A 115,343-nucleotide genomic window follows, 5' to 3' on the forward strand; every position below is an offset into this window, starting at 1 on the left:
TATAGTCAATTCATACTAAAAATGTTATAAAGTCATTCAAAGAACCAAAAATTAGGAAACCAATGACATACTCTTTAGAATTTCGCAAACAAGTATTAAAAAGCTTAGAAAAGGGAATGACCTTTAAAGAAGCTGTTCAAGAATATGATATCAGTCCAACCACCATCCAGAAATGGAAAAAACGGTTATATAGCAAGAAAACACGCAATATCGAACCGACTAAAATTGCTAATGACGCTTTACTTAAAGATGTAGAGAACCATCCAGACAGCTATCATTATGAACGTGCAAGACGTTTAGGATGTAGCACTTCAGGTATCTGTGTCGCACTAAAACGCCTTGGTATCACTCAAAAAAAAGACCTTAAGCCATCCAAAAGCTTGTCTGATTAAAAGAGCAGAGTATCAAGCTAAGCTAGCTTTTTATCAAAAGCAAGGATTTCCCATAGTATATATGGATGAGAGCGGTTTTGAGCAGGAAGTCATACGTCCTTTTGGCTATAGCGCTATCGGCAAACCTTGTATTGATAGTTATAATTGGCAAGCTCGTAGCAGAACAAATGTTATAGGTGCACTCTATAATAAAACCTTGTTTGCTATTGATTACTTTAAACAAAACATTAACTCAAAAGTATTTCGTAGTTGGTGTAAGAACACCTTAATTCCGAGGCTTAATACTAAATGCGTCATTGTCATGGATAATGCCAGCTTCCATAAGAAAGTAACACGTCTTTTTAATAGACATGGTCATCGTGTGTTGTTCCTACCTCCTTATAGTCCTGATTTAAATCCTATTGAAAAGAAGTGGGGAAACGTGAAATCTTTACGTAAAGGTTGGTTAGAAAACGATTTATCTAAATTATTTTATGATATTTGTCCTTACTATAACTCTTTTGTTTTGAATTGACTATAGTCTTGTGCCTTTTGTACAACATCTAAGATATAGTTAATTAACCCAACTTCTTCAAGTAATTGATAGAACTCGTCATTATTGCTAGCACAGTCAAATAACTTAACCTTGAAACAAATAGTTTCTTTATTTTCATTGTTTTTAACATAAGTATAAGATTTGCAATTAGATAAAATATAATTATATATTTTATTATGAGAGTGATTATTGGCATAATTATAATCAGAAGCATGCGCTTCTAAAAATGGAGTAAAATCTGGTTCCCAACTATTACCATAAAATAAATGGCCTAAGATAGTAAAAACACAGTTTCCTGACATTGTACTACTGTAATGAATTAATGCGTTTTTTTCTTCCCACTCTAGATCTATCTCAAACTCTATAAGCTTAATAAAGGAAAGAACTAAGCTTTTAATATCATTATAATCAAGCCTGTTAATCAGTTTTTTAAGATTAGGTACAAAAACTAAACTTACTAGTTTGTTAGCATTAGCTTGGAAAAGAAAGTCAAAGATATAGTCATGATTTTCTTGCTTTTCAGTGGCCTCAATATAATCCTGATCATTCAAATTTAAAAAATTACTTACTTTGAGTATAGTTTGGATATTAGGACTACTAAACTGATACCAATGTTTCTCATTAACTATGAGTGGTTCTAAACTCTCTAGATATTCAGATAAATTAATTTGAGTGTTTGATGCTGTTACAATGTTTTTAATTTCTGTCCGGGTGAAGCTCTCGTTTAAATCACCTATATGTGCTAACTCTATTAATATATCATGGGTTGTCTCATAATCTAAGGATCGAAGGGTACAGAAATACGCTAAGAATTTATAGAAAAAAATATAGTCATTATCATTAAATTGGTCTGACTCCATACTTGTAATATAACTGATATATAATAGAAATAAATCTTCATTAATATCATAGGAATGAATGATAGATAATTCATCATTTAACTGTTTTTTTATAAGCTTATATTTTTGATGGTCTTTTAAGTTGTAATCTAAATATTTTTTTGCGTAGAATGGTTCTATATCATCTCTTGGTAGAAATTCTGCAATAAGAGCTTGATAGTCAGGTTCAATAATCTTAGTTTCGCTTAAGGTATGATGATTAACTGATGTAAGGGGTGTATGTCTTAATTCTGGGAAGCCACTGATTAAATACCCCGTAGTTTCATAGACATCTTCTACAAATTTTTTAGTTAATCGTATGCCATATTTTTGGAATAAATCCTGTATTCCACCCTCTAACATCAAACTAACTTCCCAATCATCTCCATAGTCATAATACTCAAGATCATCAATCACTAAATATTTGATGTTCTTTCTAATTCTCTTTATATTTTTCTTTAAATAATCTTGAAATTGTATTGGGAATATATCGTTAAATTTATAAAAACTAGTATAAAATTTTGAGAACGTAATGCTCTGGTTATAATAGTCGATCAGATCTATAGGCTTGACCCCTAGTTTATCCCTATAAATTTCTATTAGATAAGGGAATTGGTACATTGAAGCTACAGGAACTATACTGTTAGTATTTTTGTTCCTAAATTTATCTATATCTTTAGATATCTCGGATAGTATAAAGTCTGTAATCTCTTTGTCTTCATTTAATTCTTCATTAAATAGACGATGAGTAATAGTTAGCTTCCAGTACTTTTCATCTTCTGGAATATATTTCTTACTGAATGTTTGCCAGCTAGCACTTTCAGTGTCATTAGTAAATCCTAAATTATTAAATTCCTTAAATATTTTCTCTTTTAATAATAGCGTTTGACTGGGTGTAAGAACAATTTTTTCACCATACGTGATAGATTGTTCATTGGTGTCAGAGCTGTAAAACTCCTTTCTAGTACTAAAAACTAAAATTAATTGATTAAAAAATATTGCATTTTTAATAATGTATTCAACCCAAAAATTACCTTCTCCTCTTAAATATTCAAGTAAATAATCTTTAATGCCTGGGCTTTGGAAGTTAACCAATGTATAAGGACTATAAGGCTCCTTTTCAGTAACAATATAAAAATCTTCTAATAATTTAAGTTCATCAAAAAAATTGCGGGGTTTTGAGTCATATTCTTTTTGGACATCTGCATCTAAAGCAATCGCTCTAAATGCTTGCCTTAAGTCTTGAATCTCTAAGGGATCGTCACAAGTCAGTAGAGTAATCAAAATTATTTGAGCGGTATCATTCAGATCCTGAAAATTTTTCTTCCAGAAGGCAGTAGGTTTGCGTAGATAGTTTAAAAAACCATCGAAGAAATCTATTGGGTAAGATAGGTATTTATTAGTATGTTGCTTAAGAAAAAACTCTATATGACGAGGAGAATAGTTTAAATTGTAGACAATTGATTCAAGTTTACTGGAATTCCAAGAAAGCATCTGGAAGTAAATTTGACTATAATCATAAAATCTTAAATGATTCAAAAATATCCTAGCTTTATCCTCAGTACTATAATCATCAATACTGATAGTGAATGATTCATTATTCAGCACCCATTTAATCTTCTCATCAGAAAAATTAATGACATCTTGGATAATGTATTGTCTAGACGTTAATATTAAAAAGATATTTGGACTATTTTTAATGTCTTCGATAATACGAAAAAAGTTATTCAATAACGTATTTTTTTTGTATAAGGGACTAAAATTTTGTCCCCAAAAGTCATCTACGACTATTAACTGCTTTCTATCATCATCTAATAATGACTCTATCTCATCCAGTGATTTATCAGATAGAAAGTAAAAGCTTCTAATATTATGATAATGAATCAGATAATGACTAATGATCTGTGCTGCCGTTGTTTTTCCAACTCCGGGATTACCTGTGATGATTAATACTCTTTTTTTCTCGACCAAATCAATACACGGCTTTATGTGTTTGGTTTGATGAAATAATAACTGCTTTTTTTGAATTTCATTTAAGAATGATTTTGTCTGACGGTGGTGCTTCTTATTGATTATCTGTTCAAGCAATTGGTCATAAATTAACTGATTGGGTGCGAGAATCTTGGAATAGGTTTTAAGAATATCTTTATATTTTAAACTAGAAAGGTATTGATTAAGTTTTACCCCATCAATGATGTCTTCATCACTATGTATATAAACCTTAAATAAAGAACGAATCTTGTCTATCTGCGCTACATTCAGTTGTTTGCTAATACAAATAATGTATCTATCAGGTTTTAATCTAATGCAGTTTTCTAATTCAGCTTTAAGGCTGCTGAATAAGCTATTAAAATTACTAGGATCATAATGTTTACATTGTCCAATGATTAGATGTGAAGAATTAGTACATCTAATATCAATGCCACCGTCACGTCCCTCACTAAAAGTACGAAAGGTTAAAGGGTGTTCTCTAATTTCTAATATATCTCGACATAAATTCTCGAACTCAGTCGGTGATAATAGGTTATAAAAATCAAAAGTCATAGTTATCCATGTATGTTAACTCTAAGAATTTTTTTCAAAAATCTAATTCTTATGATTAATATTATCACGAAGAAAAGTACGTTTTTAGTAATTATAGTAGGTTAGTAGAAGTATATTTTACTGGGTATTTAGGATGAGATACCAACCACCCCCACTCACAACATAATTTTGCTAATATGATAGCTTAATCCAATCACTCACTCGGTATGCTGTCATAACTTTGACCAACTAAGCTCTACTAGATGACCAATTCGAGTTAACTATACAACAAAGCCGTACAGCGATTTCTGGTTATCTAGTGCAAGTGCCGTATTTGTTTGGCTCTACCTTGTGAGATAATTTTTCTGAAAGTAGTGATGTGGATTTATTGATTGAAATTGATCCAGATGCTCACTTATCTTATTTTGACTTATTAATGATTAAAGAGAATTTTAGCCAGCTGTTAGGTCGCTCTGTGGATATGGTAGAAAAACAAGCCATTAAGAATCCTTATCGTCGAGTACAAATCGTGCAAACAGCAAAGCTTAAGAAATATACTTGCCCATGACTATAATGGATATCTTAACCGAACGTATTTGGCTGGTCGCTATAAATGATATCCCCATACTTTATAATAAGCTAAAACCTCTAGTTGCACTTTTATAAATACTCCAGATATAAAATAGCCATCGGAGCACCTAAAGTAGATACAAGCCGATGGCATATCTGGTAAATTTAAATAAGCTAATTATCTTGGAAAAGTCGGAGGAATGTAGTTTGGATTTTCTATAAGTTCACCCTCATGATTTGATATAAATAGCTCAGAAGTTGGATCGTGTCTATCTTTATGTGGATAAGCGTCATAAAAGGTGTTACTAGGTTGGGGGTAATAGCCACTATTAGGTGAGGAGTTGCTCAACTGCCCGCTACTAGCACACCCTGCTAGCATCAACAAGCTTGCGGTAGTTAGTGTAACAGCTATTTTTTCCATAAATATCCCTTACTTAAGTCAATCATTACTAACTCCCCTTTAATCCTACCACTTATCGACCAACAATCAACACGCCACCCCACCCCTATCAAATACTGGCTACCATTACTATTTTGCTTATCAAGCTCACTACGACGCTGTAAAGGTACGGTGCAACCGCGAGGCTTAATATAATCAATGGCAATTTTGGTAGCGGTATTTTTATCAAACAGCTGTTTGTCTTGACGTTGTATCAAGATGTAATAGGGCTGGGCAAAAGGAATGATAAAGCTGTCTAATACATAGGGAACATTGTCATAGCTAAGGACAGCATGGTTTTCATCGACCTTCAACAAGTCTTTTGCTAGAGCGGTTGACTGTGTGCTGTCAGCCGAAGTTGATGTATGAGTCACTACACTCGTCGCATTTGATAACGTTTGGTTTGGTGTAGATTAACACCCTGTGAATAGCAATGCACTGCCACATAAACTAATAGTTAATAAATTAGTCATGGCTTTTAAGATATTCATAAACGAATCCTTGTTGTAAAATTTAATAGTCATGTGTCGTAAACGTATTGTGTGTATTATCATTCGTAAACTTGATAATCCTTTCCATTATACCCCGCAAACTTGTTAAAATAAGCGTCAAATTTTTTCTTTGATGGACTGAGCTTATGACAACAACAACTGACACACCCAACCAACTTCCCGCTATCAAACAAGACCGTATTTTAATCCTCGACTTTGGCTCACAATACAGCCAACTTATCGCCCGTCGTGTGCGTGAAGCAGGCGTATTTTGTGAAATGTACCCTTTTGATATTGATAGCGACCGTATTACAAACTTTGGCGCAAAAGGGGTTATCCTATCTGGAGGTCCTGAAAGTGTGCATGGCGAAGGTAGCCCAAAGATTAACCAAGCGGTGTTTGATTTGGGCGTACCAGTATTGGGCATTTGCTACGGTATGCAAGCGATGGCACAACAGTTTGGCGGTCGAGTACATGCCAGTGATGTGCATGAGTTCGGCTCAGCAAGCATAGATGTGACCGCTGATTGTGAACTGCTAATTAACATTGAGGACGAACCAAAAAAACTACATGTATGGATGAGTCATGGCGACAAAGTCACCGAATTGCCAACAGGCTTTGAAGTTATCGCCAGTACGCCAAGCTGTCCGATTGCCGTAATGGCAAATAAAGACAAGCATTACTATGGCTTGCAGTTTCACCCTGAGGTCACCCATAGCTTGCAAGGTCAGGTGATTTTAAGCCGTTTTGTGCATCAAATTTGTGGCTGCGCTGGCGATTGGACACCCGATAACATCATTGATATGCGAGTGGCACAGTTAAAAGAGCAAATCGGTGATGCACAAGTGTTGCTTGGGCTGTCAGGTGGGGTTGATAGCTCGGTGGTGGCTGGGTTGTTGCATAAAGCGATTGGTGATAAATTGACTTGTGTGTTTGTCGATAATGGCTTATTGCGTCTGCATGAAGGCGACCAAGTGATGCAGGTATTTGCCGAAAACATGGGCGTGAAAGTGATTCGTGTTGATGCCGAACAGCAATTTTTGGACGCATTGGCAGGTGAAGCTGACCCTGAAGTAAAACGCAAAATCATCGGCAAAACCTTTATTGATGTGTTTGCCGATACCGCCCGTCAATTATCAAAAAATAGCGAAACTGGTGAGGAAATCAAATTCTTAGCACAAGGGACGATTTATCCTGATGTCATCGAGTCGGCAAAGTCACATCAAGGCAAAGCGCATGTGATTAAAAGCCATCATAACGTTGGCGGATTGCCCGATGATTTGGCGTTTGAACTCGTTGAGCCGCTGCGTGATTTATTTAAAGATGAGGTGCGTAAACTGGGTATCACTTTGGGCTTGCCTCATAAGATGATTTATCGCCACCCCTTCCCTGGCCCGGGTTTGGGTGTACGTATTTTGGGTGAGGTGAAAAAGGAATATGCCGATATTTTACGCCTTGCTGATGCCATCTTTATGCAAGAGCTAGAAAAATCAGGCTGGTATGAAAAAACAGCCCAAGCCTTTGCGGTATTTACCCCTGTTAAATCGGTGGGCGTGGTTGGTGATGGTCGCCGTTATGCGTGGGTGATTGCGTTGCGTGCGGTAGAAACAGTGGACTTTATGACCGCTCGTTTTGCTCATCTGCCGTATGAGCTGATTGAGACGGTATCAAACCGTATTATGAATGAGATTGCCGATGTATCTCGGGTCACTTATGATGTGTCAAGTAAGCCACCTGCGACGATTGAGTGGGAGTAAATGTTAGTTTCTATAAGACATAGACGCCATTATTTTTTGCTTAATTTTCATTTAATCATTATTGGGTAGTGTTCTAAAAAATATGCTACCCCCTCCCTAAAACCCTTCTGCTGGTAAGGGATTAGGGAGCGGGCTGAGATTATAGTAATTTATTAAAAACAGCCACAGTATACTTTTTGAAACACCAGCCGTTATGGTAAGTGCAGCACACCCAATCTTGTATTGGGTGTTTTTTATTGCAAGCACAAAGTTTTATTTAAATATATGATTGATAATGTTTTAAGGTAGTGCCAACATAACAAGTTACTATCTACCAAATTAATATCAATTGATTAATATACATTAAGGGACTAAATGCTTTGTAATCAGTGTGGACATAAAAACATAGATAGGACATCTCTTTGCGCAGTTTGTGGACAAAGTTTAGCGCCGCCGCCGTCACTTCCTGCAATGAACAACTCAAATCATGATTCTTATTATGCTCCACCAAAAACACTGTCTATGCCAAGTGTGACAAGTGATGCAACAAGTGATACCGATGCTTTTTTGTCTGCGTATGTTGGTGATAGATATCAGTCTTATTATCGTGATAATTGGTTTAAAGGCAATCCTATCAGCCTAAAATCAGCAGAAGAAGCCAGTCATACTTTAGGCTTTAATATAGCAGCATTTTTCTTAGGTATATTTTGGTTGTGTTATCGCAAAATGTATAGGGTTGCGTTTATATATATGGGGGCTATAACTGTATTGGATTTAATTGTGATGCATGTGCTGAGTATGGATACTTATGAAAAAGTAGGCAATATAACTTTTATGATAGCGCCAGCCATTATGTTAGGCATTTTAGCCAATCGTTTTTATTTACAGCATTGTATAAAACAAATTAAACAGAAAACCAGTACAGCATCAGATACAGGCGTTATTTGTCAGCAATTAAGTTCAGAAGGTGGCACAACTTGGCTCGGTGCATTTGGGGGTACAATATTAGCCATCATTATGGTAGGAGTGATGTATTATTTATTTGCACCCAGTTGGTTTATGTAATAGCAACTCTAAAATAACCTATCATTGTTAAACTCAGTCAAAAAGGAATAGCAATAAAATCCAAACCAATCACTCCCCAATCACCACAAAATCCTTATCTTCCAATCCCGCCAACAATGGTTCGCCTTTATCATTAACTTTGAGTACTCCATATTCTGCATCTGTATATTTATCTGCATGTCCCTCTTGAAAGAAAAAGGCACCCGTCGCAAATTTTACCTGACCACCACGCAGCCGATAATATATTGCCATCTCATCAGGCGCTAGGTTTGTATTGGGATTGTCAATCAAACGGACAAACTGCCCCACATTATGCCCATCTTTACGCACCACTACCCAGCCATCTTTTGTTTGAATAGGCTCTTTATGTTGCTGCTCTATTGCTTGCAAAATGTCATCTGCAATGGCAAAACGTAGTCGCATATAATCACCTTGCATTAAGCTACGGGGGTCAACAGGGGCAAGGGCTAATAGCACCGTATTGCCATCTGCCAAATGTTGCTCATATTTATAAATATTAAAATTGACCATTGTCAAAACGATAACCAAAGTGACCACTGCCAGCGCAGCTTTAAATATTGGCTTTTGCCAGTAAGTGAGTTGAGAGTTTGTGCTGAGCATAGGATTCATCGCTTGTCCTCCCCAATTTGCTGCATCTGTGTATGCGTGGATACAAAGGCTATAAAGCTTTGTTTTAGTAATAACCAACGCAAGAATAACAACGCTATGCCAACGCTAAACATCGAAGCGGATTTGATTAGTAACGTCGTATCCATCTGATAGTAATACCAAAATATATAGCTAGTTAGCGCAAAAATCGCCAGTCCTAATAGCACTCGTTGCCGATTCGCAAAAGCAATGACCATCACCAAACTGGTTGCCAATAATCCTGAAACATACAAAGATAATAGCCCAACGATAATCACGGCTGCGCTGATAAGTAGGGTCGTTTGTGAGCGTAGCGCAATGCCATAACGGCGCAAAATCAGCCATGTGGCATACAGGCTAGCGATGATTAACAAACCTTGTCTGAGTAGATTATGGGTCAGTGGATAATCAGCATAATGGCTATGGTCTTGTACAATAAAAAAGGCAGAGAAGGTAAGTAGAATAAGGCTGCAAGCATAGGTCAAAGGCTGGATAATACGCTGAGCGTAGTCTTGATATTTGATTGACAGATAGCCAATAAACTCATCGCTTTGCAGGCTTAATACACCACAAAATAATGCCAATAAAGCCAAACTTAACTGCGTCGCCTGATAATAATCTAATAAAAACAGCACACAGCCTAACCCAACTAAGCTACTAATTAGGCGATAAAGAAAGTTTGGCATAATTAGGGTGAGCAGGCTTTGGATAAGTAGTAAAATCAGTGCCATTTGTGGCTTAGTGAATGAGGATTCAGCCACTGCCAAACAGCTATAAATCTGTCCTGCCATCGCAATGGCAAAGCCCAAACTCTGTATAAAAATATGTGCGCTATGGGCTTGCAAACGGGTATTAGCAAGCCAAAACAAGCCAAAACCAATGCCACTCATAATAAGGGCAAAGCTGCTTAACATAGCGACACTATTAAAGATACCACCAAACAAAATCGAAAAAATACTGATTAAAAAAATGCCTGATATCAGCCCTGAGAGAGCCATTAAGGAGCTGATATACCAAGGTGTATCCGAGTTAATGCTATCAGTAGTCTGAGGTTGTATAGTATTTGGTTGCTGAGTGTTAGACCTATTAGAGCTAGACAGTTTAGAATTAGGTAAAGTAGACTTATTTATCATCACAAATCTCCTTTAATAGTATGAACAGTATGTTGGTTTTCTTGACTGGTGCTGGTTGTGATATGAGAGATGTGACGTAGCCATACTACTGCCGCAGAGCTTAGGGAAACCAATAGTACAAATAGAATGCTAAAACCGACAATCTCTGAGTAATCAAATACTTTGTCTACTATCCACATTAATAGCACTACAATAATAGATGCACATAGGCAAGTGAGCATAAATACATTCACATAACGGCGGCGGAAGTATGCATAAATTGCTGCACCCCAAATGAGCCATAGCACAACAGTGAATAGTGCGACAGATGGGCGAATATCATCTATCATTCCAAGCATTGCCAATTGGCTAACATAATAAGTGCTGAGCACAGCGACGACATAGCTGCTCCAATGTAGTGGTAGATGTGTCAGGTGGATAGGTGTGGTTTGCTTGGTATTATTGGTATTGTTGGTATTGTTGGTATTGTTGGTATGGTGAAGAGAATGATTAGAACGCTTTTTGTCAACATATACCCATAGCCCAAATGCAGCTAAATTGATAAGCGTTAAAATAGCAGTTTCTAATAAGCTATTTTTCCCATAACTGTCAGTATACCAAGGTGATAGGGGCAGATAGTTACTTATGCTCATATTGATGAGCCCCAAAAATAACAACCACAATGAGGGCATACGAGCAATGATTACCCAAGGAATAATCAATACTGCCCAACTAAAAAACAGTTGCCATGTATCTGCACCCGTCTGATAAACCTGCCCAAATAATGCCAGTAACCCACCTGTGATTAAACTAGCAAACAACAATAACAGTTGTTGTATAAGCTGATTTTTATTAGGTAACTGTTTGTTGGGCAAATTGTTGAGTAAAAAGGGACGTTTTATAGCAAAAAATGCGTATGCCACGATGCTGATAATCAGTATGCCCTCAACCAAGGCAAACTTTATCATTTTGCCCATCGTCAGCCAGTTATAGGCGACAAAAAATAGCACCGACAAAGCCAGTGCCACAACACCGATAATCAGCAATACTTTATCAAAGAAGTGTAGCCATGCTTGAAGGCTAGGATAAGGGCTTGAGTGCGATGGTATGAGTGAACCATTATTGACGGTAGTGTTGTATTTATGCGCTATTTTTTTGGAATAATTGGTTTTATGTATAGGGTGAGGCATATTGATAACCCTCATTATTAAAATGATAAGTCTATATATAACAATTATTTATGCTATTTATGGCTAATTTTTGGTAGGAGTTTTGTTTGCTATCTTGCAGATGGACTCTATACAACAAATAACAGTATGGGTATGATAAGGGGGTAACAAAATCATACTAAGGACAGCAAATGTACGCTAAAAAACAAGTTAAATATCAAGTAACTAGAAAAAGCTACTTCCGCTCTGCCTGTAAACCCATATTAAACGTCAGTATGGTAACCATGGCATTAGCTGGTGTGTTGGCGATGACAGGTTGTGCAACCAGCTCGTTACTAGAAGGTGATAGAGTCACCTATACGCCCACGACCAAAACAGTGAAACAGGTATTGATTGAAGATCAGTTGGTTGCCTTTGGTCGCCCAGCTCAGCCATTACCCAATATGCCTGCCCATAGTGTGGTGATTGTTGGTGAAAAGCAAAGCTATGTGCTCAGTCAAGGTGGTGTTGAGATGGCCAGTTTATTGACCAATTTAACCCCACAAAATATCCAAGTCGAAAATGACATGAGTTTTTATTCACCCAAGAATGATGGCTATTTTCAAGGCACAATGCAGCTGTCTTATGCCAAACTTAAAGATGAATTTCATCGTTCAGATTATCAGTACTTTTTGCAACATGGTGGCAAGGAATGTACTACAGACAGTGATGCCCGCATCAATGCGCAGCGTTTTTGCTTTACCATTCCTATCAAAGGTGGCGTGTATCCACAAGTGAGTAATTTAAGTTTAATTCAATCAAAATATCAGCCATTAACCAAGCCGTATGCGGTAACTATCTATACCCAAAGTACCCAAGAGCAGATGCAGCAAAGCCGCCAATATGGAGGACGTAGTGGGGTAGAAAAACTGGTGCTGTTGCCGTTTGCTTTGGCGTTTGATGTGGTCACCTTCCCGTTGCAATTGTTGGCAAATTAGTGCTTATTTTATTCTAAAATTTGGGGCAGGCTGGCAGCAGTATGTGGCTAAGTCTGTCCCAACTGATGTTGATATATTTTTTACAGATTACTTTTCTATATATATCCTGCCGCTTAATAAATCATTCCTCTATTTTTTATAGTGTCTAACTTTCTTCTTTATCCTCATTTGCTGCTTTATTAACACACTGTTGCAGACTTATCGGTTTTCTAAGTATATATTTCCTATATTATTATTTATAATAATGAGAATTGTTATTGTTAATATTTTAATTATATTTATGGGAGTTTGATATGTATCTTAAACATTCTATTTTATTAGCCAGTATGGTGTCTGCTTTAATGTTGGCAGGTTGTAGTGATAGTAGCCATAATACGGTGCTAGATATTACTAAGCCAAGTTTAACCCTGGATACGGATTTGTCTAAAATGGTAATTACCAATCAAGACAACATTACAATTGCTGGTTCGGTGACAGATGACTCTTCATTAGCAGGATTAAAACTCACTGTGCAGTCTGCACAAAGCAATGAAGTACAAACAGTTAAAGTTAGTGATAAGGGCACATTCTCTGCAAAGATACCACTACAGGTAGGTGATAATGAGCTGACCATCACCGCAGCCGATGCCGCAGGTAACAAAGTTGTATATAAAGCCACTGTATTTGTGGATAAGGTCGCACCAAGCATTGTATTGGCAGATGCAGGAGAAAATCAAGTCAGCCGTACGACTCAAACTTTATTAAAAGGTAAGGTGAGTGATAATGGAGCTTTGGCAGGATTATCTGTGCAATTATTGCTAAATAAAACTGCCAATAACAATAGTATGCCAGAAGTTATTACCATTGATGAAAAAGGTGAGTTTGAGGTAATCACACCACTGCAAGCAGGTGACAATGAGATTGCTATTACAGTGATGGATAAAGCGGGCAATCAGACGACCAAAACACAGCATGTCTATTTTGGACATACTTTAACCGCAGCAAATTCACATACGGGCGCATTGGTTGATGGCAAGCTGTATGCGTGGGGACGTAATAACTTCGGACAAGTAGGCAGAGGCGATGTCACCAGTATTCGTGATGATGGTGACGCGCATTCTATTTCGCCTCAATTGATAACTAACGCACCCAAAAATATTGTGTCTATTTCATTTAATCAAAATCATTCTTCATTACTGACCAAAGATGGTAGCGTATATACATGGGGCAGTGATGGCGATGGTGAGCTGGGTCGTGGTGATACAGGACGTAGTGACTGTGGACGTAAAACAGAAAACTGCCGCTTAGACATTGGCAAGGTGAATTCATTGGCAGATGTGGTGGCAATCAGTAGTGGTTACGGGCACAGATTGGTACTGAATAAAGTAGGTGAGGTTTGGGCATTTGGTGATAATGGTGAAGGGCAGCTCGGTGTTGCTGCTACTACTGATCATAGTAGTACACCTGTGCAGGTGGATTTCTCTTCACAAGCCAATGTGGGTAAAATTATCCAAGTGGTTGCCTCATCAAAAAGCTCTTATGCGTTAGATGATAAAGGTCAAGTGTGGGCATGGGGCTCTAATAAATATGGTAATTTTGGGATGGGTAAAGTCTGTGAACGAGGCGATGATCCAAAAGAGACAGGCTGTATACCGTCTTCATCTAAGCCGCTGCAAGTACCCTTAGCAGAGGCAGTAAAAATCAAAGAGCTTGCCGTTGGACGTGACCATGTGTTGGCATTAACTGATATGGGAGAGGTTTATTCATGGGGGTTAAATGCGACCAGCCAAGTAGGCTATAACAGTAAAGATATGCCTGATACACAGCAAAAATGGGATAGATTTATCACCACTCCGACATTATTACCTTGGTCAACGGATAAACAAAGCAAGCACGTTTATGCCAATGGTAATACCAGCTATGTGATGAAAAAAGATGGTAAGGTCTATCCATGGGGAATGTATGGTGAATCAGGAGCAGATGGTCGTCCAGACTATGTGGACTTAGCTGAGCCAACGGATAAATTACCCAGCTTGACCAATGTGGTGGATATGGGGGTGGGTGCATTGCATCAACTTGCCAAACGTGAAGATGGTGGTATTTTTAGCTGGGGTTGGAGCTATGAGGGTTCACTCGGTGGTGGTGATACAGTGACGAATATTTGGATGTATAACACCCCCATTGCATTGAAGTTTCCTATGCAGCCAACTCAGTAATGCAATGAGAGTTTATGAGTCTTATATTAAGTATAAGATTTATCATAAATTCTAATTGGAAACGATAGCAAGAAAAATATAGCCAAAAATCAGTGAGTATAAGCATTAGACAATTTTGTAATAGAAACAAATTGTTTGGGTTTATACTCACTTTTTAGCAAATAATTTTAGACTTTTTTAACTATTTATACTTTTTTAACTATAAAACCCTTGTGAAAACCATTGTGTGCCAGCCAAATAGACAGTGATGAATATGATGCCAGCCTTTAACAAAAAACCTTTGCAACATTGCCTTTTTTTATTGTTTAGCTTATGTGTGACTGCCTGTGGTGGTTCATCGGGTGGAGGTCAGTCAAATACTCAACCAGATAATCACACAGAAGTCACCCCACCAGTAGACCCTAATCCATCAATACCTGCTCCATCACAACCGAGGCAATGGACAGCCGCAGGTGGGCAGGCAACGATTGCGTATAATGAGAATCGTCCATTTTTAACCCTGATTCCACATCTGGATATCAATCAGTTATCAGGGGTATCACAAGGGCGTGAGCTGTTTATTACCAACTGGACACCAGCAGGAGAAGGTCGGGCATTGTTTGATGGGTTAGGCCCGCTATTTAATGCCGTATCTTGTACCAGCTGCCATTCAGACTCAGGGCGGGTTGCGCCTTATCTAGCCGATGGTACGACTACCGATGGTGTTCTGTTTCGTATTGGCAATAAGCAAGGTGAGGTGCATCCAATATGGGGTGCACAGCTTCAGCCTAAGGTGATTGATAATACAGTTGGGCTATTGGCAGAAGGGCGTGTGCAAGCTCATACTAAGCCTGCTAATACTCAGCCCTTTAAAAATGAGGGCTTGTCTTTTTATCAGTTTGAGCTGACCCCTTATGATAGCAATCAGCACTTAGGTGGCAATCAGTTAGGTGAGTACCATTTGGGTGCACGTATTGCGCCACAGTTACTGGGTATGGGACTGCTTGATTTGGTGCCAGAAGCGGTGATTTTAGCCAATGCTGACCCTGATGATGCTGATAATAATGGCATATCTGGTCGGGTACATTGGGTATTTGAAGGGGGACAAAAACGCATAGGACGCTTTGGTTGGAAGGCGATTAACTCAAGCCTAAGAACCCAAAATGCCACCGCCATGAGTCAAGATATGGGGCTAACTTCACCTGTGCATATCGACAGCAGTTGTACCCCTGATGAGCCACTATGCACTCTATTACCGTTAGGCGGTTCGCCTGAGGTATCTGATGCCAGCTTATCAGCAGTGGTCAGCTTTATGACCGCACTGTCTGTACCCGAGCGACGTATCCATGACCAAGCGAGATTCGATAAAGGCGCAGATTTGTTCGAACAAGTGGGCTGTGCTCAGTGTCATATACCGACGCTGACCACGGGAGAGAGTCAGCAATTTTATGAGCTTTCTAACCAAACCATCTATGCTTATACTGACTTGCTATTGCATGACATGGGGGCAGGGTTGGACGATGGAGTGAAAGAAATCAATGCTGAAAGCTATGAATGGCGTACGCCACCGTTATGGGGTATTGGTATTGTGGCAAAAGATAAAAACGCCCGCTTTTTACATGATGGACGTGCCAAAACATTAAAAGAGGCAATTTTATGGCATGGTGGTGAAGCTGAGAAAACCCGTGAAAAATTCCAAAAATTAACTGAGCAAGAGCAACAAACGTTATTGCAGTTTTTGCAAGGGATTTAACCAAATAGCTTAACCAATTACTTTAAACAAACACCTTAAAGGCAGTTGGGTGAAATTTTCTACTTAATACCAGTAGCAATAAAACACCCAACATCATTGCCAGCCACGCATTGGTCAAATCACCCATCACATCAATCAATATGCCTGCCAAAAATGGAAATGTTGAGGCAATCATATAACCCCCTCCTTGCACAAATGCCGATAAAGCCATCGCTTGTTTGCCGTCATTGGCATAATCTAATGTGGTGATTAAAGATAACGCAAATAAACCACCAATACCCAAACCTAACAAAAATACCGTTATCAGTACCAAGCTGACTACATTAGCAGGTACATAAATCAACATGACTAACGCAATCAAAATTAAGGACAACACCACAAACAAAAGCTGACGGCGGTCGGGAAAGTTTTTGATAATGATAGAGATGCTAGTCCCTGATATCACCTGTGCGATGGTAAATAAACTCAGTAATCCTCCTGCGGCACTGCTCGACCAGTCTGCTTGTATATAATAAAGTGGCAACCATGCCAACACCAGCGCATAAGCCCCCGAACCAATACCAAAAAATAGCAACAGCAGCCACGCATTGATTGACTTCACTGGCAGTGGTAAAAATCCCTCACCATGATTGGGCAGACGCTGCATAGCAACAAAACACAATAGCATCGCTAATAAAGCAGGTATTGCCATACTAGCCAAATCTGCCTGCCAACCAAATGTTTGCGCTAAAGGTGCTGAGGTTGCTGATGCAATCACTGCGCCGCCCATAATGCCTGTGGTAAATAGCCCCATATAGACGCTGGCATTATTTGTCGCTACCCTTTTGATATAAGCAGGCATCAAGGTTTGAATTAGAGCAATGCCAATACCACCAATGATGGCAGTGGTTAAAATTGGCAGGGTGGACTCAATAAATAGGCGTAAGCCACACGCCAAAGCAATGGCAAGCAAACTCAACATAATGCCTTGATATTCACTCACTTTGGCTTGCAATCGGGGTGAAAATAACGCAAAAAATCCCATCATTGCCACCGGCAGCGTGGTTAATAATCCTGCGGTTTGGTTGTCCATACCCACCATGTCATGCAATATTGGAATAATCGGCGACACGGCTGCCATGATGGGTCTAAGGTTGATGCCCACCATGATTGCCAAAAAAGCTAATGTCCAGTTGGTGCTGGCTTGGGTGCTTGAATGAGGGTCTGCTTGATTGCGACTCTGATTTATGGACACTGGTGGCATATTTTTCCTTACAAACCTTCTGTAGTAAGAATATTTTAAGAATCTGGTTAACTTATTGTAATAACTAGGTATTTATAGAGCGCATTATATCCGATACTGAGCGATTTATATTAAATAATACAAAGCTTTTTGGTTACAGGTAAGCGTTGTTTTTGTGGGTAGCGAGGACTTGTCGGGCTACCAACGGTGATAAGCATGACTGGCACTCGGGTAGGCGCTAGATTAAAAGTAGCTTGTAGTTTGTCAGGCTCAAAACCACTCATTGCACCAGTGGCATAGCCCATATTTTCAGCCGCTAGCATTAACACCATGCTGGCAAGTGAAGCAGAGCGAATGGCTTCATCACGCTGTAGTGGCAAATTTGTTGCGTGGCTGTTATGAGCATTGCTGATACTACTATTAGCCAGTACTTGTGGAAAATGCCCCGCATGAATACTTGGCTGTAAGGCGGCTTCTAAATGCTGATAACCATCTATATCCCCACACACGATAAAGGTCACCGCAGCTTTTTTTATTTTCTCTTGTTGATAGGCGACATCATATAGCTTCTGTTTCGCCTCTTTTGAAGTCACTGCAATAAAATACCAGTTTTGCATATGATAAGCCGAAGGGGCTTTAATTGCTTCAGCCACCAATGCTTCAATAATTGCTGGTGTGATGATTTCGTCAGCATCATAATCATAATAAGAGCTGCGTTGATTAAGTAAGTCGATAAATTGCATAAAATACCTCTTTTGCATAAGTTATTAGTTTGTATAGATTGTTAGTTCGTATAGCGCGTTAGGGGGTATGGATTTATTTATTGGCTGTTCTTTGTAGGCTGATTTGTACCACCACCACCGAAGCTAAGGCGAGCAACAATCCAATCAACTGTATTGGGCTTAAGCGTTGCTGTAACCAAAGCCAACCAATAATGGTCGCAGTAATAGGGCTAAAAATTCCCAGTACAGAGACCGCCACAGGTGTCAGCGTGGCAATACCACGAAAAAATAACGCATAAGCAATCAATGAGCCAAAAAATGCCAGATACGCATAACCAAGAATATTATCGCTACTTAAGTGGCTTGGTAGAGTTTCTCGCCACATAGCAACGGGCAATAGCAATAATCCACCAAAGAGCAGTTGCCAGCCAGTAAAGACCATACTAGAAACCGTTGGTTGCCAGCGTTTGCTTAAATACATGCCCAGTCCCATAGATACCGCCCCCATAAATGCCGCCATTAACCCCAACAAGTCCCATGTGGCAGCAGGCGTAACGAGTAACATTGCCATACCGATGATGCTAGTCAAGGTTGCGATAATGGTCAGCCGACTGGGGATAATATGGTCAATCGCCCACATCAATATCATGATAATCAGCGGTATGAGTGAACCAACCACAGCAGCGATACCACCGGGCAAGCGATAAGCAGAAATAAATAGCATGGCTTGGAAACAACTGATATTTAAAAATGCTAATAACAACATCTGCCACCATTGTCGCCCTTGTGGTAATTGTCGAAAAAATACGGTGAGTAGTAATCCTGCGGGCAATACCCGAATGACGGCTGCCATCAATGGACGGTCAGGCGGCAAAAATTGGGTGGTGACAATATAAGTCGTGCCCCATAATATCGGTGCTAATGCAGTTAATAGTAAATTGCTGAACACATTGGGGGAGGATTGTGATAATTCAGGTAATTTTAATTTAGGTAGGTCAGGAGGCTTTTGATTGCTCATACCATTTATCTCTATATCAAGATAAATAGTATGATAGATTATTTTGTCTCAATGTCAAGATAGTTTTATAATTAAAAATAATGATAAATATAAAGATGAAACATAGTGAAGGATAAATGAATGCAAGAGCGTAAGCAGATAGCCAATATTAATAACAGTACCAACAATAGTACTAATAGTAGTACCGATGCGGTTGAGCAAATTATTCAACAGTGGCAAGCACAAGGTTTTGCAGATGAGCAATTAACCGCAATGCAAACCATTGGGCGCATTAAGCGGTTGGAAGTGTTACTGATGCGCCAGCTAACCATAACTTACAAAGCGCACCAGCTAACACAATGGGAGTTTGATGTATTAGCCACTCTACGGCGGGCAGGCGAGCCTTTTATCTTAAGCCCGACGGCACTGTTTGCCAGTATGATGGTGACTTCGGGGACGATGACCAATCGGCTACAACATTTGCAAGAAAAGGCATTGATACAGCGAATAGAAAATCCTGAAGATAAACGCAGTCTGTTGGTGCAGCTAACCGATAAAGGCGTCGCTGTGATTGATAAAGTGGTTGTCGCTCATATTGAGCTAGAAAATCAATTATTATCGGCAATGAGCCAAGAGGAGTTGACCATACTTAATACCTTATTAAAAAAGGTAGAGGCAAACTTGCCAAAGAGCGAGTGATTTTTTATATTGATATCAAGGTAAATAAAGACTGTCAGGACGACAAGGATAATAAGATTATGAAAGAGCCAAAGTTTGTAAATAGTAATACCGTTGCGAGCAATCCTGGGCAGATATCCGTTAGTCCTTTTGTGTGGTATCGACATCATGTCGTGATGGGTGGCATCATCGCATTAATCCTGTTAGCAATACTTTGTTTGTGTGTCTTTGTTGATGTGAAATTTGTGGTGCTGTTTGCTATTTTTGCTATTGTGCATCAGTTGAATTTTACTCGTATTAAAGAGCATTTCTACTATGGGGATTCTAATGGCGGTATTGTGCTGGCAACCAATCCGATTTTGGTTGCTGTTTATACCAACCTGAGCAAAGGTTTTGGCTACTATCCTGTGATTAAGATTATTGAATGTCCCACCCTAAAAGACCTAAATATTGGCGATAGAATTGCGACGGTTGCACTTTATCAAGCTTCTACCAATCAACAACTACCACACTGGATAAATTTTGAGCCATTGCCAGTAAACTATGTCAGCAATAATCAGGAAGATATTGATAAGGCTTTGCTAAGCTATGATGCGACATATTGGAGTCGGTTAGAGCAAGGCATTCCCCAAGTGCCAAAACCTTACCAAGCTGGATTATATAAAATAAACATTGAAAGTAGTGATTGGGAAAATGACTCGACTGACTTGGCTAAACTCTGACCTTGATGGTGTTTGTCTGCGCCACAAATCCTTGACCTATTTTGTATCCATGTAATCTGATCTTTTTTTAACGCTTGCGCGGATTGTTGACCATAAATATTTGCTACTTCCTCTTTGACATTGCGATAATTTTATTGCTCATTATCAAGCATCGCAATACTATGGCAAATCTTATCATTTATCCAAGCGTTATAATTTGCTAGTAGCTGTAAATGAGATTTCATGGGAGTTCCAAAAAGGTGATGAGTAATATCATCATATCCCATTTGTGCATGGTGTTTAAATAACAATGATTTAATGATTAACCCTCTTTCACTATCTTCACCACAGTAAAATATCTATCGATCATATCGCCAGTTTTGCTAATCGCTTTGTCTTGCTGATGGCTAAACTCGCTAATTTTAAGAGGTGTATTTTCGGTTAATTCGCTTACTTCACTATCATCATAAAGGGTAAAACCCATATCGACAAAAGGTAGCGTTTGCATAAATTGTTTTTGTCCGTAAGCCAGTACCAACACACCGCCAACTTTTAGACAACGGGCAAGCTCGCTCATAAACTGCTTAGGATTTTGCCAAAAATACAGCGTATTGACGCTAAATATTTTATCAAACTCATTATCCTCAAATGGCAATGTCAGTCCATCATAAAGCCCAAACTCAATATCATAATCATCTGTTAATGGTTGATTAAGCAGGCTCGCTTGCTCATACATTAATGGAGATATTTCTAGCCCACGATAGCGGATATTATCGGCTTGCTGTAGCAACTCTTTGAGGTGTCCTGCATTGCCATGTCCCAGCTCTAGCACACTATCGCCATCACCAATATCGAGTAAGGCAATGGCAGATTGAGTCATGGTAAGATTGGACTGGTGCATACTACTGCCAAGCTGTTGCCCAAATTCACCACTGGGGCAACGCAACTGCTGTGCCAACTCACTAAGAGTAACTTGCTCGGCGACTTGTTTGATGTTTTTGTTATCCATAATTATCCCTTTAATGTCATTGCTATATTATTGAGAATTATTATCATTAATATAGCAGGGTTTATGGACTGGAGCAAAGGGATTACTGTCTATTTTTTACTCCTCAATTATTCCTCAATTCAACTACTTCTCAATCCCCACCCAACCTGCATCAGGGTAGCGTTGACCTGCCACCTTTTCAGGGTTAAACAAATCATCTAATTGGCTAATTTGTGTGGGAGTTAACTCAATGGCAGTAGCGTTGGCATTTTCAAGCAGATATTTTTGCTGGCGAGTACCTGCAATGGGGATAACGTGTGGATATTTACCTAGTATCCACGCCAAGCATAACTGGGCGTTGCTGTATCCCCACTGGCTCGCTAACTGGCTGAATTTGGCGATAAGCTGTTGGTTTTGATTAAGCTGTTCACCTTGCAATCGAGGTAGGTGTTGGCGAAAGTCATTATCAGGCAGGTCGTTGGTATCGAGTTTGCCCGTCAAAAATGCCCGACCCAATGGACTATAGGCGACAAAATTTACCCCAAGCTCACGGCAGGTGGGCAATAGGTCGCTTTCAGGGGTGCGTGACCACAGCGAATATTCACTTTGTACCGCCGTAATCGGGTGTATGGCATGGGCTTGACGTAAGGTATCACTTGATACTTCTGATAATCCAATACCTTTGATTTTGCCTTGTTTTACCAGTTTGGCAAGCGCGTCCATCATCACTTCAAGTGGCGTATCGTGGTCACGGCGATGGCAATAATATAAGTCGATACACTCCACTCCCAGCCGTTTTAGTGAAGCATTGCAAGCGGTTTCAATATAGGCAGGGCTGTTATCCAGTCGCCGTTCATATTTGCCTTGTTCACGGACAATGCCAAATTTTGTGGCGATAACCAATTTATCACGTTGCGTGTGGTGCTTTGCCAAGCATTGCCCCAGTAGCGTTTCATTATGTCCCAAGCCATAGGTATCAGCGGTATCAAAAAAATTAATACCAATCTCAATGGCTTTATCTAGCAGGGCTAACGACTGTGCATCATCACTGTCGCCATAAAATTCACTCATACCCATACAGCCAAGCCCAATGGCAGAAATGGGGGTATTTATTTGGTTTAGGGTACGTTGGGCAATAGGGGTTAGATTGTTTACTGTATTGCTATCTATATTGTTAGGCATGGTATTTTTCCTAGTTCGGATAAATAAGTTAGGTTAATCAATCAAAAGGTTATGAAAAAAGTTGATATTAAAGAGAGATACATTCACATATACATTCAAAGTCAGTCATCTGTTAAAGCGAGCCAAAATGGCATGGGTCAAGCGTTGTACAGGTGTCGCCAACATCATCACAATAATAAAGGCGGCAGGGGCAGCGAGTATCCATGCTTTTATCCAATAATGAATAAAATCAGCCACAAACCCCAAATTAATAAAGGTGACATATACAGTCATTAGTCCTGATAATAAAAATGACATGATGGCAGTATTTAATAAACGAAATGACCAACTCATAAGACTGCCTCTCTTTTTATTGTCTGTGAACCAAGTTTAATAAACACAATTAGCAATAAAAAGCGGTTAAAAACGCAATGGTTGTGCAAAAATGCACCATTAATTACGTTATGCTAAAAAGAAATTCTATGAATATAGTGATAAGAGATAGACAATGATTCCAAGCTAGTTTTACAACTAGAAAATCAGGGAAGGTAAACAAAATGATGAATAACTTAGACTGGCAAGATTTGGCATATTTTATTGCGGTGGTCGAGCAGCAAACCTTAACGGCAGCCGCTGAGGTGCTTGAAGTACAGCACAGTACGGTATCAAGGCGGATTGAGCGTTTAGAGCAGACCCTCGGTGTGGGTTTATTTGACCGTATGGGTAAACGCTATACTTTAACCGAAGAAGGGCAATTGCTTTATACCCAAGCGGTTGAGGTACAAGCGGAAGTGCTGATATTTCGGCGTATGGCAATCGACCATAATGCCATGCAAGGTAATGTGGTCATCTCCGCACCGCCTGTACTGGCAAATGAAATGTTGATGCCTGCTTTGCCTGCATTTCGCCAGCGTTATCCAGATATCATACTGCATCTACTTGGTGAGACACATCTGAGTAATTTACACCGTAAAGAGGCAGATATTGCCATTCGTCTGCGTCGTCCCACTCAAGAAGATTTAATGATTCGTACCTTAACTCAAATTAAATATGGATTTTTTGCCCATGAACACTATTTACACCATACACCCGTTGAGGTAAGGCAGTTTATCGAATTTTATGGCAATAGTCGTTTAAATGGTTGGTTACAAGCGGTACAGCAACTAAATCCACGTAAGATTGCTTTTTGTAGCAATGATTTGTATATGATTTATCAAGCGGTGCTACAGCAAGTGGGGATTGGTATCTTGCCGTATTTTGTCCTGCAAAAACCACTACTTTCAGCTACTTTTGCTAGAGATAAGCTGATACCCATAAATCCTGTCACCACCGAGCCATTAACCAGTACCGAGCTAAATGAGCAAAGTGAATTAAGTGAACCAATGACGTTGACTAAGAAGGGACAAACAACCACTGCAACTGCCATTAAAACTGATACTCAAACGCCCATTACCATCACCCAATCTGCTCCTGTTTACATGGTGATGCACCCTGATGTTAGGCGTTCGGCTCGAGTACGGGCAGTGGCAGATTGGTTGGTGGAGGTGTTGGCGGATTAATAAGATGGGGGTTGTTGTATATTGAGAGAGCCAGACGCATACTTTGCATTTTTTTGTTTCAGTAATGGCTCAATAGAATAACTAATCATATAAGGCAAGGTATAATCGGGGAATGTTTTTGTAATTAGCGTTATTAACTCGTCTTTATTTTGGGCATGATGTTGCATAATAGAGTTACTCACATAGCCATCTACCAAAGTATCAACTTTGTTTAAATAATTTTTTTGAGCATTGACTACTGTGTCTAAATGTCCAACTTCTCCACGCCCACCATAGACAAGTGCGTCTTTATTGCTAAAACCATATAGCTCATCAAGAGCTTTAGACCAAGAGTGTAACATGGGCGTTGGTTTACCATTTACCAGAGGTCCTTCTAACCAAGCATGTGCTTTATAATGTATTAAATCACCTACAATCAAATCTCCAGTAGCATTCACTCTTACGACAATTTGTGAAGAGGCAATCGCAGGGTTTTCGAGTCTAAATAAAGACAAAGTTTCTCCAGATTTTAAATTAATCGTGCCTTCTTTTCCAGAAAACTGCCATTGTACTTGTTGAAATTCTGGATAGGTTTGTTCAGTGAACATTTGCATCTGATTAATCCAAAAGTCACGTTTATACTGATTAACGGCTATCATATCTTTGGCGATTTCTGTGGAAGAGATTGACTTAATACCTAGGGTATGTAAATAAGACAAGCCATTAAATTTATCTGGATTGGGGTGGGTAACAATAACCTTAGTAATAGGTGAGTTGGTTTTACTTTTTACATATTGTACAAACTGTTCGGTGAGAGTCGGGGTAAATTGAGTATCGATTAATACGACCTCTTTGCCATCATCATAAAAATAAGTATGGGTATCAAAACCATTACTATCTGATGTGTATTGTCCTAGCTCTCCTGCCAAGCTCCAGCTACTGACTAGTAATAATAGATAAACAATATTTTTCATATTAAAATTCCTGTATTTTCATAGATTTAAACAAAACGAAGTTTTATAAATTTGTTAATTTGGTTTTTATTCATAATAAAGATTTGGCATAGAAGACTACTGATAACAATGAATGTGCCAAATATCTCGTGAGACTCGATGCTATCTCCTTTAAAGCTAGAAATAACTAAGGCTGAAATTGGTACAAGATTAATAAATAAAATACCGTATATTGCTCCCAGCGATTTTATGCCCGAGTTATAAGCAAGTGTGGGTAGTAAGGTAGCCACTATGGCGACATATAACATGGCTGGGGTGACAGTAAATACAGAAGAAATGGCTGGTAAATTTGAGATACCCAGCATCACGGCAAGTATAGAAACGCTGATAAGCACTGGTAGCGACATAATGACGGTATAGCCAGTAAACTGTAGAACAGAGACATTGTTAGCAGTAAATTTCTGTTGTCCCATGCTATACAATATCCAAGCAATTGAGCCAATATAGGCGATTAAATCCCCTTTTAGCGTGACTATTTTAGCGTTTTGAGTGAAGATACCTGTTACAAAACCTACCCCTATTAATCCAATAATGGATAAAATAAGTAGCCAATAGTTTGGCTGTTGCTTAGTTAAATACCACTTTATAAATAAAGAGGTGATGGGCATCGTTGCCATGATGACTGCCCCATGAGAGGGCGTGGATATTTGCAAGCCGATAAAGACAAGAATGGCAAAAATAACATAGCCAAGCACACCATATTGCAAAAACTGCCACCAATTCTCTTGTAGTTTTTTGAGATCAAACTTTTTTGATACCAATAAAATAACGACAATAAAACTGCCAACCAGAAAATATCTAACCGTTGTAAACCAATAAGGATCGAGGTAAATCAAAGCATCTTTGCCCACATGAAATAGTGTTCCCCAAGCAATGGTTGCAAAAGCTAATAATGTATAAGGAAGTATCTTTTGCATTGTTATCCTCTTTATTTTTGTTATATGACAAGTGGCGGATGGTTCACCAATGGGTGAGAGGGTCATCACCAAACTAAAGTAGTTCAAACTAAAGTAGGTTATGACCACGCATTAAAAAAGAGATGATGTATCTTTTACGAATGTCTATGAGGGGTGCTTATGATGAATTATCTATAGCGAATTGCTGTTAGGCGACAACTGCTAAACGCTCAGTGATGGTAACGATACGCTCGGCATAGGCTTTTGCCATCTCAATATCTCCTTGATAAATCCCTTCAGGCTCGGCATCGGCTCGGGCAATTGCCATGATGCCAGCAAAACTACCCGACCAATTAATATCCGCAGAAGTGTGCTCTAACTTGCCCGCAGGGTGCAATCCTGTTCCTACCCAAATTTGCCCATGTTGCTGCGATAAGGTCATAAAATAGTTGATGGTACTGGCTTTATCGCCATTGGTTGCCGCTGATACGGTAAATCCGCCGGCGATTTTGTCTTTCCATGTCAATTCAAACCATGGTTTCGAGCTGGCATCTGCCACCTTTTTAAACTGCCAAGCTGGTGCGCCCATATAAGTGGGACTGCCATAGATAATGGCATCTGCATTTAATAAAGTTTCCCATTGTTCGGGGGTAATCTCACCGTCATCATCAATGCGTATCAGCTGTGCATTTGCTTGTTGTACATTTGTTTGTGGTGAGTTGACGGCATCTGCCAGCGTGGTCGCTAGATGGTGAGTGTGTCCGTATCCGCTGTAGTAAAGAATGGCAATGTTGCTCATGGTGATTGTCCTTATTGAGGGTCATATTTTTTGTGTTTACAGGGCTGTTTTTGCCTTGTTTTGCCAGTATACTGACCATGATTACCTAATGTAAGTAGGTACTAAAAAGTAACCAAGTTACCGCAAAGAGAGAATTTAATGAGCACCGAGTCTAAGCCTGTACAAAAAAATTTATGCCCGATGGATAAAGTATTAAAAATCTTGATGGGACCGTGGACGACCTATATTTTATGGCTGTTAGAGCAACATGACAGCCTACGTTTTGGTGAGATAAAAAATTTGATGCAAGGCATCTCTGCCAAAGTATTGACCCAACGCTTGCGAATGTTGGAGGAGGAAGGGCTGGTAAGTCGCCATGTCAATCCGACCATTCCGCCTGAGGTCAGTTATGCGTTAACCGCAAAAGGACAAGAGCTACGTGAGGTGTTACAAGGCATTCATAAGATTGCTTTAAAGTGGGAATATACATAAAAATCAGATGGTTAAGACATTGTTTATTGTAGATATAAACGTCACCAAGTTTAACAAAAGAAACACATGTAGCAATTATAATTTATATTAAGTTAAAATTTGATTTTAATAAAATTTAAGGAAAAAATTATGCGAAATAACACAAAAAAAATTGATTGGAAACAATATATTATCCTTTTTTTAAGAACAGCCATTAGCTTTATGTTTTTGCTGTATATTATAAACTGGATAACGTACACATTATTTGACTGGAACAAACAATCTATAGCCAGTATTGTCATACAAGGGATTATGTTTGGTTTACTTTTTGGGTTTATGATGCCAATTATTCGTACCAAACTGACCAAAAATATCCACCCAACCTTAGCAACAGGTGAGCAGATTGAATACCAAACCCCTGCCAATATATTTAAGGGGGTTGAAGCGGTTGGTGGTATATTATTTATTACCAATCAAGGATTGGTGTTTAAGTCGCATAAAGCCAATATTCAAACAGGACAAACCAATATCGCCTTTACTGATATTGAAAAGGTTGAGTCGGTAAAAACTACCAAACTGGTTGATAATGGCTTAAAGGTGATAAAAAAAGACGGCTTGGAGTTTCAGTTTGTGGTAGAAGATAGAGATGAGTTAATGGCAAAAATCAATGAGAAGTTATAATCAAAAAAGGAAAAGTTATGACAACATCAGTAAACAACCAACCGAGTATTATTAATCTACAACAGCAATTAGATAATATCGCTGAATATTGGTCACCCAAAGAAGTGGGTAAATTCAATGATATGGGCGTGAATATCGCCAAACTTAAAGGCGAATATGAAGTGCATGAGCATGGCGAAGAAGATAAGCTGTTTTATGTACTCTCAGGCACGCTGTTAATTGAAATGAGCGATAAAACAGTGAGCGTTAATGCAGGTGAATGTGTAGTAATTCCCAAAGGCGTTGCTCATAAACCCATCGCTCCAGAGGAAACTTGCGTGATGTTTTTTGTACCTAAAAGTTAAAGGAAAAGTTATGAGTCAAAACACGCCAGCCAGTGAGGTGTTAACCCAACTATTAAAACAGCGTTATTCTTGCCGTCAATTTCTACCTAAAACGGTTGAGCATAGCACCATTGAGGCAATCTTAGCCGATGCCCAACTCTCGCCCTCAAACTGCAACACCCAACCTTGGCAAGTGCATGTCGTTTCGGGTGATACCCTAAAAAAACTTAGCCAAACCATGCTCCAAAAGGCAAAACAGCAAGCCTATTCGATGGATTTTACTGCCAGTGTAGAGGACTATTTCGGTGTGTTTAAACAGCGTCATCATGATATGGCATCACGCTATTATCAGGCTCAAGGTATTGAGCGTGACGACACGCAAGCTCGGCAGGCAGAAATCGCTCGTAACTTTACCTTTTTTGATGCCCCGCATGCAGTATTTATGTTTATGCCCATCTTTGGTGATGGTATTCGTTCGGCGGTGGATTTGGGGATTTATACCCAGAGCTTTTTATTATCGCTAACCGCTCGGGGGCTGGCAGGTGTACCACAAGGGATATTAAGCTTTTTTGCTGATGATGTGCGTGAGATTTTAGGTGTATCCGATGAGTTTAAATTGGCTCATGGCATCTCGTTTGGTTATGCTGATGAATCTGCCCCTGTTAATAGCCGATTTATGGGACGTGTGCCTGTCAGTGAGAGTGTGACGTTTCATGAGTGATTGGTTATGAATGATTGGTTATGTCTAAACCTACTTAATTAGCCTTTATATAAAATAGAAAGAGCAAAAAATACTGCCCTTAATACCTCAGTCCTATATAATCTTATGGCATTAAATATATAGGATTGGGTCATTATGCAAAGCGGAAAAGTTAAACATTATAATGAAGATAAAGGCTATGGCTTTATTGATGTGGATAATCAAAGTGAAGATGTATTTTTTCACATCAGTAAATGGAAATTGTCGCAACCACCTCAGGTAGGACAACAAATTTATTTTGATAGTCAAAGAAATGATAAAAACCAACTGCGAGCCACAAAAGTAACGGCAACGCCAAACAACCAATCGTCGTCAACTTCTGGTACAAAACGACACTCTTCATCGCAAAACCAGCAGAACCGACAGTATCGCAATCAGTATCAAAACCAGCACAAAAAAAATAATCCCAAAAAAGGGATATTAAGCACTGTATTTAGCTTAATTATTTTGCTTGCCATTGCTGTTTATGCCTTTCCTAATTTAAAAGCCAAGTTTTTTCAGGACAATGATTCAGCTAATACGACAACACAGTACACCTCTACATCGTCCTCATCACAGCCCACCACTAATACACAAAGCAATACAATTACTGGTGACCCACAGGTTGACCAGACCATCCATCTAATCCAACAAGGTGGACCTTTTCCCTATCCAGAAAAAGATGGCACGACCTTTTATAATCGAGAGGGTAAGCTACCGCAAAAAAGCCGGGGCTATTATAAAGAATATACTGTACCGACGCCGGGGGTGTCTCATCGTGGGGCAAGACGTATTGTGACAGGGGGGTATCCGCCAGAGGTGTATTATCTCACTGTTGACCATTATGAAACCTTTAAAAAGTTAAATGTAGAGGCACCGTAAATGCAAAACGAAATACAAAACAAAATGCAAAGTCAATCAAACCAAGCCATTATTTATATTGATGCAAATAATCCTGATGCCATGAATACCCTACCTAAGCAGGTGACGCATTTACTTATTAAAGAAGTCGTTGATAAACAAACCTTGCTGACAAGTTTGGCACAGGCGGGGGAGTTTCCCAGTTATTTTGCCCATAATTGGGACAGTGCATGGGATTGCCTAACCGATAGTAATATTGAACATTTAGTCCTTAATCTTAGTGCGGTCAACAAGATAAATACCGAGGACTTTAATACCTTTAAAAACCTGATTGAAGATGCTTATATGGATTTTGGTAAGCCTCAACTTTGGGTAATCGTAGCAGGTGATTAATGGTTTTGATAAGAGGTTATGAAAAGTTCTGACAATACCATGACTAAACCCTCACTTGCTTAAAACAGAAAACTAAAGTAAAGTTTTTATTTATAGTCAAAGTAAGATAAAACGCTGTAAAAGTGGTTTTTCTCAAATATTCTATCACTGTTTCTAATAAAGTTTTTTGATAAAGAATATCGTTATTTGAGTTATCTTTGATTGATTATTTTTATTCATAATAAAAGGTAACTCATGTCATTTGCTCAAGTCCATACCCGTTCCGTTGTTGGTCTGCATGCCCCAGCCGTAATGGTTGAGGTGCATTTATCACAAGGCTTGCCTGCCTTGACCATTGTTGGCTTACCAGAGGCGGCGGTGCGTGAGAGTAAAGATAGGGTACGCTCAGCGATTATCAACTCAAACTTTCAATTTCCCAACCGCCGTCTCACCATCAACCTTGCCCCTGCCGATTTACCCAAAGAAGGGGCAAGGTTGGATTTGCCAATAGCGATGGGGATTTTGGCAGCCAGTGGGCAGATTGATGCAGATATTTTGGAAAACTTTGAATTTATTGGCGAGTTGGCATTAAATGGTGATTTACGCCAGATTACAGGTAGCTTAGCCGTTGCCCGAGCCATCAAAAGCCAGACCAAAACAAATAACGCTAAACAACGTCAGCTTATCGCTCCCAAAGCCAATGCGGTAGAGGCGGCACGAGTAGCAGGGGTCGAGGTTTTAGGGGCAAATAATCTAACCGAGGTATGCCGTCATTTGGCGGTGGTGAGTGGTCAGCAAACCGACCAAGCAGATAAGCTATCTATAGAACAGCCCAGTATCATCAATACGCAAGTTCATTATAAAATTGACCTTGCCGATGTCAAAGGGCAACATCATGCCAGACGGGCGTTAGAGATTGCGGCAGCAGGTGGGCACTCTCTATTATTTATTGGACCTCCGGGTTCAGGCAAGACTTTAATGGCATCACGTTTGCCGACTATTTTACCCGAGCTGAGTGACGAGGAGGCATTAGAGGTTGCCAGTACTTACTCAGTAGCAGATACAGAATATCAATACGGTACACGTCCTTTTAGAGAAATTCATCATACCATTTCAGCAGTGGCATTGGTGGGTGGAGGTTCTCGTCCAAAACCCGGTGAGATTACCCTTGCCGACAAAGGGGTTCTTTTTATTGATGAGATGCCAGAGTTTGACCGCAAAGTTTTGGAGGTTTTACGTCAGCCACTTGAATCTAAGCAAATTACCATCAGTCGAGCCAACTCACAAATAACCTTTCCTGCCAATTTTCAGCTTATTGCCGCGATGAACCCTTGTCCCTGTGGCTATCATGGTGACTTATCTAACCGTTGCCATTGCCGACCAGAACAAATTGCCCGTTATCAAGATAAAATCTCAGGACCACTGCTTGACCGTATTGACCTGCATGTCAGTGTTCCTGCTCTGCCATTAACAGATTTACAAAATGCCCAAAAAGGCGAAACCTCCGAAGTGGTACGCCAAAGAGTAGCAAAAGCTCATAACAGACAGATGCAACGGCAAAATAAGGTGAACAATGAGCTAACCCCCAGTGAGCTTGATGAGCAAGCCAATCTCGGTGAGCCTCAAAAACAACTGCTACAAACTGCCCAATCTCGCCTTAACCTCTCTGCTCGGGGGTATCATCGGGTGCTGCGAGTTGCCCGTACCATTGCCGACCTTGCAGGTAGTGATACGATAGAAATCCCACATCTTAGCGAAGCATTAAGCTATCGTGGCAATTAACTTAGCTTTAATATGTCTGAAACTGTGGTTAGCATTAAACTTAATATTAAAAAAGCCCCGTAATATTACCCTCATCATCGACATCAATCTGATTGGCGGCAGGCACTTTAGGCAGACCGGGCATTTTCATGATTGCTCCACAAATCACCACAATAAATCCTGCACCTGCTGACAAGCTAACATCCCGCACATGAATAGTAAAGCCTGTAGGTCGCCCCAACAGCTTTGGATTATCACTGAGCGAATACTGAGTTTTGGCAATACAAATCGGTACTTTATCGAGCTTTAATGCCTCTATACGGCGAATTTTACTTTGTGCAAAACTGCTGATATCAATGTCATCCGCCCCATAAATTCTTTGTGCTACGGTGCGTATTTTATCGGCAATGCTGTCTTCATTGTCATAAGATAATTGGAACGGTTTGCTGGCTGCATCAGGTTTAGAATCATTTTGCTCCAAGACATTTAATACCGCATTGGCAAGTGCTTCACCGCCTTTGCCACCTTTTTCCCACACTTGCGTTAATGCTACTTCTACCCCTTGCTCTAAGCAAGCCTGACGCACCATCGCAATCTCAGCCTCAGTGTCGCTGACAAACTGATTAATCGCTACCACCACAGGCAAGTTATAAACATTTTGCAGGTTTTCAATGTGTTTTATCAGGTTGGGTAAGCCTTTTTCTAGTGCCGTTAAATCCTCATCTTTTAACTTATTTTTTGCCAAGCCACCATTGTATTTTAACGCCCGAATGGTAGCGACAATCACTGCCACATTGGGAGTCAGTCCTGCCATACGGCATTTGATATCACAAAACTTTTGTGCCCCAAGGTCTGCCCCAAATCCTGCTTCTGTCAGCGTATAATCGGCTAAATGTAGGGCAACTTTGGTGGCAATCACCGAATTACAACCATGAGCAATATTGGCAAAAGGACCGCCATGAACAATCGCAGGTGTGCCCTCAATGGTTTGCACCAAATTGGGTTTAATCGCATCTTTTAGCAGTGCCGTCATTGCCCCATGAGCTTGCAAATCTTTGGCATAAATCGGCTGTTTGTCTTTATTATAAGCCACCAAAATATTGCCCAGTCGTTGTTTTAAATCTGCTAAATCAGTCGCCAAGCAAAAAATTGCCATGACTTCTGATGCCACAGTAATGTCAAAACCATCCTCACGCATCACCCCATCACTGGACTTGCCCATACCGCTAATGATATTGCGTAACTGGCGGTCATTCATATCGACCACATGTCGCCATAACACCTGTTTGGGGTCAATATCTAGCTCATTGCCCTGATAAATATGATTATCAATCATCGCTGCTAGCAAATTATTGGCGGCACTAATGGCATGAAAATCACCAGTAAAATGTAGGTTAATGTCTTCCATTGGCAACACTTGAGCATAGCCACCACCTGCTGCCCCACCTTTTATCCCAAATACAGGCCCTAATGATGGCTCACGCAAGGCGACGATGGCACGTTTGCCAGTATTTTGTTGTTGCTGAACACGGTTTATCGCATCGGCTAACCCAATGGTGACGGTGGTTTTGCCTTCACCTGCTGGCGTGGGGTTAATAGCTGTCACCAAAATCAGCTTGCCCTGTTTGCCCTGATTACCATCTTTCCCTGGCTCAGATTTAGCAGGCTTGTTAAACACATCGGCTGGATTAATTTTGGCTTTATAGTGTCCATAAGGCTCTATTTGCTCAGGCAATAGTCCCAACTTTTGGGCAATGGCAGTGATGGGCTGGAGGGTTGCATTTTGCGCGATGCTGATATCATTAGGAACTGCGTTAGGGATATCGTTAGGAGTTTCATTACAAATACTATTAGAACTGTCTTTAGGAGCGTTATTGGGAACAGTCATAGAAAAGCCTTAAAAATTAAATAACAAATTGTATTTACTTCGATTATTGTTGCTGAATATTGTCTCTAATAAACGGGATATTTTGCAATCTTTAGCAAGCCTTATCTGACTACAATGCCAGATTATGACGTGATTGTCATGGTTTACTAAGCCTGAGCTCAGATATCCTTAACGACATATTTGACAAAGTCTATCAACATGACAATTAATCCTTATTTTCTAGGTTTATATATTTATTAGAAAATACTTGTTTGTATTATACTCTTAGACTAAAATATTTAACCCATAATATTATTAAGGTTATAAATCACCATTATAAAGTCTTTTTTATTATCGATTTTATAAAAATGAGATATTTTTATATATAATATTTATTTCATGATTATTATAATCAACCTTAATCTTGATGGGTCTTATGTACGTGCCAAATTAATTTTAAAGGAAAATATCTATGAGTAACTTTAATTTTACCGATGCTTTAAAAACACATGCAGATTGGAAGTTTAAATTGCGTGATGCTATTGCAGAGAAAACACAGTTAGATGATAAGAAAATTGCTCAAGATGACCAATGTGTATTAGGCAAATGGTTACATGATGCAGAAACCAAAGAAGCATTTAGTGGTCTAGAAAACTATCAAGAATGCATCAAAGCACATGCGCGTTTCCATAAAGCTGCCGCAGAAGTTGCTCGCAATATTAATATGGAAAATTATGCACATGCAACTGATCTGTTAAAAACAGGCACAGAATATGCGACTTCCAGCTCTGAAGTTGGCTTAGCAATTCATGAATTACGTAAAGAAGTACAGTCATAAGTATTAATTTTAAGATAAGTTGATTCTTATTTAAAAAAAATGGGCTTAAGTAAACTTTAAATTTATTTAAACCCATTTTTTATGTTTAATATATCAATATAAAAAAATATTTTATTTAAAATTTTAGAGATGATTAAAAATTTCTAACAAAAGAAACTTGGTGATAGCAATTTAAGCAAAATTACAACCCAACAATGACTTGCTCAAGGTTATTGCTTAATCGCCTCAACCTGAATGGTCAATCGCACCTGCTTGCTCATTCCCATTGCCACATACTTATCAATGCCCCAGTTGGTACGGTCAATCGTCGTGGTAAAGTCACCGCCACACACCGACTTTTTATACACAGGACTAAAATAACAATTAAACTTTGTCGCCGTTAAGCTCACAGGGTGGGTTTTGCCGTGCATCGTCAAATTACCATCAACCTGCGTCACTTTTGCTTGTCCATCATTGCTACCATCATCAGCTTTAGCAAAATGCCACTGTGTTGACTCAAAAAGTGCTGTCGGATACTGCTCAACCGCAAAAAAATCCTCACTTTTTAAATGCTCATCAAACTTCTCATTACCCGTATTCAAATCCGTCATCGGAATAGTGATAGCAACTTTGCCAAACTGCTGTTTTGGGTCATACTTTACCTCACCTGTGAGGTTATAAAACCCGCCTGTATTGGTCGAGGTATTAAAATGGTCAATGGCAAAACGTACATTAGTATGAGTAGGGTCAATCTCATACGTGCTAACCTGACTCATATCGACCTGAGAAGTGTTATTGGCATTGTTTTGGTTAGAGTTAGCTTGACTGCTACTGCTACTATCTTGCGTGATACTGGCACAACCTACACCCGCCAGTACTGAGGTTAAAGCCAGTGCTGTTAGTAACTTTGCTAAATACTTTGTAGCGTGATTAGTATGAGTTTGCATCGTATTTTTCCTTATTAATTAATTGATTATTTATCGCTTTATTAAAAACTGGTTTATTAAAGAAGGTTTTATTGGGCATAATGGACACAAGCCAGTCAGTTAATCATTAGAAGGCAACAAATACGCCACCAAACTGGCAAAATCATCAAACGCCTGTGTCGGCTTAAAATCGCGAATATCTTGCCCATAGTTATAACCATAGGATAATCCCAACGTATCTATGCCCGCATTTTGCCCTGCTAAAATATCGTTTTTTGAATCGCCAATCATCACCGCTTTATTAGGATTTACCCTAAGCTGTCCACATACATAATGTAGCGGAGCAGGGTCAGGTTTTTTTTCAGCTAAACTATCACCCCCCAATACCTCAGTAAACAAATCTTGCCAACCAAAATGTTGCAACAATTTAGGCACAAAGCGTATCGGCTTATTGGTCACCAAAGCTAATATATACCCTGCTTGTTGCAATTGTTTTAAACCTTTATCCACCCCAGCATACGCCACGGTTTTTGTGCCACTGGTTTGCTCATACGCCTCAAAAAAGACTTCTTGAGCATCACTAATCTGTTGCTGAGTAGGCGGTACTTGACTACTGGCAGTTAATGCCCGCTCCACCAGTTTACGTGAGCCATTGCCCACCCAGTTTCTCACCTCACTTTCAGGATAGGTTGGTTTGCCCAGTTGCTTAAGCATCATATTTGTCGCCTCTGCCAAATCTGGCACACTATCAATCAACGTCCCGTCAAAATCAAAAATTAGTAGTGATTTTTCACCCATCGGCGTTGTTATAGTAGTTATATGATGGCTTAACTTAGCAGGAGGGGTAATATTCGTACTCATAAAACTCTCTTTTTTAGTTAATTTAAAATTGGTGTACGATTGCGTCCAATCATGTTATTGCTAATAATAGTAACAAAAATTGCTGACCCCAATGTGTGAAGTTTTTTTAAGGAAGGAATACTTATGCCTTATCCTATCCTCAACTCTATAAATACAGACAATATACGCCAACGATGGGTAGCTCGACTATTAGCAATGCTAAGTGGTTGTCTGTTATGTACCATTGTTAGTATCAGCCACGCAGGGTTATTAGAACGGCTAATCCCACAAGGCGAAACCCATACGGTCACTGCGGTAGACCGTGACGTGGCGTTTATTATTGATGGTTATATTTATGATGCCCGCCAGTTTTGCTATATGGTGGTGGGTGACAAAGTGGTGTTTTTGGATGGTCGGCACGGCATTGATTACCGAGCCACTGTTTATAATCTTAACGGGCATGAGCAGTGTGATTTGTTGTTACGGAAGCGGGTGGGGGAGTAGGTAAACATTACTCAAATTAGCAATTGTAGTGGTGATAATATCTTCTTATGCAAGGTCAGGATAAACTATCCGAGGTTAGCGAATTTCACACCTTAATGCTGGTATGCCTTGCAACTTATTTTATTAAACTAAAGTGTGTAAGGAGTGGCTGTGTTAACAGAATTGATCTCAAGTGACGATGAAAAATATGTAAAAGTTCTTGACCTTATAGATTTAATTGCACAACAGACCAATGAAAGTAAGGATGTTGTTATTAAATATATTTTAAACCGAACCATAATATTGGATTCAGAGATATCAGTATTTCAGAAAGGTATATTTGATGCTTATCATACAGAATTTTGCATAATAGACTTACTTTATAATTATAAGCATAAAAAGCCTTATACAATAAAAGAACTTGAGGAAAGTGAAGAATACAGAACAAGCTATTTGCTTATAAAAGATATTTTTAATCAAGGTTTTATAAAAATACTTAACCTTAATTTAAATAAATTAATAAATAAAAATAACTTAATTAATATTAATATACCTACAATACAAACTAGTAAAATAAGTATTCAACAGCTACAGAGCCAACTTAACCAAGCACACACCACTATCAAAGAACAACAAACTCGAATAACTGATTTAGAACAGCAACTAAAACAAGCTCAACTTGATAGTCATACCGAGATGAGTGAACGTCATGAAAGAAGTTATCATGTAACTATTGGTTTACTATTAGAGCTATTAACCACGCCAAAAGGTACGGATGATAAACCACCTTTTCAAAGCCAAGCTAGTATCATCAGTGAGATAGTGGATAAGGACATATATGGACAGAAGAAAACGACCTTAGAAACTCGTTTTAGTACAGCTAATAATGCATTGAAGGATATAAAAAAGAAAAAATAGGTAGTACCTCAAGATAAATTTGCACCTCAACTGGGGTAATATTTCACCCCAGATAGGGTGTAGAATAGCTCGATATCACCTACCATTATCAACACTTAATAACTCTTACAGAGTAAATTTAAGTGCGAATAGCAAACAAAACTGTTTGAGAATGATACCTCAAGCTACTACATTGTAGTACAATGGATAGGGTGAAATAATGTATACACTAAAAGAAACTGCAATCTATACCAAAACCATCAATGCACTATTTAGTGTAGATGAGCAAGGGGAGTTACATACCTACATTGCCAATAATGCTACTGCTGGTGATGTGATACCAAATAGTGGTGGTTGCCGTAAGTTACGGTGGTCACGGGCAGGAATGGGGAAACGTGGCGGAGTAAGGGTGATTTATTACAACCAACTGGATAATGGTTTGATTGTTCTATTGTTGGCATACCCTAAAGCAAAGCAGGAAAACATACCCAGCCATATTCTCAAACAGATTGTTAAGGAGCTAGAACAATGATTGACCTTGATAAAATTGACATCGCAAATCATGAGTTTACAGGAGAAGAAATAGGCGAATTATTGCTTGCCAGCGTTAAACAAATGAAACAAGAAGAGTTTACCAAAACTCACCAAGTAGCGGTCAATCCAGCAGTGGAAGCACGCCATAAGGTAGGACTGTCACAAAAAGAGTTTGCCGAAGTTATGGGGGTGTCTGTCCGAACCTTGCAGGCATGGGAGCAAGGCGTTAGAAAGCCTTCAGGTTCAGCAGTGACATTATTAAAAATAGCCAGCCAACAACCGCAAGCATTATTGGCTGTGAGATAGATAATGATAGCTGAAAAAATAGAAGTAACCCCCTTTGATGTTGCTGAGTGTCTTAATGATGAAAAAATAGCATTTTATCGACATGACCGCATTGTCATGTTTACGGCATAAACATATAATCATTGTCATATTTACGTTTTTCGATTTTATCGACATGAGAAATAATGATGATAGCCAACCAGCCTTATAATGATTTACCATTTTTACCCCCTAATATTGAGCTAGAAACTAAGCCTATTTTAAAGCTATGTATTGAGGCAAGGACTGCATTGGGAGCATTACAGCAAGCAGGTGCATTGATACCTAACCAAACCATGCTTATTAATGTTATTCCACTGTTAGAGGCTCAAGGCAGTAGTGAGATAGAAAACATCGTCACAACCACAGACAAGCTATTCCAATATGCTGATAATATGGAAACAGCAGACCAAGCTACCAAAGAGGCGTTACGTTACCGTACTGCCCTTTATCAAGGCGTAACTGCCATTAAAGAACGTCCTTTGTCTGACAATACCGCTATTATGATTTGCCAAGTGATTAAAGGTGTAGATTTAGGTATTAGGCAAACCGAAGTAGTCTTAAAAGATGGTTTTGGTGAGGTGGTGTACACGCCCCCCAGTGGCAAAATAACCATTGAACGCTTGTTGCAAAATTGGACGCAGTTTCTACATGAAGATGATGATTTGGACCCCCTAGTTAAGATGGCGGTTTTACATTATCAGTTTGAAGCAATTCACCCTTTTGTAGATGGTAACGGTAGGACAGGTAGAATCTTAAACATCTTATATTTGATAGATAAAGGCTTACTGAACTTGCCTATCTTATATTTAAGTCGTTATATCATTGAGCATAAAGCAAGTTATTATCAAGGGGTAAAAGGGGTTACACAATATGGTGACTGGCAAACATGGCTGACTTATATGCTAACCGCCATTAAGGAAACCAGTGAATGGACTACTGCCAAAATATTAGCAATCAAGCAGCTACATGAATATACTGCTGAATATGTGAAACAACATGCCAGTAAGGTCTATAGCCGTGAATTGATTGATGTGATTTTTGAACAGCCCTATTGCCGCATTGCCAATCTGGTCGATAAGCAGATAGCCAAACGACAAACTGCTTCTAATTACTTAAAAACATTGGTTGAAATTGGTGTGCTAGAACAAACGCAAGCAGGTAAAGAGATTTTATTTATCAATCCTAAATTAATGCAGTTATTGCAAAGTCGTGACAATATGATTTCAGAAGTTTAATTGTGCATTTCAAATGCGTAAATCATTACCAACATGGTAACGGTTGACCAAGTAGCAACCATATAAGGGTTAGATTTCAAATCTAGCCCTTTTTTATAATGCTCAAAAAACCCAACCCTATATAAATCAATAACTTACAGGCATAAAAAAACCCCAAACGGGGGAGTTTGGGGAAAAGGAGAGGTTAGTCGTATCTATCTAAATAACTAAATAATCTTTAGTAATACTGAGCATAACCTATATGCTTTTAAACGAGGTCAAACAAATGGTGGCTCGAGGCAGGATCGAACTGCCGACACAAGGATTTTCAATCCTTTGCTCTACCGACTGAGCTATCGAGCCGTATTCGTTTGAGGTCGCTATTAAACTAAATATACGCCCATCTGTCAAGCACTTTTTTAAAAATTATCACCACTACTTCAACGATAACAGCTCATATTCCGCCATAATCTGATGAATATCACTATCCACAGGCACAAACTGACGCACACCTTTTTTTACCTCACAATCATATACTTGTTTGATAAACTTACCCTCAATGCCTCGATTATGATTTTGTGGGTGTACCGCCAAATATTGCAAGCGTTTACTATCGGTTTGCCCATCATCAAAACAGCCCATCACCGCAATGGGCTTATCATTAAACATACCCACATACAGCAGTCCACCTCGCTTAAACGCTGACGTAAACAAGGCAATGGCATCTTCACCCTTATCAAACTCAGGGTGTTGTGCGAGCAAATCAGCGACTCGCAAAGCCAGTTCATTTTTACGGGCAGGTTCACGAATAATAGGGGCATCAAAAGAATTGATAGCGACGGCTTCTAATGGCATGGTGGGTTTCCTTATATAAAGGCTTGTGTAAATCTTTGGGTAAAGAGAGATTATAAAATGGATTAATCACAATATTTTAGCAAACAAACAGCTCGGGCATGGCACAAAAAGTGTGGGTTTGCTATTATCATTGCCTTATTGTTGCACTATTTATCTATTTAAGCGGTTATTTAGTGTTTAACCTTTTATCTAGCTTGTTATTAACCTATTTATCTTTTTTATCTAACTAACTTAACCATTGAGTGAGCCAGCCATGAGTCAACAGCTATCTTCTTGCCCATCAGAGCGTCCCGCCCGTATCGCCAGCGTCGAGCGTAACACCGCCGAAACCAAAATCAGCGTGACGGTCAACCTAGACGGCACAGGACAAGGCACAGTGGATACAGGCGTGCCGTTTTTAGACCATATGATTGACCAAATCAAGCGTCATGGCTTATTTGATTTGGACATTAAATGCGTTGGTGACGTGCATATTGATGACCATCACAGCGTTGAAGATACAGGCATCACATTGGGGCAAGCGTTTGCCAAAGCCTTAGGCGATAAAAAAGGTATCCGCCGTTATGGGCATTTTTATGCCCCCCTTGATGAATCGCTATCTCGGGCAGTGGTTGATATCTCAGGTCGTCCAGGGTTACATATGGATATTCCGTTTACTCGCTCGCACGTGGGTAGCTTTGACGTCGATTTATTTAGTGAATTTTTCTATGGTTTTGTTAATCATGGCTGGATGACGGTGCATTTGGACAATTTAAAGGGCAAAAATAGCCATCACCAAATAGAATCCACCTTTAAAGCCTTTGCTCGGGCATTGCGTATGGCGTGTGAATATGATGAGCGTGCGTTAAACACCTTACCATCGACCAAAGAGGCGTTGTAGTTGCTGATGGCTGTGCAATCACACTTATCTAACTTTAACTTGATGATTAAGCAAATAATATGACCAAAATCGCACTATTAGACTACGGCATGGGCAACCTACACTCAGTCACCAAAGCATTAGAATATGTCGGAGCAGACGTGGTGGTTACCAACCAACCCCAGCAGATTGAAAGTGCCGACAAACTACTCTTCCCCGGTGTCGGAGCAATGCACGATTGTATGCTCGGTATGCATGAGGCAGGCATTGATGACGTCGTACGCAACGCCATCTTTAACAAGCCCGTGATGGCGATTTGTGTCGGTATGCAAGCCTTATTTGAATATTCAGAAGAAAACTCACACAATGCTGATGGCACACCTTGTTTGGGCTTGCTCAAAGGACAAGTTAAAAAGTTTGACCCCAAATGGACAGACGAGCAGGGCAACCGCATCAAAGTTCCGCACATGGGCTGGAATACCATCTCAGGCATGGACACCGCCCACCCCTTATGGCAAGGCGTTGATGAGCATACCCATTTTTATTTTGTGCATAGTTACTATTGTCAGCCTGCTGATAGTAGCATCGTTTCGGCTCGTTGTGATTACGGCGTCGAATTTTGTGCCAGTGTCATCAAAGACAACCTATTTGCCACCCAATTTCACCCCGAAAAAAGCCATAAAGCAGGGCTACAACTATTAAAAAACTTTGTTGAGTGGGATGTATAAATAGCTAGTGACGGGAGTATTTTAATTTAAGTTATGTCTTAATTTTTTGTAACTAATACTACCCGTCCATATCTTATACTGATATATTTTAAACTAAGATATGTCAGTATAATGCTAGATTTTGCATATATTTCAAATGCTCATCATTAATTACTAGTAAATTTACAGTGTTTTCCTAGATGCACCTTTTCAACGAAATTCTTTAGTTCACCTAAGTCCTCATCTTCCATATTTTTTGCGGTTAATAAAGTAGTCACAAACTTTGGACCATGGCCATTTATCTCTCTACAAAAATTCTCAATTTCTCCAACTTCAACTAGATAGATTCCAATTTCTTCGAATTGTTTTATCATATTATTATAGCTTTTTAAAACCCCGCCCCTAAGTATATTTTTAGCACCACAATTTTTAATTTCATGCCAAGGCTTTGCTTTTTTAAGTGCTGTGATAATTTCTTTACTAGGTAAATCATTTTCGGAAGAATTTTGTAAAATATCTAGAATTTCGGATTTAATATCTGAAGAGCTTTTTTGACTATATTTATTTAAAATAGCACTATGTACTTCCTTCCACAAAATTTTAATACTTTCCCAGTCACCCCCAAATACTGATACAGTTTCTTCAACTAGCCTTTCTTCTGATAAAAAATCAATATCAAATACCGCTTTGGTTGGTACTCCTATTTTCCTGAGAATATTAGCAATTTTAGGAATACCATATTTACCACCTGCTGGAATATATGCTGTATCTTCCCAACGCTCTGATGAATTTGAAGCTAAGTAATCTGCCACTGAATTAATAAGCCTACAGTCGCTATCATCTTCACAAATAATAGTTTGTTCATGAAATATACCTTCAAGAGCATTTGAATATCTTAAAACTGGCTTCTCCCATAGCTCTTTAATAGCACTCTCGTTAGCTTCCATGACTATATTTATGTCATCGACTCTATTGATTCTAAGTATTCTAATATTACCTTTAGTTCCTTCTAAAAATCCCCTTAATATATCACTACTGTGTGTTGCTACAAATAATTGCCCTTTAATTTCTTTGGCAAGTGTTTCTCCTAATTTTTTCATTTGAGGAGGGTGTAAAAAAGCTTCAGGTTCATCTATTAGTGTAATATCGTAGTTTGTAACAATACTTTCGAATAGAATTCCTGCATAACTTTTCATACCATCTCCTTGTTTATCAAGAAGTGGTAGTTTCTTTAAAGCTTCAATATACTCATCACTGACTCTATCTACAGTATCTCTATTCATTTCGGGTAGTATTCCTACATGAATAGGTAGCTTACTACCTCCTCTAAAGTTAAATAATAGCTTCTTACCAAAAGCACCTTCAAATATATTACTAATTTTTTCCATTAAACTTGCATTGTCATATAGCACATGTTGAGGTTTAGTTTTAGGTTCTTCTGAACTAATACTTTGTTGTTGTTCACATATAGATAAGCGATCATTAGCTGTGATATTTTTTATGTATAGACTATCTAGAAGATACAAGTTTTTTTGATTCCACATTCCTAAATGACCAATGTAAATACGTGATACCCCATAATGGTAATAATCTTCAATGACCTCTGAATTGACATCCAAAAAACTTTTAAGCTGTTCGACTGTACCTTGTTTATTCAATACTAAATTTTTGATTACTTTGGTTTGAATATCTTGACAAGATCTACAGATTTCAACAATCTCTCTTAAAGTTTGTGATTTACCACTGTTATTTGGTCCTACTAATATCACTATTTGATTCTCTGTAAAATCAAAACTACTACCTGAAAAAGTTAATTTGGAAATACTTACTTTAGGCATAACTGGTGTAAGTGTCATTATAATTTAACCTCTAAGTATTGAAGACCTTGGAATTTAAAGTTTATATATTTTTGAGTAGAGTTAAGGGCAGGCGTATCTGATAATATAAATAGATTTTTAGGTCTTCCTTTCAACATTTTTTCAATTTCTCTAAATTTCTTGTATGGTGAATTGATGATTTCAGTATTAGGGAGAAAAATAGTAGGATTAGCTTCTATTAAATCCCCATCATATGTTGTGGTTTTTAATGCATTTAAAAATTTTGTTTGAAACCCGCCTGTGACATTATTTATCCAAGCTTTACCATAATACACTCGCAAAGTATCCTGTGGAAGGTCTTCAACATCTTGTCCATTTACTTCTATAAATAACTCTTGGAGAGATAATTCTTCGTTGTACGGATATGGTAAAGTCACACTAAAATTCTCACCCTCTAGAAAGCTAGTTGCTAATGCTGAGATGGTTTTAGTACGATTTATAAAGTGTTCAGATCTCCTTTTTGAAGAAGAAGATGTTGGAGACTCATGTCTATTATTAGTAGTCATGCTAGATTTATTATTTTGAGTTTTAGGAGAAGGTAAAGCCAAATTTATTAGCGTATTCCCTTTTGTTGTGTCTATTCCCTCATAATAAGACTCAGCTGTTGCCTTTTTACTATTTTTTCTTAGCTTTTCCTCTTCTATAGCAAATGGACAGCTTGAAATGTGATTTTCAGTAGATTTAAAGTAAGGAGCGACTTTACGATCTTTTTTAGGTTTTTCGAGATTAGCACATGTAACTGCAATACGACAGTCTTCTGTAGAACATCGAAAATTTTTCTGGCTACTAATAAGACCTTTCTGGAAAGCGAAATCTGCTTCAGTGCTTTGTATATTCTTATTTAAATCAAGTGAAAATGCTGTTATTAAACTCATGTATCTTTCCTTAGATATAAGTATAGAATAAGACTAATCTATACTTATCAACTTTAGATAATATATCTAATTGTATCTGATTTTGATTAATATAAAAGATAGAAGTAGAACTACACGTCAATGAATGACGTTTATCGTATCTAGCTTTAGTTTTAACACTTCCCCACCCCTCAAACCATACCCCGCACCCTCGCCATAATCCCCTTTTTAATCACCAAACGTACATAGCTCACCGCAATAATCAGTAACACCGCCAGCAACGCCACACCACCCATCGCAAAACTTGCCCACGGCACACTAAAACGTAAATCAAACCACTGCGTAATCAGTACCCAAGCTGTGATACTCGCCCCAACCATCGCAATCAGTCCCGCACTGATACCCAATAAACCAATCTCTAAAATATTAATCGCATACAAATCACGAGTCTGCATACCCAGCAACCGAAACGACGCACTGTCTCGCAGGCGGTCTTGTGACGTTGACAACAGCGACGTAATCAGCACCATCATACCCGTAAGCAACGCAAGCAAAGTAAACACCTGCACCAATCGGCTCATCTGAGCCACAAAAGTTTGGATTTGTTTGGCAATCGCCCCACCATCAATACTAGTAATCGCAGGAAACTGGTGAGCAATATCAGTTTGCAACTGTGGAATACTCTCAGCATCAACCCGAGCTGTAGCAAATTGAATTTGTGGAGCGTCCGCCATCACACTCGGCTCAAATAAAAAGTAAAAAAACGGGCTAGGACCTTTTTCATAACGCTCACGAATACTGGTGATTTGCCCAACCACTTCAATACCCTGAATATTAAAACGCACGTGGTCGCCCAATCCCACCCCAAGCATCTCAGATGCCGTATCCAAAATCGACATCGGCACTGCTGTATCCGCAGGAAGTGTGGTTGAGGCGTTATCTATATTATTCGCCTCTATGTCAGTTTTTGTTTTTGTCCCTATCTCTGTTATAGGGGCAAAAAGCTGGTCAGCCACCACCGCCTCTGCAATAAATTCTGTATCCATCAACGAATCGGCATAGCTCAGATTAAAAATACGTGTCGGGTCATCGCCTGTCCCCGATTCAATCTCACTGGCTGGCACACCGCCCGCCTCAATAATACGTGCCCGAATCACAGGATAATAAGTCAGCGGAGCATCAATCATCTTATCCAGCGTGTCGTGTTGTTCAGACTGCACATCAAGCAAAAACAAATTAGGGGCATCTTGCGGATATGCCTGAATAAACTGGCTATTTAAACTGTGATTTAACAGCGTCACCATGGTCAAAACTGCCACCGATAAAGCAAGTGTCACAAAAAACAGCCCCGATTGATTGCCCTTACGGGACAAATTATGAATGGCTGTGCGTCCCAGCCAGCCCAATTGTCTATGACTGGCAATCACAGTTAACAGCCACAACCAGCCCCGAGCCAATAACCAAAAACCACCCGCTAACAATCCCATACCGAGCAACGCTTGCCCCCCTGTTAGCACTGAGCCAAACTCAAACGCCAACAAAGCAAAACTGGCAAGCACCACCAACGCATACCAATAAACAGGCGGACGCTGACGGCGACTATTGTTGGCTTGCTTTAATACCGCCGACGGTTTGGTATGGGTCACCGCATACAAGCTATGTTGCACAATCAGCAAGGTAATCGTCACCGCCACAAGGCTAATTTTTAGCACACTCAGCAGTTGAATCGACAGCACAATATCACTGGGCAACACCGCACTCAAATAACGTCCACCAAACCTAAGCATCACCACACTCATCAGCACCGAACCAGCACAAGCAAGCCCCGCCATCAGCAAAAACAAACGATAATAACTGTGCTTAATCGACCCAACCGACTCACCCAACGCCCGACGAATCGCCGTCGCCCGTTGCCCCAAATCCACAAACGCCTTCACCACACTCAGCAAAGCCACCGCAGACAAAAATAGCACCGCAATCACCAACAACTTCAAAAACCGAAGCACATTATCCGACACCCGCGACACCGACGTATCCGCACTATCGGCATCGCTCATGGTCACATCAGGCTGACTTGCCAAAACCTCAGCCAGCCGAGCTTGCTCAGCCTCAATCTGCTCAGGCGACCCTGCAAGCTCAATGCGATAACTCACCCGACTACGCTGACCGAGCAACTGCGTCGCCTCTAAATCCGAGCTTGCCATCAACACCCTTGCCCCAAAGCCAAAAGCCGTCAACGGGCGGTCAGGCTCAGCGGTCAGCTCATCGCTAATCGTAAACACCGCCTCACCAATCTTCACCTCATCACCGACACTTAGCCCCAACCCAGTCAGCACCTGCGTTTCCACTACTACCTGATGCGATTTTAATTGCTCAGACAACGCCTTACCCGATGCCAACTTCACCTCACCATACAGCGGATATGCAGGCGACACCGCCTTAACCCGAGCCAGCAAACTGAGCAAATTTTGCGAATTATCCGCCTCTTGCACCACCTTTGTCGTTTTTTCTTGCCCCGTAATCATCGCATTAAACTGCGACTCATAAACCACCTTATCAGGCTCAAACTCACGCACCGCCGACAACACAGGCTCAGACCATGTCTGCTGACTGGTCAAAACCAAATCACCCCCCACCAACGCCCGCTGATTATCCGCCACATAATCGTCGACCGACTGCTGAATCGAATCCAGCGTCAAATACGTCGATAACGACAAAATCATCGCCAACAAAAACAACAACGGATAAATCCAATGTTGCACCCAACTACGACGCACCGCCTTATTGCCCAACAGCGAGCCTGGCAACCAAGCATCAGCGAAAGTTTTCTTTTTTACAAAGGGCTTATTTTGAGCATGGTTTTTTAAAGGTGGTTGATTTTGAGAGTGGTTGTTTAAAGATGGTTTATCTAAAGAATGGTTATCAGGTGTGGACATAATCAAAATCTATATTGAGATTATTTTTTTAAAATAATCATGGCTGATAATTGCTAATATACGTCTGAGCTTCAGTTACTGCCTCTAAATTCATGCGTGAACAAACCTTTTCATAAGCTGAAATAAAATAGTTGGCAAAGGTGCTATAGTCGGGTGAGTCGCTCTCGTAGTAATTCAATACAGCCATTACATACTCATTTTGATGGCTTTCAGTAAATAAGATAGGCATTTTATTAGCCTGTAATAAACTATAGGCACTCATATTTCTAGCGGTGCGTTTATTATGGTCAATAAAATATTGCAAGTAGGCTAGATTTTGATGAATATACACCGCTCTTTCAAAGGGATTTTCGATTTTATCATATTCATTGGCAATCAAGTCTAATCCCGCTTCTAACTGTTGTGGTTTTGCAGAGGGTACATAGTTGGTTGAGCTGATAAATACAGGTAATTTTCTTACCACGCCTATATCTTGAATATCTAGCAATCTATCTGATGCTAGACAATGTAAGTTTTTGAGCAAATGTTTAAAAGGTGACGGTTGCTCTGAGAAATGAGCCTCTTTGAGCAAATAATTAAAAGCACTGTGCATATTAATCAGCATTAACGCATCATCAAACTTTTTCTCGTTTGGGGCTGTTATGCCTGATTTGAGTAAATTTTCGGCTTGCACTGCGGTATAGCTGTTGCCTTCGAGCACAGCAGAGGTGTGGGCAAAAGTAATGGCAAAAGATTCAATATTGCGTGGTACAAACAAATATTCACTTTTTGAAAATAAGCTTAAGGCTTCTAAATAAACTAACTGTTCCTTTGAAAATATTGGCGTATAAATTAGTTTCTCTTCATTATATTTAATAATGGTCATGATAAGTTCTTATTAATATAGTTTTGGTTTGTAGGCGTGGGTATAAATATGAGTATTGACATAATACCCCTATATGGTTTGATTAGCTAACCTGCAACCCGACCATCGACAATGGTAATCACCTGATTGGCATGGATGCTTAAACTTGAGTCATGAGTCACCACTACCAACGCCGTTCCTGATTGCTGTTGTAGCTCTAATAATAAATGCATCACCTGTTGGGCATTTTGCTCATCAAGATTGCCTGTTGGCTCATCGGCAAAGATGATTTTTGGTCGGGCGACCAATGCCCTTGCCAAAGCGGTGCGTTGTTGCTCACCCCCTGATAGCTGATGCGGTAAACTGTCACGGCGATGCGCGAGCCCAACCGCAGTGAGCAACTCTTCGACTCGGCTAGGGTCAGGACGTCGGGCAATGTCTAACGGAAAGGCGATATTTTCAGCGACCGTCAGCGTCGGCAACAAATGAAACGACTGAAACACAAAGCCCATATCTTGCTGGCGTTTTTGTGCCAATGCCTCTTCATCAAGCTTGGTAAGATTTTGTCCATCTAGCCACACCTCACCAGAATCAGGATAGTCCAGCCCTGCTAACAATCCTAACAGTGTTGATTTACCTGAGCCAGATTTCCCCATAATCACCGCAAACTCACCCGCCTGCACCGCCACATCAATACCCTTAATAATGTCGATACGTTGCTCACCCACACTCACACTTTTACTAAGATTGTTGGCATATAGCAGGGGTTGTGACGTAGTTGACGTAGTGGGTGAGGGGTTGTGTGAGTTATTCAGGGTAGGGCTTGCGTTGGAATTTGTGGCAGATTTCATGTCAGGTTTCATGGCACATTTTCTATATTATTTATATGAATTACGGTGAGTTTTGCGTATTGCTGGATTTCTCTTGCACCACCTCAGTTAGCACAGGTATCAACACAGGTAAGATATTATTACTCACCACATAGGTATAGCCCTCTTTGGTTGGGTGAATGGCATCTTTTTGGTTGAGATTGGCATCACCTGCGACCCCATTTAAGAAAAATGGGATATATGCCACCCCTGTATCTTTGGCGATGCGTGGATAAATACGTGAAAATTGATTCACATAATCATCACCCATATTGTCATAAATCTCCATACCCCCCAATATCACCGTACTACCACTGTCTTGCAAGCGTTCAATGGCGGTGCGAATGTTTTCATCGACAGTGGTTACAGGTACGCCACGCATGGCATCGTTTGCCCCTGTGGTCAAAATGGTAATATCAGGCTGAGTTTTTAACGCCCAGTCGAGCCGATTGACCAGACCAGTACTGGTTTCACCACTAAGCCCTGAGTTAACCACGCTGACATTGCTATAACCTGCTTTACGCAGTTGTGATTGTAGTTGGGCAGGGTAGTTGTCTTGCTCCGCAACCCCCAAGCCTTCAGTGAGCGAATCACCAATCGCCAGAATCGTGATGGGCGTAGTGATGGGCTCGGCTAGTGGTTGCAAAGGTGGATTAAGCACAGGGGCTTGCGAATTCGCCGTTTGTGAATTCGCCGTTTGCGGATTGCCAGTTTGTACAGGTTGGCTTGCGGTAGGTTGTGCATTATCGTTATCAGTATCGCTTTTGCTATCAGATACAGGTTGACACGCCATACACAGTAAGGTGGTTAATAGCGGTATTATGCCCATACGGATATAAGGTCGTTGTTTGGCTGAAAACAAAGAAGGCAAAGAAGACAATAACGACATAACTACTTGCCTCCTGCATACAAATCTCGCACCACCTCACCAATCACCGCAATGCCTTTTTGTAAGGTTTCATCATTAGCAGCGATACTCATACGGATACATTCATGGGCATGCGGATAATCATTTATATCAAGACCGGGGAAGAAGTATTCACTGGGTACAATCAGCGTGCTTTTGGCTTTAAGACGCTCGTATAATTCAGTGGTACTAATCGGCAAGTCTTTAAACCACAACCACAAAAATATTGCTCCTTCTGGTTTATGAATTAGCATTGGTGTATTGCCCATTTCATGTTTGAGCAGCTCAATGGCTCGCTTCGCTTTTTGCGCATAAAAGGGCTGAATAACCTCATCAGATAGTTGTTTGAGTTGGTCATTTTCTAATAAAGGTCGGGCAATGGCACCGCCAAAGCGAGTCGGCGCAAGGTTCACCACTGCATTCATACTGCTAATGGCATGGATTACTTGTGGGTTTGCTATCACAATGCCAGTACGCACACCGGGCAAGCCGATTTTCGATAGACTAAAACACAAAACGGTATTATCATCCCAATTTAGATTGACATCAGGATAGATAATATTGGGGAATGGCGCACCATAAGCATTGTCAATAATCAGCGGTATATCATGCTGTTTAGCAATTTTAGATAGGTGTGCCATTTCATTATCAGTGAGTACATTACCGGTTGGATTGGTCGGACGAGAGCAACAAATCGCACCGATTTTGCCTTGTGCCAGCTCAGGCAAATTTTCTAACGCCTCAAAATCTACCCGATATTTAAAAAATCCCGATTCACCTTCATGGCAAACCTCTTCGATATTGGGTTTAATCGCCACAAAGTGTTGCCCATCAATATGCACATCACTATAGCCGATATATTCAGGGGCTAGGGGCAGTAAAATAGATTTATTATGTGTGTTTTGTGCTTCACCAAATTCACCACCAAATAGATTAAACAAATAAAAAAACGCATTTTGTGAACCATTGGTAAGGGCAATATTGGCACTGCTCAGATTCCAATCATAATGACGATTAAAAAAATCCACCAAAGCAGTGATAAATTTACTATCCCCTTGTGGATTAGAATAATTGCCCATCACATCAGTGGCACTGCTGTCCAGATCGCCGATACTCATCTGCTTAAAGCTTTGTAAAAATACCTCGTTAACCTTATCAATACGGGCAGGATTACCACCACCAAGTAGGTTAACTGGGGTTTCGCTTTTGAGGGCATCACCCAAATCGTCCATTAATTGTGAGATACCAGTGGGTGCAACAAATTGTTGTCCAAAATTAGAAAAATTCATAGTCATAAAAACCGTATAAATTTGCATGAAAAGTGAAGGAAGAAAAAAAGATAAAGGCAATAACAAATAATAGTTTTATTGCCTAAGTTTAGAGTAGATAAAGGATATTTAGAGTGGCTTACCATCAATCATCATTGGACGACTGGCAAACCATGCTGCCACCACATTGACGCACATCAGTAGCAACAAGCACAATAACGCCAAGCTCCAATCACCCGTGTGCTCATGTAGCCAACCTGCCCCCAACGGACCAAAAATGGCTATCAAATAACCGATGGTTTGTACCATACCTGATAGGCTACTGGCTTGTTGCGGGGTATAGGTACGCAGTGAAAATAGCATAATAGATAAAGTAAAAATCCCCGACGTTCCCAATCCCATCAATGCTGACCACAACCATGCTAAAGAGGGTGTCATATACGCCATACCAAATGAGCCAATCACATTTAAAGCTGCTGATGTCACCGCCACCATTTGTATAGATTTACCACGGCGAATTAGCCAGGTTAAGCTTAAAATTGCCACAGGTGCCATAAACTGAAACACCGATGCCATGTGTCCTGCTTGTACTTGATCGAGTCCTTTACTGAGCCAAATTGATGGTAAAAAACTGGCAGAAGTATAAAACATCACCGATTGAAGTCCCATAAATACAGCCAACTGCCAAGCCAATGGTGCACGCCAAACTGAAATATCATCATCAATTGATGTATCCATTGTTTGTGGCAGCTTATGCGACGACCCCAAACGTATGCGTAATACCACCCAAAACACAGTTGCCAATATACCCAGGGCTGCCCAACCGCCGAGCGCCCATTGCCAGCCCACTTTTGTGGTCAGCGGATAAACAATGCCTGCTACCAGTCCTGCCACTGTGGTCATGGTGAGGCTAAATAGTCCAGTGATTAATGCAATATTGTTTGGTGTACGTTGTTTAATAATCGGAGCAGCCAACGTATTGGCAAAGCCAATCGCCAATGACAAGAGTATTGTCCCCAACAAAAATCCAGTCCAGCCTACCCACCAAGAGCGCACCACAATGCCAGCAGTGAGCATCACCAACATCACAATCAGTGTGTTTTCTAATCCAAAACGTTTACCAATGGGGGGGGAAATAAATGCCCCTAGCGCAAACATAATCATCGGCACTGCCCCAAGCCAACCAATTTGCGCTTCAGATATGTGCAGGGCATCTTGTACCACAGGGGCAATAGAGCCGAGTGCCACAATGGGTGAGCGCATGTTTGCCGATAATAATACAATGGCAATCAGCACCAGCCAAAAAGTTGCCTTGGGCGTAATGGGAGAGCTGTGCTTAGAATTAGGCTGTGATTGCATTGATTGAGACATAAAATTTGCTTGTAGCGAGTAGACAAAAAAGCAGAGGAGCAAAAGTTAAGATGTTCCTTCTACCAGTAAAAAACTATCCCACAAGCAGCCTTAAATAGCAATGGTAGGATATATTACAAATAAAAATATTAAATTGAAAAAATTATAGATGTCTGTGTAGGGTTTTGCAAAATTTTATTAATTATAACTAATTGCCATTCACTGGCAACTATTCTAGCAGTAACTATCTTTCTTTGTATGTATCAGACAGCAGACTTGCCAAGTTTTTTTGCGGCCTCTTTGGTCGCATTGGCTTCTGCCTCACTACCCCCTAACGCACGAGCATCATTGAGTGACTCACACTTATTAGGATCATCACCACAAAACTGACACGTCTCATCGCCCATCAGATTTGCCACTCGACCGCATGAACCACGTAGTGGCTCTTTTTTGATCATATAGCCAATGCCCATAAATAAGAAAAACAGCACAAACACCACAAAAGTGATGGCAAGGATGGGTAGCAGTTGAGTCAACATAACAGCTCCTGTCTAGCAGTCCGTTGAGACGGATAATGGACGCACAATCACGCACAATACAAACTCATATTATAACAAAACCTACCTTGTACTAGGGTGACGCAATGTAACCAATCAATACAAACAGTGACTCACGTATAACAGCAACATGCAAATTAATACATAGCCAATCCTGCTATCCGCTTGTATCTGTCGAACCGATGGCGTGCGTACTAACGTGTCTGCCAGCATTCCATCTAAACGAGCGACTACTGTCAGCCACAGTCCGCATCGCCATCGGCTACGACAGGATACCGCTACTATCAGGGCTAAAAAGCCTCACCTAAACCAACCTTAGCGACTCATCCAAACTATAGTCTGCCTAATATAAATCCACCACGGTGTTAACCTCACTCGATGTACTACTTGTACTATCTTCACTCGGTTGCCTTGTAGTGAAATTATATTAGATTGACTATAAGCCAAGAGAAATAGCTTTTAGAAAATCACCTTACAACACATGTATCACAATATAAGTGGCTGCCCCTGCCAGATAACCAAGTAATGCCAAACCACTGATGCGCTTGAGATACCAAACAAAAGGTATTTTCTCCATACCCATCGCTGCCACACCTGCTGCCGAACCAATGATTAAGCAGCTACCACCCGTACCCGCACAATATGCCAAGAAGTGCCAAAATGCCCCATCTTGCAAAAACTGCCCTTGACGAGCCAACTCATCACCGCTAAGTCCCGCCATTGCCGCATCATTAAGCAGTGGATACATCTTCATTGCACCTGCAACTAATGGCACATTATCCACCAATGCCGACAGCAAGCCGATGACCACATTAATAATATATAAATTACCAAAAGTGTTATCCAAAAAGTGTGCCATGTCAATTAAATGACCTGCTGTTGCCAGACCAGAGACAGCCAATAAAATACCCAAGAAGAATAGAATACTTGGCATATCCACACGAGCCAATACCCCAACAACAGTCAACTGACGCTTAATATGTACCTCTTTATCACGGTGCAGCATCTCAGTGAAAATCCATAAGATGGCTAATCCAAATAAAATACCAAGATAGGGTGGCAAGTGGGTAACAGTTTTAAATACTGGCACAAATGCCAGTGCACCCAAACCAAGTATCAATACCCGCAGGCTGTTGCGTGGTTTGACTCTAAATTCTTCTGTTGGTGCTTCATTGGCATTGGCTTCGTCAGTTACAACATGGCTTTGAGGGGCATGTGGAGTACTACTAATTGCATCAAGCTCATCGTCTTGTTGGTTAGGATTGGTGGTTAAGTAATTGGTATTTGCCGTTGCCAGTACTGGTTTGCTTTGTGGTTTTTGTACTTGTCTGCCTTTGAGCTTGAAGCTTAATACTGCTAACGGAATCAATGCGGCAATGAGACTGGGTACAATCAAATCGAGCATGATGCGGCTGGCGGTAATCTGATTACCAATCCATAGCATGGTAGTGGTGACATCACCAATGGGTGACCATGCTCCGCCTGCATTGGCACAAATGACAATAATTCCAGCAAACCACCAGCGCAAGGTTTTATCGGTAATGAGTTTGCGGATAAGTGATACCATGACGATGGTGGTGGTGAGGTTGTCGAGTAGTGCTGAGAAGAAGAAAGTCAAAATACCCACAATCCATAGCAAAGTCGTGGCATTGGTGGTATTAATGCGACTGGTGATAACACTAAAGCCATCATGGGCATCAATCAGTTCAACAATGACCATTGCACCCATTAAGAAGAATAATATCTCAGCGATTTCGGCAAGATGATGACGCAGCTCAGTATTTAGCAGATGTGATGCACCATGCATCGCTTCTTCACCAGAAAGATGATTGGCAAGTAGCGTATCTGCTCCAAATACCAGTAATACCCAAATAAGTACCGCAGTCAGCAGAGCTGATGCGGCTTTATCGATATGTAAATTGTGTTCGAGTGCAATTGCAAGATATCCAAGTATGAATACCACCGCCATCAATGTATATATCATCATCTGTCCTTAAACAATGTCTATGAAAATCCTTTTAGCTGATAGTATTTTACATAATTTGTATAATAAATATCAGCCATGTTTTTGTTTAATGGTTTTAGGTTACCAAAGTAACAGTATCTATGCTAGTTTATGAAGATAAAATGATTTTAGCAACTCATTAGTTGATATTTATTATCATTTGGCAAGATTTTGATGCAGAATTAGTATTTAAAGCCTATTTTTTGTGCAATTTGTCTTCTTAATGACTTAATTTTATGCTTAGTCATAGGCTACGAATATGTTTTGTAATTTCTAAACATTATTGTCCCTGACTATCTGAGCGCAGTGCTTGCATGGCAGGTGTTTCAACCACTTGCCAATCTTTGATGGTATGTGTGGTCACAGATGCTTGTTTGGGCACAATAAATAGGGCTGCCAGATTTTGTGAAGTTGCAAGCTGTAGGGCTTGAGAATAGGGCATGGCAGTGAGAGCCGTTGCCCATGCATCGGCAAGCATCACCGAGTCCGCCACTACGCTGACAGAAGGTGCGCCACCAACAATGGGATTACCTGTTAAGGGATCAATAGTGTGGCTATAGCGTTTGCCATCAAAGATGACTGAGTTGCGATAGTTACCTGAAGTTGCCAAGTGTAGCTGATTGGTTGAAGTTGGTTGGCGTATGATGCTGATGGTTTGACGGCTATCGACACTGCTGTCTAATACAGGGGCATCAATGGCAATTTGCCACGGTTTATGTTGCGCATTGACACCAGAGGTAGCGACTTCACCACCAATTTCAACCATATAGTTGTTAATGTGGTATTGCTCATACAACACCTGTGCAATCACATCGACACCATAGCCTTTGGCAATGGCAGAAAAATCTAAAGCCACCCCATCCTTGGTTTTAGTTAACTGTTGTTGATCATGTTCTAGTATGACGGCATCAAAATCAATCAGAGCTTTGGCAGCAGCGATATCCTCTGGATTAGGTGGGCTTTGTAATCTATCAATGGTCATGGTTTTACCAAAACCCCACAGTTCAATGAGGGGCATCACTGTCGGATCAAACGCACCACCTGATTGCTGATAAATAGTTTTGGCATTGTCTAACACGGTGACAAAATCAGCATCTATTTGCATGGGGGTATTTGCTGGCTGGCGATTAAAGGTAGAAATCAGTGAATCATCTTGATAAGTTGACATGCTGTGATTAATGCTGGCTAACCTGTCATCAATGGACTTTAAGATGGCCTGTTCATCCCCATCTTTTGGCATCTCATAACGGATATGGTAGCTTGTGCCCATGGTTTCTCCCTCAATATAGCCATATTTCGGGGATTGTTGGCAAGCGGTGAGTGTGACAGCTAGCCCTGAAGCGATGATGGCGGAGGTAATAAAAGAAATATTAGAAGTCAAAGAGCAAGACATAGTAAAAAGCCCTAATGTAAATAAAGAGATGGTTTGGCTACTATTAACTCACCACTGGATTTGCTGTTATGGCTTGCCCTGTGATGAAATGAGGTTAGGTTAGATTGACGATGACTATTTTTGTAAAAGTCTTATAAAGATCGGTACGATAAGAGTAATCAATGTTATAGCAGTTTGGGATTGAGCTCAATAGTCAGGATATCGTCACTAATGATGCTAGACTATAGTTTATAGAAAATGATGATACTATTTAATAATATTGATTAAGTACTAAAAAGGACGACATTTCTCATGCTTAACCCACCAAACATTGTACAACGTCAGGTCGAATATCTGCGTTATCATTTACAGCAACAAACCATACCTAATGGCGGTCTGTTATTTGCTCAGGCATTAGAAAAATGCCAACTTGATAATACCGATGCCAGCATTGTGCGTCTAAATCAGATGTTTGTACAGATGTCTAAAAAAGGTATTACCCTTAAAAAAATCCTGCAACAATCAGGTTCAAAGAATTTTTTACTGACGGTTGCTATTTATATTATTGAGCAAATTGGTAGAAAAATTGATGATGTACCCATCTGGAAGAATCATGAAGAATTGATCAAGGTAATCAACTTACCAGAGGCACAGGACTCACCTGAGGTTTTTAAGGACTTTGCATTTAGCTTTGGGGCTCAGTTTTCTTATGGTATCAGTTTACCACTAGGTGCAATACAAAGTACGTTAAATGGTGAGATGAATCTAGTCAACTATATTAATGATACGGTGAATCACTTATTGAGTAAAGCTGAGGTTGACTTGCGTGGTGATGCCAACGACATTTGTTTACAGTATCTAAAAAAAGTACGTACAGGCAAGTTAATTGATAATATCATCGCTTATCAACCACTATTATCTAAGATTAACTTTGATTACTCTTATCGCAGTTTAGGACAGATAGATCAATGTCTAACCACCATCAAAAAACAACAAAATCTGATGTTTGATGATTATGATGAATTTGTTAATCAGCCAGAAAATCAGAAATTTATCTATTTATTAGGTTGTTATATTGGTATGACGGCAGCACGTATTGCCAGAACAGGATTTAAATGGTTTAACTACAAACAACTACAAGAGATATCACCCAATCCAGAATTTATCTTTTGTTTAGAAAATAATCAAGTGATGATGTTTGATGGCGGTTATATGCGTACGCCGTTATTGGTTGTTACCAATCGTTTATTTGGACTGTTAGAAGATTATCCCACCACAGCACAAGCATTTACCAATAAAGTCATAGAAGAAAATAGCAGTAATCTGAGTAGTTATCCTTTATCCGTCAGTAGTACTAAGGTGTTACCAAAAGACTGGCAAACCGCCATGCATCTAGGTGGGTTGTTGGCAGCATGGAATATGGTGCATTTAAGTGATGGCACAGAATTGGGGGCGATGTCGATAAATTATGATGAGTCAAATACAAACGTCACCTTTGAAAAAATTATGGATAGTGATATTGGTGGGTTATTACAAAAACTGGATACACCAAAAGTAGGGCAGAAGTTTGATTTTTTAAGCTATGATATGTATGTCAATATGCCAACAGGACGAACAGATGGGGTGACCATTGAGATACGTGTTTATAGTGAGCCAACCCTGATGCTCACCTTGATACTACCCTATCGTAATTTGAATACATTGTATGGATTTACCCGTGGTTTTGCCATTTATCCACTGGTTTACTATCAATACAAAAATCGCCCTGATGGTTGGTTAGAGCCATTAACACAAGCATTTTATCAAGGAGCAAAAGAGATAAAATCTCCTATACATGATACAGACTCTTGGAGTGTGTACTATATTGATAAACATGATTTGTATGAGCCATCACCATTAATAACTCATCCAAAAGATAATGGATTTGTAGAGAGTGACTCACAGATAACTATTTTGCCACCACTTGTGGCGGCTTAGTCCTCATTGTCCATACTAAGTTTTAAATATAGTCAGTAGCAAATGACATGAAAAAATATCAAAAATTAGCCATAAAAAAAGAGCCTCATTAAAGGCTCTTTTTTTATGGTATATATCAATTCAACAATGCAATATCAATGCTTTAACTACGAAAACTATTAACCACCAAAGTCATCAAGTAAGATATTTTCATCTTCGACACCCAAAGAGTGTAGCATGTCGATAACGGCAGCATTCATTACTGGTGGTCCACACATATAAAACTCACAATCTTCTGGGTTTGGATGGTCTTTTAAGTATTCTTCATATAAGACATTATGAATAAAGCCCGTGTATCCTTCCCAGTTATCTTCTTCTAATGGGTCAGATAATGCCACATGCCATTCAAAGTTATCAAACTCTTCAGCAAGTTGATCATAATCTTCAACATAGAACATTTCACGTACTGAACGTGCACCATACCAGAAGCTGATTTTACGATCAGAGCTTAGACGCTTGAGCTGGTCGAATATGTGTGAGCGCATTGGTGCCATACCTGCACCACCACCGATAAATACCATTTCAGCTTTGGTGTCTTTAGCAAAGAACTCACCATAAGGGCCTGATACAGTGACTTTGTCACCAGGTTTTAAGCTAAATACCCATGAGGACATTTTACCCGGTGGGATACCATCAGGGCCACGAGGTGGTGGCGAAGCAATACGGATATTAAATTTGATAATACCTTTTTCATCTGGATAGTTTGCCATTGAATAGGCACGAATAACAGGCTCATCAACTTTTGAGACATACTTAAATAGCCCAAATTTTTCCCAGTCTTCTAAGTATTCTTCATCAATATCAAAGTCTTTGTAGTGTACTTCATGTGCAGGTGCTTCTAGCTGTACATAACCCCCTGCACGGAAGTTTACTTCTTCACCCTCAGGGATTTTTAACACCAACTCTTTAATGAAGGTGGCAACGTTATCATTAGAGACAACCTCACACTCCCATTTTTGCACATCAAAGAATTCTGGATCAATCTCAATTTCCATGTCTTGCTTAACAGCAACTTGACAAGCTAAGCGCATGTGATCACGGATTTCACCTTGAGTAAAATGACCTTCTTCGGTTGGTAGAATAGAACCACCACCTTCAATTACACGGCAGCGACACTGTCCGCAAGTACCACCACCACCACAAGCAGAAGACAAAAAGATGCCTTCATTGGCTAGTGTTTGTAGTAGCTTGCCCCCCGCTGGGGTGACCACGTCATTTTCTGGGTCTTCGTTAATATGAATGGTTACATCACCTGAGCTGACCAGTCTTGAACGTGCTGCCAAAATAATGGCAACCAAACTCATGATGATCAGGGTAAACATGGCGACGCCACCGATTGCCGTACCAAACAACTCCATGATACTTGTCCTTATTATTGGTAGGGTAGGGTACAACACTCATTGCTGTAGCTACCCTCATAAATGAGAAAACGGTTAAATCGACATGCCACCAAATGACATAAAACCAAGCGACATTAGTCCAACAGTAATAAACGTAATGCCTAAGCCACGTAGTGGGGCAGGCACATCTGAATATTTAAGTTTTTCACGAATACCGGCCAGTAAGGTGATTGCCAATGCCCAGCCAAGACCTGCGCCGATACCATAAGTGACGGATTCGGTAAAGTTATAGTCACGCTCAACCATAAACAGTACACCACCCATGATGGCACAGTTTACAGTGATTAGAGGTAAAAATACCCCCAAAGCGTTATATAGTGCTGGCACAAACTTATCCAAAAACATCTCAAGAATCTGTACAGTAGCAGCAATGAGAGCAATATAGCTTAGTAATCCCAAAAAGCTTAAATCAATATTTGGGAATCCTGCCCATGCCAGTGCACCATCTTTTAATAGGTACTGAAACAGTAGATTGTTTAAGGGTACCGTGATAGCCATAACAACAATAACCGCTACCCCAAGCCCGATGGCGGTGGAGACTTTTTTGGAGACTGCCAAAAAGGTACACATCCCCAAAAAGTAGGCCAATGCCATATTCTCAATAAAGACTGAGGTAATAAATAAACTAACATAATGTCCCATTAGTGACCTCCACCATGTGCTAAGCCTTTGGACTGCGGCTTGATCACGAATTCAGGTTCTTCAACTTGCTCAGGCTTCCACATACGTATGATGACAATAAATAATGCAATAATAAAAAATGCAGAAGGTGGCAATAGCAATAAGCCATTTGGCACATACCAGCCATTATTAGTAACAGGGTTTAGCAAGGTGATACCTAGCCAGCTACCACTACCCAATAATTCACGAATACTGGCAACGAAGATCAATACGGCTGAGTAGCCAAGTCCATTACCAATACCATCTACAAAGCTTGGTATGGGTGGGTTGCTCATCGCAAAGGCTTCTGCACGTCCCATAACGATACAGTTGGTAATGATCAGCCCCACAAATACTGATAAACTTTTGCTGACATCATAAGCCACTGCTTTTAGTATCTGATCAACGACAATAACCAAAGAGGCAATCACCGTCATTTGTACGATGATACGAATACTTGATGGGATCTTATTGCGAATGATGGAGATAAAAAAGCTTGAAAATGCGGTGACTAAAGTCAAAGCAATACACATCACCAGTGCATTAAGTACGCTGGTTGTCACCGCCAATGAAGAACAGATCCCAAGGATTTGCAGTGCAATTGGGTTGTTATCAAAGATGGGGGTGGTTAAGATTTTTTTGGTATCAGCCATGTTATGCCTCCTTGCCAGTATGAACAGTAGCGTTGTTAGGTAGACTATTTTGGCGAGCCTGATCGTTACTTGAGCCAGCCTCTTTGGAGCGTAAATGATCTAAAAATGGCTTGTAGCCTTGATCGCCAAGCCAAAACTGAATGAAGTTACTAACACCACGGCTGGTCAGGGTTGCACCGCTGATACCATCGACCCAGTTCTCTTTGGGGTTACCAGATTTGGTAACACCAGTAGCGACTTCACCTTGGTCATTATAAGCCTTAATGCCATCCCATTGTGCACGCCATTTAGGCTCTTCAATACGAGCACCTAGTCCAGGTGTTTCTTTATGTGAGTAAAAACTAATGCCTTTGATTGTATTTAAGTCCCCTTCAATGGTCAAGAAGCCATAGATTGTGCCCCATAAACCATAACCATAAACGGGTAGTACCACAAGCTCAGGTTTGCCTGAATCACCATTGAGTACATAAACTTTGGCATATTTAGGTTTACTACCAATACCAGCAGGATCATCATCACCTAAGTCGATACTCAGTGCTTTATTTTTTGCTGCTTGGCTGGTGTCATAAGCGGTGACATCAGTAATACCATCGGCTGATAAAGCCTCATCTGTGGCAAACTCACCTGTTTCAAGATCAACCAATTTGGTTTCAAAGTTGGCAAATTCCTCTTCGACCACAGCAGGGTCATCGGTTTCAGGGTCAAAAAGCCCTGCTGCCATCAAGATATTTTTATTACGGTCAAGACGGCTATTTTCTTGCTGCTTTGATTTAAGACCTACTGCAACCGCAGAGACTAAGACAGAACAGACCAAACATAAAACTAACGCAACACCAATGGTGGTTAGGTTGCTGTTCTTTTTACTGGGTTTTTTATTTTGAGATTGCGACATGACGCATCCTCCGTGCCGTTTGACGTTTGATGTTCGCTTGGGTGACAAAGTAGTCAAACAATGGTGCGAACAAGTTTGCGAACAAGATGGCGAGCATGATGCCCTCTGGGAAGGCAGGGTTGACGACACGGATGACCACAGTCATAAAGCCAATCAAAATACCATAAGCCCAGCGTCCTTTATTGGTATGCGCCGCAGAGACTGGATCGGTTGCCATAAATACTGCACCAAAGGCAAAACCACCAATGACCAGATGCCAATAAAAAGGCAGCTGCATCATTAAGTTATCGGCTGAGCCAAAGATATTAAATACCAATGAGGTAGCAATAAGCCCAACCACACACCCTGCCATGATGCGCCATGAGGCAATGCGGGTCCATAATAATCCCACTGCACCGATCAAGATAGCAAAAGTTGAAACCTCACCAATACTACCTTGGATATTACCAAAGAATGCATCGCTCCACGTGATGACTTGACCATAGGTATCAACAAATTTTTCGGGACTGATACCCAAAGCAGCGAGTCCTAGAGGCGTTGCACCTGAAAAGCCATCAACGGCTGTCCAAATGGTATCACCTGACATATAAGCAGGATAGGCAAAATATAAAAACGCCCGTCCTGATAGGGCAGGGTTTAAGAAGTTTTTACCTGTACCGCCAAAGACTTCTTTGGCAACGACCACCCCAAAGCTAATACCTAATGCCACTTGCCATAAAGGAATATTTGGTGGTAAACAAAGTGCAAAAAGTACAGAAGTGACGAAGAATCCTTCGTTTACCTCATGTCCACGTACCACCGCAAATATCATCTCCCATGCAATACCAACCGCAAAGGTGACAATGTAGATGGGCAGAAATTGCATCGCCCCATAAACAAAGCAAGCCCAAATACTATTGGGGTCATAGCCTGCCAATTGGGTAATAATAGTGCGCCAACCTTCAGGTTGTAGACCGAGTTGACTAATTGCCATTAAGGCTTGGTGTCCAACATTATACATACCCCAAAACATCGCCGGGAAGGTACAAAGCCAAACAGTAATCATGATACGTTTTAAGTCAATACCATCACGCACATGCGATGCCGAATGGGTAGTGATGTCTGGTTGACGTAAAAAGGTGTCTAGTGCTTCATATACTGCATAATACTTTTCATATTTGCCGCCCTTACTAAAGGATGGCCCTAAACGATCAAACATATTATGTAAAAACTTCATCGTGATCAGCCCTCCTGCTCAATGCGAGTTAAGTTATCTCGCAAGATATCACCAAATTCATACTTACCAGGTGAGACAAAAGTACATAAGGCGAGATCTTCTTCATCCAGCTCTAATGCACCCAAATCTACAGCCGACACAATATCTTCGACAATTAAGGCACGTAGTAGCTGTGTGGGAAGATAGTCTTGTGGCATCACTTTTTCAAATACACCAATGGGTACCATAGCGCGAGGTGAACCATTAGTAGTAGAAGTAAAGTTGAATTTTTTGTCTTTAAAGAAATTAGAGATATAAATTGGCAATATTGAGAAGCGGTTTTTACCTGTACTTAGATAATGGAATGCAGGACGTTCATGACCTTCTGCTAATGCGCTGACTTGATTGTGAAAGCGCCCAAGATAAGCAGTTGGTTCAATGATTTTACGTCCTGATAAGACAGAGCCTGAAATCACTCGATTATCACCCGCTTGTAGTTGCCCTTCTGTAATCTCATTTAAACTTGCGCCACGTTCGGTGGCTACCAGATGGGGTTTATTAACGACTGGTCCTGCCAGACTAATCAAACGACGAGTATATAATCGCCCTGTGGTAAACAGTTTACCGATAGCGATAACATCTTGATATCCTACTGTCCATACAGTGACCCCACGACTTAGGGGGTGCAAAAAGTGAATATGTGTACCTGCCAAACCTGCGGGGTGTTTACCTGTAAAAGCATGGTATTCAGTGACGTTATCAGGTGCTGTTTGAGTAATCTTGGGAAGATCCGCATTACCATGATGACATACATAGGTTTTTGGCGTTAAGGTAGATAATACTGCCAAACCATCATTAAACGCTTGCAACTCTTCTTTGATGACAATCATTGGATCAAAGGCAAGTGGATTGGTGTCTATGGCGGTGACAAATATGGCATCAGGTCTGGCGCCAATATCAGGGCTACGACTATAGGGACGGGTACGAAATGCTGTCCATTCTCCTGATATGATAAGTTGAGCTTCAACCGTCTCAGCGTCTAAATTTGCCAATTCACTGGAATTAAAATGCTTGAATTCGGTCTCATCACTATTGGGATCAACTTCGATCACCAAGCTTTCAAACACTCGGCGTTCACCACGATTAATGGCGACAACCTTACCAGAAGCTGGCGCAGTATAAATAACGCCAACTCGTTTCTTGTCTTCAAAGACAGGCTGACCTTTGATTACAATATCACCTTCAGTAACATTCATGGTGGGTTTCATACCCACATAATCATAGCCAATCAGTGCAACAGTTTTGGGTACGTGCTGTCTGATCTCATTGCTAGGTGCACCAGCAATGGGTACGTCTAACCCTTTTTTAATGGTAAACATAAGCGAACTTAATCCATAGGCTAAGTAGAGATACCAGACGTCCTGTTTGGTTTGTGCAAGCTACTTTGATATTGTTAGCTTATTGAAGTTAACAACCGTAGGCACGAGATAAGCGTATTAACATAGACAGCACTCAAAGCACAATCTATTGATACACCAACTTATCCTCTCCTGCATAAACATTGGACATCTATAATCAGATTTTGGATAAATTGATGACCTGTCAATATCTTAAGATAAGATTACAGTGGCGACTGGCTACCAAAATACATATACAATTTAACCTAGGATTATACGTCAAATTACCCTAAAATTGCCAGTGAGTTCGCAAAATGTGTGAATATTGTCTAAAAACCCGCCATTTTTTACAGTAATGCTTTATTGTAACCATCACTGTGATCACCATGATTGATGGGCTATATAATGGTTATAGCAAAGTGCTTTATGCATTAAAGTTCGTATAGCAATTTAAAATGTATCAATATTTATATCATTCCTATATTCACCCTATCTATATTAGGACTTACGCAAAAGTATGATATTTGACTGATAAAGTGGCTGGGAATTATATTGAGTCTTTAGAGCCATGTGCAGCCAACCCACTTGATAAAAAAATGATTACCAGTTGCAGGCAATCTATAAAATTGCGTAAGTCCGATATATTTACAATTACTGATTTAACATCACTATTTAAGGTTATTATTATGTCAAAGCCATCTGCTAACAATTCTACAGTTATTATTCCTGCCATTGACTTAAAAGATGGTAAATGTGTGCGCCTAAAACAAGGGCGTATGGAAGATGATACAGTGTTTTCAAATGATCCTGTTGCTATGGCAGCACGCTGGATAGAAGAAGGGGCACGCCGCTTGCATTTGGTGGATCTCAATGGTGCATTTGATGGGGTGCCTGTGCATAAGTCTGTGGTGACAGATATTGCGCGTGCTTATCCTAACCTACCCATACAGCTTGGTGGTGGAGTACGTCGATTACAAACCATTGAACAATATATGAAAGCTGGATTGACCTATATTATTATTGGTACTAAGGCTGTAGAAGACCCTAACTTTGTTGCTGAAGCCTGTCGTGAGTTTGCAGGGCATATTATTGTCGGTATTGATGCCAAAGATGGCTTGGTAGCAACGCATGGCTGGGCAAATGTCACAGAAATAAAAGCGGTTGAATTAGCCAAACAATTTGCTGATGTGGGTGTATCTTCCATTGTTTATACTGATATTGCCCGTGATGGCATGATGCAAGGGGTGAATGTTGAGCAGACGGTTAACCTCGCACAAGAAGGGGGTATTCCTGTGATTGCCTCTGGTGGTGTGACTGACCTTAAAGACATTGAACTGCTTAAGCCTTATGGTGATTGTATCGAAGGCATTATTACTGGGCGTGCGATTTATGAAGGCACGCTGGATTTAAGTTCAGCACAGTTGTTATTGGATAGTTAAGATTCATGATTGGTGTCGTTACTTTTCTCTATGATACTAATCACTAGCAGTATTATAGAGAAAACCTTATCTTGCCATTAAATGATTGTTAGATTGTTGGATTTAAATGCTTATGCGTATGTTACTTTCCCCATTGCTGTTGATAGTGAGCCTTATTGTACTTGCCATGCCAGCACAGGCAGTGGTTGAGGAGATTATCAGTGCTGATGAGGCATTGGCTGCGGTCAGTGGTGCAAGTAACTCATCTGCCAACAATAATCAAGATGAAGCGGGTACGGGTGGTCTGACTGCTCCAGAAGTAAACACCCCCATTGAGCCTGTTTCTACTCCACCAAAAGATAATGAAATTCAGCAGCGCATTAAAGGCATATTCTCAGAAATTGATGGCTTGCATGAAGTTGGTGTCACCGTTAATCAAGGTGTGGTTACCTTAAGTGGTGAAACCCCTAATGAAAAAAAGGCACAACAAGCACTCAAGCTGGCAGGACGAGTTGGTGGTGTGGTTACTGTAGAAGATAATATTAGCCGTACATTAGATGTGCAGGATAATGTGACTCCTGTGGTCAAAGACTTAAAAGCTCGTACCCAGTCACTTATTAAAGCGTTGCCTTTGTTATTGGTTGCGATATTGGTATTTGCCATCATGGCATGGTTTGGGGCATGGCTGGCTGCTCGCGATAGTATTTGGCAGCGCATTGCACCTAACCCCTTTGTTGCTGAGCTATTGGCCCAAACCATCAAAGTCGTCTTTATCGTCATTGGTTTGATTTTGGGACTGAGCTTGATGGGGGCAGAAGCCATCATTGGTACGCTATTGGGTGGGGCAGGGGTGATTGGTATTGCCGTTGGTTTTGCAGTCAAAGACACCATCGAAAACTATATCTCCTCCTTGATGCTCAGTGTGCGCCAGCCGTTTCGGGCACGTGACCAAGTGGTGATTAATGGACAAGAGGGGATTGTGGTGCGTTTGACTTCACGAGCCACTATCTTAATGACATTAGATGGTAATCAGCTACGTATTCCTAACTCAGAAGTATTTAAAGGCACAATCTTAAACTATACCAAAAATCCTGAAAGACGCTTTACCTTTGAGCTGGGTGTCGATGCCAATGATGACCCCATTGCTGCCATCAAAGTTGGGTTAGATGCCATCAATGGTTTGGAGTTTGTTTTGAGTCAGCCAAAAGCGACAGCAAATATTGAGCAGGTGGGGGATTCAAATATTGTGCTGAGCTTTCAAGTATGGGTTGACCAGTCCAAAACAGACTTTAACAAAGCGCGTAGTATTGCGATTCGAGAAGCCAAACACGCACTAGAGAATCAAGGATTTAGTTTACCTGAGCCAATTTATCGGTTGCGCTTTAATGGTGATATTGAAGAGGCAATCAAACAAACCAGCCTTGCGCTTAATCAAGCATCGTTAGCCGACTTAACCACTACCGCCACAACGCAATCAACACCAACCATAGCAAGTGATAAAGGTAGTGATGCAGACATTGATACATCAGTAGAAAATATAACAATTGACACCTCTAGCAAAGATAAAGAGAAAAAAGAGGCAAAACAGAGAGCAAAAAAAGTATTGGGTGATGCAGAGGTAGAAGAAATACTTGATGCCAAACCTGATACTAAGTTGATGGAAAAAGTAGAACAGGAAATTGCTGAATCGGGTGATTCAGATTTGCTGGATAATCGCAGCCCACAAGAGTGATGAAAAGTTTTTACTTATACAAACTGTCATCGCCAAAAAATGACTAAACAGTGATGGTCTAGAAATGTAAAAAGCGACTAGGAATATAAAAACGTGATTAGGGATATAGAAAATGATGAAAAATAAAGACTCAGAAAATGCCCGAATCGTTGCTGTTTATAATGCCAATGGCGGCATCATGGGTGAGCTAAGTTATGTGATAGGCAAAGTTTTAGGCAACACCCATTGTGCCTTATGTGATATTAGTCATGGTAACTCTATCAAAGCCAAAGCACAGTGGCGACAGCGAGTGGCAAGTTTTCCTATCCCTGTGCAAGCGGTGCATATTAATGAGATGGATAAGGCAACCCAGCAAGCCAGCCAAGGGCAAAGCCCTGTTGTGGTATATTTAGATGGGAAAAATGACCATATTGTTATGACTGATGAAGAATTAGAGAGTTGCCAAGCAAGTCCACAGTTATTTTTTGATAAATTATTAGAAAAAATAGAATCGTTGTCATTTTCAAAACTTTAATTTTTTAGAGAGCCTCAAACAGCTATTTTGTAAATAATTTGAATGATATAGAAAAATAAGGAACACTTTATGAGTCAACTTATAAACCCGTCAATCCCTAACAGTCAAACTGCCATGACCATCAAACAGTTTGGTGAGCCCGATGTTTTTGAACAACAAAATGATTTTGCCGTACCCACATTAAATGAGGGGCAAGTGCTGATAAAAGTCGCCTATGCAGGTATTAACCCTGTCGATTATAAAACTCGACAAGGCTTAGGTTGGGGCGCAGATAATATTCGTAATCAGCAATTTGCCAACAATCAACCTGCCGTTTTAGGCTTTGATGTGGCAGGGGAAGTGGTTGCCAGCAAAGATAGCCGTTTTAACATTGGTGATAAGGTATCAGCCCTTAGCTTTACTGGTGGCTGTTATGCCCAATATGTTGCCGTTGCAGGGGAGCTATTAGCCCCCATTCCTGATGGCGTGGATTTAAAAATTGCAGGGGCAATGCCTTGTGTCGCCACCACTGCCAAACAGCTTTTGGATTTTGCTGACATCAATCAAGGCGAGCATGTGGTTATCAATGCCCCCGCAGGTGGCGTGGGTCATTTATTAATCCAAATGCTGATGGGATTGGTCGATACCCTTGATATTCAGCTGAGCGTTATTTGTTCTAAAGAAAAATATCAAAAACTTGCCAGCCTAATTGATTGCGATAAATTAGCAGGTTGGATTGACTATCAGCAATATACTGATGAGCAAACATTCCCTGATTTGCAAGCCGATGTTTTACTTGACCTTGTCGGTGGACAGGCAGGCATCAAAGCCTTATCGACACTAAAAACCAATGGTAACGTGTATGTACTGCCAAGTATTTGGGCGGACAAACTCAAAGAGGCAGGGGCAAATAAAAACTTACAAGTAGCAGGTTTTATCGCCAAACCCAACGCCCAAGATTTGGCAGATATGCTACAAAAAGTCGCTGATAAACAATTAAGTGTACATATCCAATCAACCTATCCTTTAACTGAAGTTGCCAAAGCTCATCAAGAGTTAGAAAAAGGGCATAGCTTTGGTAAGATTGTGTTAGAAAATAATTAAATTGAGAAATAATAATGAAAACCCTTTATTTTATTCGTCATGGTGAAAGCCTTGCTAATACAGGGGCAAAGTCCATGCCCGACCGTGATATTCCCTTAACGGAACTTGGACAACAGCAAGCACGTGAACTTGCCAAAAAATGGCAAACGCCTCCCAATAAAATCTACTGCTCACAAATGCTGCGCTCACAACAAACGGCGCAAGCTTTTTGTGATAAGTTTCAATTAAATACGAATACTGACTATGAAAGCTGTTATGACAGCACTTATGAAGTGTTGCCTTGGCTTAATGAGTTTGGCTGTTTGGGCTATGCCACCATTGAGGGCATGATGGGAAAAGAGCGGGCAGTGCTTGCCAAACAATATTGGCAAACGGCAGATTTAGAACATCGTGATAGCCATGATTCAGATAGCTTTGCTGACTTTTTGGCTCGGGTAGATAATCTTATCAGCCAGCTTGATGAATTTGAGGATAACAGTTTATTTTTTGGGCATGGGATATGGATTGGGCTATTAGCTTGGCGGTTAATGGGTTGTCAATTTAAAGACAATGCCGATATGCGACGCTTTCGCCAATTCCAAACCGCTATGCCGATGGCAAATACCGTGGTTTATCGTTTGTTGCTTAGTGGTGAGGTTAGGCAGTTACAATGGGTGGATATGGAGAGTTAGTGATTGTAAAAAGTGAGGAAATCTTGCTATGATGTGGAGGATATCTTAATAATTATTATTGGGGGTGTATATGAACAATAAGAATGATATCCATGAAATAGCAATTGTAGATAATGAGGGTCAAAAGGTTTTTTCAATTGTAAAAGCAGATAGACATATTCAAGGAAAAAAGTTGCCCTTAAATGAGCAAAGTTTTATAGAAAGTCATCTTTCATCAATTGTTGGTAATATTCCTAATATTGGAAAAACAATAGACAGTATGAATAGTTATACTGCACATTTTTCTAAAGAAGCAATGGAAAATTGGAAAAATGGTGCTTTAGAGTTGAAAAAATCTGGAAAAGATTTTTTACCTCAACTTCAGAAAACAGATACCAAGAGAATATCAGAACAAGCAAGGCTAAAGTCAGGAATGACCCCTACAAATATAGCTTTATTATGCTGGCAAATCGCTACGGTAATAACTGCTCAACAGCACTTATCTAATATTGATAAAAAATTAGGAGATTTGCATGATATTATAAAAAATATAGAGTTTTTTTTAGTAGAGAAAGACTGTGCTGAAATTCAAGCAAATATTGAATATATAGATAATTTAATAAGCTCCTTTTATCAAGATGGTGAGGATTTTATTAATGAACTAAATGAAATGCATAGTCATAAAATAGCAGATTTAATTAAGGATATTAATAGTAGTGTAATTTTTCATATTGAGATTATGAGAAAATTAGAAAGTGAAATTAAATCCCATAAATTTAATAATAAGAAAAATATTAAAAAATCAGAAGTCCAAATTAATAAGTTTGTAGAAAATATGAAATTATTAGATGTCTTGTTGAAATCACAAATTAATATATTTTTCTTATATATTATGTGCTATGGAAAAACAAGTTTTATAAATAGTTGTCATAAGAAAAGTCAAGATAATATTGAGAAATATTTAAGTATTCTTGATAATATTCATTATTATATTAATAATGAATTAAATAATATAATAGAGAATAGGAGGCTATTAAATTTTTTTAATTCGTCATATTCGTATGTTTTTCCTTTATCTTCCTTTTTCCCTGTCCGTTACACTATGGATAACTTTGTTTATGTTGTAGATAGCTCTGGTATTGTAAGATTTGATCTATATAGAGATATCTTACAGAGATCAAGATTTGGAGAAAATCTTTATAATATAGAGTATAGCCGGAATATATTCAAAGAACTACAAAAAGATAATATTGAAGACTATTTCCGTTTACCAATGGAAATTATATTTGATATTGATGAAAGTGGAGATATATTAAATCTTAGATATATAGATATAAATAAAAATATTTAATGATTTGAAAGTTTATCTAAATTCTTAACAGCAGAAAATAAACATTTAGCATTATTCGGTGAGCGTAATAAATAAGCAGTTTCTAATAAAGACCACAAAATATCCTTACCCCTTAACTTATCCAGCCAATCTTGTGGCATATTTTCCACCCCAAAGCGTAACCCTGCAATACCACCAGCGATACAAGCGGTGGTATCCGTATCTCGCCCTAAACTAATGGACGCTTTAATCACATTTTTATAGCTGTCTTGTTGCTGTGCCCAATAGGCACTACGCAAGCTATCCACCACATAGCCACTGCCTGTTGCCTCGGCTTGTCTATCATCAGGACAAATGTGAGATAGCAATTCCTCTAAATGTTTAACCAATTGCAATTGCTGATAAATATCCGTTAATTGAGTGATTGCCTGCTGCCATGCCGATTGATAATCCTGCCCTAAAATGATGTTTACCGCCCACAAACAATATAACCCACAACATACTTGCGAGCGTGGGTGTGGGTGGGTAAGCCATGATTGCTGATGGGCTAATTGGACTAAATTTGCCAACATTGCCAAATCATTTTGTTTATCTATTTGCGTATCATTTTGCTTATCTATCTGTTGACAAGACACAAACCACAATACCAAAGGTAGCACTCGCATAAGTGAACCATTGCCATTGGTTCGCACATCATAAACCATCTTATCGACAGCAAATAACTCATTTAAATCAACATCTTGCTCTAGTTGTTGCTGACGTACTAATAGCATCTCTGAGGTTTGTACGCCAATATCAAACACCTCATAATCTACCGCCATATAGCCTATATTTTGCCAATTTAAAAATCGTTTGGCTAAATCATTTAAATCTAATGTCTGTTTATCCATTAATGAGGCAAGTAAACACAAGGCTTGCGCCCCATCATCTGACCATGTACCTACCGCAATGGTGGGATAAGTGCGTTTAAAATCGGTAGGGGGTGTGATATCAATATCAGCAAAGGCGGGCAGGTTTTCAGGTTGATTAAATTCATAAGGCACACCTACTGCATCGCCGATAAGCAATCCGTACATTGCCCCTAAAAATTGTGATTGGGTGAGGGTCATTATTTGTCCTTCTTTATTCTTATAACAGGTATGATAATTGCTATACTAATGACATATCTTATTCAGTTCAATACTCAACATAGGAACAGCCCCATGCAGTCCAAAACCATGATTATTATTGCTCTCGTTGCTGGCTTGGCATTGGTTATTTTTAATATTGCCATTAGCTATAATGAGCCTGACACTGTTTCCGCCGAGATTGCTTCTACAGAAGTTGCCAATACAGATAATACAGCTAATACAAATGATGATATTGCCAACAAACCTTTAGGTCAACAGCCCAAAGCCATATTGGATAAAGCTAATAATCAGATTGAACAAGCGCAACAGCTTGAAAGTGATAAGATGGCTCAGTTAGAAGGACAGTAGCTAGAAATTGTACTGTAATGGGTAAGTATTATAGAGCTTACGCAAAGACACAATATAGTCTGCCCACTATTTTTATACGTTGGTATGTAGCAGTATTAAGTTATTAATTTAAAAGAAATATTCAATAAATATGGGGTTGCCTTCGTGTGCTGTATGACTGTATTATTACCTTCTTGAAATTTTACTAAAGTCTAAGTAAATTTAGGGCTATGAGATGAGAATAAATATGAAAATGACATTAAAGTTAGCCAGCCTAACAAGCACTCTATTGTTAACAGGATTGTTGGCAGGGTGTGGTGGTGATTCTGGTTCTGATAATAAATCTGATGATAAAAAAACATCAAGTCAAACTGAGAACACTACTAAGCCTAAGAGCACTGTACCTAAAGATATTCAAGGCTATTATGAAGCAATAGTGACTGCTGATAATGGTGATAGAATTTTGCTTAACTTGACGGTGAAACCAGATGGAGAGTATTTTGGTTTTTATAATAATTCTTTTATCGATGGCAACTACAAATATAAGCAAGAAATATTTAGCTTAATCACTGGAGATTTTAATCAAGACTCAGCCAAAAAAATCACAACTCGGGTTAGAGAGTTTGACTCGGCCCAAAATATTGTCCGCAATTACAATGCTTCAGCACAATTTGTGCCCAAGTCCCGATTGACCTTAGATTTGACAAACAGTGATGCTTCTATTGATAAAAAAGTATACGATCTAAAATACATCAAATTAGATAGTTCTACTTTATCAGAACTGACAGGTAACTATAGGGGAACGATAGGCTCATTAACCAAATATAAGTTTGCCAATGCCATCATATCAGACAGTGACAATGCTGATATAAAAAATCTGAAGATTAAAGTGGGCTCAAATTGTGAATTTAATGGCACAGTAGAAAATGCCCATTACGATGTCAACTTATATCCTTATTCAGGCTCATTTAGTGGGACAAAATGTACCACATTAGGTAAGTTTACAGGTGTTATGTATAAGGTTAATAAAAGGATCTTAATTAACGGCATAAATACAAATAAAACTGATATCATGCGTTTTAGTGCTCTACAGTAATATTTTTACGTTATATTAGGGGTGGTTGTTCGTTTTATTGAGGCTTGCTTGGGTTTGTATCGAAAACACAGTATTACTTAAAATCGCTACAAACTTATAATCTGCCGAAAAGTTAAGCTGATTCTCCCTGTATTCACTTTTTTGGTTTTGGTAATGCAGTGTTTCCAATATTGCTGTGTTGCCCCCCGCATTACAATAAGCTGTCCTGACTCAAGATAAAGCTCAACTTTGTCTTGAGTTTTTTTGTGCTTCAACACAAACTTACGAGTTGCTCCGAGTGACACACTGGCAATGACTGGGTTCGCCCCCAGCTCTGGCTCATCATCGCTGTGATAACCCATGCCCTCATTGCCTGTGGGATAATAATTTAGCAGGCAGGCGTTAAACATGGCGTCTTTTGAGGTAATGCCTTGTTTGGCAAGCTCCTTTTCAATCCGTTGTTCAATCATTTGTTTCACGTGAAACACACTGTCTGTCCATGCCGTTGCTTGCCGAGAATGTCCCGAGTAATGATAAGTTAGTGGTTGTCCGTTTGCGTCACTATCACCCATCCATACGATTTGACGTTTGGTAATGTGGGTTTTGCCAAATAGGGTGACGGTATCAGATTGCCACGGCAGGTCTTGCAATAACTGCTGATAAAGCCTATCAGAATTGTCGATTATCCTACCAAAATTATTGACGATGCCATCATAGGGTAAGAGGTTGTCCGTGGGGTCAGGCAGAAAAAGTGGTGTGATCATGGGTTATTTTTGATAATCCTCCAAAATTACTTCTGCACAACCCTCAGGATTTTCTATCGGTAATAGATGCCCGTTTTCAGCTAGGGTAACGATATTTTCATCATCAACCAATCCTTGCCAATTTTTGCGTACTTTATCACTAACAAAAATAGTGGGTTTGCCCAATATTAGCGTATAAGGCATATTTAGGCGGTTCAATTGTTTTAAGGCGTCATCAATGTACGGCGTGCCAAAATAATTTGCCAGCTCTTGCTTGGGTGCAAAAATCAGCTCATATTGTCCATCGTCTCGCTGCTCTAAGCTGTTAGTAGCATAAATCTTTAAGTGCTCATCACTGACCCGTTTATACGCCCGATGACTGCGTAAAAACTGATAATAATCCTCAATACTTTGCCAAGTGGTCGGTTTTTTTAGTGTGCTTGTAAACGGCTCTTGGCTCATTTTTAGCCATCTTGGCAATAAGTTATAAACTAGGGTTTGTTGCTTGGTAAAGGTGACAGGCTCAATAAGATATAGCTTGGAGAATAAATCAGGACGTTTGGCACAAGCCATAGCAGTGGCAGTTGCCCCTTGTGAATGTCCAATACCAATCACGGGCTGATTTTGTGTCTTTTGCAAAAATTCAATCAGCATATCCGCGTCTTGCTCACGCGTTAGAGTTTTGGCAGTGGGCAAATCGTACCAATAACCACGCATGGCAAGGCTGGTGATATCAAACTGGCTGGCAAGCTTACTCAATAATGGCTGATACACACCCACCGCAAAGCCATTACCGCCATAAAAGTGAGCAGGGAGTCGCGGGTTTGTTGGTTTATTTATCTGGCTTTGATTGTCTGAATGATTTTTCAAAGCTGTTAAATCTTTTAAATCATAATAACGGGCATTTTTATTATCAATGCTGATAGATTTAGCAAATTGTTCAAAGTTAGAAAAGTCAGTTAGTTTACAAGAAGACATCGAAGACATAGGATTGTGCCATAGCATATATAGTCAGAGTAAGAAGTATCATTCGTCTAGACTATAACATATAAAAACAGATAAAGATTTGTGACCTGTAATGCTTTGATAAGTATCAATTTATTTTAACTAACTGTTGGTTTTCTTAGTAAATTGGTATCAATGATTGGGATAAGTTTGCATGTTGTCATTAGTTTTGGGTAAAGTATGTATGCCAAATTTTCAACTATATATCATCATACGTTGTATTCACTATAAACATAAGGAAAATTATAATGCATATATTAAAAAGCTTATTTAGCAATAAATTATTATTAACCAGTGGGTTGTTGATGACGGCTATTGCAGCACAAGCCGCACCATCAGCACAAATTATTCAAGCTACGGTCGATAGCCGTAGTATCAGTAGTGATGCTGCCGTACAAGTGGCACAGCAAGCCGTGGCACAGTGCAAAGCGGATGGTTATGCTGTGACCGCAACCGTGGTTGATGCAGCGGGTACACCTTTGGTACAAATTCGTGATGATAAGGCAGGACCACACACGCTAAGCAGCAGCTACCGTAAAGCTTTTACTGCCGTGTCTTTAAAAAAGCCAACGGCTGATTATGCCGATATGATTGCGCAAAATCCAAAAATAGATGCGCTACGAGATATGGACGAGCGTTTGCTGTTCTTGGGTGGCGGTGTGCCTATTATCATTAATAATACCATCATTGGTGGTATTGGCGTTGGTGGTGCACCGGGTGCACATCTTGATGTCGAATGTGCCAATGCGGGTGCAGGTATTTTTCAGCAGTAATTATATATAAGTATTAGCTTGTAGTAATTACTCTTAAGCCCTTAAGGTCATGTGTAGTATTGTGCATGTGCTTAAGGGCTTTTTAGTGGCATAACTAGGCATAACTAATTACACAGTTAATGCCACAGTATGTGATTCGCTATTTCAATTTTGGGATTGGTTTTGATACATTTTTGCCCACTAATATAATAGGTTGCTGATTTTTGAGTATAGTGAAGAATGACAGCATAACTTTTGTGGTTAGCCATAAATGTATATTCCTCAAAATGTTTAATGCCCAAATCTGAATGCACAGGTTGCCCTAGTTTTTTGAGAATAAAGGCGCGCGGTTTGCCAATGAGCTGCTCATTGATTGGGACGCCATTAATTTGACAGCTTACTTGTTTCTCAAAGCACCCGGATAAACTTATCGCTATAAAGGCAATACAGAGTATGGCAATGAAATTCAGCCTTTTTTGCAGTGATAATTGAGTAATAGATACCAATTTAATCATCCTCATCTTCACCCAAAAAGCCACCACTTTGGCGTTGCCATAGACTGGCATAAATACCATTTTTGGCAAGTAACTCATCATGGCTGCCTTGCTCTACAATCTGTCCTTTATCCATCACTACCAAACGGTCTAGGGCAGCAATGGTAGAGAGGCGATGGGCAATGGCAATCACAGTTTTGCCTTGCATCATATTATCCAGACTTTCGGTAATGGCATGTTCGACTTCCGAGTCTAAGGCACTGGTGGCTTCATCTAATAATAAAATTGGCGCGTTTTTTAGCATCACTCGAGCAATGGCGATGCGCTGGCGTTGTCCACCAGATAGCTTAACGCCTCGTTCACCCACATGCGTATCTAGCCCTTTATTACCTTTGGCATCGTGTAATTCTTGGATAAATTCCCATGCTTGTGCTTGTTTGGCAGCAGTGATAATCTCTTCATCTGTCGCATCAGGGCGACCATAAGCGATATTTTCACGCACAGTACGATGTAATAGTGAGGTATCTTGAGTGACCATGCCAATTTGCTGACGTAAGCTTTCTTGAGTAACGGTATCAATGGCTTGCCCATCAATAAAAATTGCCCCTTTATCGACATCATAAAAACGTAGCAATAAATTTACCAGTGTCGATTTACCTGCGCCAGAATGTCCGACCAAGCCAATTTTTTCTCCCGCCTTGATATCTAAACAAAAGTTATCTAGTAGCTTGGTGTTAACGTTGCTATGAGCATTGCTATTGCTATTGCTATGAAAGTTATCATGTGGCTGTGCACTTTCATGTTTTGTATAACCAAAGTCCACATGGTCAAAGACAATATTGCCGTCAGTCACCATAAGTTCTTTGGCAGAGTTGATATCAGTGATGGCTTGTGGTGCAGACAATGTTTTCATGCCATCTTGTACCGTTCCGATACTCTCAAACAAACTTGCCGTTTGCCACATAATCCAATGGGTTAGCCCATTGAGCCGTAACGCCATCGCCGTTGCTGCCGCAATTGCTCCAACTTCGACAGTTCCTTGCTGCCATAAATACAGTCCAATGACAGCGGTACTACCAATCAGAATGACACTGATAAGGTGATTGACAAACTCCAGCGCAGTGACCCAACGCATCTGTGCATGCACGGTTTGTAAAAATTGCTGCATGGCTGATTTGGCATAGCTAAGCTCACGTTGTGAATGGCTAAATAGCTTCACTGTCATAATATTGGCATAAGCATCAGTGATACGCCCTGTCATCAATGCGCGTGCATCGGCTTGTTTACTAGAGGTTTGCCGTAGCTTGGGAATAAACACAGCTAAGGTGATGATAAACAGCACCAGCCATAGCATAAAGGGGATAAGCAACAGGGCATCGAGATGAAATAAGATAATACCACTGGTAATGAAATATACACTGACATAAGTGAGCATATCGGTGACGGTCATCACCGTATCACGTACTGCTAAAGCTGTTTGCATCACCTTTGCGGATACACGTCCAGAAAACTCATCTTGATAAAACTGCATTGACTGACCCAGCATACGCTGATGAAAACGCCAGCGCATTTGCATAGGAAATACCCCTTGCAATACTTGAAAATGTATCAGTGATGTCAATCCAACCCAGAAGGGACTGAGCAGTAATACCGCTGCTATAATAAGCAGCATATCGCCTTTTGCTATCCATAATGCTTCGGGAGTATAGTATCCGAGCCAATCGACAATATCTCCAATCCATGCAAACATCATTGCTTCATACACACCCACACCTGCGGTGAGAATCATAAACAGTAGTAACCAACCACGTAGCCCACGCGTACAAGCCCACAAAAAAGGCAGTAAACCAGAGTTTGGTAGAGGCTCAGTGGTTGTTGGAAAAGGGGGCAGGCGAGACTCAAAAAAGCGATATAAGAATTTCATAAATAATGGTTTATGGCTAATGGTTGATGACGCTGCTAGATAAACAATGGAATCATTACTATATTTGATATGGGCGACTGACAGTGGCAGTTTATATTATGGATAATACAGACAGACTATTTTAACAAAACTAGGCAACTTCGCTTGCAAGTGAATTGTAATTACTGCTGATAAAACAGCTAAATTTATGAGGCAATATAAAATTAAAGATTGTATAAATTGAAATATCTTGTTACATTTTATGGGTGTTTTTAATGGTCAATAAGTCATGTTGTATTTAATCATTGCTGTACTGTGTAGTGTTTTGGTGTCTGTATTACTAAAAGTTTTGCGCCAACGTCATATTGATATTCGTCAAACCATTGTCGCAGGCTATCCAGTGGCATTTTTATTAACTGGACTTTTACTAAAACCTGATACTTCTGCCATCTCAGAGTTGGGTAGCGCATGGGGCATTATTTTGGCATTGGGGATTTTGTTGCCATTGGTGTTTGTTATTTTAGGACGCGCCATTGCAGCCGTTGGGATTATTGCTACTGATGCTGCCCAGCGGCTATCGTTGATTATTCCTATTGTGGCAGCATTTATACTCTTTGGAGAAGTATTAACAACCCAAAGAGTCGTTGGTATCGCACTGGGATTTTTAGCATTAGCTGCGTTAATATACCGTCCTCAGCAGGTGGCAGGCCAGACTAACGGTGGGGCAGCAGGTGCAGATATAGATAAGCAAGCACACGCTGATACCTCTGTTCACAATCATCACACAGCTACTCACACAAAGACATTGATACCTAGCGCAGTATGGTTATTAGGTGTATGGCTTGGCTATGGCGTGATTGATATTTTATTCAAACAAGTCGCTAAGCAAGGGGCAGCCTTTCCATTGACATTATTTATCAGCTTTGGTTTGGCAGGGTTATTATTACTCATTTATTTACTCATGCAGCGTGTCCGTTGGCAACGTCCAGCATTATTGGCAGGATTGCTATTAGGCGTGCTTAATATGGGTAATATTTATGCCTATATTAAAGCACACCAAAGCCTAGCAGGCTCGCCCAGCATCGTCTTTACAGGTATGAATGTGGGCGTCATTGCTTTGGCTACCTTGGTTGGTGTGGTCGTGTTTAAAGAGTCTTTGAACAAAGTTAATATGATGGGCTTAGCTCTGGCAATGGCTTGTGTGTTGGTTCTATTTTTGGGTTGAGGAGTGAGTAGCAGCTGTGATTGGAGATTAGTTTTAGATAGGGATTATGATATATAGATGTTAGTTAACATAGCTGATATCAAATGCCTGTGTAATAAGGGCTTGCACGTTTAATGTAACAATTTGATGCTGCTAACTGTCATAAAATTCTGCTACCATATTAAGTAATTTATTGTCGTTAATTAAATTGTAGTTAGTTAAAGCAGTTGTTAATTTAAAATTATTATTGGAGTATAAAATTTATGAGCCATAGCACAAGCTATCAGCAACAACTAGAAAGAATTAAAAATGACACAGGTTTTATCGCTGCCCTTGACCAAAGTGGCGGCAGCACGCCAAAAGCCCTACGTATGTATGGGGTTGAAGAAAGCGAATATAACAATGATGATGAAATGTTTGCCCAAGTGCATGAGATGCGTCGTCGTATCATGACTTGTGACTGCTTTGATAGTGGGCGTGTACTGGGTGCGATTTTGTTTGAAGACACCATGGACAGACAAGTTAATGATAAACCAACCGCAAACTATCTATGGGAAGATAAAAACATTGTACCATTTTTAAAAGTCGATAAAGGCTTGGCTGAGCAGATGGACGGTGTACAGGTAATGAAGCCGATTCCAACCCTAGATTCACTACTCGATAAAGCCAAAAACTATCCCATCTTTGGTACCAAAATGCGCTCAGTGATTCATACAGCCAGTGCCAGTGGTATTGAAAAAGTAGTACAACAGCAGTTTGATGTTGCCAAACAAATCCTTGCTAAAGGATTGATGCCCATTGTTGAGCCAGAAGTAACCATCAATACCGCTGATAAAGCAGAAAGTGAGGCTTTGCTAAAAGCTGAGATATTGCGTAACCTTGAGCGTCTGGATGATGGTCAGCAAATCATGCTTAAATTAACCCTTCCAGAAGAAGCAGGATTTTATCAAGACTTAATCAATCATCCTAAGGTGCTAAAAGTAGTGGCATTATCAGGTGGTTATAGCCGTGAAGAAGCGTGCGATAAACTTGCCCAAAACGCAGGCATGATTGCCAGTTTCTCACGTGCATTTACCGAAGGCTTGAGCAAGTCACAAAGTGATGAGCAATTTTCTAGCACCATTGATGCGTCTATTGACAAGATTTATAGTGCGTCAAAAGTCTAATGTCAAAAACCTAATGAGTAGCTACTTTAAAGGTTTAACTACTCATCTTTATACTCTATTGGCATCAGTTAGCTTATGTTTGCTACTGATGCCTTTTTGTTATGCCAATATGGCATCGGGTATCTTAGAGGGTACATCCGCAGGGTCAGCCTATGCCAGCCGTGATATAGATATCTTATCTGAGACCATTGATATAACCATTGAGCCTGATTTTTCGCAGGCAGAATATCAGGTTACTTATCAGATATATTCACCAAAGTCAGGCACACAAATCCCGTTAATCTTTGAGGTGCTAGACAAAAATACAGCGTTTAGTATTCAGATTGATGGTCAGTCTGTACCAGTACAGACCCTTGATTCTGATGATACTCGCATAGACCCAGAGACTTTTTACTATCCAGCAGAGTTTATAGAAACAATAAACAATGCGTATAATGATTCAGTTAACAATGCACTTAATAATAAGCCTGAGTTTTCTTTTCGGGGTGATGCAAAGTACTTTGAAGTGGATTTGCCGCAAGGTGAGCATACCATCACTGCCCATTATCACGCCTATCCAACGGAAAATTTAAATGATTGGACAATCCGTTATTATTATCAATATTCACTAAAACCTGCGCAGGCATGGAAAAGTTTTGATGATTTGACAGTCAATCTAAAGTTTAAAGGCGAAGGGACGGCTTTAAATGCAGACAATGTGCAAGTTAAAAGTAATCTAATAAATACAGATGTAGAGTCACCGACCACTTTTACCCCACCCATAAAACCACATTACCAATGGCATTTTAACCACATTCCTACGGATGCCATCGAAATATCCTATCAAGTGATGCCAAGCCCGATGGTGCAGTGGTTAATTGACTTAGATGAACATCCATGGCGAAACTTTGTACTATCAATCATATTTTTTGGGTCGATTCATTATTATCTGATGTATCTTAGCCGTAAACACAATTGTAAAAAAGGATTATGCAGAGCAAATGTAGTGATATGGCTGGGCATTATTTTTGTGCCTTTGTTTGTGTTATCAGTGTTTATTTGGAAAGTTGAACTGATAGATTGGCTTTTACAGGAGCATGCCAGTCGTTTTCATGGTTATATCCTGCTGATTATTGTTTTTGGCTATCCTTTACTAATGCCTTGTTATTTAGTGGCGACGTTGGTGGTAAATTCTTATTTAAAAAGGCGATTTGTGGCTTAGTATAAAAGTTAAGGATGATGATAAGATACTGATTTTATTGTTTTACAAAACCACCACCTCATCACTAAAATTATCAGCGACCCGTCCACCTGCGCACAGTACCGAATACACCATCACATTCAAACGCAATTTGTCAGCATTAAACTTCTGCGTAAATGCTTCAGATAACGCACAATCCCCATCAGAAATCATCAAAATATCCGCCTTATGATATTCTTTTTGCCCCTCAATGATTTTTATGCCCTCTGCTAATGGCGATTCAAAATCTGTACCTCCACCAAAGCCTTGATTTAAAAACGCTAACAGCCCAGCCAAATCCTGTGCATCGGTCATCACAAGCTGGCGAATCTCCCCAGATGCCCCAAATAGCAACACATACAACGAGCGTTTTTCTGCCTTTAAAATATTGGCAATGGCAAATAGTAATGCCTTCGCTTTTAGCAGTGGCTTACCTTGCATACTGGCGGAAGTATCCAAACACGCCACCACAGGACCAGTGCGTTTTTGTACTGCCTCACTGACCTGCTCATGATGCAAACTTGTACCTGCCAACTCATAACACAATAGATTTTTCTCAAACAAACGAGCATAAAACAGCGTCTCTAGCGTCTCATCATCAAGATTAATCAGCTCAGAGGGCAACACTCGGGCGATATCATCGCTTAAATGCGTACCATGCACTTCACTTTTGCTGGCTTGTGGAACTTTTTGCTGTTTTTTACGCTCTTCAGATATATAGCTACGTCCCATTTTACGAGCAAGCTCTTTAATCGTGGCATTATTTTGCAACTGCTGAGCCAATGCACTAAAGTCGGTGTGACAGTCTTGAAGCTCTTTTAGTTGGTTATAAGAAAACTGTGCTTGTGGACAAAGTTGCAAAAATTGCTTGGTTTTATCATACATATCCGCCACATCTTGCAAGGTCTGCTCAAACCGCCCAAGATATGCACGCACGGTTTCGGGAATATCCTCATCGGTGATTTCGGCTTGATAATCGGTAGTTTGCTGTTGTTCCGCTTTGAGGTACTCAATAAACTCAGGGGTTAATGGCTGATTTTTAAAAAAGTCTTCATTGGCTTGCCAGTCGGGTTCTGGCTCATTGTCTGCTTGGTTATCCCAGTCCCAAAGTAGCCATTTAGTTGCCCCAAGTTTTGTATATGCCTGAGATTTTAATAGATTTAGAGTCAGCTCCCATGTGGTTTCTGGTAATAAAGTACCTACCCAAGAAAGTTTATTTGGTAGATTAGTACTTCTAATACAACTAGAACAAAAATGATGACAGTTTTTTATCACCAAGCCATAAAAATGACGCTCACCAACCCGAGAAGATGACTCATCGGCAACGGCAAAATCCCCCACCGCTCCCAAGCCATTACAAGAGACATAAATCTTACGACCCATAATACTTTTACTGGTAAAATCGCTAGGGTCGCTGATTTGCACGCTACTATCAGCAATGCCATCAACGACAATATTGGAAATCTGCCCGCCATTATCATCACTGATATAAATCCCTGAATGTTCCACAGCAAACCAAAGGTCACTATAGACAACACTGCCTTCTATTGGCACAACCTTGTCACGAAAATGGCTATCAATAAAATATTTAATCGGCTTTAGCCCAATTTTTATACCGATATGGGCAAGCGTTGCTATTGGTGAAAAAAGGGCTTTTCCTGCGTTTAATAGGCTAGATAACATAATCCGCCTCTTTTATAGCCAGATATTATGTTTAAGTTGATGGGCTAGTAATGACTCTTGATTGTCTGCCAGTTTAATCTCTATTTTTTTATTACAAAAGTTATCAGGCATGGGGCGTAAAATAGGAATATTTTCTTTATCGTCCCATTGCCAAACAGTATCAAAATCCCAGTCTAACCTATTTTCTAAATAATATTGAGTAAATTGGGCTTGGGAAATACGTGTACCGTCTTTATACCCACTAAAGCTAGCATTATAATCTAAAATGATATTATTAGTTAAAGTGGCATTTTCAATTTTGTAAGCAATATTGGCACAATGACGTTGATTAACTTTTATGTTTCCTAAAGCACAATTTTTAATTATACTATTATCACAATTATATATTAGTGATGAAAAAGTATTAAAATACTCCATAGTTAAGTCGCCTTTTATAAAGACCCTTTCTATTATACTATTGTCTAATAATTGACTAGCAATACCACCATAATATTTATCAGAGTGTAAATTATTTGATTGAATGTCAATAAAACAATCTAAAATATGAGAGTTTTTAACTATATCTAAAATAAAAAAAGTAAAGGATTGGCAATATTGCAGGGTACTGTTAGTAACATTTTGAGCAAATATAAAATCATGACTATGGCAATATTTTATATCGCTATTATTTATATTTTCGATAAAAAAACTTCCATAATAACTTTTAAATACATTACAATTAAAAATAATAGTATTATTACACTCTTTTATAAGTTTAAAGTATGATATCTTGAGATTTTTAATAGTTGTATTATGAGTACTGTTGAATAAAAAGTATCGTTCTTCTTGTTTTTTTCCAGCTCGTGATTCCATCACAGATATGGTTGGTCTATTTTGATAAGTAATACAGAAGTCCCCTCCATCATAATGTCCAACAAAGTCAATTGCGTGCCATGTGGTCAATTTACTACAATCAATATCGGTAGTTTGTTTAAAATAATAACCTTGCTTGCCTATTTTTTCCTCAGTCAATCGGCATAAATGCAGGACATTTTCTATTAAAAATGGGTCGTTTTCTGTACCACTGCCTTTTAATCCTTTAATTACGCTTCCTTCTGGGGCTGGGGTGTTTTTTGTAGGATTTGTTTTTTTAGGTGGCATTTTTTTAGTTTTAGAATTATTGTTATTTTTACCATCAAGAGTAATGGCTTTATCAAACTGCTGTAATACTGCTTTGACTAACTCCATCACTTTTTCAGCGTTATTGGCATTATTCCATAAGGCATCTTTTAATAACAACACATCAGAAAAATCCACCTTATCTCGCCCATTGGTTACCGCCGATATTCGTAGTATATGTAACAGCTTAATAAAACGGCGGTCGGATAGATATTCATCACTATCTTCTTTAAAGGTGTCTTTATGCTTTGCCCATATCTGCTCAATCGCTTGGCGTAGCTCATCAGGGAATTGCACGCTTTGGGCTTGTTGGCGGAGTTTGATTAGCTCATCTGTGGTGAGTTTGTCCGCCTTTGCAATCTCTGCCTTTGGTGGTAAATCAAATAGCTGATTTAAGTTGCTACTATCGACATAACCGACATATTTTCGCAATAAAAAGCGGTCATATAATGCCGATAATTCGCTTTGCTCATTAGGCAGTTCATTGGACGCACCAATTAGTGTTTGCAACTGAACGTTTTCGACCTGCGTGCCATTATGAAAACGGCGTTCATTTAATATTGTCAATAAAGTATTTAAAATGGATGAGCTTGCCTTAAATATCTCGTCCAAAAATCCAACTTGTGCGGTGGGTAGATAGCCTGCGGTCTTGCGGTGGAAGTTGTCTTTTTTAAGCTCAGTTAGCGATAGTGAGCCAAAGATTTCCTCTGGGGTAGAAAACTTAGTCAGTAGATATTCAAAAAATAGATGGCTATTAGGTGTGGTATCTTCTATCAGTGCCTCAGAAATACGCCGAGCCAACAGGCTTTTTGCTGTCCCCGGTGGTCCGATAAGTAGTAGGTTTTCGCCTGCAATTAAGGTGAGTAGGGCAGTTTTGATAACGTCTTCACGTTGTACCAAGCCTTGTGATAGTTGCTCGATTAAGTTATTTAGTTTATGTTGCATGATTTTTTGCATAGCCATTCCATTTATCTTAATAATAGTCGTTGATTTATTATGACAAGAGAAGGTATATACGCAAGCAGTTTTTAATATCAGATAAATTGATGCGTCAAATTGTGACGCAATATAAAAAACGCACACCCAATCCTGAGTGTGCGTTTTTGGTTGTTAGTTAATATTATTTGGATTCAGTTATAAAGTCAGAGTATTAAAACGTCGTTTGTAATACGATGGCTGCCCCTTGATCTTTATAGTTATCACGCCATTCGCCGCGATAATTTATGCCAATCTTGCTATTAGCAGTTGGCGTATAGCTTAGGCCTATACCTGCAATACCAATTTCACGCCCCACTTCTTGTCCGATGGTAGTAAATGAAGCATTGGGCATGCTGGTAAAGCTTGCACTAACATCTGAATGTTTATCGCCATTTTCGAGGGCAGCAGCGAGCTGACCAGTCAATGCAAGTTGTGGTGTGATGGGCTGAGCCACCTTAATACCTGCTGTCCAGCGCATAGACTCATAAGTGTTTTCATCCACATTAAGATTATATACACCAGCGCCTGTTTCTTTATAGGCATCACTGGTCGCTTTAGCATAGCTGACATTAGCAAATGGTGTGACGTTCTGCTGTGTACTACCAATACGATGATCCACACCAAAGCCTGCTTGTAGTGTATCCACTGAATAATCAGCATGGGCAATGGCTTTAGAAAGTACCGCTAGATGACGCTCACCATTGACATCACTTTTGCCTGCACCAGCATGGAAGTTTACTTGTGTTGAGTCATTGGCTGCATAGTTACCATATCCCAATACTTGCCAGTTTTTGGCAGTGAACTTATGCTCAAGTTGATAGCCTTGTGTATCCGCATCATTTTGTACATAAGATAGTGCCACACCAAGATTTAAGTCAGATGTTACAGGTGTATCTATTCCTACGACAGCACCATAACTCTTCGCATCATAACCAGTCACACTATTTTCTGCGTCATGGCTGGTATCATTACCAATAACTTTTGCCCACACGTTATGTGCAGTGGTGGCTTTGTCATGATTGGCTATCGTGTCACTAACCACATGGTTGCTATCTGTGATGATACGGTTGGTCGCACCCATAAATAGTGGTTGTAGTTGGTTGGCGACCTCAGCGACTTGTGATTCGCTAAAGTTTAGGGTGTCAATGATAAGCTGGTCAGCCAGTTTATTATTACCTGTTGTAACGCGATCGTGAACCACTTCATCTAATACAGCGGCGATACCATAAGCTGAGGTGTTGCCTTGTTTGTTGACAGCTTGCACAAAATTGGTGTTTTTAGGATCAGTCGGCTTCGGATCAGTGGGCTTAGGATCAGTGGGCTTAGGATCAGTGGGCTTAGGATCAGTGGGCTTAGGATCAGTAGGCTTCGGATCAGTGGGCTTAGGATCAGTGGGTTTCGGATCAGTGGGCTTCGGATCAGTGGGCTTAGGATCAGTGGGCTTCGGATCAGTGGGCTTCGGATCGGTTGGCTTCGGATCGGTCGGCTTAGGATCAGTAGGCTTCGGATCAGTGGGCTTCGGATCAGTGGGCTTCGGATCAGTGGGCTTCGGATCAGTCGGTTTCGGATCAGTCGGTTTCGGATCAGTAGGCTTAGGATCAGTAGGCTTAGGATCAGTCGGTTTCGGATCAGTCGGCTTAGGATCAGTCGGCTTAGGATCAGTTGGTTTCGGATCAGTGGGCTTCGGATCAGTAGGCTTAGGATCAGTGGGCTTCGGATCAGTGGGCTTCGGATCAGTTGGTTTCGGATCGGTCGGCTTAGGATCGGTAGGCTTAGGATCAGTAGGCTTAGGATCAGTAGGCTTAGGATCAGTGGGCTTCGGATCAGTTGGTTTAGGATCAGTGGGCTTCGGATCAGTTGGTTTAGTATTTGGATCAACCATCTTTAGATGCACTGCATTGGCATCACTATAGTCAGCTTCAAAGTCTACAATTGGACTATTGTCTGCAACTTCTTTAAACTTACCTGTACGTTGGTCTGCTTTGACCACATTTTTCCATTCAGGGCTACCTTCCATTTTTTGTACTGCATCAGAGGCATTAACTTGTAACTTACCTTTTCTAATATCTGCGCTACCTTTAACAACAAGCTTGCCATAGTCATCTGCACTATTTAGTGCTACTGCTAAGACTTCACCATCTCGCATGGTATAGTCACCATCAAGACGTAGTGTACCTTGATTGATATGGGTTTCACCTGTCCATTGTTTGACAGGGGTTGCCATGGCTAACAATCCAGTACCTGTTTTGATAAAGTTACCATTGCCTGTAATTTTGGCATTGTCATATACTCGGGCAGTATGTTGCTGAGTATTGATGGTTGCACCACCAGATTTTATGGTAATGGTATTGGTGTCAGTAAAGTTTCTAAAAATTTCTGGATTAGATTCTGTCAGTTCTAAAGTACCACCATCAAAATTGACCACTGACTTTTGTGAATTAGTTGCTCTTTCAATAATTCCAGTTTTTACTACCCCATTATTATTGATGTTTAATGTACCACTGCCAAAAGCACCAACGATTGTTGTTGGTGTAGTGAAGGTTGCATTATTCACTGTTAGTGTACCAGTGGCATTGGCACTTTGAGTATTATAGCCACCGATTTGTGTTAGTCGGCTGGCTGTAATGTTAGCGTTATCAGTGATATTAACTGTACCATTGCCGTTGGTATTAGCAACAGCCAAATCCATTGTGGTGATTTGCGAGTTTTTGCCTTTAATATTAATAGTCGCTTGGCTTCCTGAGCCACCAGTACCAACGGTAATGAGATTTTCATTATTCCATTGACCACCACCAGATATATTTATAGTTCCTTGTGAACCATCTAATTGAGCAATATCCACATTATTACTGTTTAATTTACCATTATTGGTAATATTTAATGTGCCAACGCCTGATATACCAATAACAAGGTCATTATCAATAGTTAAAGTGGAATTAGCATCAGTAATAGTCACTGTCCCTTTGGCTTTTGATGAGTCAATACTACCATCTCCAACACCCATTCTATCTGCTGTCACTGTACCTGCTTTTGTGATATTAAGTGAGGCAGTGTCATTGGTACCTATATGAATGCTTTCATTAATTGCTAGTGTAGAATCAGCTCCTTCAACCGTTACATTGCTATCAGTTGCACCAACTTGATTGGCTACCCCTAAGGTTTTGCTGGTTAACCGACCACCATTTTTTATGGTTAAGTTTCCTGTACCAAAATTACCAACTAAAGCAGAATCTTTAACTGTGATTTTGCTATTTGTACCATCAATAATGGTATTACCAGTACTGTTTTTCTCAGCAGCAACATAAAAGTTGCCTGTATTAATATTACTTGTATCTTTTACGGTTAATAATCCTGTTGCGTTTGATAAGTTACCAATAAGTAAGTCATCCTTAATATTGACAGTTCCATTATTAGTAACTGTTAACTCTCCGTTAGATTGGTGACCCACAGCTGCTAATTTAGTATCAAACTGGGCATTATTAACAGTGACTTTAGCGGTATTATCGACACCAATAGCACTACCTTCACCTGCTTCAACCAAAGCATTATTTTCAATTGTTACATTCGTAGGTGGCGTTGTTGTTTGACCTGTTATTTTTGTACCAAAATTAATTTGGTGGTCAGGATTTTGAAAATTAGTGCCAGTGCCAGATATGATAACATCTCCATTAATGGCAATACTTTCATCAAATTTATGGGTTTGTCCATCATCATAAGTCACCGCCATCGCTGACCCTGATAATCCCATCATGGCAATCACCAAACCTTTTAGAGTGAGTGCTTTTTTTGCAGTAGTTTGTGACTTACCAGAGGCTTTGCCACGAGATTTAGCAATTTCTGAGACACATTGGTATACACCCAATGAGCGATTAAAAACGATACGATAGACATGATTCATGATGAGATTCCTATTTTTAGTAAATCCATTTGTAATTTCGAACTAACAGAATGTTTGAGTAGCAGTGCAGTATAGTATAAATATTTAGAAAATTTTCGTATCTCTATATGATATTTTTGTATATCGTTTTAATGAGTTTACTGTTTATTGCAATAATAAAGTATTGAATATGTTGTATTATTTATATTATAAATTAGATATTGTTAGTAAAAAACGCACACCCAATCCTGAGTGTGCGTTTTTGGTTTCTATATTTAAAACTTATAACAGAAACGATGCCTTACACTTCATGATAAAGCTGTTTGCCTTCTTCATGGTACTTTTTGGTCATCTCTTGCATGCCTTTTTGTACCTCGTCAAGACTGGCTTCACCCACTTGTCCAACCAGCTCGGTATCTACCTCTTTAATCAGATGATTATCATCGCTCAAATCTCCAGTGCTTGGTGTCACTGGGGTATGTAACTCAGCAGTATCAAGCCCCTTAGCATATTCACGCACGTTTTGGGTGATTTTCATACTACAGAATTTCGGACCACACATTGAGCAGAAGTGAGCAGATTTATGTGCATCTTTTGGCAGGGTCTCATCGTGATATTCACGTGCGGTGTCAGGGTCGAGCGCCAAGTTAAACTGGTCTTCCCAACGAAACTCAAAGCGCGCTTTAGATAAGGCATTATCCCGAGCTTGTGCACCGGGGTGACCTTTTGCCAAGTCAGCAGCATGGGCAGCGATTTTATAAGTGATGATGCCGTCTTTGACGTCCTTTTTATTAGGCAGACCCAAATGCTCTTTGGGGGTCACATAGCACAGCATCGCTGTGCCAAACCAGCCAATCATCGCCGCGCCAATGGCACTGGTGATGTGGTCATAAGCGGGAGCAATATCGGTGGTTAAAGGTCCTAAGGTATAAAATGGCGCTTCGTGGCACATCTCTAGCTGCAAGTCCATGTTCTCTTTAATACGGTTCATTGCCACATGTCCCGGACCTTCAATCATCACCTGTACGTCATGTTGCCACGCTACTTGAGTCAGTTCACCGAGGGTGCGCAATTCACCAAATTGTGCCTCATCATTGGCATCTTGGATACAGCCAGGGCGCAAGCCATCACCTAAGCTAAACGCCACATCATAGGCTTTCATAATCTCGCAAATCTCTTCAAAATGAGTGTATAAAAAGCTTTCTTTATGATGAGCTAAACACCACTGTGCCATGATTGAACCACCACGAGAGACAATACCTGTCAAGCGTTTGGCGGTCAGTGGTACATAGCGCAATAGCACACCTGCATGAATGGTAAAGTAATCTACGCCTTGCTCGGCTTGCTCAATTAATGTATCACGAAAGATATCCCACGTTAAATCTTCAGCAACGCCATCGACTTTTTCTAACGCTTGATAAATCGGCACCGTACCAATGGGAACAGGAGAGTTGCGGATAATCCATTCGCGGGTTTCGTGAATGTGTTTACCAGTGGATAAATCCATGATGGTATCTGCGCCCCAGCGAGTCGCCCATGTCATTTTGGCGACTTCCTCATCAATGCTTGAGCCTAATGCTGAGTTACCAATATTAGCGTTGATTTTTACCAAAAAGTTACGCCCAATAATCATCGGTTCAGATTCAGGGTGATTGATGTTATTGGGGATAATTGCTCGACCAGAGGCGACCTCATTACGTACAAACTCAGGGGTGATGATTTTAGGAATATTTGCCCCAAAGCTATCGCCAGCATGTTGTCGCATGTCGGTGAGTTCATGCTGTTTTTGGGTTTCACGAATGGCGATATATTCCATCTCAGGGGTGATGATGCCTTGTCTGGCGTAGTGCATCTGGGTGACGTTTTGCCCACTTTTGGCTCGGCGGGGCTTGTCAATATGAGCAAAACGCAAGTTGGCGGTAGAGATATCTCTGGCACGTTGATTGCCATAATTACTGGACAATCCTGCCAGCTTTTCGGTATCACCACGCTCTTCTATCCATTTTTCGCGTAGCTTTGGAAGCCCTTTAGTTAAGTCAATATCGACATTGGGGTCGGTATAAACGCCTGAGGTGTCATAGACATAAAACGGTGGGTTGTGTTCGCCTTCAGCTTTGCCCAGTCCCCCTGTGGGTGTATCGGTGAGGGTAATCTCACGCATCGGTACTTGGATATCAGGACGTGAGCCTTGTACGTATACTTTTTTGGAGGCGGGTAGATTACGGGTGAGGTCGCGTGCTTCTTCTTCAAAGCGTTCGTCTTTAGGATTACGATGGGCTGGCGTTTTTAATGCATTGGCTTTTTCGGCTGAGCGAGTGGTCATAGTGAGTCCTTTTATCTTTATCAATAATAAAATAAATAGAAGAATAGGTGACTCGGTAGACAGACCAATATTTTGCCATACATACGATGCTTTAAGTCGTTTGTCAAACAAAGCATGAGCAAAAAAGGATTGACTTCCCTACGACGGTATTAACCGTATCAGGTTCAACGGGTGATGTCTCAGCGGTGGGTTCTTTTAATTTATGTCACTTAAATTAAAAACCCACTCGCACCCCGAGTCTTATATAGCTGGAAACATATCTGTATATAGTAACAGAGTTTTTAAAGGTTATTAGGGGTTAAAAACTCATGTACAGCAAAAAAATGCAATTCAATGGCATGATACAACAATTTTATGCGTTATTTTAACAAAAAATATACTGACCAGAGTGAGAATAATTCTTATTTACAATAACTTAACAAAAAAATAATTATTTCATCAAAATGTCATATTTTGACGGCAAACTACTGAGCATACAACTGACAACAGATAAGTTTGTTTCAGTCGTTCACACCATCAAGTAATGAAAGTAATGATTAGTTGCTAAAACTTATCAAATCGTCAGTCAATCATTCAAATTAACATCTTATTAAGTTATTAAGACAAAGTTTATCAGTCAAAAATATTAGGTTTAAGTTATCACTAATTTTATTAGAGCATTTAATTTTTAGGAGTTAAGCATGCGTTATTCACTACTAGCCGTCGCTGTTGCCAGTGTTCTTTCATTAGCTGCGTGTGATAAAAAATCAGATACCGATACAGCCGCTGCCACAGATACAACCGCTGCTACAACTGACACCACAGCCCCTGCTACTGATACTTCAGCCACAGCAAGTACCTTTAAGTCAGCAGAAAACATTGCAATGAATATTACTGGTGCAGGTGCATCATTCCCACAACCTATCTATGCTAAATGGTCAGCTGACTATAACGCTGCTACTGGTGGACAAGTTAACTATCAATCAATCGGTTCTTCAGGTGGTATCAAACAAATTACTGCCAATACCGTTGATTTTGGTGCATCAGATGCGCCAATGACCGCAGAAGAGCTTGAAAAAGAAGGCTTAATCCAGTTCCCAACAGTTATCGGTGGTGTTGTTCCTGTGGTTAATATTGATGGTATTGAGCCAGGGCAATTGCATCTTGATGGTGAAAGTCTGGCCAATATTTATTTGGGTAAAATTACTAAGTGGAATGACCCTGCATTGGTAGCACTAAACCCAGATGTGACGCTGCCAGATGCTCCCATCACCACTATTTTCCGCTCAGATGGTTCTGGTACGACATTTAACTTTACCGACTATCTTGCCAAAGTATCTTCTGATTGGGCAAATACGGTTGGTGTTGACAAAACCGTTAAATGGCCAACATCTGCCTCAGGTGCAGCGGGTAAAGGTAACGAGGGCGTAGCAAGCTATGTCAACCGTACTCCTAACTCAATTGGTTATGTTGAGTATGCTTATGCGAAGCAAAATAACATGTCACATGCTGCGCTAAAAAATGCGGCAGGCAATGTGGTACAACCATCTGCTGAAACCTTTGCTGCTGCTGGTGACATTGACTGGTCACAATATCCAGGTTTTTATAAAGTGATTACTAACTCAGAGACTGACCAAGCATGGCCAATCGCTGCTGCTACCTTTATTTTAGTCCATAAAAATCCACAAGACCCTAAACAAGTGGCAGGCGTACTCAACTTCTTTGATTGGGCTTATACCGATGGTGACCAAGCTGCGATTGATTTGGACTATGTGCCATTCTCAGACAAAGCGGTTGGACTATTCAAAGAAAGCTGGAAACAAGTCGTTGGCTCAGACGGTCAGCCAGTATATACCCCAGCTTCATAAGACCCAAAACTAATTAAAATTCTTGCACCAAGTAAATACTGAGATGAGTGTTTACTTGGCATTGTCTTATCTTATTTTATGCTCATTTTTGGTGATTTTGATGTGGTTTTTAAATGAGCATGGTGCAGTATATTTATATTGAAGAAATCTTATATTTTAATGGGGCTCTTATGGCAAATCTTGAATCTCAATTAGCAAAACAAAAGCGATATGATGCCATTTTTGTCAATGCCACCAAAGCCTTTGCAGTATTGGTGCTGCTGTCATTAGGTGGCATTTTGGTTTCATTGATTATTGGTGCTTGGCCAAGTATGCAAGCGTTTGGTCTTGGTTTTTATACCAGTAGCGAATGGGATACGGTCAATGAGCAGTTTGGGGCATTAGCACCAATCTACGGTACATTAGTCACCTCTGTTATTGCGATTGCGATTGCTGTACCAGTGAGCTTTGGTATTGCCATATTTTTAACCGAACTGTGCCCAGGATTTTTAAGAAAACCACTTGGTATTGCCATTGAGCTACTTGCTGGTATCCCCTCCATTATTTATGGCATGTGGGGATTATTTGTGTTTGCGCCATTTTTTGGTGACCACATTGAGCCATGGTTGATTAAGCATGTAGGTGATGTGCCAGTCATAGGTAAGTTATTTACAGGGGTGCCAATGGGGATTGGTATGTTTACCGCCTCATTAATTTTGGCGATTATGATTATTCCCTTTATTGCCGCCACCATGCGTGATGTGTTCTCAGTTGTGCCTGATTTATTAAAAGAGTCTGCCTATGGTATGGGTGCGACGACATGGGAAGTGATGTTTAAGATTATCTTGCCTTACACCAAAGCAGGGGTCGTCGGTGGGGTGATTTTAGGTTTAGGACGTGCACTGGGTGAAACCATGGCAGTCACCTTCTTGATTGGTAATACCTTTAATATCAATCCAAGCTTGTTTGGCTCAGGGGTGTCGATTACCTCAGCACTCGCCAATGAATTTGCCGAAGCATCGAGTGAACTACATCTGTCCTCACTACTGCATCTGGGTCTGATTTTGTTCATTATTACCTTTATTGTGCTGTCTATTTCTAAGTTTATGTTGATGCGTATTGATAAAAGAGCAGGTAACTAATGTGCAGGTTGATTCATCGCTGATGATAGATTGATAAAAGCCTGTTTTAAATAGATTGCTTTATATCTAGGTAACAATGACTGATTGAATCATGAGGAAAAAATATGCAACAAGTCAGTATGGCATCTGAGCCTGTTCTAAGCTTTGAACAACGTATGAATACAGGGCTTTATCGTAAGCGACGCATATTGAATATGTTGGGCTTAGGATTTGCCATGTTATCAGTGGTATTCGGGTTAACTTGGTTATTTTTAATCTTGTTCCAATTATTTTTTGAAGGGGCACAAGGTTTAATCCAATTGCCAATCTTTTCGATGGATACACCGCCACCGAATACTGAAGGTGGTTTGCGTAACGCCATTGTCGGTTCGGCAATGTTGGCAGTATCAGGGTTATTGATTGGTGCGCCAGTGGGTATGATGGCAGGTATTTATCTGGCAGAGTTCTCGCAAGGCAGTTGGCTGGGTAAAGTCACCCGCTTCTTAAATGATATTTTGCTATCTGCACCATCTATCGTCATTGGTCTATTTATTTATACCTTAATGGTATTACCTCAAGGTCGTGGCTTCTCAGGTTGGGCAGGGGCATGCGCCTTGGCACTCATTGTTATTCCTGTGGTGGTACGTACCACTGAAAATATGCTTAATCTTGTACCCAATACCTTACGTGAAGCGGCTTATGCCCTTGGTACACCGAAGTGGAAGCTGGTTAGTAGTGTGACGATTAAAGCTGCAAAAGCAGGTTTGACCACAGGGGTACTATTGGCATTTGCCAGAATCACAGGTGAAACCGCACCCTTACTATTCACTGCCTTTAATAATCAGTACTTTAGTATGAATATGGATAAGGCAATGGCAAACTTACCCAACACCATTTATCAATTTGCCATGAGTCCAGCTGCTAACTGGCATGAGCTAGCATGGGCTGCCGCCTTACTGATTACACTGGCTGTATTGACGCTCAATATTCTAGCACGCTTGATTGGCGGTAAAGAGCATAAGTAGTCAGCGGCTGATGTCAATTTGCTGATATAAATTTTTAACCCATTGCACTATTAGACGATTGGAACTTATTATGAATGATGTTATTGAGAAAAAAACGGTAAAAGGCGCAGCAGCTCCACAAACAGCAGCCACAGGTAGCTTATTACAGCAACCAACGACAACCAATACACCAAATGCTCAGCCTGATACTGCTAGTTTCCAAGCACAAACTGTAGCAGATATGCCATTGAATATGCCACCAGCCAAACTGCAAATCCGTGATTTATGCTTTTATTATGGTGACTTCAAAGCATTAAAAAACATCAATATTGATATTCCAGAAAAAAACGTCACCGCCTTTATTGGTCCTTCTGGCTGTGGTAAATCGACGTTATTGCGTACCTTTAATCGTATGTATGATTTATATCCTGGTATGCGTGCAGAAGGTCAAATCAATCTTGATGGCAAAAATATCTTGGATAAAGATATTGATGTCAATTTATTGCGTGCACGTGTGGGTATGGTGTTCCAAAAACCAACGCCATTTCCAATGTCAATTTATGATAATGTTGCCTTTGGGGTTCGTTTATACGAAAAATTGAGCAAATCCGAGCTAGATGAGCGGGTAGAGTGGGCACTTAAAAAATCTGCGTTATGGCCAGAAGTCAAAGACAAGCTAAAAGCATCTGGTTTATCACTCTCTGGTGGTCAGCAGCAGCGTCTATGTATCGCTCGCGGTGTGGCGACCAAGCCTGAAGTATTATTACTTGATGAGCCAACCTCTGCCCTTGACCCCATCTCAACAGGTTCGATTGAAGATTTGATTGAAGATTTAAAAAATGACTACACCATTGCCATTGTTACCCATAATATGCAGCAAGCAGCACGTGTGTCTGACTATACCGTTTATATGTATTTAGGGGACATGGTTGAGATGGGTGAAACAGATCAAATCTTTACCAATCCACAGCAAAAAGCAACTGAAGACTATATTACTGGACGTTATGGCTAATGTTTTCTCAGAATAAAAAGCCAGATGCCATTCAGTCATCACTAGATAATCAGATACCTAGTGATGGCAATCAAAATCAACTCAAATCATTAAACTTATTACACCCACAAACAAGTAGACAGCAAGGTCAAACAGAAGATACCTTAGGTAGCCAATTAGATAACCAGTCCGCAATGCAGCATGTAGCTAATAAAGTAGTGGATAGGGCTACTGAGGGTATGAATGACCATTTTATCAATGCTAATTTTATGAGTGATGATGACATGGTCAATAGTGAGTTAGCAGGTGTATATCAGCGGCTTGGTATTATTGTTGCTGCAAAAGTTAGCCCTAATTCGCTTGAGTCACATGTGCCTATTGCATCTGCTGATGACATATCAACTAACCATAAAAAAACAATAAAATGTCATAATAAAAAAGGACAGTTTCTGATGAACACACTTGATAAGCACACCTCCAAAAGCTTTGATATGGAGTTGGAAGAGACAATTAGCCTATTTTTAAAAATGGGTAATACTGCGGTCAATCAAGTTGCTAAGGCAATACATGCACTCATTGATGCTGATGAAGTATTGGCAAAAGAGGTTATCAAAGCCGATCATGACATCAACCAAATGGAGATTGATCTTGATGAGTTGATATTGTTGTTGGTTGCCAAACGTCAGCCTGCTGCTGTTGATTTACGCTTGATTATGGCGATTAGTAAAGGGGTGGTTGATCTTGAGCGTATCGGTGACGAAGCGGTTAAGATTGCCCAAATGGCAGTACAAGTAGTGGAAGAGGGCAGCTCACCACGGGGCTATTCAGAAGTACAGCACTTAAGTAACCAAGTACGTTTGATGACCCACAATGCAATGGAAGCTTTTTCACACCAAGATGTTGATCAGGCATTTGATGTGATGCGTAATGATGGCGTCATTAATGAGGAATATCAGTCAGCTACTCGCTCATTAATGACCTATATCATGGAAGATTCACGTCATGTATCCAAAGTTATTAACATTATGTGGGTGCTACGTGCCTTAGAGCGTATTGGAGATCATGCGCGTAACATTGCTGAGTTGGTCATTTACTCCAGTAGTGGCACAGACGTACGTCATACGGACTTTAGTCAAGTTGAGAAAACCATTCAAGAAGTCACAGAGCAAAGAGCTGCACGCCAAGCATTAACTGACAGTCAAATCTCAGAGAGCAATATAGATAACAAATAGATAACAAGCCTAAAGATTAATACCAACTCTTTAACATGACCTACCTTTGTCAAACTCGCTTAGCTTACTGGTACTTATTTTCCTTGGTAGGCTAATTAATAGAGATAGTATAACAATGTAGCGTTAACAAAAAATACCCCACAGTCTTTATTGAGTGCGGGGTATTTTTATTATGTCAGCTATAAAATTAGCTATTTACTTATTTATGTATTTTGCTCAGGTGTCCAGCCTTGTGGACGCTCATAATCTGCGTTGTCCAAAAACTTATCACGCTGCTCGGTCAAAAACTTTTTGGCTTCAGGATCCATCATACTTAAATGGTTTTCGTTAATTAGCATGGTTTGATGTTCTAGCCACTCATCCCATGCTTTTTTGGATACCGTGTTTTGAATCTCTTCCCCTGCTTTATTAGGAAAAGGGGGATGTGGCATTTTGGGTAAATCTTGTTTATATTTACGGCAAAATACCAAGTTGGCTTTGGGGTCAAATGTCTGGGTCATTATTTTATCCTTATATAATTAGCTTATTCTTAATTAAACTTCTCTAAACGCTCATGTCCACGTTGTATGGCTTGTTTTACCTGATTGGGTGCAGTACCACCCAAATGGTCACGGGCAGCAAGCGAGCCCTCAAGGGTCAAATAATCAAACACATCATCGCTAATAGCCTCACTAAACTGCTGTAATTTCTCAAGCGGCAATTCGCTTAAATCACATTTTTCCTCAATTGCCAATGCTACCGCATTACCGACCACCTCATGGGCATCACGAAACGCCACTCCATGACGCACCAAATAATCTGCCAAATCAGTCGCTGTGGCATAGCCTTTCATCGTGGCAGCACGCATATTGTCTTTATTGGGAGTGATATTGGGCAGCATATCCACAAATGCTAATAATGAACCTGTAAGCGTATCCACACAATCAAATAACGGTTCTTTGTCTTCTTGATTGTCTTTATTATAAGCAAGTGGCTGGTTTTTCATCAATGTTAATAAGGTGGTTAACTGACCAAATACCCGTGCTGCCTTGCCTCGTACCAACTCTGGCACATCAGGATTTTTCTTTTGTGGCATGATTGATGAGCCAGTACAAAAGCGATCTGGGATTTGCACAAAGCCAAACTGAGCAGACATCCATAGGATAATCTCTTCGCTCATGCGTGATAAATGCATCATCAAAATAGACGCTGCTGCCGTAAACTCGATGGCAAAATCACGGTCAGAGACGGCATCCAATGAGTTTTGGCAAATACCCTCAAAGCCCAGCAATTTAGCAGTAATGGTGCGGTCAATAGGGAAGGTCGTGCCTGCCAAAGCAGCACTGCCAAGTGGCATTTGGTTAATACGTTTGCGTGCATCAATGAGCCTGTCAGTATCACGATTTAGCATCTCAAACCACGCCATCACATGATGCCCAAAGCTGACTGGTTGTGCGGTTTGTAGATGGGTAAATCCGGGCATGATGGTATCAGTATGTTGCTCAGCTAACTTTAATAAACCAGATTGTAGTTTAACCAGTAAGGCAATGATATTATCCACCTCTTCACGTAGCCATAAGCGAATATCGGTTGCCACTTGGTCGTTACGACTGCGCCCTGTGTGTAGCTTTTTACCCACCACACCTATCAAATCAGTCAGTCGTGACTCAACATTCATATGCACATCTTCAAGCGTAATCGACCAGTTAAACTCACCTGCATCAATCTCTTGTTGCACTTGCTTGAGACCATCGATGATGGTATTCACCTCATCTTGGGTCAAAATACCGCATTTTCCGAGCATGGTCGCATGGGCGATTGAACCTTGAATATCATGACGAGCAAAGCGTTGGTCAAAGCCAACGGAGGCAGTAAAAGCAGCAACAAAGCCATCAGTGGCTTCACTAAAACGACCGCCCCACATTTGTTGGCCTTGGGTAGTGTCATTATTGGCTTGAGTGGTATTTATATTCGTCATATTAGATTGTTCAGACATAGTATTGGTTTCATTTATTGGATGAATGGGATAACAAAGACATATAAATTATAATGCAACTGTCCACTATAGTAGTTTTCTGCCATAATAAGCAAAATATTAAACCAGAGCATAAAAGATTTTAAAAAAATCTGTAAACAGTACGCCGAGTCACAATAGCAGGCTAGTTTGCCATACAATTCATGATAAAATCATGAAAAAGATGTATTACGGTTACAATGCGTATTGTATAAGATTTATAGGGTATTTAAATAGATATACTTATCTTATTGTTTCTTATATTAAAAAATAATCTGGGCTAACCCAAAGTGACTATATTAAAATATATTAAAGTAATTACGTAAAAAGTCCATGAGACTAGACTAGCCATATAGACGTATCTATTATGACAGAAAATAGAGCATAAAATTTTTGCTTTGTGCTTTAAGTTTGTGTCTATTGTTGTATTCAATTTAAAATAGTCTAGTCGATTGGAACATTTTTATATTGGGTTGACACAGTTTGCGTGCCTACTTAGGAATGTCACATTATTTTTTTATAGTACAAAATGGTACAAATTAATGACTCAGTTATTTGTGATAAGTTTTTTAGGTTGATGCTTTGGTAGTGACATGTTTTTTAGCACACCATATAAACATATATGATATGAGTGAAGATCAGTATTCTTAGATTAGTCATACTAGAGAATTAATATAGTATATTACAGATGGTCTATGAAAAGTAGTGACTACTTGATTGAAAGTGAATATAGCAACGTTGAATTTTGTTGATGGATATTGTCAAAATTGATAATAAATCTAATAAGTGTATGAATGAGTTAACATTCATCATAAATAGAAAGAATTAGGATTGAAGGAGTAGGATATGAGAATAGTGGTATGCGATGATGAACCATTAGCTCGAGAGCGATTGGTCAGAATTGTTAAAGAAGCAGGACATGAAGTCGTTGCTCAGGCAGTAACAGGTGCAGAAGCCGTCAATGCAGTAAAGCAATATCAGCCAGATGTAATTTTACTGGACATACGTATGCCAAAAATGGACGGTGTGCGCTGTGCTCATTTGCTAAATGAATTGGAGAATCCCCCTGCGATTATTTTTGTTACAGCTTATGATCACTATGCAATTGCAGCTTTTAAATCGCAAGCCATTGGTTATTTATTAAAACCTGCTAACAAAGACGAATTGCTAGAAGCGTTAAAAGGGGCAAAAAGTCTCAATGCCGCTCAGCTCAATGAGATTCGCAAACTACAGAATCCAACTGCTCAACAGATGCGTCAACATATTGCTGCCAGAACCCATCGAGGGGTGGAGTTGATTCCGTTGACGGATATTTATTATTTTACCGCTGATCAAAAGTATGTCAAAGTGCGCCATAAAGGTGGTATTGTGTTGATTGATGAGACCCTAAAAGAGCTAGAGCAAGAGTTTGAAGATGTATTTTTTCGTATCCATCGCAATGCTTTGATTAATCTAGATTATCTTGAATTATTAGAAACAATTGATTCAGGTCAATATCAAGTCTGTTTTAAAGGTATTGAAGAGACATTGGCAGTCAGTCGTCGTCATGTACCTGTTTTACGTGAAAAAATTCAGAATATGTGATAAAAAGGTAGATAAACAAATAAGCGATATTTATGCCCTTATGTGTTTATACAATAGGGGTATTTTTTTGCCAATCACTCAGGCAGTTTAACAAGCTAATATTCTAATATAATGTCACCATAAGGCCATAAGGTAAGTAGGCATAGCAAATAACATGGTGAATTTATAGTAGTCAGACTATCACTGTCCATAAGCTATCTCTTAATAAATATTAGGCAATATAATGACCAACTATTCTACTCAGCTTACTACTCTTAATATCGCAACTCGTCAAAGCCCTCTAGCCCTTTGGCAAGCAGAACATATCAAAGCCAGATTGGAACAGCTGTATCCAGACTTGCAGGTGAATTTGGTTACGATGGTGACCAAAGGCGATAAGATTTTGGATACACCGCTTGCCAAAATTGGCGGTAAGGGGTTGTTTGTTAAAGAGCTTGAACAAGCACTTTTTGATAAACGAGCAGATATTGCTGTGCATTCGCTCAAAGATGTACCAATGCAGCTACCCAAAGGATTAACCTTGGGAGCATACTGTCAGCGAGCTGCTCCAACAGACGCATTTGTGTCGAATCAGTATGCGTCATTAGAGGCGTTGCCAAAGGGTGCTGTGCTAGGTACATCAAGTTTGCGCCGTCAATGTCAAATCAAAGCATATCGTCCTGATTTGCAGATCCAATCATTACGCGGCAATGTGGGGACGCGCCTTAGTAAGCTGGATGCTGGTGAGTACGATGCCATTATTTTGGCGACCAGTGGTTTACAGCGCATGGGGCTTGATGAGCGCATTCGCTCTGAGCTAGATGTGTATATCAGTCTACCTGCGGTTGGGCAAGGGGCGTTAGCGATTGAGTGTCGAGCAGGTGATGAGGCAGTTTTATCTTTATTAGCCCCACTCAATGATGATCCCTCTCGTATTTGTCTGATTGCTGAGCGAGCATTGAATAAGCATTTGCAAGGTGGTTGTCAAGTACCCATTGCCGCTTATGCTACTTTAGATGAGCAAAAGATCGAGCTTTGGTTACGTGGTCGAGTCGGCTCAGAAGATGGTCAAACTCTACTCAAAGCAGAGCGCACAATTGTATTAACAGGTACTCAAGTAGAGCAAGAAGCACAGGCTGAGCGCATTGGTATAGAAGTTGCAGAAGATTTGCTAAATCAAGGTGCAGATAAGATTCTAGCTGCTATTTATGCCGCTAAGCAATAGATAGATAATTAATAGATAACTGACTAGTAGCTAATCATGTCACTTTTGTTTGTTAATACCCGTCCTAGCGAGCGTGGCAGTGATCTTACTGACAAGCTATCTGCTGCTGGTATGGATGTTGTTGATTTGCCATTGCTGAGTATACAGCCACTGCCTTTTGATGCGCCAGATGCACAGAAAATGCAGCAACTATTGGTAGGCAGTTATCGTATCTTGGTGGTGATTAGCCCCACTGCTGCTCGTATGGGGCTGGCACAATGTCCACAAGATTATGTGCCAGATTGTGTGGTCATTGCTGTTGGTGAGGCAACGGCAAACGTATTGCGCCAACGAGGGTGGCAAGTGCAGTGTCCAGATGAGTCGAGTAATGAAGGCATGCTCAATATGCCAATGATTCAGCAGTTGCAATCAGATAATGGTGTATTAATTTGGCGTGGTGCTGGTGGTAGGCGATTGTTGGTGGATAGCTTGCAAGAGCGAGGTATACAGGTAGATATCATTGAGTGGTATGTGCGCTGTTGTCCAAAATCATTAACTCAAGATTATCAGCAACTGTGCCAAAAAATAACAGAACAACAATATAACCCCATTGTGGTGTTGATTAGCAGTGGTGAAGCCTTTTTACATTGGCAGACGGTGGTTAATCATACCACCCCCTGTACTGTTCATTCATCAACATTTGCTTATAATATTGAGACATTATCATTAGATTTAGATAATTTCTTCTATTTAGTATTGGGTGAGCGGTTGAGCAGACAAGTAAAAGCACTTGGTTTACGTTATATGTCATTGGATAATCTGCACAGTACCCATGTATTACAGCAACTACAGCGGTTATAGTAACAGTGGTAATAGGGGCAACAGATTTGAGCGTTTATAAATTTTATGTGTGCCAACATTTTTGGATTTGATATTTTTATAAGGTAGCCAGTATGAGTGATAAAGCATCTGACGCACAGCCAGCAGATAGTACTGGAGATCCTATTCATCAAGACCATGCCAGCCAAAATCGTATCACTGCCAATGTGCAGCGTAAAAAAGCCCGTCACTTATTAACCCTGCTACAATTAACGGCATTTACGGTATTATTAATTGGCTTAGCTTGGCTTTATATCATGCAGCAGCGTCAGTACACTGAAATGATGCAGCGGTGGCAAAGTAATGCGCAGCTAACAGATCGTATTAATGTGCTTGAGGATAAGTTGGTAGCATCGACCCAGGTAGTAACAAATGAAGATGTGAATAAGGACGATGATGTATCAAATCAATCCCAAGCACAGTTAGAGCAAGTACGCCTACAAGTGCAAGCTGCTAATATACTTAGTAATAATGGGCAAATACCAGAAGCAATACAGCTATTACAAGGGGTACGTTGGCAACTTAAGCAAAAAAATAATGACATTGCTTCAGCATTGACTTTAGTATTGAGCCAAAGCTTGGATAAAGACATAACGATGCTAGAGAGTCTTAGTAATCAACCAGATAGTTGGCAGGCACAAGCATTAACCATTCAAGCGATACAAAAGTTTTTATATGGCACCATTCACCATGACATAAAAGATAATCCAACAAATCAAGCAGATATTAATAGTACAGATGCCTCTATGGCAGCAGTACCCTCACTACAAAAAGCAATCATCAGTCCACAAGATGCGATTATTTATGATGTGTTGATGCAGTTAAATCTTGCCCAGCAAGCAGCCAGTGATAAAGATGCAGCAATGCTGCAATTATATTTAACCCAAGCCGTAGAGCGTCTGGGTCTTATTGAGCGTACCCCCCCGCAGCGTGCAGTTACCTCTATGAATAGTGACGCTGCGACTTCTAGTCAAGAGAAGAAAAATACATCAGCATCACAAAATAGTAATTTAGCCCAAAGTAGCTCAAATAAGAATGCTGGGAGTACAGAACAGCAAAGTAATACATCTCATAAAGTGCTTACTCTTAATAGTATTGCAGATGCCAGTAGGTTGTTACAACAGATGGCACAGCAGCCACCCAAACCAATTACTTTAACTACCATGCAGGTAGTGACAACCTCAAAAGCAGATGGCTCACAATAAAAATCCTGCTATAGTAAAATAACAGTTTGATACTATTTTTTACCCAACCTTTTTCTAACTAACCTCTTTTTAAATAACACCTCAGCCTAGTATTGTTTTAATAACAAAATCAACATAAGCCAAGGGATATGATTATGACTGATAACACATCACAGCAACAACCATCTAATTTTCAAAGAATAAACCCCCAAGACAGCAGTTTTGAGCGTCCAGAAATTTTAGCTGGCTATCCGTATATCTATACCCAAGCTGTGGTATGGGGTGAGATGGATGCCTTTAATCATGTCAATAATGTCGTCTATTATCGTTATGCAGAATCTGCACGTATTGAATATTTACGCTTATTAAATATCTTTAATGCCGACACAATCATGGTATTAGCGCAGTCTAGTTGTCAGTATCTTGCCCCTGTGACCTATCCTGATACCTTATTAATTGGTGTGCGTAGTAAATCTATTGGCAATAGTAGCTTAGTGCTAGAGTATGTGTATTACAGTACCATACAACAAAAGGCAGTTGCCACAGCAGAAGCAGTGGTCGTCAGACTCAAAAGTAATGCTGAAGGCAAAGCACCATGGACTGAGCAAGAGCATCAGAGAATATTTGAGTATGACCAAAGCGTAGGGCATACACCTTTGGCATAACTGATAAGTTCAAATTCTTTATAAGCAGTTATATACATATTTATTGATAAATTAATTATCAAATGAGTAACGATTGAGTTTTATTATTGTGGCAATGACCCATCCTAAGCTTCCCTTATTAGACAGCAGTTTATATCCATTTGTGTGGCAGGATAGTGATATGCAGGGCGTGGTGGATAGCCCACAGCAGATACTGTATATGATTGCAATGGGTAATCAGCCATTGAGTACGCAAGTATATCAAGAGCAGTTGTATGCCAATGAAACTTACCAGCAGTGGATAAACTTTACCGTGTTTGGACGTTATGTGCAGCGTAGCTTTGCAGCCTTTTATCGTCAAAGTGAAGACAGTTTTAATAGCAATATGCCAGATTTACTGCGTCATGAGCTAATGCGTCATGCGCAATATTTGCCAATGACACAGACGCTGTTTTTTGGCGGTGAGTTACCCAGAACGGCACGGCAAGAAAAACTATTTTCTACTACACTTAATCCCTTTACCGCATGGCAACAGGCACAGGACAATCCTGCGTTGCTACCTTCTAGACAACGCTGTGTATTTATTAACTTGCTACAAATTGCCAGTCATAAAGTATTGGGTTTTGCAGTACGTCACAATAAACGCACCAGTGAACGCTTACAAAGCGAAGTAATGATACTCAATTTTTCAGATTTACGTTTGATCTCAGAGCAAAGCTTATGCCAAGCTAGAGAAACAAGCACAGACAGCGACCAATTTATGCCATCTATGCCCGTTTTTTTACGCCGTTATGAAATCCGATAGAAAAAAAGCATAATTTGTTTGTAAGCGATACGCTAGCTATTTATACACTTATTGCAGCTATAAAATTTCTTGCTTGGTGCCAAAAATTTTATCTCCTGCATCACCCAAGCCAGGAACAATATAGCCATTTTCATCCAAATGACTATCTAAAGCAGCAGTATAAATGGTCACATCAGGGTGAGCCTCATTGACCAAACGTACGCCTTCTGGGGCAGCGACTAATACTAAGGCTTTAATATCCTGACAGCCTTTGTCTTTGAGCATATCAATGGTGGCTACCATTGAGCCACCTGTGGCGAGCATGGGGTCAATGATTAACGCAGGGCGACGATGCACATCTTTGACCAGTTTTTCAAAAAATGGCACAGGTTGCAGAGTTTCCTCATCGCGTTGTAAGCCTACTATCGAGATTTTGGCAGTGGGAATTAAATCTAGTACCCCATCAAGCATACCCAAACCTGCCCGCAAAATCGGTACAACGGTGACCGTTTTACCGACGATTTGCTCGCCTTCAATCTCACCACACCAGCCTTGCATGGCAAAGGTTTCAATCTCAAAATCACGACTGGCTTCATACGCCATCAAACGTGCCAACTCTTTGGTTAAGGTGCGAAATTTGTAAGTGCTACAGTCTTTTTCACGCATTAAGCTTAATTTGTGACGTACAAGGGGGTGGTCAATTACCGTTACTTGAAGGTCTATCATTTGTTGTCCTTATTATAGAAGTCTGGTTATGAGTGATAAAATGTTACGTTAAACAAATGCTATGATAGCAAACTTTAATAAAAAACGACCATGGATAATACGATGTCAGATAGCACCCAAAGCTCTACGCAACCTTTGACACAACAGTCAGAAAATGAACTACCAATTGAACAACACCCATTTCCGCCTGTATTGCCCAAAGAAGCCACCATTATGATGATGGGGTCATTTCCGCCCACTGAGGATAAATGGGCTATGCCGTTTCATTATCCTAATTTTTATAATGATATGTGGCGAATTTATGGTGAGGTATTTTTTGCTGACCCTGACCACTTCCGAGTGGGTGAGGAAAAACGCTTTGAGCCGCAGCAAATCATTGATTTTATGCATGAACGGGGCATTGCTTCATGTCCCACCGTTCGCAGTGCTATTCGTGAGCAAGGTAATGCTGCTGACAAGCATTTGCAAGTGGTGGACAAAGTCGATTTGGACAGCATTTTATCGCAAGTACCACAGGTGCAGACCTTATTTACCACAGGCGGCAAAGCCACTGAGATTTTACTTAGCCTGCTTGAGAATCCTCCCAAACTCCCCAAAACCAACCAACACATTGACTATCCTTATCCCACTCGTGCGTTAACTTTATATCGTCTGCCTTCCACCTCACGAGCATATCCACTTGCTTTTGCCAAAAAAGTAGAGGCATATCGGGCATTTTTTGCAAAGATGGGCAAAATTTAACGGGAAAATTTTGCAATACGTATTAAGGAAATAGTTATTGTGTCATCGAGCATAAAAGCCACCATCATCAATTTTATCCAAGCCACCCGTCCACGCACCTTTATGCTTGCTGTTGCCAGTATTATCTGTGGCAATGCGTTGGCATATCATCAATTAGCAGGCTTTGACCTTCATCATTGGGGCATATTTTTACTAAGTTTATGGGTGGCATTGGCTCTACAAATTTTATCTAATCTTGCCAATGATTATGGTGATGGTATAAAAGGCACTGATGATTTACGGGCAGTAGATAGCCCCCAGCGACTGACCGCACAAGGTCAGCTTGACCCCAAGCGTTTAAAGCGTTGGATTATGATTTGGGCATGGCTCACCTTTTTTTCGGGGGTAGGGCTGATTTATTGGGCGTTTGATAGCCTTAGCGATTTATTATTATTTTTGGGTTTTGGCATTATTGCTATCTTTTCAGCGATGGCATATACCATGGGCAAGCGACCTTATGGCTATCGAGCGATGGGGGAGGTGGCAGTTCTCATATTCTTTGGCTGGCTTGCGGTGTTGGGCAGTTGTTATTTGCAAACTCAGCAATTTGCAATCCCCACTGATTTACCGCAACTATTGCCTGCAACGGGGTGCGGATTGTTGGCATCGTGTGTGTTGTATCTTAATAATATGCGAGATATAGACAGCGATAAGCAGGCAGGTAAAATTACTGTTGCGGTGCTATTGGGCAAAGAGCAAATGCGAAAGGGCTATTTTGCTTTATTGGCAGTGGCAATCTTGCTGTATGTCGTCGCAAGTTATTACTATGGTTTGGCAAGTTTAATATGGCTACTGATATTACCGCTTATCATTCGCCATATTAAATATATCCAGCAAGTCCCACAGAAAATTGGCACACAATTACCAAAGATTGTATTGCTGACCTTCTTTATTAACCTATTATTTGCATTGGGGTTAATTTTAGGTTAATAATGGCGTGGTTATTGATAATTATTAATAGTTATCAACTAAAGTTATTTAAAATAATACAGCCTTTAACTTTTGCAAAGGATACCAATGACAAACGCCCCTAATCATTTTAGCCATTCTGCCCATTCTACCAGCCCGAACAAGCAACAAAAAATCCCTAACATTGCCAAAGCCCTTACCAACAATATCGAGCAAGCATTAATTGGCAAACAACCACAGATTTTATTGGCACTCACTTGTTTGGTAGCAGGCGGGCATTTATTGTTAGAGGACGTACCGGGACTCGGTAAAACCACCCTTGCCAAAGCATTGGCGACCGCCATTAAGGGACAGTTTCGGCGGGTGCAATGTACCCCCGATTTAATGCCCAGTGACATCACAGGGGTGACGGTGTATAACCAAAAAAATGCCTCTTTTGAATTTATCCAAGGTCCTGTGTTTACCAATATTTTATTGGCAGATGAGATTAATCGCACCAGCCCACGTACTCAGTCGGCACTGCTTGAGGCGATGAGTGATGCAACGGTGAGTATTGATAATGTCAGCCATGAGTTACCCGAGCTGTTTTTTGTGATTGCCACCCAAAACCCTGTGGAATTTAGTGGCACTTATGAATTACCCGAAGCTCAAATGGACAGGTTTATGATGAGGCTGTCTTTGGGCTATCCTGATAAAGCCAGTGAAATCGCCATGTTAAAAGGCGTTTGTGGGCAAGCAGGCAGTGATAACCATAGCTTATCTACGCAACAACAAGTAAAGCCGTTATTATCGACAGGGCAAGTATTACAACTGCGTCAACGTGCCAGCCAAGTGACGGTTAGCGAGGATATGTTTAACTATATTGTGAATATCGTTGAGCGTACCCGTCATCATCAAGCGTTGCGATTGGGGGCAAGCCCTCGTGCCTCTTTAAGCCTGCTTAAAGCTTCACAAGCCTATGCCTTATTGACAGGGGCAAACAGCATTACCCCCGAGCATATTAAATTATTGGCAGAACCAATTTTGGCACATCGTTTGTTATTTAAAAATCAGCATAGCACTGCGATGGAGCGACAACAATTCTTTGAGCAATTACTCGACAGACAAGTCGCCGTTCCTGATAATCCTTTATCTTTATCATAATAGGATAAGATAAATTCCCTCCACCTTCGGGGGAGGGTTAGGGAGGGGGCAGAGTATTTTAAATAGGGAAATGTTGTCATGTTAAACCACACCAATACCAGTGAGCCTAGCCAATTAGATGAACTGGTGGCACAGCTTGAACCCATTTTAAAGCATATTAACCTACATCGGTTTTTATGGGGGTTTATTGTGGTGTGTGCCTTTATTGCATGGAATCGGGGCTTAATGCTGTTATATGCATTGGTGGCGTTTTTATTGGCAGTGATGTTGGTCAGCTATGGCTTTTATTTTATTAACCTTAAAGGCTTATCGCTACGGGCAAACCTACCGCATGACAATGTATTAGCAGGGGAAGATTTTGCCGTTACCGTCAGTTTGCAAAGTCAATGGACAAAGCATTTTTTAGCCATCTATCTACCAATGAGTAAAGAATATCAAGACCCACGCCTTGCTCAACTATATCAATCACATCAGTCACAACTAAATAAAGCCAACAATTCACAGCCTATTGTACCTCTCGTTCAAACCACGTTTCGCCTATTTATCTTACGCAGTCAACATACCCAATCGTTTGAATGTATCGGGCAATTGCCACGAGGTGTTTATCGTTTATCTACAGTTCAGATAAGTTGTGCCTATCCATTGGGCATTGTCAGCACTCAGCAAAGTTTTGATATTGATGGTTTTATTTTCGATGGTGCGGACGAAGGTAGTAACAATAAAGTTTATGTGTTACCGCGTTGGTTTAGCGTTGCCAATCTACCCAATCATTGGGCAAACAGTGTGGGCGTTGGTAACTTACCTTCACGCCATAAAGGACAGCATGATGAATTTGCTGATGTGCGACCTTATCGCCGAGGTGACGCCTTTAAAACGGTGCATTGGGGGGCAAGTGCCAGACAGGTCAGTCGTGGGCAAGATTTGGTGGTCAAAGAATTTGACGCATTGGATAAACCCAGAATATTAATTTTGCTTAATCAATTTGATATTCGTGAGCCTCAAGCCTTTGACACCATGATTAGTATCGCCTTATCAATGGGTCATCATCTAAACGGACAAGGGTTTGGTGTGCATTTATTGGGATTTGACGCCCCGTTTAACTCACTCACAGATTATTGGCAAATCCAACTGACCGAGCAGACCCACCCCACCAGTGATGTGTTAAGAAAATTGGCAGAAATTGATGGTTTTTATCCAATGACAACAATGGCAACAGGTAATAGCTTGAACAGTTCCAACAACCAAAATAATAACTATGGTGCATTTATTAGCACTGCCTTAAATAAATTTTCGCAAAGTAACTTGCTTATCAGCTTTTATGCGCATACGCCAATAACTAAAAATTCTGGCTCTACAGCCAGTCATTCCCATTGCCAACATTGCCATATCTATTTGGATAAAACCACCCAACAAAATCATTACCAACAGTTAAGTGACAATATCAGTGTGTATCGTATTCAGCCCAACTCAACGCTTGAGCAACTGGCAGAAGTGTTTGGTGGCAAAACGTTTGACAATGTTGGTAATCATCAAAACGAACAAGCAAAACCAACACAACAACAAGGATAATGGGGAAAACAAATGAGCCAAACCTATATCCGACCCAACACACAAAGCAATATGCAGAACAGCTTACAGAATCAGCCCCAAGAATGGCTTTTAGAAGACTTTGCCATTCATCTGTGGCTGTCTGCATTGATTGCCGTTGGCTTTGCAGGGGCAGTTTTTGGCTTATTTGGTATTGGATTTGCCGTTGTGATGTTTATCGTGGCATTTGTTGCCAACTTTTTTAGTTTAAATTTTGCCTATGAATACCGAGAACAAAAAAATGCCCTAAAACAACCTGCTGACGCCTGTGCCGTATTGGGATTGGCGGTTTTATTTATCTTATTATTTGCCCAAGGCTTAATCGTTGCCTTATTGGGTATGCTGTTTTTTTTACAACTGGCATTAAACCTAAATTTTCGTGAACATCGGCAAGTTTACTTTGGGCTTATCATCGCCTTTGTCGCCTTAATGGGCGGGGCAGTGCATACCTTTTCCACAGGTTACCTATTTTTTATTCTCTTATTTTGTGTCTTTGCCTGTTTTTATCTGGCGTCCGTATTTGTGGATAAACAACGCTATCTTAATCCAATTGATAACAATATTTCGCAAATTGCTAACCACCATACTGGTACAAACAGCAGTATCAACCATAGCAATAGCAATTATAATAACAGCCAAGAGATGGTCTATATTGGGCAATGGCGTTATCGAGAACGGCTTATCGTTGCCGTCATTATTAGTGCTGTTGCAGGCTTTCTCTACCTTGCCACCCCTCACTTTAGTGCAGGCAATTTAGGCTCAGTGCCATTAAAAGGCTTTCAACAATATGAAAATAGCACCCTTGAACAACAAATCCTACCTGCCAATGCCGACCTAAGCGATAGCTTTTATGACGAGCCGACTAATAGTAGTGGCAACAACACAGGCAAACAAGGTCAAGGACAAAATAACAGCGCACATAAAATGGGTAACAAAAATTCTCCATTTGGCAAACCCGCTCAACCTGTTAATGTGGATAACGGTGCTAATAGCAGTGACGGCTCAGCAAACTCTGATGCAAACAATGTGAATATCGGGCAATCCTCATGGCTAGATGACAGCATTTATTTTTATGTTAAATCCGAACGCCCACGCTATCTACAAAACCGCACCCAAACCTATTTTGATGGTGCGTCATGGTACAGCCTACAATATGGTTGGAAAAAACTGACGGGTGAGCGACAAACCTATTCTTTATACCCTGACAAACCAAACGCCAACATTGACATTCAAGTGGTCAAAGACAATGGACAACAGCACCTACTAACCACTGATAACACCGTTGCTGTTAGCTTTCCCAATAGCTGGCTTGCCACCAACTATTACGACCAAGTCAAAGCAGGCAAGCCCTTAAGCAAAGACACCCAATATCAGCTACAAGTGGTGGACGAATACCAACACAACCGCCTGATTGACCGTCATCAAGCCAAACCTGACAGCAAAGACTTACAATTACCTAATAACCTTGACCCAAGAATTGCTAAGCTGTCGCAACAAATCGCCGCCCCATATCGCAATGACTGGCAAAAAGCCCAAGCCTTAGAAAGCCACTTGCGTAATAACTATCAATACACCCTAGCCACCTTGCCCAACCAAAACAACATTCCATTAACCGACTTTTTATTTGGCAGTAAACAAGGGCATTGTGAATATTTCGCCACCGCCTTAGCCGTCATGTTACGACAACAACATATCCCTGCACGTATGGTTACAGGTTACGTTGCCCAAGATTACAACCCCATCACAGGCTATTATGAAGTCAAAGGCACAAACGGACACGCATGGGTTTCTGCTTATATTGATGGGCATTGGGCTGTATTTGAAGCGACAGGGGCATATCAACCCCCTAACCAAAATCCTGCACAACAGCAAGCCGAGCAACGGCAACAGGCACAACAACAAGCTGAGCAAATAGCAAAGCAATCAGAGGCTAACAGTTCCACAAATCAATCTGACCCATTAAACCGTGCTAATGACAGCTTTAATAGCAATTCTAATAATGAGCTTAATAACAATAGTGACAATAGCGATGACAGTATTGATGACAACAATACAATAGATATAATTAATGAAAATATTAGCGATGTTAATAATAGCAATGAGTCAGCCAGTGACAACATCAATAGTGATAATATCAGCCTACCACCGCCACAAAACACCCATACCGCCATCAAAGACTACCTAGAAAATATCAACCAACAACAAAACCTAGTCAATGATAGCCTCACAGAAAATCAGCGTCAGCTTAGCTGGTCAGAACAGCTTAA

The 115,343-nt window shown here is 40.1% G+C and carries 102 protein-coding genes, 1 tRNA gene, 1 pseudogene and 1 riboswitch (1 of these 105 running past the window's edge); of the genes and pseudogenes, 56 read left to right on the plus strand and 48 right to left on the minus strand.

All coding sequences use genetic code 11. From position 1 onward, the window contains the following. Positions 1-62 precede the first annotated feature (62 nt). Together FHK89_RS00005 and FHK89_RS00010 are read left to right on the plus strand one after the other, a co-directional pair. Entirely contained in the window at positions 63-392 is a 330-nt protein-coding gene (locus FHK89_RS00005) for an IS630 transposase-related protein (protein ID WP_230655620.1), read from the plus strand. Then, the gene (locus tag FHK89_RS00010) at positions 340-906 is read left to right on the plus strand and encodes an IS630 family transposase (RefSeq protein ID WP_230655621.1); all 567 of its coding nucleotides are present in this window, start codon (positions 340-342) and stop codon (positions 904-906) included. The genes FHK89_RS00005 and FHK89_RS00010 overlap by 53 nt, the downstream gene beginning before the upstream one ends. Here the strand turns inward: FHK89_RS00010 and FHK89_RS00015 are convergent. Further along, positions 882-4,349, minus strand: coding sequence for a hypothetical protein (locus FHK89_RS00015; RefSeq protein ID WP_230655622.1), 3,468 nt, complete (start codon positions 4,347-4,349; stop codon positions 882-884). The genes FHK89_RS00010 and FHK89_RS00015 overlap by 25 nt on opposite strands. A gap of 352 nt (positions 4,350-4,701) precedes the next feature. Between FHK89_RS00015 and FHK89_RS00020 the strand changes: the two are divergent. Continuing rightward, positions 4,702-4,896: pseudogene (locus FHK89_RS00020) on the plus strand (nucleotidyltransferase family protein); the annotation flags it as partial. 410 nt (positions 4,897-5,306) lie between these two features. On the opposite strand, the gene FHK89_RS00025 reads toward FHK89_RS00020, so the two are convergent. Then, positions 5,307-5,711 (minus strand): hypothetical protein, encoded by a 405-nt coding sequence (locus tag FHK89_RS00025; RefSeq protein ID WP_230655624.1) that lies wholly within the window; start codon positions 5,709-5,711, stop codon positions 5,307-5,309. A 263-nt stretch (positions 5,712-5,974) separates the two neighbouring features. Between FHK89_RS00025 and guaA the strand changes: the two genes are divergently transcribed. Together guaA and FHK89_RS00035 are read left to right on the plus strand one after the other, a co-directional pair. Next, positions 5,975-7,585 carry a glutamine-hydrolyzing GMP synthase gene (guaA, locus tag FHK89_RS00030; protein ID WP_230655625.1) on the plus strand — a complete coding sequence of 537 codons (1,611 nt, stop codon included), beginning with the start codon at positions 5,975-5,977 and terminating at the stop codon, positions 7,583-7,585. A gap of 501 nt (positions 7,586-8,086) precedes the next feature. Continuing rightward, positions 8,087-8,629, plus strand: a complete 543-nt coding sequence (locus FHK89_RS00035; RefSeq protein ID WP_230655626.1) for a DUF2628 domain-containing protein — start codon at positions 8,087-8,089, stop codon at positions 8,627-8,629. Positions 8,630-8,698: 69 nt separating this feature from the next. Here the strand turns inward: FHK89_RS00035 and FHK89_RS00040 are convergent, their stop codons facing one another. The 3 genes from FHK89_RS00040 to FHK89_RS00050 are packed head-to-tail and all read right to left on the minus strand — an operon-like array spanning position 8,699 to position 11,579. Continuing rightward, complete coding sequence (locus tag FHK89_RS00040) at positions 8,699-9,259, minus strand: GDYXXLXY domain-containing protein (RefSeq protein ID WP_230655627.1); 561 nt, start codon at positions 9,257-9,259, stop codon at positions 8,699-8,701. Beyond that, positions 9,256-10,410 carry a DUF4401 domain-containing protein gene (locus FHK89_RS00045; protein WP_230655628.1) on the minus strand — a complete coding sequence of 385 codons (1,155 nt, stop codon included), beginning with the start codon at positions 10,408-10,410 and terminating at the stop codon, positions 9,256-9,258. The genes FHK89_RS00040 and FHK89_RS00045 overlap by 4 nt, the downstream gene beginning before the upstream one ends. Beyond that, entirely contained in the window at positions 10,410-11,579 is a 1,170-nt protein-coding gene (locus tag FHK89_RS00050; protein ID WP_230655629.1) for a DUF2157 domain-containing protein, read from the minus strand. The genes FHK89_RS00045 and FHK89_RS00050 overlap by 1 nt, the downstream gene beginning before the upstream one ends. 254 nt (positions 11,580-11,833) lie before the next feature. On the opposite strand from FHK89_RS00050, the gene FHK89_RS00055 reads away from it, so the two are divergent. The 3 genes from FHK89_RS00055 to FHK89_RS00065 all read left to right on the plus strand — a co-directional run bounded on the left by FHK89_RS00055 (position 11,834) and on the right by FHK89_RS00065 (position 16,462). After that, positions 11,834-12,535 carry a hypothetical protein gene (locus tag FHK89_RS00055; protein ID WP_230655824.1) on the plus strand — a complete coding sequence of 234 codons (702 nt, stop codon included), beginning with the start codon at positions 11,834-11,836 and terminating at the stop codon, positions 12,533-12,535. A gap of 293 nt (positions 12,536-12,828) precedes the next feature. Next, positions 12,829-14,730, plus strand: a complete 1,902-nt coding sequence (locus FHK89_RS00060) for an RCC1 domain-containing protein (RefSeq protein ID WP_230655630.1) — start codon at positions 12,829-12,831, stop codon at positions 14,728-14,730. A gap of 247 nt (positions 14,731-14,977) precedes the next feature. Beyond that, positions 14,978-16,462 carry a di-heme oxidoredictase family protein gene (locus tag FHK89_RS00065; RefSeq protein ID WP_230655631.1) on the plus strand — a complete coding sequence of 495 codons (1,485 nt, stop codon included), beginning with the start codon at positions 14,978-14,980 and terminating at the stop codon, positions 16,460-16,462. A 22-nt stretch (positions 16,463-16,484) separates the two neighbouring features. Here the strand turns inward: FHK89_RS00065 and FHK89_RS00070 are convergent, their stop codons facing one another. From FHK89_RS00070 to FHK89_RS00080, 3 genes are all read right to left on the minus strand, one after another. Beyond that, positions 16,485-17,705, minus strand: coding sequence for an MFS transporter (locus FHK89_RS00070; protein WP_230655632.1), 1,221 nt, complete (start codon positions 17,703-17,705; stop codon positions 16,485-16,487). 110 nt (positions 17,706-17,815) lie between these two features. Further along, entirely contained in the window at positions 17,816-18,427 is a 612-nt protein-coding gene (locus FHK89_RS00075; protein WP_230655633.1) for a nitroreductase family protein, read from the minus strand. A 73-nt stretch (positions 18,428-18,500) separates the two neighbouring features. Then, positions 18,501-19,424: an EamA family transporter gene (locus FHK89_RS00080; RefSeq protein ID WP_230655634.1), complete on the minus strand. Its 924-nt coding sequence runs from the start codon at positions 19,422-19,424 to the stop codon at positions 18,501-18,503. A 120-nt stretch (positions 19,425-19,544) separates the two neighbouring features. On the opposite strand from FHK89_RS00080, the gene FHK89_RS00085 reads away from it, so the two are divergent. Next, entirely contained in the window at positions 19,545-20,102 is a 558-nt protein-coding gene (locus tag FHK89_RS00085; protein WP_230655635.1) for a MarR family winged helix-turn-helix transcriptional regulator, read from the plus strand. A 59-nt stretch (positions 20,103-20,161) separates the two neighbouring features. After that, the gene (locus tag FHK89_RS00090; protein WP_230655636.1) at positions 20,162-20,803 is read left to right on the plus strand and encodes a DUF3239 domain-containing protein; all 642 of its coding nucleotides are present in this window, start codon (positions 20,162-20,164) and stop codon (positions 20,801-20,803) included. A gap of 301 nt (positions 20,804-21,104) precedes the next feature. On the opposite strand, the gene FHK89_RS00095 is transcribed toward FHK89_RS00090, so the two are convergent. From FHK89_RS00095 to FHK89_RS00105, 3 genes are all read right to left on the minus strand, one after another. Then, entirely contained in the window at positions 21,105-21,791 is a 687-nt protein-coding gene (locus tag FHK89_RS00095; protein WP_230655637.1) for a class I SAM-dependent methyltransferase, read from the minus strand. Positions 21,792-21,914: 123 nt separating this feature from the next. Then, complete coding sequence (locus FHK89_RS00100) at positions 21,915-22,952, minus strand: aldo/keto reductase (RefSeq protein ID WP_230655638.1); 1,038 nt, start codon at positions 22,950-22,952, stop codon at positions 21,915-21,917. 105 nt (positions 22,953-23,057) lie between these two features. Continuing rightward, positions 23,058-23,285, minus strand: a complete 228-nt coding sequence (locus FHK89_RS00105) for a DUF2798 domain-containing protein (RefSeq protein WP_230655639.1) — start codon at positions 23,283-23,285, stop codon at positions 23,058-23,060. Between the two features lie 203 nt (positions 23,286-23,488). Between FHK89_RS00105 and FHK89_RS00110 the strand changes: the two genes are divergently transcribed. Next, a complete protein-coding gene (locus tag FHK89_RS00110; protein ID WP_230655640.1) occupies positions 23,489-24,490 on the plus strand; it encodes a LysR family transcriptional regulator in 1,002 nt (333 codons plus the stop codon). Here the strand turns inward: FHK89_RS00110 and FHK89_RS00115 are convergent. From FHK89_RS00115 to FHK89_RS00125, 3 genes are all read right to left on the minus strand, one after another. After that, the gene (locus tag FHK89_RS00115) at positions 24,487-25,443 is read right to left on the minus strand and encodes an MBL fold metallo-hydrolase (RefSeq protein ID WP_230655641.1); all 957 of its coding nucleotides are present in this window, start codon (positions 25,441-25,443) and stop codon (positions 24,487-24,489) included. The genes FHK89_RS00110 and FHK89_RS00115 overlap by 4 nt on opposite strands. Positions 25,444-25,469: 26 nt before the next feature. Continuing rightward, positions 25,470-26,399 (minus strand): DMT family transporter, encoded by a 930-nt coding sequence (locus tag FHK89_RS00120; protein WP_230655642.1) that lies wholly within the window; start codon positions 26,397-26,399, stop codon positions 25,470-25,472. Positions 26,400-26,586: 187 nt separating this feature from the next. Then, positions 26,587-27,177 (minus strand): flavodoxin family protein, encoded by a 591-nt coding sequence (locus FHK89_RS00125; RefSeq protein WP_230655643.1) that lies wholly within the window; start codon positions 27,175-27,177, stop codon positions 26,587-26,589. A 138-nt stretch (positions 27,178-27,315) separates the two neighbouring features. Here FHK89_RS00125 and FHK89_RS00130 point away from each other — a divergent pair, with 138 nt between their 5' ends. From FHK89_RS00130 to FHK89_RS00160, 7 genes are all read left to right on the plus strand, one after another. Next, positions 27,316-27,648, plus strand: coding sequence for a winged helix-turn-helix transcriptional regulator (locus FHK89_RS00130; RefSeq protein WP_230655644.1), 333 nt, complete (start codon positions 27,316-27,318; stop codon positions 27,646-27,648). Positions 27,649-27,777: 129 nt separating this feature from the next. After that, positions 27,778-28,308: a GRAM domain-containing protein gene (locus FHK89_RS00135; protein WP_230655645.1), complete on the plus strand. Its 531-nt coding sequence runs from the start codon at positions 27,778-27,780 to the stop codon at positions 28,306-28,308. Positions 28,309-28,325: 17 nt separating this feature from the next. Next, positions 28,326-28,652: a cupin domain-containing protein gene (locus tag FHK89_RS00140; RefSeq protein ID WP_230655646.1), complete on the plus strand. Its 327-nt coding sequence runs from the start codon at positions 28,326-28,328 to the stop codon at positions 28,650-28,652. Positions 28,653-28,662: 10 nt separating this feature from the next. After that, entirely contained in the window at positions 28,663-29,352 is a 690-nt protein-coding gene (locus tag FHK89_RS00145) for a nitroreductase (RefSeq protein WP_230655647.1), read from the plus strand. 135 nt (positions 29,353-29,487) lie between these two features. After that, positions 29,488-30,252: a ribonuclease domain-containing protein gene (locus FHK89_RS00150; RefSeq protein ID WP_230655648.1), complete on the plus strand. Its 765-nt coding sequence runs from the start codon at positions 29,488-29,490 to the stop codon at positions 30,250-30,252. Continuing rightward, positions 30,253-30,624, plus strand: coding sequence for a barstar family protein (locus FHK89_RS00155; protein WP_230655649.1), 372 nt, complete (start codon positions 30,253-30,255; stop codon positions 30,622-30,624). 234 nt (positions 30,625-30,858) lie between these two features. Then, the gene (locus tag FHK89_RS00160; protein ID WP_230655650.1) at positions 30,859-32,385 is read left to right on the plus strand and encodes a YifB family Mg chelatase-like AAA ATPase; all 1,527 of its coding nucleotides are present in this window, start codon (positions 30,859-30,861) and stop codon (positions 32,383-32,385) included. Between the two features lie 46 nt (positions 32,386-32,431). Here the strand turns inward: FHK89_RS00160 and FHK89_RS00165 are convergent, their stop codons facing one another. Beyond that, on the minus strand, positions 32,432-34,252 hold the full coding sequence (locus tag FHK89_RS00165) for a formate--tetrahydrofolate ligase (RefSeq protein WP_230655651.1): 1,821 nt from the start codon (positions 34,250-34,252) through the stop codon (positions 32,432-32,434). Positions 34,253-34,703: 451 nt separating this feature from the next. Between FHK89_RS00165 and FHK89_RS00170 the strand changes: the two genes are divergently transcribed. Continuing rightward, positions 34,704-35,069 carry a CZB domain-containing protein gene (locus FHK89_RS00170; protein WP_230655652.1) on the plus strand — a complete coding sequence of 122 codons (366 nt, stop codon included), beginning with the start codon at positions 34,704-34,706 and terminating at the stop codon, positions 35,067-35,069. Positions 35,070-35,278: 209 nt separating this feature from the next. On the opposite strand, the gene FHK89_RS00175 is transcribed toward FHK89_RS00170, so the two are convergent. Then, a complete protein-coding gene (locus FHK89_RS00175; protein WP_230655653.1) occupies positions 35,279-35,995 on the minus strand; it encodes a YceI family protein in 717 nt (238 codons plus the stop codon). 99 nt (positions 35,996-36,094) lie between these two features. Then, complete coding sequence (locus tag FHK89_RS00180; RefSeq protein ID WP_230655825.1) at positions 36,095-36,772, minus strand: phosphoglycolate phosphatase; 678 nt, start codon at positions 36,770-36,772, stop codon at positions 36,095-36,097. Positions 36,773-36,958: 186 nt separating this feature from the next. Between FHK89_RS00180 and FHK89_RS00185 the strand changes: the two genes are divergently transcribed. The 5 genes from FHK89_RS00185 to fic all read left to right on the plus strand — a co-directional run bounded on the left by FHK89_RS00185 (position 36,959) and on the right by fic (position 40,290). After that, a complete protein-coding gene (locus FHK89_RS00185) occupies positions 36,959-37,318 on the plus strand; it encodes a hypothetical protein (RefSeq protein WP_230655654.1) in 360 nt (119 codons plus the stop codon). A 150-nt stretch (positions 37,319-37,468) separates the two neighbouring features. Next, positions 37,469-38,215 carry a hypothetical protein gene (locus tag FHK89_RS00190; protein WP_230655655.1) on the plus strand — a complete coding sequence of 249 codons (747 nt, stop codon included), beginning with the start codon at positions 37,469-37,471 and terminating at the stop codon, positions 38,213-38,215. Positions 38,216-38,414: 199 nt separating this feature from the next. Further along, on the plus strand, positions 38,415-38,726 hold the full coding sequence (locus FHK89_RS00195; protein WP_230655656.1) for a transcriptional regulator: 312 nt from the start codon (positions 38,415-38,417) through the stop codon (positions 38,724-38,726). After that, the gene (locus FHK89_RS00200) at positions 38,723-39,034 is read left to right on the plus strand and encodes a helix-turn-helix domain-containing protein (protein ID WP_230655657.1); all 312 of its coding nucleotides are present in this window, start codon (positions 38,723-38,725) and stop codon (positions 39,032-39,034) included. Before FHK89_RS00195 ends, FHK89_RS00200 begins: the two co-directional genes overlap by 4 nt. 164 nt (positions 39,035-39,198) lie before the next feature. Continuing rightward, on the plus strand, positions 39,199-40,290 hold the full coding sequence (fic, locus tag FHK89_RS00205; protein ID WP_268992887.1) for a protein adenylyltransferase Fic: 1,092 nt from the start codon (positions 39,199-39,201) through the stop codon (positions 40,288-40,290). 266 nt (positions 40,291-40,556) lie between these two features. On the opposite strand, the gene FHK89_RS00210 is transcribed toward fic, so the two are convergent. Both FHK89_RS00210 and FHK89_RS00215 read right to left on the minus strand, forming a co-directional pair. Further along, positions 40,557-40,632, minus strand: a tRNA-Phe gene (locus FHK89_RS00210). A 72-nt stretch (positions 40,633-40,704) separates the two neighbouring features. Then, positions 40,705-41,124: a hypothetical protein gene (locus tag FHK89_RS00215; protein ID WP_230655658.1), complete on the minus strand. Its 420-nt coding sequence runs from the start codon at positions 41,122-41,124 to the stop codon at positions 40,705-40,707. Between the two features lie 253 nt (positions 41,125-41,377). Here FHK89_RS00215 and hisB point away from each other — a divergent pair, with 253 nt between their 5' ends. Together hisB and hisH are read left to right on the plus strand one after the other, a co-directional pair. After that, on the plus strand, positions 41,378-42,004 hold the full coding sequence (gene hisB / locus FHK89_RS00220; RefSeq protein ID WP_230655659.1) for an imidazoleglycerol-phosphate dehydratase HisB: 627 nt from the start codon (positions 41,378-41,380) through the stop codon (positions 42,002-42,004). A gap of 59 nt (positions 42,005-42,063) precedes the next feature. Next, a complete protein-coding gene (gene hisH / locus FHK89_RS00225; RefSeq protein ID WP_230655660.1) occupies positions 42,064-42,711 on the plus strand; it encodes an imidazole glycerol phosphate synthase subunit HisH in 648 nt (215 codons plus the stop codon). A 146-nt stretch (positions 42,712-42,857) separates the two neighbouring features. Here the strand turns inward: hisH and FHK89_RS00230 are convergent, their stop codons facing one another. The 9 genes from FHK89_RS00230 to nqrM form a co-directional block, all read right to left on the minus strand. Then, entirely contained in the window at positions 42,858-44,546 is a 1,689-nt protein-coding gene (locus tag FHK89_RS00230) for an ATP-dependent nuclease (RefSeq protein WP_230655661.1), read from the minus strand. Continuing rightward, positions 44,546-45,442: a hypothetical protein gene (locus tag FHK89_RS00235; RefSeq protein ID WP_230655662.1), complete on the minus strand. Its 897-nt coding sequence runs from the start codon at positions 45,440-45,442 to the stop codon at positions 44,546-44,548. Before FHK89_RS00235 ends, FHK89_RS00230 begins: the two co-directional genes overlap by 1 nt. Positions 45,443-45,612: 170 nt before the next feature. Beyond that, on the minus strand, positions 45,613-48,357 hold the full coding sequence (locus FHK89_RS00240; RefSeq protein ID WP_230655663.1) for an ABC transporter permease: 2,745 nt from the start codon (positions 48,355-48,357) through the stop codon (positions 45,613-45,615). A 37-nt stretch (positions 48,358-48,394) separates the two neighbouring features. After that, complete coding sequence (locus FHK89_RS00245) at positions 48,395-49,222, minus strand: Fic family protein (RefSeq protein ID WP_230655664.1); 828 nt, start codon at positions 49,220-49,222, stop codon at positions 48,395-48,397. Between the two features lie 86 nt (positions 49,223-49,308). Further along, positions 49,309-50,064, minus strand: a complete 756-nt coding sequence (locus tag FHK89_RS00250; protein ID WP_230655665.1) for an ABC transporter ATP-binding protein — start codon at positions 50,062-50,064, stop codon at positions 49,309-49,311. Between the two features lie 28 nt (positions 50,065-50,092). Next, positions 50,093-50,959, minus strand: coding sequence for an arylesterase (locus FHK89_RS00255; RefSeq protein ID WP_230655666.1), 867 nt, complete (start codon positions 50,957-50,959; stop codon positions 50,093-50,095). 2 nt (positions 50,960-50,961) lie between these two features. Beyond that, on the minus strand, positions 50,962-52,266 hold the full coding sequence (locus FHK89_RS00260) for a valine--pyruvate transaminase (protein WP_230655667.1): 1,305 nt from the start codon (positions 52,264-52,266) through the stop codon (positions 50,962-50,964). Between the two features lie 108 nt (positions 52,267-52,374). Further along, positions 52,375-53,616: an MFS transporter gene (locus tag FHK89_RS00265; protein WP_230655668.1), complete on the minus strand. Its 1,242-nt coding sequence runs from the start codon at positions 53,614-53,616 to the stop codon at positions 52,375-52,377. A 242-nt stretch (positions 53,617-53,858) separates the two neighbouring features. After that, positions 53,859-54,134, minus strand: a complete 276-nt coding sequence (gene nqrM / locus FHK89_RS00270; protein WP_230655669.1) for a (Na+)-NQR maturation NqrM — start codon at positions 54,132-54,134, stop codon at positions 53,859-53,861. A 200-nt stretch (positions 54,135-54,334) separates the two neighbouring features. On the opposite strand from nqrM, the gene FHK89_RS14860 reads away from it, so the two are divergent. Continuing rightward, positions 54,335-54,460 carry a hypothetical protein gene (locus FHK89_RS14860; RefSeq protein WP_268992888.1) on the plus strand — a complete coding sequence of 42 codons (126 nt, stop codon included), beginning with the start codon at positions 54,335-54,337 and terminating at the stop codon, positions 54,458-54,460. Between the two features lie 164 nt (positions 54,461-54,624). On the opposite strand, the gene nhaD is transcribed toward FHK89_RS14860, so the two are convergent. Then, entirely contained in the window at positions 54,625-56,136 is a 1,512-nt protein-coding gene (gene nhaD, locus FHK89_RS00275; RefSeq protein ID WP_230655670.1) for a sodium:proton antiporter NhaD, read from the minus strand. Between the two features lie 301 nt (positions 56,137-56,437). Continuing rightward, positions 56,438-57,550, minus strand: a complete 1,113-nt coding sequence (locus FHK89_RS00280) for an FAD:protein FMN transferase (RefSeq protein WP_230655671.1) — start codon at positions 57,548-57,550, stop codon at positions 56,438-56,440. A gap of 291 nt (positions 57,551-57,841) precedes the next feature. Here FHK89_RS00280 and FHK89_RS00285 point away from each other — a divergent pair, with 291 nt between their 5' ends. Beyond that, the gene (locus tag FHK89_RS00285; RefSeq protein ID WP_230655672.1) at positions 57,842-59,506 is read left to right on the plus strand and encodes a hypothetical protein; all 1,665 of its coding nucleotides are present in this window, start codon (positions 57,842-57,844) and stop codon (positions 59,504-59,506) included. A gap of 158 nt (positions 59,507-59,664) precedes the next feature. Here the strand turns inward: FHK89_RS00285 and nqrF are convergent, their stop codons facing one another. From nqrF to FHK89_RS00315, 6 genes are all read right to left on the minus strand, one after another. After that, complete coding sequence (gene nqrF, locus FHK89_RS00290) at positions 59,665-60,903, minus strand: NADH:ubiquinone reductase (Na(+)-transporting) subunit F (RefSeq protein WP_230655673.1); 1,239 nt, start codon at positions 60,901-60,903, stop codon at positions 59,665-59,667. 75 nt (positions 60,904-60,978) lie between these two features. Continuing rightward, positions 60,979-61,587 carry an NADH:ubiquinone reductase (Na(+)-transporting) subunit E gene (gene nqrE / locus FHK89_RS00295; RefSeq protein ID WP_230655674.1) on the minus strand — a complete coding sequence of 203 codons (609 nt, stop codon included), beginning with the start codon at positions 61,585-61,587 and terminating at the stop codon, positions 60,979-60,981. Then, complete coding sequence (locus tag FHK89_RS00300; protein ID WP_230655675.1) at positions 61,587-62,258, minus strand: NADH:ubiquinone reductase (Na(+)-transporting) subunit D; 672 nt, start codon at positions 62,256-62,258, stop codon at positions 61,587-61,589. Before FHK89_RS00300 ends, nqrE begins: the two co-directional genes overlap by 1 nt. Position 62,259: 1 nt before the next feature. Beyond that, entirely contained in the window at positions 62,260-63,150 is an 891-nt protein-coding gene (locus tag FHK89_RS00305) for a Na(+)-translocating NADH-quinone reductase subunit C (RefSeq protein ID WP_230655676.1), read from the minus strand. Continuing rightward, complete coding sequence (locus FHK89_RS00310) at positions 63,131-64,366, minus strand: NADH:ubiquinone reductase (Na(+)-transporting) subunit B (protein ID WP_230655677.1); 1,236 nt, start codon at positions 64,364-64,366, stop codon at positions 63,131-63,133. The genes FHK89_RS00305 and FHK89_RS00310 overlap by 20 nt, the downstream gene beginning before the upstream one ends. A 5-nt stretch (positions 64,367-64,371) precedes the next feature. Continuing rightward, positions 64,372-65,724 carry a Na(+)-translocating NADH-quinone reductase subunit A gene (locus FHK89_RS00315; RefSeq protein WP_230655678.1) on the minus strand — a complete coding sequence of 451 codons (1,353 nt, stop codon included), beginning with the start codon at positions 65,722-65,724 and terminating at the stop codon, positions 64,372-64,374. A 704-nt stretch (positions 65,725-66,428) separates the two neighbouring features. On the opposite strand from FHK89_RS00315, the gene hisA reads away from it, so the two are divergent. The 6 genes from hisA to FHK89_RS00345 all read left to right on the plus strand — a co-directional run bounded on the left by hisA (position 66,429) and on the right by FHK89_RS00345 (position 72,490). Then, a complete protein-coding gene (gene hisA, locus FHK89_RS00320) occupies positions 66,429-67,181 on the plus strand; it encodes a 1-(5-phosphoribosyl)-5-[(5-phosphoribosylamino)methylideneamino]imidazole-4-carboxamide isomerase (protein WP_230655679.1) in 753 nt (250 codons plus the stop codon). Between the two features lie 118 nt (positions 67,182-67,299). Beyond that, a complete protein-coding gene (locus FHK89_RS00325; protein ID WP_442966539.1) occupies positions 67,300-68,892 on the plus strand; it encodes a mechanosensitive ion channel domain-containing protein in 1,593 nt (530 codons plus the stop codon). Between the two features lie 112 nt (positions 68,893-69,004). After that, positions 69,005-69,406 (plus strand): hypothetical protein, encoded by a 402-nt coding sequence (locus FHK89_RS00330; RefSeq protein WP_230655681.1) that lies wholly within the window; start codon positions 69,005-69,007, stop codon positions 69,404-69,406. Between the two features lie 69 nt (positions 69,407-69,475). Next, on the plus strand, positions 69,476-70,489 hold the full coding sequence (locus FHK89_RS00335) for an NADP-dependent oxidoreductase (RefSeq protein ID WP_230655682.1): 1,014 nt from the start codon (positions 69,476-69,478) through the stop codon (positions 70,487-70,489). Between the two features lie 14 nt (positions 70,490-70,503). Then, positions 70,504-71,160, plus strand: a complete 657-nt coding sequence (locus FHK89_RS00340; RefSeq protein WP_230655683.1) for a histidine phosphatase family protein — start codon at positions 70,504-70,506, stop codon at positions 71,158-71,160. 70 nt (positions 71,161-71,230) lie between these two features. Next, positions 71,231-72,490: a hypothetical protein gene (locus FHK89_RS00345; protein WP_230655684.1), complete on the plus strand. Its 1,260-nt coding sequence runs from the start codon at positions 71,231-71,233 to the stop codon at positions 72,488-72,490. Here FHK89_RS00345 and FHK89_RS00350 read toward each other — a convergent pair. Next, positions 72,487-73,578: an ADP-ribosylglycohydrolase family protein gene (locus tag FHK89_RS00350; RefSeq protein ID WP_230655685.1), complete on the minus strand. Its 1,092-nt coding sequence runs from the start codon at positions 73,576-73,578 to the stop codon at positions 72,487-72,489. The two genes, FHK89_RS00345 and FHK89_RS00350, sit on opposite strands and share 4 nt — an antisense overlap. Before the next feature lie 93 nt (positions 73,579-73,671). Between FHK89_RS00350 and FHK89_RS00355 the strand changes: the two genes are divergently transcribed. Together FHK89_RS00355 and FHK89_RS00360 are read left to right on the plus strand one after the other, a co-directional pair. Then, positions 73,672-73,947, plus strand: a complete 276-nt coding sequence (locus tag FHK89_RS00355; RefSeq protein WP_230655686.1) for a hypothetical protein — start codon at positions 73,672-73,674, stop codon at positions 73,945-73,947. Between the two features lie 226 nt (positions 73,948-74,173). Next, positions 74,174-75,022 (plus strand): hypothetical protein, encoded by an 849-nt coding sequence (locus FHK89_RS00360; RefSeq protein ID WP_230655687.1) that lies wholly within the window; start codon positions 74,174-74,176, stop codon positions 75,020-75,022. 86 nt (positions 75,023-75,108) lie between these two features. On the opposite strand, the gene FHK89_RS00365 is transcribed toward FHK89_RS00360, so the two are convergent. Continuing rightward, positions 75,109-75,765, minus strand: coding sequence for an alpha-ketoglutarate-dependent dioxygenase AlkB family protein (locus FHK89_RS00365; RefSeq protein WP_230655688.1), 657 nt, complete (start codon positions 75,763-75,765; stop codon positions 75,109-75,111). A gap of 3 nt (positions 75,766-75,768) precedes the next feature. Continuing rightward, entirely contained in the window at positions 75,769-76,731 is a 963-nt protein-coding gene (locus tag FHK89_RS00370) for an alpha/beta fold hydrolase (RefSeq protein WP_329958675.1), read from the minus strand. A 266-nt stretch (positions 76,732-76,997) separates the two neighbouring features. Here FHK89_RS00370 and FHK89_RS00375 point away from each other — a divergent pair, with 266 nt between their 5' ends. Next, a complete protein-coding gene (locus tag FHK89_RS00375; RefSeq protein WP_230655689.1) occupies positions 76,998-77,522 on the plus strand; it encodes a GlcG/HbpS family heme-binding protein in 525 nt (174 codons plus the stop codon). A 116-nt stretch (positions 77,523-77,638) separates the two neighbouring features. Here FHK89_RS00375 and FHK89_RS00380 read toward each other — a convergent pair whose 3' ends face one another. Both FHK89_RS00380 and FHK89_RS00385 read right to left on the minus strand, forming a co-directional pair. Beyond that, complete coding sequence (locus FHK89_RS00380) at positions 77,639-78,016, minus strand: hypothetical protein (RefSeq protein ID WP_230655690.1); 378 nt, start codon at positions 78,014-78,016, stop codon at positions 77,639-77,641. Then, positions 78,009-79,919: an ABC transporter ATP-binding protein gene (locus tag FHK89_RS00385; protein WP_230655691.1), complete on the minus strand. Its 1,911-nt coding sequence runs from the start codon at positions 79,917-79,919 to the stop codon at positions 78,009-78,011. The genes FHK89_RS00380 and FHK89_RS00385 overlap by 8 nt, the downstream gene beginning before the upstream one ends. 268 nt (positions 79,920-80,187) lie before the next feature. Here FHK89_RS00385 and FHK89_RS00390 point away from each other — a divergent pair, with 268 nt between their 5' ends. The 3 genes from FHK89_RS00390 to FHK89_RS00400 all read left to right on the plus strand — a co-directional run bounded on the left by FHK89_RS00390 (position 80,188) and on the right by FHK89_RS00400 (position 83,469). After that, complete coding sequence (locus FHK89_RS00390; RefSeq protein WP_230655692.1) at positions 80,188-81,123, plus strand: EamA/RhaT family transporter; 936 nt, start codon at positions 80,188-80,190, stop codon at positions 81,121-81,123. Positions 81,124-81,365: 242 nt separating this feature from the next. Further along, positions 81,366-82,268, plus strand: a complete 903-nt coding sequence (locus FHK89_RS00395; protein WP_230655693.1) for a fructose bisphosphate aldolase — start codon at positions 81,366-81,368, stop codon at positions 82,266-82,268. After that, positions 82,252-83,469, plus strand: a complete 1,218-nt coding sequence (locus FHK89_RS00400) for a hypothetical protein (RefSeq protein ID WP_230655694.1) — start codon at positions 82,252-82,254, stop codon at positions 83,467-83,469. Before FHK89_RS00395 ends, FHK89_RS00400 begins: the two co-directional genes overlap by 17 nt. Before the next feature lie 42 nt (positions 83,470-83,511). Here FHK89_RS00400 and FHK89_RS00405 read toward each other — a convergent pair whose 3' ends face one another. The 4 genes from FHK89_RS00405 to thiC form a co-directional block, all read right to left on the minus strand. Further along, positions 83,512-85,170 carry a VWA domain-containing protein gene (locus tag FHK89_RS00405; RefSeq protein ID WP_230655695.1) on the minus strand — a complete coding sequence of 553 codons (1,659 nt, stop codon included), beginning with the start codon at positions 85,168-85,170 and terminating at the stop codon, positions 83,512-83,514. A 12-nt stretch (positions 85,171-85,182) separates the two neighbouring features. After that, positions 85,183-87,285 carry an AAA family ATPase gene (locus tag FHK89_RS00410; protein ID WP_230655696.1) on the minus strand — a complete coding sequence of 701 codons (2,103 nt, stop codon included), beginning with the start codon at positions 87,283-87,285 and terminating at the stop codon, positions 85,183-85,185. Positions 87,286-87,478: 193 nt separating this feature from the next. Continuing rightward, entirely contained in the window at positions 87,479-91,204 is a 3,726-nt protein-coding gene (locus FHK89_RS00415; RefSeq protein WP_230655697.1) for an autotransporter domain-containing protein, read from the minus strand. A gap of 280 nt (positions 91,205-91,484) precedes the next feature. Beyond that, a complete protein-coding gene (gene thiC / locus FHK89_RS00420; RefSeq protein ID WP_230655698.1) occupies positions 91,485-93,506 on the minus strand; it encodes a phosphomethylpyrimidine synthase ThiC in 2,022 nt (673 codons plus the stop codon). Between the two features lie 118 nt (positions 93,507-93,624). Next, positions 93,625-93,752, minus strand: a riboswitch (TPP riboswitch). A gap of 434 nt (positions 93,753-94,186) precedes the next feature. Between thiC and pstS the strand changes: the two genes are divergently transcribed. The 5 genes from pstS (at position 94,187) to phoU (ending at position 99,680) form a co-directional block, all read left to right on the plus strand. Beyond that, positions 94,187-95,353, plus strand: a complete 1,167-nt coding sequence (gene pstS / locus FHK89_RS00425; RefSeq protein ID WP_230655699.1) for a phosphate ABC transporter substrate-binding protein PstS — start codon at positions 94,187-94,189, stop codon at positions 95,351-95,353. A 170-nt stretch (positions 95,354-95,523) separates the two neighbouring features. Beyond that, complete coding sequence (pstC, locus tag FHK89_RS00430) at positions 95,524-96,474, plus strand: phosphate ABC transporter permease subunit PstC (protein WP_230655700.1); 951 nt, start codon at positions 95,524-95,526, stop codon at positions 96,472-96,474. Between the two features lie 104 nt (positions 96,475-96,578). Next, positions 96,579-97,478, plus strand: coding sequence for a phosphate ABC transporter permease PstA (gene pstA / locus FHK89_RS00435; RefSeq protein WP_442966535.1), 900 nt, complete (start codon positions 96,579-96,581; stop codon positions 97,476-97,478). A 70-nt stretch (positions 97,479-97,548) separates the two neighbouring features. Continuing rightward, positions 97,549-98,469: a phosphate ABC transporter ATP-binding protein PstB gene (pstB, locus tag FHK89_RS00440; RefSeq protein WP_230655701.1), complete on the plus strand. Its 921-nt coding sequence runs from the start codon at positions 97,549-97,551 to the stop codon at positions 98,467-98,469. Between the two features lie 431 nt (positions 98,470-98,900). Further along, a complete protein-coding gene (gene phoU / locus FHK89_RS00445; RefSeq protein WP_230655830.1) occupies positions 98,901-99,680 on the plus strand; it encodes a phosphate signaling complex protein PhoU in 780 nt (259 codons plus the stop codon). A 203-nt stretch (positions 99,681-99,883) separates the two neighbouring features. Here the strand turns inward: phoU and FHK89_RS00450 are convergent, their stop codons facing one another. Beyond that, positions 99,884-100,180: an oxidative damage protection protein gene (locus tag FHK89_RS00450; RefSeq protein ID WP_230655702.1), complete on the minus strand. Its 297-nt coding sequence runs from the start codon at positions 100,178-100,180 to the stop codon at positions 99,884-99,886. A 29-nt stretch (positions 100,181-100,209) separates the two neighbouring features. Further along, complete coding sequence (gene argH / locus FHK89_RS00455) at positions 100,210-101,655, minus strand: argininosuccinate lyase (protein ID WP_442966536.1); 1,446 nt, start codon at positions 101,653-101,655, stop codon at positions 100,210-100,212. Between the two features lie 864 nt (positions 101,656-102,519). Here argH and FHK89_RS00460 point away from each other — a divergent pair. From FHK89_RS00460 to FHK89_RS00485, 6 genes are all read left to right on the plus strand, one after another. Next, positions 102,520-103,257 carry a LytR/AlgR family response regulator transcription factor gene (locus FHK89_RS00460; RefSeq protein ID WP_230655703.1) on the plus strand — a complete coding sequence of 246 codons (738 nt, stop codon included), beginning with the start codon at positions 102,520-102,522 and terminating at the stop codon, positions 103,255-103,257. 223 nt (positions 103,258-103,480) lie between these two features. Then, entirely contained in the window at positions 103,481-104,461 is a 981-nt protein-coding gene (gene hemC / locus FHK89_RS00465) for a hydroxymethylbilane synthase (protein ID WP_230655704.1), read from the plus strand. A gap of 36 nt (positions 104,462-104,497) precedes the next feature. Further along, complete coding sequence (locus FHK89_RS00470) at positions 104,498-105,301, plus strand: uroporphyrinogen-III synthase (RefSeq protein ID WP_230655705.1); 804 nt, start codon at positions 104,498-104,500, stop codon at positions 105,299-105,301. Between the two features lie 92 nt (positions 105,302-105,393). Beyond that, positions 105,394-106,524 (plus strand): hypothetical protein, encoded by a 1,131-nt coding sequence (locus tag FHK89_RS00475; protein ID WP_230655706.1) that lies wholly within the window; start codon positions 105,394-105,396, stop codon positions 106,522-106,524. Between the two features lie 128 nt (positions 106,525-106,652). After that, on the plus strand, positions 106,653-107,168 hold the full coding sequence (locus tag FHK89_RS00480; RefSeq protein ID WP_230655707.1) for an acyl-CoA thioesterase: 516 nt from the start codon (positions 106,653-106,655) through the stop codon (positions 107,166-107,168). A gap of 73 nt (positions 107,169-107,241) precedes the next feature. Continuing rightward, the gene (locus tag FHK89_RS00485; RefSeq protein ID WP_230655708.1) at positions 107,242-107,952 is read left to right on the plus strand and encodes a hypothetical protein; all 711 of its coding nucleotides are present in this window, start codon (positions 107,242-107,244) and stop codon (positions 107,950-107,952) included. 57 nt (positions 107,953-108,009) lie between these two features. Here FHK89_RS00485 and upp read toward each other — a convergent pair whose 3' ends face one another. Beyond that, positions 108,010-108,657: a uracil phosphoribosyltransferase gene (upp, locus tag FHK89_RS00490; protein WP_230655709.1), complete on the minus strand. Its 648-nt coding sequence runs from the start codon at positions 108,655-108,657 to the stop codon at positions 108,010-108,012. A gap of 102 nt (positions 108,658-108,759) precedes the next feature. Between upp and FHK89_RS00495 the strand changes: the two genes are divergently transcribed. The 5 genes from FHK89_RS00495 to FHK89_RS00515 form a co-directional block, all read left to right on the plus strand. Further along, positions 108,760-109,398: a DNA glycosylase gene (locus FHK89_RS00495; RefSeq protein ID WP_230655710.1), complete on the plus strand. Its 639-nt coding sequence runs from the start codon at positions 108,760-108,762 to the stop codon at positions 109,396-109,398. Between the two features lie 39 nt (positions 109,399-109,437). Continuing rightward, positions 109,438-110,367, plus strand: coding sequence for a 1,4-dihydroxy-2-naphthoate octaprenyltransferase (menA, locus tag FHK89_RS00500; protein ID WP_230655711.1), 930 nt, complete (start codon positions 109,438-109,440; stop codon positions 110,365-110,367). An 87-nt stretch (positions 110,368-110,454) separates the two neighbouring features. Beyond that, positions 110,455-111,489, plus strand: coding sequence for an AAA family ATPase (locus FHK89_RS00505; RefSeq protein ID WP_230655712.1), 1,035 nt, complete (start codon positions 110,455-110,457; stop codon positions 111,487-111,489). Positions 111,490-111,567: 78 nt separating this feature from the next. Continuing rightward, the gene (locus tag FHK89_RS00510) at positions 111,568-113,058 is read left to right on the plus strand and encodes a DUF58 domain-containing protein (protein ID WP_230655713.1); all 1,491 of its coding nucleotides are present in this window, start codon (positions 111,568-111,570) and stop codon (positions 113,056-113,058) included. Between the two features lie 12 nt (positions 113,059-113,070). Continuing rightward, positions 113,071-115,343, plus strand: the 5' portion of a protein-coding gene (locus FHK89_RS00515; protein ID WP_230655714.1) for a transglutaminase family protein. Its footprint extends 601 nt past the window's final position; only the first 2,273 of its 2,874 coding nucleotides appear in the window; it begins with the start codon at positions 113,071-113,073; its stop codon lies beyond the right edge, outside the window.

The sequence above is a fragment of the Psychrobacter sp. I-STPA10 genome, from assembly GCF_021012795.1.
Taxonomy (GTDB): Bacteria; Pseudomonadota; Gammaproteobacteria; order Pseudomonadales; family Moraxellaceae; genus Psychrobacter.

Excerpts from the sequence above, each read along its gene's own strand:
- FHK89_RS00005 (WP_230655620.1), top strand. The coding sequence starts at position 63 with ATGACATACTCTTTAGAATTTCGCAAACAAGTATTAAAAAGCTTAGAA.
- FHK89_RS00015 (WP_230655622.1), bottom strand. The coding sequence starts at position 4,349 with ATGACTTTTGATTTTTATAACCTATTATCACCGACTGAGTTCGAGAAT.
- guaA (WP_230655625.1), top strand. The coding sequence starts at position 5,975 with ATGACAACAACAACTGACACACCCAACCAACTTCCCGCTATCAAACAA.
- FHK89_RS00035 (WP_230655626.1), top strand. The coding sequence starts at position 8,087 with ATGCCAAGTGTGACAAGTGATGCAACAAGTGATACCGATGCTTTTTTG.
- FHK89_RS00040 (WP_230655627.1), bottom strand. The coding sequence starts at position 9,259 with ATGAATCCTATGCTCAGCACAAACTCTCAACTCACTTACTGGCAAAAG.
- FHK89_RS00045 (WP_230655628.1), bottom strand. The coding sequence starts at position 10,410 with ATGATAAATAAGTCTACTTTACCTAATTCTAAACTGTCTAGCTCTAAT.
- FHK89_RS00050 (WP_230655629.1), bottom strand. The coding sequence starts at position 11,579 with ATGCCTCACCCTATACATAAAACCAATTATTCCAAAAAAATAGCGCAT.
- FHK89_RS00055 (WP_230655824.1), top strand. The coding sequence starts at position 11,834 with ATGGTAACCATGGCATTAGCTGGTGTGTTGGCGATGACAGGTTGTGCA.
- FHK89_RS00060 (WP_230655630.1), top strand. The coding sequence starts at position 12,829 with ATGTATCTTAAACATTCTATTTTATTAGCCAGTATGGTGTCTGCTTTA.
- FHK89_RS00065 (WP_230655631.1), top strand. The coding sequence starts at position 14,978 with ATGAATATGATGCCAGCCTTTAACAAAAAACCTTTGCAACATTGCCTT.
- FHK89_RS00070 (WP_230655632.1), bottom strand. The coding sequence starts at position 17,705 with ATGCCACCAGTGTCCATAAATCAGAGTCGCAATCAAGCAGACCCTCAT.
- FHK89_RS00075 (WP_230655633.1), bottom strand. The coding sequence starts at position 18,427 with ATGCAATTTATCGACTTACTTAATCAACGCAGCTCTTATTATGATTAT.
- FHK89_RS00080 (WP_230655634.1), bottom strand. The coding sequence starts at position 19,424 with ATGAGCAATCAAAAGCCTCCTGACCTACCTAAATTAAAATTACCTGAA.
- FHK89_RS00085 (WP_230655635.1), top strand. The coding sequence starts at position 19,545 with ATGCAAGAGCGTAAGCAGATAGCCAATATTAATAACAGTACCAACAAT.
- FHK89_RS00090 (WP_230655636.1), top strand. The coding sequence starts at position 20,162 with ATGAAAGAGCCAAAGTTTGTAAATAGTAATACCGTTGCGAGCAATCCT.
- FHK89_RS00095 (WP_230655637.1), bottom strand. The coding sequence starts at position 21,791 with ATGGATAACAAAAACATCAAACAAGTCGCCGAGCAAGTTACTCTTAGT.
- FHK89_RS00100 (WP_230655638.1), bottom strand. The coding sequence starts at position 22,952 with ATGCCTAACAATATAGATAGCAATACAGTAAACAATCTAACCCCTATT.
- FHK89_RS00105 (WP_230655639.1), bottom strand. The coding sequence starts at position 23,285 with ATGAGTTGGTCATTTCGTTTATTAAATACTGCCATCATGTCATTTTTA.
- FHK89_RS00110 (WP_230655640.1), top strand. The coding sequence starts at position 23,489 with ATGATGAATAACTTAGACTGGCAAGATTTGGCATATTTTATTGCGGTG.
- FHK89_RS00115 (WP_230655641.1), bottom strand. The coding sequence starts at position 25,443 with ATGAAAAATATTGTTTATCTATTATTACTAGTCAGTAGCTGGAGCTTG.
- FHK89_RS00120 (WP_230655642.1), bottom strand. The coding sequence starts at position 26,399 with ATGCAAAAGATACTTCCTTATACATTATTAGCTTTTGCAACCATTGCT.
- FHK89_RS00125 (WP_230655643.1), bottom strand. The coding sequence starts at position 27,177 with ATGAGCAACATTGCCATTCTTTACTACAGCGGATACGGACACACTCAC.
- FHK89_RS00130 (WP_230655644.1), top strand. The coding sequence starts at position 27,316 with ATGAGCACCGAGTCTAAGCCTGTACAAAAAAATTTATGCCCGATGGAT.
- FHK89_RS00135 (WP_230655645.1), top strand. The coding sequence starts at position 27,778 with ATGCGAAATAACACAAAAAAAATTGATTGGAAACAATATATTATCCTT.
- FHK89_RS00140 (WP_230655646.1), top strand. The coding sequence starts at position 28,326 with ATGACAACATCAGTAAACAACCAACCGAGTATTATTAATCTACAACAG.
- FHK89_RS00145 (WP_230655647.1), top strand. The coding sequence starts at position 28,663 with ATGAGTCAAAACACGCCAGCCAGTGAGGTGTTAACCCAACTATTAAAA.
- FHK89_RS00150 (WP_230655648.1), top strand. The coding sequence starts at position 29,488 with ATGCAAAGCGGAAAAGTTAAACATTATAATGAAGATAAAGGCTATGGC.
- FHK89_RS00155 (WP_230655649.1), top strand. The coding sequence starts at position 30,253 with ATGCAAAACGAAATACAAAACAAAATGCAAAGTCAATCAAACCAAGCC.
- FHK89_RS00160 (WP_230655650.1), top strand. The coding sequence starts at position 30,859 with ATGTCATTTGCTCAAGTCCATACCCGTTCCGTTGTTGGTCTGCATGCC.
- FHK89_RS00165 (WP_230655651.1), bottom strand. The coding sequence starts at position 34,252 with ATGACTGTTCCCAATAACGCTCCTAAAGACAGTTCTAATAGTATTTGT.
- FHK89_RS00170 (WP_230655652.1), top strand. The coding sequence starts at position 34,704 with ATGAGTAACTTTAATTTTACCGATGCTTTAAAAACACATGCAGATTGG.
- FHK89_RS00175 (WP_230655653.1), bottom strand. The coding sequence starts at position 35,995 with ATGCAAACTCATACTAATCACGCTACAAAGTATTTAGCAAAGTTACTA.
- FHK89_RS00180 (WP_230655825.1), bottom strand. The coding sequence starts at position 36,772 with ATGGGTGAAAAATCACTACTAATTTTTGATTTTGACGGGACGTTGATT.
- FHK89_RS00185 (WP_230655654.1), top strand. The coding sequence starts at position 36,959 with ATGCCTTATCCTATCCTCAACTCTATAAATACAGACAATATACGCCAA.
- FHK89_RS00195 (WP_230655656.1), top strand. The coding sequence starts at position 38,415 with ATGTATACACTAAAAGAAACTGCAATCTATACCAAAACCATCAATGCA.
- FHK89_RS00200 (WP_230655657.1), top strand. The coding sequence starts at position 38,723 with ATGATTGACCTTGATAAAATTGACATCGCAAATCATGAGTTTACAGGA.
- fic (WP_268992887.1), top strand. The coding sequence starts at position 39,199 with ATGATGATAGCCAACCAGCCTTATAATGATTTACCATTTTTACCCCCT.
- FHK89_RS00215 (WP_230655658.1), bottom strand. The coding sequence starts at position 41,124 with ATGCCATTAGAAGCCGTCGCTATCAATTCTTTTGATGCCCCTATTATT.
- hisB (WP_230655659.1), top strand. The coding sequence starts at position 41,378 with ATGAGTCAACAGCTATCTTCTTGCCCATCAGAGCGTCCCGCCCGTATC.
- hisH (WP_230655660.1), top strand. The coding sequence starts at position 42,064 with ATGACCAAAATCGCACTATTAGACTACGGCATGGGCAACCTACACTCA.
- FHK89_RS00230 (WP_230655661.1), bottom strand. The coding sequence starts at position 44,546 with ATGACACTTACACCAGTTATGCCTAAAGTAAGTATTTCCAAATTAACT.
- FHK89_RS00235 (WP_230655662.1), bottom strand. The coding sequence starts at position 45,442 with ATGAGTTTAATAACAGCATTTTCACTTGATTTAAATAAGAATATACAA.
- FHK89_RS00240 (WP_230655663.1), bottom strand. The coding sequence starts at position 48,357 with ATGTCCACACCTGATAACCATTCTTTAGATAAACCATCTTTAAACAAC.
- FHK89_RS00245 (WP_230655664.1), bottom strand. The coding sequence starts at position 49,222 with ATGACCATTATTAAATATAATGAAGAGAAACTAATTTATACGCCAATA.
- FHK89_RS00250 (WP_230655665.1), bottom strand. The coding sequence starts at position 50,064 with ATGAAACCTGACATGAAATCTGCCACAAATTCCAACGCAAGCCCTACC.
- FHK89_RS00255 (WP_230655666.1), bottom strand. The coding sequence starts at position 50,959 with ATGTCGTTATTGTCTTCTTTGCCTTCTTTGTTTTCAGCCAAACAACGA.
- FHK89_RS00260 (WP_230655667.1), bottom strand. The coding sequence starts at position 52,266 with ATGAATTTTTCTAATTTTGGACAACAATTTGTTGCACCCACTGGTATC.
- FHK89_RS00265 (WP_230655668.1), bottom strand. The coding sequence starts at position 53,616 with ATGTCTCAATCAATGCAATCACAGCCTAATTCTAAGCACAGCTCTCCC.
- nqrM (WP_230655669.1), bottom strand. The coding sequence starts at position 54,134 with ATGTTGACTCAACTGCTACCCATCCTTGCCATCACTTTTGTGGTGTTT.
- FHK89_RS14860 (WP_268992888.1), top strand. The coding sequence starts at position 54,335 with ATGGCGTGCGTACTAACGTGTCTGCCAGCATTCCATCTAAACGAGCGA.
- nhaD (WP_230655670.1), bottom strand. The coding sequence starts at position 56,136 with ATGATATATACATTGATGGCGGTGGTATTCATACTTGGATATCTTGCA.
- FHK89_RS00280 (WP_230655671.1), bottom strand. The coding sequence starts at position 57,550 with ATGTCTTGCTCTTTGACTTCTAATATTTCTTTTATTACCTCCGCCATC.
- FHK89_RS00285 (WP_230655672.1), top strand. The coding sequence starts at position 57,842 with ATGCTTAACCCACCAAACATTGTACAACGTCAGGTCGAATATCTGCGT.
- nqrF (WP_230655673.1), bottom strand. The coding sequence starts at position 60,903 with ATGGAGTTGTTTGGTACGGCAATCGGTGGCGTCGCCATGTTTACCCTG.
- nqrE (WP_230655674.1), bottom strand. The coding sequence starts at position 61,587 with ATGGGACATTATGTTAGTTTATTTATTACCTCAGTCTTTATTGAGAAT.
- FHK89_RS00300 (WP_230655675.1), bottom strand. The coding sequence starts at position 62,258 with ATGGCTGATACCAAAAAAATCTTAACCACCCCCATCTTTGATAACAAC.
- FHK89_RS00305 (WP_230655676.1), bottom strand. The coding sequence starts at position 63,150 with ATGTCGCAATCTCAAAATAAAAAACCCAGTAAAAAGAACAGCAACCTA.
- FHK89_RS00310 (WP_230655677.1), bottom strand. The coding sequence starts at position 64,366 with ATGAAGTTTTTACATAATATGTTTGATCGTTTAGGGCCATCCTTTAGT.
- FHK89_RS00315 (WP_230655678.1), bottom strand. The coding sequence starts at position 65,724 with ATGTTTACCATTAAAAAAGGGTTAGACGTACCCATTGCTGGTGCACCT.
- hisA (WP_230655679.1), top strand. The coding sequence starts at position 66,429 with ATGTCAAAGCCATCTGCTAACAATTCTACAGTTATTATTCCTGCCATT.
- FHK89_RS00325 (WP_442966539.1), top strand. The coding sequence starts at position 67,300 with ATGTTACTTTCCCCATTGCTGTTGATAGTGAGCCTTATTGTACTTGCC.
- FHK89_RS00330 (WP_230655681.1), top strand. The coding sequence starts at position 69,005 with ATGATGAAAAATAAAGACTCAGAAAATGCCCGAATCGTTGCTGTTTAT.
- FHK89_RS00335 (WP_230655682.1), top strand. The coding sequence starts at position 69,476 with ATGAGTCAACTTATAAACCCGTCAATCCCTAACAGTCAAACTGCCATG.
- FHK89_RS00340 (WP_230655683.1), top strand. The coding sequence starts at position 70,504 with ATGAAAACCCTTTATTTTATTCGTCATGGTGAAAGCCTTGCTAATACA.
- FHK89_RS00345 (WP_230655684.1), top strand. The coding sequence starts at position 71,231 with ATGAACAATAAGAATGATATCCATGAAATAGCAATTGTAGATAATGAG.
- FHK89_RS00350 (WP_230655685.1), bottom strand. The coding sequence starts at position 73,578 with ATGACCCTCACCCAATCACAATTTTTAGGGGCAATGTACGGATTGCTT.
- FHK89_RS00355 (WP_230655686.1), top strand. The coding sequence starts at position 73,672 with ATGCAGTCCAAAACCATGATTATTATTGCTCTCGTTGCTGGCTTGGCA.
- FHK89_RS00360 (WP_230655687.1), top strand. The coding sequence starts at position 74,174 with ATGAAAATGACATTAAAGTTAGCCAGCCTAACAAGCACTCTATTGTTA.
- FHK89_RS00365 (WP_230655688.1), bottom strand. The coding sequence starts at position 75,765 with ATGATCACACCACTTTTTCTGCCTGACCCCACGGACAACCTCTTACCC.
- FHK89_RS00370 (WP_329958675.1), bottom strand. The coding sequence starts at position 76,731 with ATGTCTTCGATGTCTTCTTGTAAACTAACTGACTTTTCTAACTTTGAA.
- FHK89_RS00375 (WP_230655689.1), top strand. The coding sequence starts at position 76,998 with ATGCATATATTAAAAAGCTTATTTAGCAATAAATTATTATTAACCAGT.
- FHK89_RS00380 (WP_230655690.1), bottom strand. The coding sequence starts at position 78,016 with ATGATTAAATTGGTATCTATTACTCAATTATCACTGCAAAAAAGGCTG.
- FHK89_RS00385 (WP_230655691.1), bottom strand. The coding sequence starts at position 79,919 with ATGAAATTCTTATATCGCTTTTTTGAGTCTCGCCTGCCCCCTTTTCCA.
- FHK89_RS00390 (WP_230655692.1), top strand. The coding sequence starts at position 80,188 with ATGTTGTATTTAATCATTGCTGTACTGTGTAGTGTTTTGGTGTCTGTA.
- FHK89_RS00395 (WP_230655693.1), top strand. The coding sequence starts at position 81,366 with ATGAGCCATAGCACAAGCTATCAGCAACAACTAGAAAGAATTAAAAAT.
- FHK89_RS00405 (WP_230655695.1), bottom strand. The coding sequence starts at position 85,170 with ATGTTATCTAGCCTATTAAACGCAGGAAAAGCCCTTTTTTCACCAATA.
- FHK89_RS00410 (WP_230655696.1), bottom strand. The coding sequence starts at position 87,285 with ATGCAAAAAATCATGCAACATAAACTAAATAACTTAATCGAGCAACTA.
- FHK89_RS00415 (WP_230655697.1), bottom strand. The coding sequence starts at position 91,204 with ATGAATCATGTCTATCGTATCGTTTTTAATCGCTCATTGGGTGTATAC.
- thiC (WP_230655698.1), bottom strand. The coding sequence starts at position 93,506 with ATGACCACTCGCTCAGCCGAAAAAGCCAATGCATTAAAAACGCCAGCC.
- pstS (WP_230655699.1), top strand. The coding sequence starts at position 94,187 with ATGCGTTATTCACTACTAGCCGTCGCTGTTGCCAGTGTTCTTTCATTA.
- pstC (WP_230655700.1), top strand. The coding sequence starts at position 95,524 with ATGGCAAATCTTGAATCTCAATTAGCAAAACAAAAGCGATATGATGCC.
- pstA (WP_442966535.1), top strand. The coding sequence starts at position 96,579 with ATGCAACAAGTCAGTATGGCATCTGAGCCTGTTCTAAGCTTTGAACAA.
- pstB (WP_230655701.1), top strand. The coding sequence starts at position 97,549 with ATGAATGATGTTATTGAGAAAAAAACGGTAAAAGGCGCAGCAGCTCCA.
- phoU (WP_230655830.1), top strand. The coding sequence starts at position 98,901 with ATGAACACACTTGATAAGCACACCTCCAAAAGCTTTGATATGGAGTTG.
- FHK89_RS00450 (WP_230655702.1), bottom strand. The coding sequence starts at position 100,180 with ATGACCCAGACATTTGACCCCAAAGCCAACTTGGTATTTTGCCGTAAA.
- argH (WP_442966536.1), bottom strand. The coding sequence starts at position 101,655 with ATGTCTGAACAATCTAATATGACGAATATAAATACCACTCAAGCCAAT.
- FHK89_RS00460 (WP_230655703.1), top strand. The coding sequence starts at position 102,520 with ATGAGAATAGTGGTATGCGATGATGAACCATTAGCTCGAGAGCGATTG.
- hemC (WP_230655704.1), top strand. The coding sequence starts at position 103,481 with ATGACCAACTATTCTACTCAGCTTACTACTCTTAATATCGCAACTCGT.
- FHK89_RS00470 (WP_230655705.1), top strand. The coding sequence starts at position 104,498 with ATGTCACTTTTGTTTGTTAATACCCGTCCTAGCGAGCGTGGCAGTGAT.
- FHK89_RS00475 (WP_230655706.1), top strand. The coding sequence starts at position 105,394 with ATGAGTGATAAAGCATCTGACGCACAGCCAGCAGATAGTACTGGAGAT.
- FHK89_RS00480 (WP_230655707.1), top strand. The coding sequence starts at position 106,653 with ATGATTATGACTGATAACACATCACAGCAACAACCATCTAATTTTCAA.
- upp (WP_230655709.1), bottom strand. The coding sequence starts at position 108,657 with ATGATAGACCTTCAAGTAACGGTAATTGACCACCCCCTTGTACGTCAC.
- FHK89_RS00495 (WP_230655710.1), top strand. The coding sequence starts at position 108,760 with ATGTCAGATAGCACCCAAAGCTCTACGCAACCTTTGACACAACAGTCA.
- FHK89_RS00505 (WP_230655712.1), top strand. The coding sequence starts at position 110,455 with ATGACAAACGCCCCTAATCATTTTAGCCATTCTGCCCATTCTACCAGC.
- FHK89_RS00510 (WP_230655713.1), top strand. The coding sequence starts at position 111,568 with ATGTTAAACCACACCAATACCAGTGAGCCTAGCCAATTAGATGAACTG.